Origin of the sequence: Blautia sp. AM29-29 (genome assembly GCF_003480555.1) — a bacterium.
Taxonomy (GTDB): Bacteria; Bacillota; Clostridia; order Lachnospirales; family Lachnospiraceae; genus Fusicatenibacter; species Fusicatenibacter saccharivorans.
Genome location: NZ_QUJD01000001.1, coordinates 57672 through 173014, shown reverse-complemented (window position 1 = coordinate 173014; position 115343 = coordinate 57672). Strand labels below are relative to the sequence as shown.

Sequence of the window (115343 nt, the reverse complement as noted above, 5' to 3'; positions counted from 1 at the left end):
AACAGTTTATCAAATCCGTACAGGAGCAGGCAGTCGGACAGGACGTCATGAACGGACTGAATCCGGGTCAGATGGTCATTAAAATCGTAAATGACGAGCTGGTCAAGCTGATGGGTTCCGAGACAACGGAAATCGCACTGCGCCCGGCGAGTGAAGTTACCATTATTATGATGGCAGGTCTTCAGGGAGCCGGTAAAACAACCACAACCGCAAAGATTGCAGGAAAGTTAAAAGCAAAGGGAAGAAAACCTCTCCTTGCAGCCTGCGACGTATACCGCCCGGCAGCGATCAAACAGCTGCAGGTCAACGGAGAAAAGCAGGGCGTGGAAGTGTTCGCCATGGGAGATAAAAACCGTCCGGTGGATATCGCAAAGGCAGCGCTGGTGCATGCAAAGACAAACGGCTTTAACGTATTGATTCTGGATACCGCAGGCCGTCTGCACATCGATGAAGAGATGATGCAGGAGTTACAGGATATCAAAGCGGCTGTTCCTGTGGATCAGACCCTTTTGGTAGTAGACGCTATGACCGGACAGGACGCAGTCAATGTGGCCGAGATGTTCAGCAATAAAGTCGGCATCGACGGTGTAGTGCTTACAAAATTAGATGGTGACACCAGAGGCGGTGCGGCACTTTCGATCCGTGCAGTTTCCGGCAAACCGATTCTCTATGTCGGCATGGGCGAAAAGCTTTCGGATCTGGAGCAGTTTTATCCGGACCGTATGGCATCCCGTATCCTCGGCATGGGCGATGTGATGAGCCTGATTGAAAAAGCGCAGGCAAACATCGACGAAGAAAAAGCAAAAGCCATGGAACAGAAGATGAAGAAGGCGCAGTTCGACTTCAACGATTATCTGGATTCCATGGAGCAGATGCGCAATATGGGCGGCATCTCCAGCATCCTGAATATGCTTCCGGGCGTCGGCGCGAAAATGAAGGGCCAGGATCTTGAGAGCATGGTGGATGAAAAAGACATGGCAAGAAAGGAAGCTATTGTACTTTCTATGACGCCAAAGGAAAGAGAAAACCCGGATCTCATCAATCCGTCGAGAAAGCAGAGAATTGCAAAAGGCGCCGGTGTTGACATCGCGGAGGTAAACCGTTTCATCAAACAGTTTGAACAGTCAAGAAAAATGATGAAACAGATGACCGGAATGGTCGGTAAGGGTGGTAAAAGAGGAGGATTCAAACTTCCCTTTTAGCATAAAAGAAAAAATATAAATAAATACATGAATTTACAATGGAGGTAAAGAAAAATGGCAGTAAAAATGAGATTAAGAAGAATGGGACAGAAGAAAGCTCCTTTTTATAGAATCGTTGTAGCAGATTCCAGATCCCCAAGAGACGGACGTTTCATCGAGGAGATCGGAACTTACGATCCGAACCGCGAGCCGAGCGCAATCAGCTTCAACGAGGAGGCTGCTAAAAAATGGCTGGCTAACGGCGCACAGCCGACCGAAATCGTTGCCAAACTCTTAAAACAGGCTGGTATCGAGAAATAATTCATACGGGGGTATCTTGTAATGAAAGAACTTATCGAAGTAATTGCAAAATCTCTGGTTGATCATCCATCTGAGGTAGTTGTGACAGAAACCGTCAGCGGTGATGACCTTCTGCTGGAACTCAAAGTAGATCCGTCAGATATGGGAAAAGTCATCGGACGTCAGGGACGCATTGCGAAAGCAATCCGTACGGTTGTAAAAGCAGCTTCCTCAAAGAGCGACAGAAAAGTTGTCGTAGAAATTTTACAGTAAGTAAAAGATAGGAAAAGGAACCGACAGTTGTTGCCGGTTCCTTTCTTTACGCGGGCAACGAGACAAAGTCCGTGCTTGCACGGGACCTTGGCGACTGCCGCGATAACTTGAGAAACTCGCAAAGCGTGTTTCTCAAGTCGCAATACACAGTAGAACTGGTTGGAAAGGGTTTTTGAATGGAAGAATATTTGCAGATTGGCGTAATTACCACAACCCACGGCGTACGCGGTGAGGTAAAGGTATACCCGACGACAGATCCGGAGCGTTTTCTTTCTCTGGACCGCGTTTTTCTCGATACAGGAAAAGAAAAAAAAGAACTCCATGTAACTGGCGTGCGTTTTTTCAAACAGCTTGCCATTGTAAAATTCAAAGGAATTGACAACATCAACGATATCGAACGGTATAAAGGCTGCAGCCTCTATGTGACGAGAGAGGATGCCATTCCGCTGGAAGAGGACGAATACTATATCGCAGACCTGCAGGGAATGCAGATGTACACCGAGGACGGCGAACTGTTCGGCACGCTCCGCGATGTGATGGAGACCGGTGCGAACGACGTCTATATTGTAGATTCGAAAGAGCACGGAGAGGTTCTGATTCCGGCGATCCATGACTGCATTCTGGATGTGGACCTGGATGAGCAGAAGATGACGATTCACCTTCTTCCGGGCCTGATTGACTGATAAAGAGAGTAAAGAACGATGAAATATCATATTCTGACGCTGTTCCCGGAGATGATCGAGCAGGGGCTGCACACCAGCATCCTCGGAAGAGCCATCAACAACGGCTATATTTCCCTCGAGACGACGAATATCCGGGAATTTTCAGCAAATAAATTCAACCGCGTGGACGATTACCCGTACGGCGGCGGTGCGGGCATGGTCATGGAGGCGGAGCCGGTGTTCCGCGCCTACCAGTCGGTAGCCGAAAAGATCGGGAAAAAGCCGCGCACGGTCTATCTGACACCGCAGGGAAAAGTACTGAACCAGACGATGGTGGAAGAGCTGGCGCTTGAGGACGATCTTGTGCTGCTCTGCGGCCACTATGAGGGCATCGATGACCGCGTACTGCAGGAAGTAGTAACGGACTATATCTCGATCGGGGATTATGTTTTAACAGGCGGAGAACTCGGTGCAATGGTGCTGGTGGATGCGGTATCACGGTTTGTGCCGGGTGTCTTAAGCAACGAGGAATCTTCGCAGTTTGAGTCACTGCAGGACAACTTGCTTGAGTATCCGCATTACACAAGACCGGAGACATGGCACGAGAAAAAAGTTCCGGAGGTGCTTCTTTCCGGTGACCACAAAAAGATCGAAGCATGGCGCCATGAGGCCTCTCTGGTGCGGACAGCCGAGCGGCGGCCGGACCTTCTGGAAAATGCATTCCAGATTTCCTGCGCATGCAATGAAAAAGAGGAATCGTCTGCCTGGGCGCACGATCTTTTGGCAGGCATGACACGCTATGGTGTAAGCCTTGATCTCGGACGAAAGAAGATCCGGAAACAGAAAAATCTGTTTGATGACCATGATCTGCTGATTCTGCAGCTTCCGGGAACGCTTGAGGAGGGTATGAAAGCAAAGAGCGAGTATATCCGCAGCTTTGCCGGAAAAGAAACACCGCTGGTGTTTTTGTGCCCGGACGGATTCTCGGAAGAGGAAGAAAAACTCGAAGAGCAGCTGGAAAAAAACGGTTTCCGTCTGGTCGCACGGCTTACCGGCATACCGTCCGCGGACGGCCTGCAGCGGTTTTCTTTCGCGCTTCGCAGTCTGCTGTACAGCGGCGAATGGAAAGTGAAAAAAATACTTGCATCTGCGGATGCATTATAGTATAATGTATCTTGTTGTGAGTAAAGAGATGGTCCGCTGTTGCAAAAAGGCATTAAGAACATCCAGGGTAAAAAAAGGAGATAAAGAAATGAACGACATTATTAAGAAAATCGAAGATGCACAGTTAAAAGCAGAAGCACCGGAGTTCCGCGTTGGTGATACCGTTAAAGTTTACGGTAAAATCAAAGAGGGTAACCGCGAGCGTATCCAGGTATTCGAAGGCGTTGTCCTGAAAAGACAGGGCGGCGGAAGCAAAGAGACCTTCACTGTTCGTAAGAGCTCTAACGGCGTAGGCGTTGAGAAAACATGGCCGGTACACTCTCCGAACGTTGAGAAAGTAGAAGTTATCAGACGTGGTAAAGTAAGACGTGCGAAACTGAACTACTTAAGAGACCGTGTTGGTAAAGCAGCGAAAGTGAAAGAGCTGGTAAAATAATAAGTCGTTAAAAGGATGGCCGGAGGAACATGAGCAATTGTGTTTCTCCGGTTTTGTCTTACGGAGAATTACACTATGGGTATGAATACCAGATATGTAAAAGAATATTTCTACAAGAAAAAGATCCGTTCCATGCTTGTATGGAATCTGGAAATCATCGCAGCGATTCTTCTTGCGGCGGCATTTTCCTGGTTTTTCTGCAGAAGTGTCGTGGTGCAGGAGGGCTCGATGGAGCCGACTCTCGTGCCGGGGGAGCGTGTGCTGATGGACTCCGCCTGGTACCGCTTAAGTTCTCCGAAACGCGGGGATATCATCGCGTTCCGGACGAGTGAGGACAAGAAGGCGAGCATCCACATCAAGCGTGTGATTGCGCTGCCGGGCGAGACGGTACAGATCAAAGACGGACAGATCCTCATCAACGGGGAAGTCTATAATGAAAAAGATGAATTTCCGGCCATCACAAACGCGGGACTTGCCTCCGAGCCGATCACGGTCGGGAAGGGACAGTACTTTGTGCTCGGCGACAACCGGAACAACAGCGAGGACAGCCGCCACAACGGCATGGGACTCGTGGATTCGGACCGCATTGTCGGAAAGCTCTGGTTTACGATTTCGCCGTGGAAGAAAATCGGTTTCGTGTAAACGCAGCATAGAAGGAGAAGAAACATGAATTATCAGTGGTACCCGGGTCATATGACGAAGGCCCGCAGACAGATGCAGGAAGACTTAAAGCTCATCGACCTGATGATTGAGCTGGTCGATGCGAGAGTTCCTGCAGCGAGCCGCAACCCGGATATAGATGAACTTGGAAAGAACAAAGCACGGCTGATCCTGCTGAACAAATCGGACCTTGCCGATGAGCGCGGAAACGATGCCTGGATGGAATATTTCAAGGGAAAGGGATATTCTGTTGTGAAGGTCAATTCCCGTTCCGGAGCCGGCATGAAAGCGATCAACAGCGCCGTACAGGAGGCCTGCAAAGAGAAAATCGAGCGCGACCGCAAACGCGGCATCCTGAACCGTCCGGTCCGTGCGATGGTTGTCGGTATTCCGAACGTCGGAAAATCGACATTTATCAATGCGTATGCGGGCAGAGCCTGTGCGAAAACCGGAAACAAACCGGGCGTCACGAAGGGAAAACAATGGATCCGTCTGAGCAAACAGCTGGAGCTTCTGGACACACCTGGTATCCTGTGGCCGAAGTTTGAGGACCAGCAGGTGGGACTGCATCTTGCGATGATCGGTTCCATCAACGATGAGATCCTGAACGTGGAGGAGCTGGCGCTGTCCGTCATCGATTATCTGACGGCAGAGTATCCGGGAACGCTGGAGAAACGCTTTGGCTTTGAAGGTGTGACGGATCGTGTGGAAATCCTGGGTGAGATTGCGCGTGTGCGCGGCTGCCTGAAAAAGGGAAATGAGCTCGATTACGAAAAAGCAGCACGGCTTCTGATGGATGATTTCCGGAGCGGAAAGCTCGGCAGAATCACGCTGGAAAAACCGGAATAAATGGATTTATCAAAATAAAAAATGCGGAGAACAACGATGACAGAGAAAAAACAATCGATATCCGCCATACGGGAAATTTTTGCGGCAGCTTCGGAGACGGAGCTGCCCGCCCTTTATCTGGAATATGAAGAGGATTCCCGTGCCGGCGTACAAAATCTGATTCAAAAATACCAGAAACAGGAAGAGGCCTTAAAAAAAGAGCGCGAGCGCACGGAACAGATGAAGATCTACGAACACAAATATGAGGATCTTGGCTGGATCTGCGGCATCGACGAGGTCGGAAGAGGCCCTCTGGCGGGCCCTGTGGTCGCAGGTGCGGTCATTCTGCCGCGTGACAGTAAAATCCTGTATCTGAACGATTCCAAGCAGCTGACGGCCAAAAAACGCGACGAGCTGTACGATGTGATCATGCGCGAGGCAGTGGCCGTCGGCATCGGCTATGCCTCCCCGGCGCGGATCGACGAGATCAATATTTTACAGGCAACGTACGAGGCGATGCGGGAGGCGATCAGCAAGCTTTCCGTGAAGCCGGATGTACTCTTAAACGATGCGGTGAAAATCCCGCAGGTGGACATCCGCCAGGTGCCGATCATCAAGGGAGATGCCAAGAGTGTTTCGATTGCGGCGGCAAGTATTGTTGCGAAGGTGACAAGGGACCGCCTGATGGAAGAGTACGACAAGGTGCTTCCGGGCTACGGTTTTGCATCGAACAAGGGCTACGGTTCGGCAGAGCATATCGCTGCTTTAAAAGAAATCGGCCCGTCACCGATCCACCGGCAGTCGTTTATCGGCCATTTCGTGTAAAGGCACTGCATCAAAAAAAGGAGAGGGTATCGCATTTGAACCAGCGGGAAGTAGGAACGAGACAGGAGAGCCGTGCGGCAGAATATCTGGAAAGCCTGGGATATCACATCCTAGTGCGGAATTTCCGGTGCCGCTTCGGTGAGATCGACCTGATCGCAAAACAGGACGACACATACATTTTTATCGAAGTAAAATACCGCACCGGCCGGACAGCCGGAGACCCGACAAGCGCCGTGGATGGAAAGAAACAGAAGAAAATTTCAAAAACAGCAGATTACTACCGCATGCTCCACCAGATCCCGATGGATGTGCCCTGCCGTTTCGATGTCGTGGCAGAGACACCGGAGGAGATCCGCGTCTATGCGAACGCGTTTTATTATCAGGGGAGCGGCTGGTAGGAAGGGAGTTTTTATGATACCAATTCAATGGAAACAAAACGATAAAAAAACGATGCATGTCAACGAGGCGGAAAACGGCGTGGTCTATCTGACCTGGCCGGCGATTGAGAAAATTGAGGGCATCCGCCATGCATTTTCCACACGGATCGGCGGGGTGAGTAAGGAACATCTTTCCAGCATGAATCTCAGCTTTTCGCGCGGCGACGATCCGGCGAATGTGCGGGAGAATTACAGAAGATTCTGTGAGGCGGCGGGGTTTGAAGTGGAAAACATTGTTACCTCCGATCAGGCACACACAACGAAGGTCCGTTATGTGACGAAAGCAGACTGCGGCAGCGGCGTGACAAGAGACCGCGATTTTCATGATATTGACGGTATGATCACTGACGAGCCGGGCGTCGTACTTGCGACATTCTATGCGGACTGCGTGCCGCTCTACTTTGTCGACCCGGTGCACCGTGCAATTGGACTTTCACATTCCGGCTGGCGTGGAACGGTCCACAAGATGGGACAGGCAACGCTCGATGCGATGCACGAACGGTTTGGAACAGAAGCAAAAGATGTGATCGCAGCCGTCGGCCCGTCGATCTGCCAGGACTGCTACGAGGTGAGCGGTGACGTGATCGAAGAGTTCCGGGCAGCATTCCCGGAAACACTGCATGAGAAACTGTTCTACGGAAAACCAGATGGAAAATACCAGTTAAATCTCTGGGAGGCGAATCATCAGATCCTTCTTGCAGCAGGAGTGCCGGAGAAGCAGATTCATCTGCCGAACCTCTGCACCTGCTGCAACCCGGATTTCCTGTATTCCCACCGTGCATCGAAGGGAAAAAGAGGAAACCTCGCGGCATTCCTTTCCTTGGTCTGAAAACAGGATCGAAAACAGAATAGAAAGCATCAAAAAACGGACCTGGAAAAAACAGATCCGTTTTTTTGCTGTATGCATCCGGCGGACACAAAATCGATTATCTGTGTTTTGCCAGCAGCTTATTGATTTTCTCTGTCGTAGACTGTACTTTTGCAACGGATACGTCGTGGTTAAGCGTATCGATGATGCTTGCCATATATTTGCTCATCTCAGCCGGCTCATACCAAGGACGGGAAACGAGTTCCGGTGTACGGTAGGTCAGGTCGGTGGTGATGACTTTGCTGATATAGCCTTTCTCATAGTAAGCATCGAATTTCTCCAGACCATCGGTGAAGAGGCCGAAGGTGGTGCAGACAAAGACGTGGTCAGCGCCGCGCTCTTTGACCTGTTTTGCAACGTCGAGCATACTCTCACCGGAGGAGATCATATCGTCGATGATGACAACATCTTTTCCTGCTACGGAATCGCCGAGAAACTCATGTGCCACGATCGGGTTCTTTCCGTTTACGATGGTGGAGTAATCTCTTCTCTTATAGAACATACCCATATCGACGCCGAGCACGTTGGAGAAGTATACGGCACGCGCCATCGCTCCCTCGTCCGGGCTGATGATCATCAGATGATCGTTGTCGATCGTCAGATCCGGAACGGAACGAAGAAGGGCTTTTAAAAACTGGTAGGTTGGCATGAAGTTGTCAAAGCCGCCGAGCGGAATTGCGTTCATGACACGAGGATCGTGTGCGTCGAAGGTGATAAAGTTGGAAACACCCATGTTCATCAGCTCCTGCAGAGCAAGTGCGCAGTCGAGAGACTCACGTTTGGTGCGCTTATGCTGTCTTCCTTCATAAATGAAAGGCATGATTACGTTGATCCGGTGTGCTTTTCCTGTTGCAGCAGCGATGATACGTTTCAGATCCTGATAATGGTCATCCGGTGACATGTGGTTCTCGTAGCCGCAGACCTTGTAGGTGATGCTGTAGTTGCAGACATCAACCAGGATGTAAAGATCGGCACCGCGGACGGATTCGTTGATCTTTCCTTTTGCTTCGCCGGAACCGAAACGCGGGCACTCGCAGTCAATCAGAAAAGAATCCTCGGAATATCCGGAAAAGGAAACCCCGTTGCGGCGCTCGGCGAGCTCTTTACGGAACTGAACCAGATACGCATCAACTTTTTTTGCCATTTCCATACTGCCCGGCAGAGCTGCGAGCTTTAACGGAGCAACCGGAATGGAATTTTCAAGTAAATCTAAATTAGCCATACAAACCTCCAGTAATCGACATTTTTTACAAACCATTTACTTCCTATTTATATCATCTTGGGAAAGGGCGCGTCAAGCAAAAAACGAAAGAATCCTTGCTTTTTGTGCAGGTTGTTGTTATTATAATGGATGAATGTCCGGAAGGTATGCAAAAAAAGCACGCTTTTTACTGGGCAAAGAGAAGTTATAAAGAAGTAAATGGAAAGGCCAAAACGTAAGATCTGTGAAAAACAAGACGAAACACATTATCAAGACAATAGAACCGGGCAGTATTGCCGAAGAACTGGAACTCGAACCGGGAGATGAACTGCTCCGCGTGAACGGGGAAATTATCGAGGACGTCTTCGATTACCACTTCCAGACCAACGACACGTATCTGGAACTCACGATCCGGAAAAAGGACGGCGAGGAATGGGACCTGGAAATCGAAAAAGAGTATGACGAGGAAATCGGCATCACATTCGAGAACGAGTTCATGGATCAGTACCGTTCCTGCAGCAACAACTGCATTTTCTGCTTCATCGATCAGATGCCGCCGGGAATGCGTCCCACCTTGTATTTTAAGGATGACGATTCGCGTCTGTCCTTCCTGCAGGGAAATTATATTACACTGACCAACATGAGCGACCACGATATCGACCGGATTATCCGCTACCATCTGGCACCGATCAATATTTCGTTCCAGACAACGAACCCCGAGCTCCGCTGCAAAATGCTGCACAACCGTTTTGCGGGCAATATCTTTCCGAAGGTCCAGCGCCTTTACGAGGCGGGAATCGAGATGAATGGACAGATTGTGCTCTGCAAGGGATACAACGACGGCGCAGAGCTGGAGCGCAGTATTTCGGATCTGTCAAAATATCTGCCGCATCTGAAAAGTGTTTCGGTTGTCCCGGTCGGACTTTCGAAGTACCGCGACGGACTGGCGCCTCTGGAACCGTTTACCAGGGAGGATGCAAAAGAAGTTCTTGCCACGATTCACAAATGGCAGAAAAAGCTGTATGAACAGTGGGGACTTCACTTTATCCATGCTGGTGATGAATGGTATCTGCTGGCGGGAGAGCCGATCCCGGAGGAGGAAAATTACGATGGCTATATCCAGCTGGAAAACGGAGTGGGAATGCTCCGGCTTCTGGAGGACGAGGTTGCGGAAGAACTTTCGAAACGAGAAGGGGACGACCGTCACCGCCATGTAACGATTGCGACCGGAAAAGCTGCGGCGCCGTCGTTGGAAAAACACATGCAGAAAATTCGTGAAAAATATCCGAATGTACAGGCGGAGGTTGTCACGATTATCAACTATTTCTTTGGAGAATCCATTACCGTATCCGGTCTGATTACCGGAAAGGATCTGATGGAGCAGTTAGAGGGAAGAGATCTTGGCGACTGCCTGCTGCTTCCGTGCAACATGCTCCGTTCGGGAAAAAACGTCTTTCTCGACGATGTGACGGTGGAAGAGGTGGAAGAGCGCCTGAAAACACCGGTACAGATTATCGATGAGCCGGGCAGCGACCTGGTGAAAGCCGTTGTGGAGGAAAACCAGGAGACGATACACAGAAGGAGAACAATGTATGAGCAAGCCGATTGTAGCAATTGTGGGCCGGCCGAACGTGGGTAAATCCACCCTGTTTAATGTATTAGCCGGAGACAATATTTCGATTGTAAAAGACACACCGGGTGTAACCCGTGACCGTATTTATGCCGACGTGGAGTGGCTGAACCACAAATTTACGCTGGTAGACACCGGCGGTATTGAACCGGAATCCAAAGATATCATTCTCTCCCAGATGAGAGACCAGGCGCAGATCGCCATTGATACCGCAAATGTCATCATCTTCATCACTGACGTCCGTCAGGGCCTTGTAGATGCCGATGCAAAAGTAGCTGATATGCTCAGAAGAAGCCGCAAGCCGGTTGTGCTGGTGGTCAACAAAGTCGACAACTTCGACCGTCAGATGATGGATGTTTATGAATTCTATAACCTCGGCATCGGAGAGCCGCACGCCATTTCCGCATCCGGAAAGCTCGGCATCGGCGATATGCTCGATGAGGTGACAGGATACTTTGATCCGGAGATGGAAAACGAGGAGGAGAGCGAGATTCCGCGCATCGCCATTGTCGGAAAACCGAACGTCGGAAAATCCTCCCTGGTCAACAAACTGCTGGGCTCGAACCGTGTCATCGTATCTGATATCGCCGGAACGACGCGCGATGCGATCGATACCACGATCATGCACAATGGAAATGAATATATTTTCATCGATACCGCAGGTCTTCGAAAGAAAAACAAGATCAAAGAGGAGCTGGAGCGGTACAGCATCATCCGTACAGTATCTGCCGTAGAGCGCGCAGATGTCGTCGTTCTTCTGATCGATGCAACCGAGGGTGTCACCGAGCAGGATGCCAAAATTGCCGGTATCGCCCATGAGCGTGGAAAAGGTATGATCATTGCGGTAAATAAATGGGATGCCTTGGAAAAAGATGACAAGACGATCTACCGCTTTACCGAAAAAGTAAGAAATACACTGGCTTACATGCCGTACGCAGAGCTTCTTTTCATCTCTGCGAAGACAGGACAGCGTCTTCCGAAGCTGTTCGAGACGATCGACATGGTTCTGCAGTACCAGAACCTGCGCGTACAGACCGGTGTCCTGAACGAGATTCTGACCGAGGCAATGGCAATGCAGCAGCCGCCGTCAGACCGTGGAAAACGACTGAAAATCTACTACATGACACAGGTTTCGGTCAAACCGCCGACATTTGTTATTTTCGTCAACGACAAAGAACTGATGCATTTCTCCTACGTTCGATATCTGGAGAATAAAATCAGAGAGTCGTTCGGCTTCCGCGGCACACCGCTGAAATTCATCATCAGAGAACGAAAAGAGAAGGAGCAGTAAAGAGTTATGGTACGGATCATATGCCTTTTGATCGGATACGCATTTGGCCTTTTTCAGACCTCATATATTTATGGAAGGACGAAGGGAATTGATATCCGGGAACACGGCAGCGGAAACGCAGGAACGACCAACGCGCTCCGGACTTTAGGGAAAAAAGCAGGCGCCATCACGCTTGCCGGCGACTGCATCAAATGCATTCTGGCGGTCCTGACGGTACGCCTGATCTTCGGTGCATCGCACCCGGAAATGCTGAAACTGCTGACGGTGTATGCTGCGGCCGGAACGATTCTCGGCCACAACTTCCCGTTTTACTTAGGCTTCCGCGGCGGAAAAGGAATCGCTGCGACCGCGGGTCTGATTATCTCGTTTGACTGGAGAATCACGCTGGTCTGTGCAGCGCTGTTTTTCCTGAATCTTGCAGTAACACACTATGTTTCCCTCGGTTCCATGATGGTTTACGTTGTCTTTTTTGCAATGGCCGTTATCATGGGACAGGCGGGCTGCTTTGCGCTAGAACCGCCGTATCTCTATGAGATGTACGTGGTGATCGCACTTCTTGCCGTGCTTGCCTTCTGGGAGCACCGTGCAAACATCAAGCGTCTCATCGCGGGAACAGAGCGGAAAACGTATTTATCCAAAAAGTCGGAGAAATAAAATATGGCAAAGATTAGCATCATCGGAGCAGGAAGCTGGGGAACTGCCCTCGGCCTCCTGCTCTGCAACAACGGGCATGACGTGACGATCTGCTCGGAAAATGAAAAGGAAATTGAGAGCTTAAAGGAACACAGAGAGCATCTGACGAAGCTTCCGGGCGTAAGACTGCCGGATGAAATGAAGTTCACCTGCGATGTGCGCGGCTCCCTTTCCGGACAGGACATCCTTGTGATGGCAAAAGCATCCCCGTACGTGCGAACCACATGTAAAAAGTATGCGGCGGATATTCCGGACGGCCAGCTCATCGTCAATGTGGCAAAAGGCGTGGAAGCCGATACCCTGATGACGATGTCTCAGATCATCGAGGAGGAAGTGCCGGGAGCGAATGTCGTTGTTCTCTCCGGACCGAGCCACGCAGAGGAAGTCGGCCGCGGCCTGCCGACCACGATCGTTGTCGGCGCGCATGACCGCGAGAGCGCACTGTATGTGCAGAATGTGTTCATGAGTCCGGTCTTCCGCGTTTACACAAGCCCGGACATCACGGGAATTGAACTTGGCGGAGCTCTGAAAAATGTCATCGCACTGGCAGCCGGAACGGCGGATGGTCTTGGCTACGGCGACAATACGAAAGCGGCTCTGATTACCCGCGGGATCGCGGAAATTGCACGGCTCGGCACGGCGATGGGTGCCCATGCGGAAACCTTCTACGGTCTTTCCGGTATCGGCGACCTGATTGTAACGTGTGCTTCCGTTCACAGCCGGAACCGGAAAGCCGGATACCTGATCGGCCAGGGCAGAACGATGCAGCAGGCGATGGATGAGGTTCAGATGATCGTCGAGGGCGTCTATTCCGCAAAAGCGGGTCTTACCCTGTCGAAAAAATTCGGAATCGAAACGCCGATCATTCAGGCAGTCAATCAGGTTCTGTTTGAAAACAAAAACCCGAAACAGGCTGTGGATGAACTGATGCAGCGTATGAAAAAAGACGAACTCGCCCCGGATCTCTGGGAGCGGTAAAAATAAGAAACCTGTCACTTCTGTGAAATGATACAGAGACGGCAGGTTCTTTTTTTGTGCAGACCGAAATTTTTCAGCAAAAATACGGGAAAAAGATGACAATACTTTCGAAATCAAGTATAGTAATAGAAAGCGGAATAATTTTAACTGAAAAGATGCGGAGGAAAATACAGCAGGAGGAAGAAAGAATGAGAGGAGTAGAAACAAGAATTCAGGAAATCCGCCATGCCATTTTTACGGAAGTTGCAAAAATGGCGTATGACGTGAACTCCCCGGTGGAAAAGACGATCGAAGAAATTCCTTACCGTGTAATTCCCGGTGAGGTCGGAAATTTTAGAAATGATGTGTTTCTGGAGCGGGCGATTGTAGGAGAGCGGCTTCGCCTTGCAATGGGACTTCCGTGCAGAAGCGCGGCAGAGCACGCCCCGATCTCGGACAATATCAAACTGGCGGATCAGGCGGAGACATATTATACACCGCCGCTCATTAATGTCATCAAATTTGCATGCAACGCCTGTCATGAAAAACGGGTTCTGATCACGGAGGGATGTCAGGGATGTCTTGCACATCCGTGCGTGGAAGTCTGTCCGAAAAAGGCCATTACGCTGGACCGCACCAATGGACGATCCTATATTGATCAGGATAAATGCGTCAAATGTGGTCAGTGTGCCAAGGTATGCGGATACCAGGCTATTATCATTCAGGAGCGTCCGTGTGCGAGAGCCTGCGGAATGGATGCCATCGGTTCAGATGAGAACGGAAAAGCGGATATCGATTACGAGAAATGTGTATCCTGCGGCCAGTGTCTCGTCAACTGCCCGTTCGGCGCTATTTCGGACAAATCCCAGATCTTCCAGGTAATCCGTGCGATCCAGTCGGGAGAGCGCGTCTATGCAGCGCTGGCACCGGCGTTTGTCGGCCAGTTCGGACCGAAAGTAACGCCTGGAAAACTGCGTGCGGCGATGAAAAAGCTCGGCTTTGCGGATGTCTTTGAAGTTGCGATCGGAGCGGATCTCTGTGCGGCACAGGAGGCAGAGGATTTTGTGAACGAAGTTCCGGAGAAACTGCCGTTTATGGCGACATCCTGCTGTCCGGCCTGGTCTGTAATGGCGAAGAAACTGTTCCCGGATTACGCTAACTGTATCTCGATGGCACTGACCCCGATGACGCTGACGGCGCGTCTGATCAAGAAACACAATCCGAATGCGAAGGTTGTCTTTGTCGGACCGTGTGCGGCGAAAAAACTGGAGGCCATGCGCCGGTCTGTCCGCAGTGAGGTGGACTTCGTTCTGACGTTTGAAGAGATGTCGGGCATTTTCGATGCGCGCCAGGTAGATGTGAGTGCACTTGAGGAAGATCCGGACGGCGTCAGCGATGCATCGGTGGACGGAAGAAACTTTGCTGTCTCCGGCGGCGTTGCAAAATCTGTGGAAAATGTAATCCGTGAAAAATACCCGGACCGCGAAATCAAGATGGCAAATGCAGAAGGTCTGAAGGAATGCCGGAAACTGCTGACAATGGCAAAGGCCGGAAAGTACAACGGTTATCTTCTCGAAGGCATGGCCTGTCCGGGCGGATGCGTGGCAGGAGCCGGCACGATGCAGTCAATCAAAAAGTCGCAGGCGGCAGTCAACAAATATGCGGCGCAGGCAAAACACAAGATTTCCAGCCAGACAGAATATGTAAAAGAACTGGACAAGCTGGTAGACTAAAAAGAACAGCAAGGTGGAGACAAAAGTGAAAAAGAAAAGAAAGATGGGCTTTGCGGCAGCGATTCTTGCAATGGTACTTCTGTTTGCAGGATGCGGCCAGACAGAGACAAAGACGGAGAGCAGCACAGCGGCATCGGAAACAGAAGATGAGACACTGGTCCATGTGCTTGCATTAAAAGGACCGACCAGCATGGGAATGGTAAAAATGATGAGCGATAACGACAGCAAAGAGTCACCTGCGGACACGTTTGAACTTGCCGCTGCCCCGGATGAGGTCAGCGCAAAACTGGTACAGGGAGAGGTGGATATCGCCGCAGTTCCGGCGAACCTTGCAAGCGTACTCTACAACAAGACAAACGGCGGCGTGCAGGTGCTCGCAGTCAATACGCTCGGTGTCCTTTATATCGTCGAGGACGGCGATACCGTACATTCCATTGCGGATCTGAAAGGCAGAACCATTTATGCGGGCGGCAAAGGTGCAACTCCGGAGTATGCTTTGAATTATATCCTCGAAAAGAACGGCCTCGTACCGGGTGAGGACGTAACGATCGAGTGGAAGAGCGAACACGCCGAGTGCGTGGCAGCACTTGCAGAAGATGCCGATGGAATCGCCATGCTGCCGCAGCCGTTTGTAACGACGGCACAGACGAAAAAAGAAACGCTGCGCACCGCACTTGACCTGACCGAAGAATGGAACAAAATCCAGGAGTCCGAAGGAACGGCGAGCACACTGGTGACAGGTGTTACCGTTGTGCGCACTGCCTTTGCCAAGGAGCATCCGGAAGCAGTTGCAGACTTCATGGAAGCTTACCAGGCATCCGTATCCTACGTAACCGAAAACACTGATGAGGCGGCAAAACTGATCGGGGATTATGACATTGTTCCGGAGGCAGTCGCAAAGAAAGCGCTTCCGGCATGCAACATTGTCTGCATCACCGGTGATGAGATGAAAGAGAAGCTTTCCGGTTATCTCGGTGTACTCAAAGACCAGAACCCGGAGGCAGTCGGAGGAGAACTTCCAGGAGATGACTTCTATTATTCCGAATAAAAACAAAAAAGAGAAACAGAGAAAAACGAAGCGCTGGCCGATCGTGTTCTGGCTTATGATCTGGCAGGCGGTAAGCGTTTTTGTCGGGCAGGAGATCCTTCTGGCATCTCCTGCTGCTGTTTTGAAACGCCTTTTTACGCTTGTAACAGAACCGGTCTTCTGGCAGTCCCTGCTGTTTTCCGGAGCACGCATCGGAGCCGGATTCCTTCTTGGTGCGGCGGCGGGAATTGCAGGAGCTGCACTTGCCGGTCGGTTTTCCATTGCAGAAGAACTCCTGACGCCGCTGGTTGCAGCAGTGAAAGCAGTGCCGGTCGCTTCTTTTGTGATTCTGATCCTGATCTGGGTTTCTTCGAAGAATCTTTCGGTTGTGATTTCGTTTCTGATGGTATTTCCGATCCTGTATACAAACACGCGGAACGGCCTACGGGAACTGGACACAGCGCTTTTGGAGATGACAGACGTTTTTCAGGTTCCGCGGCCGGTGCGGCTGCGCTGGGTGATCCTGCCGCAGCTGTACCCATATATCCGGACGGGATGTTCACTTTCCCTCGGCCTTTGCTGGAAGGCCGGAACGGCAGCAGAAGTAATCGGCATTCCGAACCGATCCATCGGAGAGCATCTGTATCAGGCAAAAATATATCTCGACACACCGGGACTCTTTGCCTGGACGGCAGCGATCGTGTACGCCAGCTTCTGTCTCGAAAAAGCTGTTTTAAAAGGAATGGATCTTGCAGAAAAAAGGATGCTGGTGATGAAATGAGAGAAGATACGATTGAAATCTGCCATCTGAAAAAAGCGTATGGAGAACACGTTATTTTTTCGAATCTTACGATGGAACTGAAAAAAGGAGCAGTGACCTGTCTGATGGCTCCTTCCGGGGCTGGAAAGACAACCCTGCTGCGGATTCTGGCAGGCCTGGAGCAGGCGGACGGCGGAAAAATCGGGGGACTGGAAGCCTTAAGAAAAAGTATGGTTTTTCAGGAACCGCGGCTGGCAGAAGAACTGACAGCTGCAGCCAATATCCAGCTCGCGGTAAGGCGCCGCATGTTTGGAAAAGAAAAAAGAAGCTCCCGTCATCTTGTGGAGGAGATGGAGGAACTCGGCCTTTCGGGCTGTGAAAACCAGGCTGTATCGGAACTGTCGGGCGGCATGCGCCAGCGGGTGGCGGTTCTGCGGGCCATGCGCATGGACGCAGATTTCCTCCTTTTGGATGAGCCGTTCAGGGGACTGGATGCGGGGACGAAAAAGAAAACGATGAACTATATCCGCAGAAAAGGAAAAGAAAAAACGATGCTTCTGGTCACGCATGATTTAGAAGAAGCCGAAGCAATGGGGGACTGGATCTGCACCTGCAGCAGACTGGATGGTATCCTCGAAATAAAGAGAAACAGAAAAAGCAGCACAGAAATCTGAAACGGAAAGAAACAGATTTTCTGTGCTGCTTTTGCTGTGAATCCGCAGTTACAGCAGGTCATCCGGTATGGAAGCAGAGCGGAGCTGTTCGTCCATCGTGTCGATGAGCGCCATGTCGGCTTCAGAAAGTTCGAAGTCGAAGACATCCGCGTTGGCAAAAATGCGGTCCGGCTGTGTCGATTTCGGGATGACACTGATGCCCTGCTGGACGAGGTAGCGGAGGCCGATCTGTGCTTCAGTGCGTACATACTTTTCTGCCAGCTGCTGCATAATCTCACGGTTCAGATAAAGACCTCTTGCGAGCGGCGCATACGCTTGAACGGCGATTCCATGTGAACGGCAGAAAGCGATGAGCGGTTTCCGGTTCCAGAGCGGATGGCATTCGATCTGGTTGACGGCCGGGATGACGCCGGAAAATTCAAAGAGGGCGGTAAGGTGCGGCTCCTCGAAGTTGCTGACGCCGATCGATTTTGCACGCCCGGATTCGCGGATTTTTTCGAGTGCGCGCCACGTCTCCGGGTAGCAGCCCGGCACCGGCCAGTGAATCAGGTAAAGATCAACGTAGTCGAGACGGAGACGGTCGAGGCTGCGGTTGAAGGCACCTTCGATATCACCGACCCGCTGCGCGGTATTCCATACCTTTGTGGTAATAAAAAAATTTTCCCGCGGAATTCCGCTTGCGCGGATCCCGCGGCCGATGCTGTCCTCGTTTTTATAGGAGGAGGCGGTATCGATCAGACGGTAGCCGTATTTTGCCGCGGTGACAATTGCTTTTTCTGCCTCTTTTTCTGTCGATTTGTAAGTGCCAAGCCCCAGAAGCGGCATCGCTCTGCCGTCGTTCAATGTGATGGTTGGAATAGAAAGTGCCATAAAAACCCTCCGTATCTTGAATCAAAAAAAGATTCTGCCGTATTTCTCTCATAATTATGTTTAGTATAACATGAAAATTTAAAGAAATCAGACCAAATATATTAAAAAAGTTTAACACAATCGGGAAATGAAAAAAAATAACAAGCCACGCAAGAAAAAAGAAGGATGCCAGGACGGCCTGTACGGCGAATTGTACAGAAATTTTGTGGAGGCTGTATTGATTTTGTGCATGAAATAGAGTATAATAAACTTGAATTGATATTTATTTATCATTCCCTGTACAATCTGCAGGATGTTTCAGGAAAACAAAAGCGGACGAAACGGACGGCAGAGGAAAATACCAGGGACAGAGGAGGCCATATTATGCATTTATTATATGACGAGAATGGAAATCCCATTCCGCACGGAGCTCACGACGAGCACCATCATCACCATGACCATCATCACGAGGGAGAAGACTGCGGACATGCCTGCAATGCATGCGGTTCCGAAGAAAAATGCAAGGACGAGAATCTTGCCCTTTTAACCTATATGTTGCAGCACAATGAACATCACGCAGCAGAACTCGACGAGATGGCCGACAAACTGGAAAAAGCCGGAATGGCGGACGCCGCAAAACAGATCAGGGAGGGAGTATCCGATTTCCAGAAAGGCAATATGCGCCTGTCCCTTGCACTGACACTTGTAAAAGAGCATTTGAAAGAAGTTAAGTAGAGGAGGCGTAAGCTATGTGCCTTGCAACGGTATACAAAAATCCGGAAAACACAGTTGTCTGTAAAAATGTGAGCCGCATCGATGTCGATGGAGAATACGTTCTGATCCGTGACATCATGGGTGAGGAGATCAGACTGCAGGGTAAGATCAAAATGGTAGATCTTGCGAACAGCATTGTAGAGCTGGACTGTGAATGATAATTGGTTGACGGAACCAGTTATTCTATAAAAGCGGTTTTAGGCCCCCGGGTTCTGCAAATCGGAACAAACAGAACAAGCGAACCGGGACTTAGAATAGGAATATATCATATTAAAGCGGAGGTAAATTGAATTATGAAACTTTCAGAAGAGATGAAAAACAAGACTCTTCTGTCTTTTGAGCTGTTCCCGCCAAAGACAGAGAAGGGACTGCAGAATCTGCCGGGTACCATCGACCACCTGATGAAGTACAACCCGTCTTACATTTCCTGTACATATGGAGCAGGCGGCGGAAATGTCGGAGCAAACCGTGAAGTATGTCAGATGATCAAAAATGCCGGAACTACACCGGTTACTCATTTCACCGTTATCAAAAACACAAAAGAAGGAATCAAAGAGCAGCTGGATCAGTATCTGGCTGACGGCGTAGACCATATGCTGGCACTGCGCGGAGATATTCCGCTTGGTGAGACTACAACCTGTGGTGACTTTGACTATGCTACCGATCTTGTAAAATTCGTACGTGATACCTACGGCGATAAATTTGAAATCGCTGTTGCAGGTTCACCGGAAGGCCACATCTCCTGCAGAAGTCTGGAGTCTGATATCGCAGTTCTGAAACAGAAACAGGACAACGGAGCAGACTACATCATGACACAGCTCTGCTGGGATATGGAGCAGTTCAAATACTGGCTCGATGCAATCCGTAAAGCAGGAATCACCATGCCGGTAGACGTTGGAGTTATGCCGATCCTGGATCAGGCAGCTACCATCAACATGGCACTTTCCAGAAACGGCTGTGTTATGGACAGAGAGCTTTCCAGAATGATCTCCAGACACTGGCTGTTCCCGAACCCATTTGCAGCAAAAGATGCAGAGGGCAAACCGTTCGACGTATTCTACGACAAGAAAGTTGCAGAGTTCAAAGAAGAGGGTATCGAATATACCGTAAAACAGATTGATGCATACCGTGCACTCGGTGTCAATGGAATTCATCTGTATGCACTGAATAAATGGAAAGACGTATCTGAAATCATCGACAGATCCGGCCTTTGCACACTGGTTTAATGAATTAATTACTTGAATTTGGGAGGCATCCGATTTTTATGGCACACGTAATAGCTGTCGCCGGAAAAGGCGGCGTTGGAAAAACAACATTATGCGGCTTGCTGATCCAGTATCTCTGCGAGTCAGGAAAAGGTCCTGTTCTTGCAGTTGATGCGGACGCAAACTCAAACCTGAATGAGGTACTCGGTGTAGAAGTAGAAGCTACCCTTGGAGATATCCGGGAGGAGATTGCCCGTGCAGAGATGGCATCCAAAAACCCGATTCCGGCAGGTATGAGCAAGGCAGATTATGCGGAATTTAAATTTGCAGGCGCTCTGACTGAGGAAGATGATTTTGACCTGCTTGTGATGGGAAGAACACAGGGAAAAGGCTGCTACTGCTTCGTCAATGGACTTCTGCAGAATCAGCTTGCAAAGCTGTATCCGAATTACCCCTTCATGGTTGTGGATAACGAGGCAGGCATGGAGCATATCAGCCGTGGTATACTTCCGGGAATGGATACAGCTATTTTGGTCAGTGACTGCTCAAGAAGAGGAGTACAGGCCGCTGCGAGAATCGCGGAGCTGATCAAAGAATGCGATATGAAGCCGAAGCAGGTAGGACTGATCGTAAACCGTGCGCCGAATGGCGTGTTAAATGAGGGAACCCGTGAGGAAATTGAAAAACAGGGATTAACTCTCCTTGGCGTTGTTCCGCACGATGATCAGGTTTATGAATATGACTGTGACGGAAAACCAACCGTACGTCTGCCGGAAGACTCTCCGGTACGCGCGGCATTAAAGAAAATCGTAGAAAACCTTGATTTATAAAAACAGAGAATCTGCCCTCCGCTTTGTACACGCTGCAGACGGAGGGATATTTCAAAAGTAAAATATCCCCCATGGGAGGATGTTTTTACCATAAAAATATTAAAATACAATCTTGAGGAGGACAAGATGAGCGAATTCAAATTAACAAGCGTAGAAGAATTCGAACAGGCCACGAATGAGCTCCTGGAAAATGGTGCAAAGGTTGGCGCTGACGCATGGCAGTTTCGTGTAAAAAACCAGACCCCGCACTGTAAATTCGGTGAGCAGGGAACCTGCTGCCGTATCTGTACGATGGGACCTTGCCGTATTACACCAAAGGCACCGAGAGGAATCTGCGGATGCGATGTACACGGTATTGTAGGACGTAACTTCCTGCGCTTTACAGCAGGCGGTTCCGCAACACATTCCGATCATGGCCGTGAGATCTGCCACACACTGCATGAGGCTGATCCAAACGGAAACTACAAAGTAAAAGATCCGGAGAAACTGATCCGTATCGCAAAAGAGTGGGGCGTAGAGACAGAAGGAAAAGATATTTACGATCTGGCACATGAGATGTCCGAGCTGGCTCTGATGGAGTATGGTAAACCGTTCGGAACACAGAGATTCCTGAAACGTGCTCCGCAGCACACACAGGAAATCTGGGAGAGAGAAGAAATCGCACCGCGTGCGATTGACCGTGAGGTTGCATGTTCTCTTCATATGACTCATATGGGATGTTCTTCCCTTCCGGAAGCACTCGTTCGCCAGTCCCTTCGTTCCGGACTTTCCGATGGATGGGGCGGCTCCATGATGGGTACCGAGTTCTCTGACGTACTGTTCGGAACTCCAAAGCCGATCGAAACCGAGGCAAACCTTGGTGTTATGAAAGAAGATGAAGTAAATATCATCGTTCATGGCCATGATCCGTCACTTTCCGAGATGATCTGCGAATACGCAGACGATCCGGAGATGATCGCATATGCAAAAGAAATGGGAGCAAAGGGAATCAACGTGGCAGGTGTCTGCTGTACTTCCAATGAAGTAGCAATGCGCCGCGGCGTGCCGATGGCAGGTAACTTCCTGCAGCAGGAAAACGTGGTACTGACCGGTGCCTGCGAGGCCATCGTTGTTGACGTACAGTGTATTTTCCCGGCCCTTGGACCTTTAAGCAAATGTTTCCATACTAAATTCGTTACCACCAGCCCGATTGCGCAGATGCCGGATGCAGAATACATTCGTTTCAACGCAAAAACAGCAGGTGAGAATGCAAAAGCCATCGTAAAAATGGCAATTGAAAACTTTAAAAACCGGAAACCGGAGCTGGTACATATCCCGCATATGAAGCAGAAAGCAACCGTTGGATACTCTTTTGAGTCCATCATCAAGACTCTGGATAAAGTAACCAATTCCCAGGTTGACCAGACCGGAACTCTGATGCCGCTGTGGCAGTGTGTGGCATCCGGCGTTATCCGCGGTGCAGTTGCCATGGTAGGATGCAACAACCCGAAAGTCCGTCCGGACACCGCTCACATCGAGCTGATGAAGAAGCTGATCGCGCACGACGTTATCATCGTTGCTTCCGGATGCTCTGCACAGGCAGCAGCAAGAGCAGGTCTGATGGACAAACGTGCTAAAGATCTCTGCGGTGCAGGTCTGAAACGTGTCTGCGAGCTGGCTGATATCCCGCCGGTACTCCACATGGGATCCTGTGTTGATATCTCCCGTATGATGGTTCTTGTAGCAGAACTTGCTAAAATCGGTAATGTCAATATTTCCCAGCTTCCGGTTGTCGGATGTGCTCCGGAGTGGATGTCTGAGAAAGCAGTTTCCATCGGAAACTATGTTGTAGCAACCGGTATCGATACTTACCTTGGCGTAGAGCCGTATGTATCCGGATCCACTGAGGTAACAGGACTCCTGACCAACGGTGTCCGCGACTGGGTTGAGGCAGCTTACACAGTAGAAAAAGACATCGACAAGCTGGGCGATGCAATGCTCGCACGAATCGAAGAGAAACGTGCCGCACTCGGCGTATAAAAAGGACAGGGCGGTCCCTGACGTAAAAAGAGACCGCCCTTTTTGAAGTGAAAAGGTGTAAAATGAAAATAGCAGTAACTGGAAAGGGTGGCGTAGGAAAAACAACCATCGCAGCGACCCTTGCAAGACTTTATGCAGAAGAAGGCCATCCGGTTCTGGCTGCAGATGTCGATCCGGATGCCAATCTGGGCCTTGCGCTTGGATTTCCGGAAGAAATCCTCGATTCGATCGTTCCGATTACCAAAATGAGAAAACTGATCGAAGAGCGCACCGAGGCAAGTGCAGACAACCGGTTTTACAAGATAAATCCGAGAGTAAGTGATATCCCCGATAAATACAGCAAAGAGTACAATGGAGTCAAACTCCTGACGCTTGGCACCGTGGAGACGGCCGGAAGCGGCTGTGTCTGCCCGGAGCATGTGATGCTGCGGAGAATCATCAACAGCCTGGTCCTTCACAGAGGGGATGTTGTCATCCTCGACATGGAAGCAGGCCTTGAGCATCTGGGAAGAGGAACGACTGAGGGCATGGATATGTTCATCGTAGTCATCGAGCCGGGTGCAAGAAGTATTCAGACCTATAAGAATGTCAAACGTCTGGCCGAAGAGCTTGGCGTTCATCAGGTTCATGTCGTGGCAAACAAAGTACGCGACGAAAAAGATGAGGCATTCATACAGGACCGTATCCCCCCGGAGGATCTTCTGGGCATGGTCCACTACAACCCGGAAATTATGGAAGCGGACAGGGAAGGTTCGTCTCCATATGATTACAGCGCGGCTGCAGTAGAAGAGATACGGAAAATAAAAACAAAAATCGATAAGTCAAACATGCCTGGCATGGAAAAAGTGTGATAGGAGGAAAAACACATGACATTATTCGAGAGAGTATTTGGCGGAAATGATGCAGTATACGGTCTTACCGAAGCTGCCGTTGACGCCGCAATCGCAGCAAACGGAGAGGAAAAAGCAGTCAGCTTCCCGGACACTGCTTACGCACTTCCGTGTTACTATGCTGTAACAGGAGTAAAGGTTACCAACTTAAAAGAGATGAAAGAGGCTCTTGGCGTGGTAAAATCTCTGATGACAAGAGAAAATCAGCTGAACGATGTATTTATGTCCGGTGTTGCAACTGCACTCTGCGCAGAGTTCATCGAGGCAATTAAATACATCGACGGTGCAAAACCATATGATGAGCCGTGCTACGGCCATTTAAGCGATGCCATCATCCGTGAGCTTGGTGTGCCGCTTGTAACAGGCGATATCCCGGGCGTAGCTGTTATCCTTGGAAGCGCTCCGACCGCACAGGAAGGCGTGGATCTGGTTAAGAGCTATCAGGCACAGGGTATTCTTGTAACACTGGTTGGCGGAATCATTGATCAGTGTCAGGAATTAGGATACAAGACCGGCGCAAACGTACGTGTCATCCCGCTTGGAAAAGACGTAACATCTGTAATCCACGTTGTATCCGTAGCAATCCGTGCAGCCCTGATCTTCGGTAACGTAACTGCAGGCGATGCAGGCGCACTGATGACCTACACCAAAGACCGTGTACCGGCATTCGTAAATGCTTTTGCTCCTCTGGATGATGTGATCGTTGCATGCGGCGCTGGTGCGATTGCACTTGGTTTCCCGGTTATCACAAACGATGACAAAGACGTTCCGGCTATTCCGAAGAGTCTCATTATCCAGAAGGACGTTTCCAAATTCAACGCAACTTCTCTGGAAGCCCGCGACATCAAGATTAAAATTACAAACATCGATATCCCGGTTGCATTCGCATCTGCATTTGAGGGCGAAATCATCCGCCGCGGTGATATGCAGGTTGAGTTTGACGGTTCCCGTGTAGACTGTTGCGAGCTGGTTCAGACAAAAGATGCTTCCGAAGTAGAAGATCACAAGATCGAGCTGATCGGACCGGACATCGACGAGTTCGAGGTAGGTTCCAAGCACAGCATTGCATACGTTGTTGAGGTTGCCGGAAAGAACATGCAGCCGGATTTCGAGCCTGTATTTGAGCGTAAATTCCACAGCTACCTGAACTGCATCGAAGGTGTGATGCATACCGGACAGCGTGATATGATCCGTATCCGTGTCAGCAAAGAAGCTTTCAACGCAGGCTTCCGTGCAAAACACTTCGGAGAAGTTCTGTACGCACAGGTGAAGAACGAGTTCGAGGCTGTTGTTGACAAATGTCAGGTTAAGATCTACACCAATCCGGAAGACTGTACCAAGATCCGTCACGAAATTGCAATTCCAGTATTCGACAAACGTGATGAGCGTCTGTCTACCATGACAGATGAATCCGTACCGGTATACTACAGCTGTATCATGTGCCAGGCATTCTCCCCGAGCCATGTATGTGTTGTTACACCAGAGCGTCTCGGACTTTGCGGTGCTGTTTCATGGCTGGATGCAAAAGCTACCAACGAGCTGGATCCGAACGGACCTTGCCAGGTTATCACAAAAGAAAAAGTAATCGATGAGAGAATCGGTGAGTATGAGGATGTTAACGAGGCTGTTCGTAAGCTTTCCCAGGGTGCTCTTGATGACGTATCCCTGTACTCCATCATGGAAAAACCAATGACATCCTGCGGATGCTTCGAGTGTATCTGTGGTATCGAACCATTCTCCAACGGTGTCTGCATCGCAAACCGTGAGTACGCAGGCATGACTCCTCTGGGAATGACCTTCTCCGAGCTGGCTTCCATGACAGGCGGCGGTGTTCAGACTCCTGGATTCATGGGACACGGCAAACACTTTATCGCTTCCAAGAAGTTTATGAAAGCAGAAGGCGGTGTTGCCCGTATCGTATGGATGCCGAAAGAGCTGAAAGAGCAGGTTGCAGAGAAACTGAATGAGACAGCAAAAGAGCTGTACGGTATCGACAACTTTACCGATATGATCGGTGACGAGACCATCGCAGAAGATCCGGAGACACTGGTTGCATTCCTGACCGAGAAAGGTCATCCGGCACTTGGCATGGATCCAATGATGTAATTCGTATTTTACAGGCTTATCCTGTGAAAGAATAAGCAGACCGGCATGGCTTGGGAGGGGATTCCAAAGCGGAGGAGGAAGCCCTTTCCGGCACATGCCGGCAGCTGTAAAGTGATTTTCTGGAAAAAAAAACGGCTGACGAAGAGAAAACGGATACTTTTTGTCAGAAAATCTTGGAAAATATCCTGGTAAATCTTGCATTCTCCGGGAAAAAACGTTAAAATAATAACAGGTGTGTCCATGAAGCGGAATCATGGAGATATGCCTGTATGGAATTTATTTTTAAGGAGGCTTTTTTTATGCCGTTTAATCGCAAACCACAAAAGTTTAATGCAGCAATTAAATCCGTTGTAATCGGCAGCGGAGACAAAACCGTAACTCTTGGCGGAGAAAACGTATTACCATTCTATGCTTTCGACGGTGAAATCAAAAACGGACCGAAGGTTGGCGTTGAAATCACAGACCTTGGTATGGAAGGAGAACCGGAAAGCGTAAAAGCATACTATGAAGGTGCAGCTACCATGGGCGAGATTGCAAAAAAAGCAGCAGCTATGGAAGGTGCAGATTTCCTCTGCCTTCGTCTGGCAGGCGGAGACCCGAACGGTCTGAACAAATCGGTAGAAGAACTCATTGAGACAGTCAAAGAGGTTGCTGATGCCGTTGACGTGCCGCTTGTTGTAGAAGGATGTAAAAACGTTGAGAAGGATTCCGAACTGCTCACAAAAGTAGCAGAGGTCCTTCAGGGAAGAAACGTTCTTGTTATGTCCGCAAGAGAAGAAGATTACAAGGCAGTTGGTGCAGCCGCAGGTCTGGCATACAGCCAGAAAGTCGGCGCTGAGTCCGCTGTAGATATCAACCTTGCAAAACAGCTGAATGTTGTTATGACCCAGCTTGGTGTCAGCGCGGACAGCATTGTTATGAACGTAGGTTCTGCAGCAGTCGGATACGGATATGAGTACGTAGTATCTACACTGGACCGTATCAAAGCAGCAGCATTATCCCAGGACGATAAAATGCTGCAGATGCCAATTATTACTCCAATCGCTTCTGAGACATGGAATGTAAAAGAGGCAATGGCAACAGAAGAGGAATCTCCGGAATGGGGAAATCAGGAAGTACGAGGAATCTCTATGGAGATTCAGACAGCAGCCGCATCTCTGGCTTCTGGTTCTGATGCAGTTATCCTCAAACATCCACAGTCTGTTGCAACCATTTCCAAAATGATTCAGGAACTGATGTAATCAGTACGTAAGGAAGAGATTAGGAGGATAAAGAATTATGGCATTATCAGGTATTCAGATTTTTAAAATGACCCCAAAGAAAAACTGTAAAGAGTGCGGATGTCCGACCTGTATGGCATTCTCCATGAAGGTTGCACAGGGCGCTATGGATATTTCAGCGTGCCCATATATGTCTGACGACGCTATGGCACAGCTTTCCGAAGCTACCGCACCGCCAATGAAGACGATCAAAGTCGGAACCGGCGACAGTGAGTACACTCTTGGCGGAGAGACGGTCCTCTATCGTCATGAGAAAACATTTGTAAGCAAAACCCGTTATGCGGTATCTCTCTGCAGCTGCATGTCTGACGAAGAGATCGACGCAAAACTGGAAGAAGACAAAAAAGTTGATTACGACCGTATCGGTGAGCGTATGTGCGCAGAGATGCTGTATGTAAACTATGCCGGAAATGGCGTAGACAAATACGTATCTCTTGTAACGAAAGCAGCAGCAACCGGAAAAGTTCTGGTACTTGGCTGTGAGGACGCAGAAGCTGCAAAAGCTGCTCTGGAAGTATGCAAAGCAGGCAAACCGATCCTGAATGGTGCAAATGCATCCAATTATGAAGAGATGAGCAAACTTGCCACAGAGGCAGGCGTTGTTCTCGGCGTAAGTGGCGCAAACATTGATGAGCTTCACGACACCGTAGAAGCAATCGAGAAACTCGGCAACAAGAACCTTGTTCTTGATACCACAGAAGCGACCATCAAAGAGACCTTTGCTACTACCGTACAGGTAAGACGTGCATCCTTAAAGGATACAGACCGTACCTTTGGTTATCCGTCTATTGTAAATCTGGCAAAAATTGCACAGGGCGACAGATATATGCAGCAGGCACTGCTTTCCCTGTTCACCATGAAATACGGTTCCATTATTGTTCTTGAGGAAATGGGATACGCAGAGGCACTTCCGGTATTCGGACTTCGCCAGAACGTATTTACCGATCCGCAGAAACCGATGAAAGTAGAGCCGGGCATCTACCCGCTGAACGGCGCAGATGAAAATTCGATCTGCCTGACCACAGTAGACTTTGCTCTGACCTATTTCCTGGTATCCGGAGAGCTCGAGAGATCCGGAGTTCCGGTTAACCTTGTAATCAACGATGCCGGCGGACTTTCTGTACTGACATCCTGGGCAGCAGGTAAATTCTCCGGTAACTCTATCTCCAAATTCTTCAAAGAGAATGTAGAAGATAAAGTAAAATCCAGAAAAGTTATCATTCCTGGTAAAGTAGCCGTATTAAAGGGCGACATTGAGTCCAAACTTCCTGGATGGGAAGTAATCGTTGCTCCGCTTGAGGCAGTTCAGCTTGTGAAATTCATGAAAGATCTGCAGGCAAACGGAGAACTGTAATACATAAAAATTCCGGGAGGAACTCCAGACAAGCGGAGTTCTTTCCGTGAAAAAAATAATTATGGGGGATTCCCAAAAGAAAAGGAGAAGAGATATGGCAAAATTTGTAACCATCGGCGAAAGACTTTCCGTTACAGCTCCTACTGTAAACAAAGCATTCGCAGCAAGAGATGAAGAGCCAATTTTAAAGAGAGCAAAACAGCAGCTGGATGCTGGTGCCGTTTACCTTGATGTAAACATCGGACCGGCTGAGAATGATGGAGAAGACATCATGAAATGGGCTGTTGAGCTGCTGCAGAGCAATTTTGACAATGTTCCGCTGGCTCTGGATACATCCAACAAAAAAGCAATTGAGGCTGGTATCTCTGTATACAACCGTTCCAAAGGAAAACCGATCGTAAACTCTGCAGATGCTGCAGGAAGAATCGAGTACGTTGACCTTGCAGCTGCAAACGATGCAATCGTTATTGCACTTTGCAACGGTGAAGGAATTGCAAAAGATAACGACGAGCGTATGATGTACTGCCAGACCCTTCTGGAAAGAGGTATGGAGCATGGCATGGAGCCGACAGATCTGTGGTTTGACCCGCTGTTCCTGGTTGTAAAAGGAATGCAGGACAAACAGATGGAAGTTCTTGAGTGCATCAAGATGTTCAGTGATATGGGACTGAATTCTACCGGCGGACTTTCCAACAACTCCAACGGTATGCCGAAAAACATCCGTCCGATCATGGATTCCGCACTTGTAGCTATGGCTATGATGCAGGGTCTGACCAGTGCCATCGTTAACCCGAATGACCTGAGACTGATGGAGACCATTAAATCCTGTGACGTATTCAAAGGCAACACTCTGTATGCAGATTCTTATCTGGAGCTTTAATCTTTAAATCTCGCAGGTTTTCCCCTGATGGTGCCGCAGCGTTTGCGAAAACCTGAGGCACCATCAGGGGTTTTTCTATCTAAAAGCGGAAAAAAACAGCGGAGAATATATACGACTGGGGGATTTACAGATTATGGCAAAAGTAACCTTTCGATTTGAAGAGGGAGAACCGGTAGTCACCTACGCAACCGAGGGTGAGCGCCTTCTTGAAGTAGCGCAGAAGAGCAATGTGCCGATCGATGCACCGTGTTCCGGAAACGCATCGTGCGGTAAATGCCGCGTTCGTCTTGTGAGCGGTGAGCTGGATTCCAAAATAACCCGCCATATTTCTGAGGAAGAATATCAGAATGGCTGGAGACTGGCGTGTGTCAGCACCGTCAAAGGCGATGTTGAAGTGGAAGTGCCGGACATTGCATCCGCTTACCGGAGCCGCATGAAAGTGGCAGACCTTAGTTCACCGAGTGAAATTGCAATTTTTGAAGATACGAAAAAGAAAATTACAGACGCCGGCCTGGAGCTGAAAAACAGCATGCAGGTGATCGCAATCTCAATGGAAGAGCCTACTCTGGATGATACGATGCCGGATAACGAGAGAGTAACCTGGGCTGTACAGGCAGCGACGGGGCTTGAACGGGTACGGATTCCGTACTCTGTACTGAAAAAAATGCCGGATGTCCTTCGGGAATCCCATTTTCAGGCACAGTGTGTCGTCCGGGTTACGGCAAATGACGTCTTTTTATACGATATGCTTCCAATGGAAGCAAAAGCAGTTGTCGGCGGTCTCGTTGTCGACATTGGAACAACGACAGTTTCTGCACTGATCGTGGATATGCTGAGCGGAGAAATCCTGGCAAAAGCCTCTTCCGGAAACGGACAGATCCGGTATGGTGCGGATGTTATCAACCGTATCATTGAATCCCAGAAACCGGGAGGCCATGAAAGACTGCAGAATGCAATCATCAAAGAAACCTTAAACCCGATGATTTCCAACATGTGCCGCGCAGCGAAAATCAGCAGTCAGCAGATTTACCGTGCGGCGATTGCCGGAAACACTACCATGGAGCATCTGATGATGGGCATCAATGCAGATCCGCTTCGGATGGAGCCGTATATTCCGGCCTTCTTTAAGACAAACTCACTGTTTGCAGCGGATGTCAATCTTGCAATTCATCCGGACGCCCATATCATTCTGGCACCGAATATCGGAAGCTATGTGGGCGGAGATATTACTGCCGGCGCGTTGGTCAGCATGATCTGGAACCGGCCGGAGATGAGTCTTTTTATTGACCTTGGTACCAATGGCGAGCTTGCATTTGGAAACTCTGACTTTATGGTAAGCTGTGCCTGCTCGGCCGGACCGGCCTTTGAGGGCGGCGATATCAGCTGCGGTATGCGTGCGACCGACGGTGCGATTGAAAAATGTACGATCGATCCGGAGACGATGGAACCTTCGTACCATGTTATCGGAGATGAGGGAACGAAGCCGATTGGTCTTTGCGGTTCCGGAATCATCGATGTAATTGCAGCGCTGTTCCGTGCGAAGATGGTCAATCCGAAGGGTAAATTTATCCGTGAGGGAAAACGGATCCGCCACGACAAATATGGCATGGGAAGCTATGTCATTGCGTTCGAGGAGGAGGCTGGAAGTGTCCGCGATGTTGAGATTACCGAGGTCGATATCGACAACTTTATCCGCGCCAAGGGCGCGATTTTCTCAGCGATCCGTACGATGCTGAACTATCTGGATATGGATGTTTCCATGATCGAGGAGGTTTACGTAGCGGGCGGTATCGGAAGCGGCATCAACATGAAAAATGCCGTTACCATCGGTATGTTCCCGGATATTCCGCTGGAAAAATTCCATTACATTGGTAACTCTTCCCTGACCGGTGCGTATTCAATGCTTTTATCGACAGCAGCAGAGAAGAAAACGTATGAGGTTGCCCGGAACATGACATATCTGGAACTCTCTACGGTACCAACCTATATGGATGAATTTGTAGCGGCGTGCTTCCTGCCGCACACAGACACGACGATGTTCCCGTCTGTGGAAGCATAAAACGGAAGCAGAACTTTCTGTTACGATTCAAGGTGAAACACATGTGGTTTTGCTTTGAATTGTGGCGAACCTTTTGAGAGGAATTGGATTTACATGGCAGTAGACTTAAATTACGAAAAAGACAGCAAAGAGCGTATTCCGTATGAGCATTATCTGGAAGTGTATCAGAATGCAGATCCAAGAGAGATTTCCAGCCGGTGCGACGTTCCGTATGATGCGGAAAAACAGGAGTTTACCGTTTCCCTGATGGGTGTTTCCTACCGGATTTCGTGGCCGGAGTACAACGTATTTCATATTGGAGATGATGGAAGCGTTTCGCCGATAATTGGCTGGTATCCACTCGAGAAAAAACCGAATGCAAAAATTTTGGTATTGCGTTATCTGACAGAGGGCGGAGCTGCTCCGTCTACCGGAAAATTTTTGACGTACCGGGAGATTCCGTGGGGAGAAGTTTATTTTAAACAGTTCCAGGGAAGATGCCTGTTCCGTCTTGCGTTTGGCTTTGGCGGAAAGCTGGATGCATTCCGTGAGATCATGGAACGTGTCGGCGCTCAGGCGATTTCATCCGGTGATGTCGGATATGAGCTGGAGTTTATGAAAGGGCTTTTTGTACGACTGATTTTATGGGCAGGAGATGATGAGTTTCCGCCGTCCGCGCAGATCCTCTTTTCGGACAATTTCCCGGCTGCATTTACGCAGGGAGAGGATATGGCGGTTGTGGGAGATGTCACAATTGATATGCTGAAGGCTCTGGCTGCAAAATAGTTATGGTTTGAGGCCATCAGGATGGCTTCTGGATCGAAAAAAATAAGCGGAGGAAAATAACATGGGATTTTCAACAGTACCTTGCAATGAGTTTGTAGACGTGCTCGGTTCCAAAGCACCGGTTCCGGGCGGCGGCGGAGCTTCTGCACTGGTTGGCGCTGTCGGCACAGCGCTTGGCAACATGGTTGGTGCGCTGACAGTAGGTAAAAAGAAATATGCGGATGTCGAAGAGGAAATGAAAGAGCTGATGGCGAAAGCAACCACGCTTCAGGACGAACTGCTTCACCTGATCGAGCGCGATGCAGAAGTGTTCGAACCGCTCTCCAAAGCATACGGCATGCCGCGCGAGACAGAGGAGGAGAAGGCAGAAAAAGCAAGAGTCATGGAGATTGTGCTGAAGGATGCCTGCTCTGTTCCAATGGAAATTATGGAAAAATGCTGCGAAGCAATCGACCTGATCGTAGAATTTGCAGCAAAAGGTTCTGCACTTGCGATCAGTGACGCAGGTGTTGGCGCAGCATTCTGCAAAGCAGCCTTAGAGGGTGCTTCCCTGAATGTATATATCAACACGAAATCTATGAAAAACCGGGAATATGCAGAAGAACTAAATCGAAAATGTGATGAAATGCTTGCGGTCTATACCGTAAAAGCAGACGAGATTTTCCGGAACGTACTGGGAAGACTGAAAGCCTGAAAACAAACGGCCAGAGAAACTTCCCGGCAGCAAGCGGGTTGCAAAAGGAGTTCTCTTTGACCGAAAAGAAAAGCGGAGGATAAAAAAATGGCAAAACAGTTATTAGGAAAAGAAGTAACAGCAGCATTAAATGAGAAGATCAAAGCAAATGTAGCAGAGCTGGAAGCAAAAGGAGTAAAACCGACTCTCGGAATCATCCGTGTCGGAGAGAGAGAGGATGACCTTTCCTACGAAAGAGGAGCAACCAAACGCTGTGAGACCTTAGGCGTTGCATACGAGAAATTCCTTCTCCCGGCAGACGTTACCCAGGAAGAGCTGATGGCTACCATCGATAAAGTAAACAAAGACGATTCCATCCACGGCGTTCTGATTTTCCGTCCGCTTCCGAAACATCTCGATGAGGCAGCAGTCATCAAAGCACTCTCCCCGGAGAAGGACGTAGACGGTATCACAGACGGTTCCATGGTAGGCGTATTCGCCGGAACAAAACAGGGCTTCCCGCCATGTACTCCGCAGGCCTGCATGGAGATCCTCGACCACTACGGCATCGACTGCACCGGTAAAAAAGCCGTTGTCGTAGGCCGCAGCCTCGTTGTAGGAAAACCGGCAGCCATGATGCTGTTAAAGAAAAACGCAACCGTAACCATCTGCCATACCAGAACGAAAGACATGCCGTCTGTAGTTAAAGAGGCAGATATCGTGATCGTAGCAGCAGGCCGTGCAGGTGTTGTAGATGATACTTACCTGTGTGCAGGCCAGACCGTTATTGATGTCGGAATCAACGTAAACGAAGAAGGAAAACTCTGCGGAGACGTTGCATACGCAAAAGCTGAGCCGATCGTTGAGGCAATCACACCGGTTCCAGGCGGCGTAGGATCCGTTACCACATCTGTTCTGGTCGGCCATGTGGTAGAGGCTGCCATGAGAAAAAACAGCTGATCATAGGCTGAAGATAAGAAAGTGACAGAAAAAAGGCACTGTGCGTCCGAAAAAAGGGCGGCGGTGCCTTTTTTGCGTGCGCGGCAGTGCAGTTTTGGTGATAGGAGAGGGGGCCGGCTCATAGAATATAACAGTACATAGCAACAAAGATCAAAAGGGGGACAATAGCGCATGGATGCATATTCAGTATACCGCGATATTCAGAAACGAACGAAGGGCCAGTTCCTGATCGGAGTGGTGGGGCCTGTACGGACGGGAAAGTCCACCCTGATCCGCCGTTTCCTGGAGGTGCTGGCACTGCCGTATCTTTCGGAAAAGGAACAGGCGGAGGTACGGGATGCCCTGCCTTTAAGCGGGGAGGGAAAGACGATCACAACGGTGGAGCCGAAATTTGTGCCGAAAGACGCCGTGGAGCTGCAGCTTGGGGAGGGCGATCCGATCCGGCTGCGACTGATCGACTGCGTCGGCTTTCTGGTGCCGGACGCGGCGGGAAATCTGGAAAATGAGAAGGAGCGGATGGTGAAAACACCGTGGTCCGAGCAGGCGATTCCGTTCCGGGAGGCGGCGGAGATCGGTACGAAGAAGGTGATCGCAGAACATTCCACGATCGGTCTTATGGTGACGTGCGACGGATCGTTCGGCGAGCTGCCGCGGGAGAATTTTCTGCAGGCGGAGGAACGGACCGTTGCGGAGCTCAAAAAGCAGGGAAAGCCCTTCCTGATTCTTGTGAATGCGAAAAAACCGTACCGGGAGGAGACACAGCGGCAGGTAAAGGAGCTTGAAACAAAATTCGGCGTGGCAGCGATGGCGGTGAACTGCGACCAGCTCCGCAAAGAAGATATTCTGCATATGCTCGAAAAGGTGCTGTATGAGTTCCCGCTTCAGCAGATGGAATTTTATATTCCAAAATGGGTGGAGCTTCTTGCCGATGACCATCCGCTGAAGGCAGAGCTGCTGCAGAAGATCCGTGAGATGTGCAGGGAAAAGACGCGCCTGAAGGATGCAGTGGGCGGAAAAACAGCGATTGCCAGTCAGTATGTCAGCCAGACACTGCTGCAGTCGATGGATCTTGCGAGCGGTACGGTGAAGGTGCGGATTGAGGTGAAAGAGCAGTATTATTATGAAATGCTGAGTGTACTTGCCGGCGTGGAGATCAAAGGCGAGTATGATCTGGTGCAGACGATCCGCGAGCTGTCGGCACAGCGGGAAGAGTACCGCAAGGTAGAGGACGCGATTCATGCGGTGCGCGGATGCGGCTACGGCGTCGTGATTCCGGGGAGGGAGGAGATTCAGCTGGAGGAGCCAGCCGTGATCCATCAGGGAAACAAATACGGCGTGAAAATTAAATCGGTGAGCCCGTCGATTCATATGATCAAGGCCAACATCGAGACGGAGATTGCGCCGATCGTCGGAAGTGAGCAGCAGGCGGAGGATCTGATCGCCTATATCAAAGAGAGCGCAAAGAGCCCGGAGGGAATCTGGAATACCAACATTTTCGGCAAATCCGTCGAGCAGCTCGTTGACGACGGCATCCGCAGCAAAATCGCCCAGATCACCGAGGACGGCCAGGCAAAACTCCAGGATTCCATGCAGAAAATTGTCAACGACAGCCGGGGCGGAATGGTGTGTATTATCATTTAATACAAAAGCTGTTCGAATATTTTTGAGTAATTGTGCAATAATACTTGAAAAGCGAACCAAAATAGCGTATAATCCGAATTGTGAAAAGAAAAGAAGAAAAATGTAACTTCCTGGAATGTTCGATGATCTCATTATTTTGAACCTACATTTACTTTAAACGGGAGGCTTATTATTGTCATGTGGATGTCAGGCCACCCTGGAAACAGACGTCAGTGGAAGGCAGAAATGATGACTGCGGCTACCCACCTAGCTTGCGTTGCTAGGAGTCAAAGTATGGGAAACGGCATTCCGGGGTTACAAAAGAGAAAAAAGAGAATCATGAAAATGGTTCTCTTTTATACGTTACATACAACCAAAAGGAGAAGGAACATGAAAAAACAGGGTTTTGGAACAACAAAAGACGGAAAAGAAGCATTGCTCTACACGCTCTCCAATAAAAACGGAATGGAAATCAGTGTAACCGATTACGGCGCACATCTGGTATCGGTTCTCGTTCCGGATAAGGATGGAAAGAAGAGAGACGTTGTCCTTGGATTTGACTCCGTAACCGGCTATGAGACCGACGGAAGCCATTTTGGAGCCACCATCGGAAGAAACGGAAACCGTATTGCGGGAGCAGCATTTGAACTGCACGGAAAAACATACCAGCTGGCAAAAAATGAGAACAACAACAACCTGCACAGCGGCCCGGACGGATACGATTACCGCCTCTGGAACGTAGAAGAGGCGGATGACAGCGCCGTTACCTTCGTTCTGATGAGCCCGGACGGAGACCAGGGATTCCCGGGAAACTTTGAAGTGTCCGTTACGTATACCCTGACCGATGAGAACGCCGTAGAAATCCACTATGAGGGAAGCTGCGATCAGGATACCGTTGTCAACATGACAAACCACAGCTACTTCAACCTGGCAGGCCACGATGCCGGATCTATTGAGAACCAGACACTTGTCTTAAAAGCGGAGCAGTTCAGCCCGGTGATCGATTCTGCATCCATCCCGACCGGCGAGCATGCACCGGTACAGGGAACCCCGATGGATTTCACCAGCGAGAAAGCAATCGGAGCAGAGATCGAAGCAGATTTCGAACAGCTCAAACTGACCGGCGGCTACGACCACAACTTTATCCTGGACAAGGCTGTCGAGGGAAGCATTGAGCTGATGGCAGTCGCATCCTGCAAAGAGAGCGGCATCACCATGGAAGCCTTCACGGATCTGCCATGCGTTCAGTTCTACGCCGGAAATTTCATTGCTCCGGTTACCGGAAAGAATGGGGTATTCTATGACAAACGCAACGGCTTCTGCCTGGAATCTCAGTATGTGCCGAATGCCGTCAACCAGGAGGGTGAGGAGAAACCGATCCTCGAGGCAGGCGATACTTACGACACCACAACCGTATACAAATTCATTTTCTAAGATCCTATTTTATAGCAATCCTCGAAAATAATGCAAAAAATTCAGCACCGCAGAGCGTGAATTACTGCGTCACAGATTTTCGTCGTACCCCGGTACGCCTTCAAATCTGTTCCTTGCAATTCGCGCTCTGCAGCACTGCCTTTTTTGCATTATTTTCGGGTCTTGCTATAGAAACAGCATAAAAAAGCTCCCTTCCTGCAGCGTCCTGTGAAAACAGGAGCGCAGGCGGGGAGCCTTTTTATGGGAAAATATGCAGAAAACGAATTCTGAAAAAACAGAAAAAGAAAAGACCCTGTTTTCGAATCCAACAGAATCTTACCAGTTATGTCATATTCTTTTCAGAGGTGGGTAACCGCTTCGCCATCTGAATCAACCTGCAAGCGGAATAGCAGACACCTTTAAGCGGAGGATGGCGCCTGACTAAGAACAGGCGAAACCAGAATCTGAAACGGTTTACCCGGCCGTTTAATGCAATGCATAAATCTCGCTCGAAGGTTTCTAAAAATCTAATCGAAAATTTTCAGACATTCCATATCCCATAATAGTCTTTGAATGGAAGCTTTCATCGGAAGCATCAACCCTATGCATACAGAGCAGGTTTCCTGACTTACAGATCATCGTTCCACATTCCTTCTCATATGTTGCGGACATACAATGGATTTGTTATGCTTCACTCCCTGATTACAGTGACCGGATCGCCCAGGAATCTCACCTGAATTCCCTCTCTCACCAAAAGACGGATCTTCTTTTGATGCACTCTGGATGTTGATATGAAATTTATACACAACCATACTATATACCATAGGGCGGTATTTGTCAAGGAAAAATCGCAAAAAGAAAAGGAATCAGACAAAAAGCCGTGTGCATAGAATGAGATATGAAGAGAAAAAATGATAAATTGGAACTGATACTGTTAGGAGTGGGGATTCTCCTGCTGCTGTTATTGTTTGTTGTGAAGCGCCGTCTGGATGCGCCGGAAGAGACAGCGACAGCAGAAAGCAGGACGGAGACGATGGAAGGCAAAAAGCAGGAGGAGACGATACAGAACATGGAACAGGAAAACGCGGCTTTTCTGAACAGTAAAAAGGAAGAACAAAAAGAAACAACGGCAGCCGGACCGGTGCAGATCCGTGTCCTTCTGACAGACTGCGGAAAGCTGGGATACGCACAGAAACAGGTGTCCCTGCGTGGAAACGCAAGCCTTTCCATGAACGACGGCGCATACATAGCTTCCCCGCAGGAGACGATCTGTGTGACGGAACAGGAATGCGGGGAAGTTGTGCATGTGGTGCCGGCCGATGAGACGGCGGGAACGGCGGTTTCCCTTACGGGAAAGCCGGAGGACGAGACGGTTTATCCGGGAAGTTTTGTCATCTATAAAAGCGAAGAGGGACTTCTCGTTGTAAATGAACTTGATCTGGAAATGTATCTTCGGTATGTCGTGCCGAGTGAGATGCCGTCCTCCTATGAAAAGGAGGCATTAAAAGCACAGGCGGTCTGTGCGAGAACGTATGCGTGTGCCAGGATTCGTGAAAAAACGTGGGAGAACTACCACGCGGATGTAGACGACAGCGTGGAAAGCCAGGTCTACCACAATATGGAAGCGCAGCCGGAGACAGACGCTGCGGTGGCGGAGACAGAAGGAAAAATCATCACCTGCGGCGGGGAACCAATTCAGGCGTATTTTTTCTCAACCTCCTGCGGGAAGACGAGTACGGATGAAGTGTGGAATACGGCGGAGACGGCAGAATATCTGAAGAGCGTGACGGTAGGCGGGGAGAAGCAGGAACCGGAGACGGAGGAGGCGTTTGCATCGTTTATCACCAAAAGGGACAGCACAAGTCTGGAAGTGGAGGACGGCTGGTACCGCTGGCAGGTGACGATTCCGGCGGATGTGCTGTCAGAACGGGCAGCGGATCAGAAAATCGGGGAGATCACGGGGATTGAGGTGCGGCGGCGGTCAGAGGGAGGTGCGGCAGAAACCGTCCTTATCGAGGGGGAAAAAGGATCCATGGAAATCGAGGGAGAGTATCAGATCCGAAAGTTCCTCTCGGCGAAAGGCTGGCCGATTCAGAAAAATGACGGAACTGTAAGCTGTGAGATGGAGCTGCTTCCGAGTGCCTGCTTTATCGTGGTTCCGGAAAAAGAAGGGGAAACGGTTGTCTCCTTTACATTTTACGGCGGCGGCTACGGCCACGGCGTCGGCATGTCACAGAACGGTGCGAAACATCTGGCGGAGCAGGGAAAATCGTATGAGGAGATTCTCCGCTATTTTTACCAGAACATCGAAATCGGCGACTGCCGTTCCCTTTTTTAAAAAAATCACCGAAAACAGATTTTTTGTGCTATAATGGGCGAAAGTGAAAAACAGTTAGAAAATGACGAGGAGAGAAACATGGCGACAATCAAGGACATAGCGGCACGCGCCGGCGTTACGGCGACGACGGTTTCCCGTGTGATCAACAACCGCGGATACATCAGTGAAGAGACAAGAAAAAAAGTAACGCAGGCGATGCAGGAGATGAATTACCAGCCGAATGAGCTGGCGCGTTCCCTGGCAAAAGCGCATTCCAATACGATCGGGGTTATCGTTCCGCACATCTCGCACCCGTTTTTCAGTAAAATGATCAGTGCACTCGAGAGCGCGGCGGCAAAGCGGGGCTACAAGATTCTGCTCTGCAACTCGAAAGATCAGCCGGAGAAAGAAACCGAATATCTCGATATGTTCATCTCCAACCGTGTAACCGGCGTTGTGATGGCAAGCCGCGATGTGCAGATTGAAAAGTTTCATGATCTGAAAATTCCGATCGTCAATTTCGAGCGAGAGGAAAATACGGAGGCCATTACAATCCAGTGTGACAACGAGCAGGGAGGAGCGCTTGCAGCATCGCATCTTGCGGACTGCGGCTGCTGCCATCTGCTTCATTTCGGCGGAATCGTCGGAAGAGATATGCCGGCGGACCGGCGTGCGGATGGATTCCTGCGCGTCTGCCGGGAGCGGGGGATTGAAGGGGAAGTTCTTTTGAGTGACCGCTTAAGCTACGGCTCCATGCACTATGAATCCTATATTGAAAAGGGCCTTCTGGAGCACCCGGAGACGGACGGCATTTTTGCAAGCAGTGACCTGATTGCCGCACAGGTACTCCAGCGCCTTTACGCCATGGGAAAACGGGTGCCGGAGGATATTAAAGTTGTCGGGTTTGATGACACTGTGATCGCCGGGATTACCACGCCTTCCATCACGACGATCCATCAGCCGATTGAGGAAATGTCGGAGCTTTCCATTGCGTATATCGACCGGAGAAGAAAGGGAGAGATGGTGCCGAATGTGACGACCATGCCGGTGAGCCTTGTGGTGCGCGATTCGGCGTGAAACAAAAACGAAAAGAAAACTCTGCGGAAAAAAGAAACCGCGGAGTTTTTTCTGCCCTGCGGTAAACGATAGACAGAAAAATAGCAAAAAAGACAAAGAAGAAGCCGGAAATTTGTTGAAAAATATGGTATGTAAACGGTTGACATATAATTCACACAACGGTATACTGCAAGAGAAGAAACGTAACACAGAATTACCGTTACCGGAATGATGTGACAAAATAAAGAATAAGATAAAGGAGAATAAACAACATGACAGTGGAATATCAGAGAAGACTCGAAAAACACTACGACGAGCTGAAATGGCTCTACTGTGAGCTGTATCCAAACGGCCAGGGACGCTTTGAGGAACTCTGTGCAGCCATGGAGCAGTGGTACAAAGAGCGGAATAAAAAATGGAAAGCGCTGGATCGGAAAAGAGAAAAACAGAAAGACTGGTACAAGAGCCAGAAAATGCTCGGTATGATGCTGTACATCGACGCATTCGCAGATAACATCAGCGGCCTTGAGAAAAAACTGGATTATTTAAAAGAGTGCAACGTCAACTACCTGCATCTGATGCCGTTCCTTGCAACGCCGAAGGGAAAAAGCGACGGCGGCTATGCGGTTGCCGATTACCGCACGGTACAGCCGTCCCTTGGAACGATGGAAGATCTGGCTGCCCTCTCTGAAAAATGCCATGACCAGGGCATGAGCCTTTGTATGGATTTCGTTATGAACCACACTTCCGAGGATCATGAATGGGCAAAACGTGCACTTGCCGGTGAAAAAGAGTACCAGGACCGTTACTTTTTCTTCGACAACTACGATATTCCGTCCGAATATGAAAAGACCTGTCCGCAGGTATTCCCGACAACGGCACCGGGCAACTTTACCTGGAGAGAGGACTGCCATAAATTTGTCATGACGACGTTCTATCCATACCAGTGGGATCTGAACTATGCGAACCCGGTTGTCTTTAACGAGATGGTAAACAATATGCTCTATCTCGTCAACCAGGGAATCGATATCGTCCGCATTGATGCCGTTCCATACATCTGGAAACAGCTCGGCACCACCTGCCGTAACCTGCCGCAGGTACATACCATTGTCCGCATGATGCGTATGATCACCGAGATCGTCTGCCCGGGCGTTCTGCTGCTCGGCGAGGTTGTCATGGAGCCGGAAAAGGTTGTTCCGTACTTCGGAACACTCGAGAAACCGGAATGCCATATGCTGTACAACGTAACGACGATGGCATCCACCTGGCACACGGTTGCAACGGCGGATACCCGCCTGCTGAAACATCAGATGGATATTGTGACGAGACTGCCGAAGGACTATGTCTTCCTGAACTATCTGAGATGCCACGATGATATCGGCTGGGGCCTCGATTACGAATGGCTGAAACAGTTCGGCATCGCCGAGGCACCGCATAAGAAATATCTGAATGACTATTTCCGCGGTTATGTGGAGGGAAGCGACGCAAGAGGAGAGCTCTATAACGACGATCCGGTGCTGCAGGATGCGCGTCTCTGCGGAACAACCGCTTCCCTGTGTGGACTTGAGGCGGCAGGCTTTGAGCAGAATGAGGCGAAGACCGAACAGGCGATCCAGAGAATTGAGATGCTGAACGCATACCTTTTCATCCAGTCTGGTATTCCGGTTATCTACAGCGGCGATGAGATCGGCCAGGTTAACGATTATTCCTACAAAGAGAGTGAAGATTCTGACCGCGCAGCCGACAGCCGTTATCTGCACCGCGGCCACTTCCGCTGGGATCTGGAGCCCCAGAAGGAGAAAAAAGGAACGGTTCAGAATCAGATTTTTGCTTCGATGAAAAAGATGGAGGAGCTGAAATTCAAATACCGTCCGTTTGAGGGTGAGGCGGATGTCTGGACCGAGGAAACGTATGATACGGCGCTTCTCTGTGTCTGCAGAAAATCCGGCAATGAGATGGTAACGGGTCTCTTTAACTTCAGCAATGAAGACCGCACGGCCTGGATCGATATGGGTGAGTTCACCTGGAAGGATCTGTTTACCGGCGAGAAACGTGTTCTGCGCGGCGTTCCGGTTCCGGCACGCGGTTACGCATGGTATTACCGGAAATGGAATTAAATCCCTTGCGAAGGAAAGAAAAGTATGATATGCTTTGTAGGCTATCCTGAAGTACGATATATGTGCAAGAATGGGATAGATTCACGAAAACAAAGAAAAGGCGGTTTTGCCAGATGATAAAAACAATCCGCGGTTTTATGAAGCGCCTGAATGAGGACCATGTCGGTGCTTATGCAGCGCAGAGTGCGTATTTCATTCTTCTTTCCTTTATTCCGTTTGTTCTTCTGGTTGTTACGCTTGTAAAATATACGCCGCTGACGCGCGACGATGTTTACAGCGTTCTGATCAATATGCTGCCCACGGAGTTTCAGAGCTACGTGGGCGGTATTGTAAATGAGATCTTTTATCAGTCCGTTGCTTATATGCCGATTACGATCATCACAACGCTGTGGTCGGCGGGAAAGGGCATTGCGGCGCTGACAAATGGGCTGAACAGCATTTATCACGTAACAGAGACACGTAATTACATCATCAACCGGCTGCGGGGCATGGCATATACCTTGATATTTGTCGTTGCATTCCTCACCAGTCTGGTGCTTCTGGTCTTCGGAACCCGCATTCAGAATAAGCTGACGGAACATCTGCCGATGGTGGCGCGTGTGACATCCTCTATCATGGGAATGCGTACCCTGATCACGACAGGCGTGCTGGCTCTTCTGTTTCTTGTACTGTATAAATGTATTCCAAACCGGAAGGCGAGCTTTAAGAGCCAGTGCCCGGGCGCACTGATCTCATCCCTTGCCTGGTCTATTTTTTCCCTTGCATTTTCCATGTACCTCGACATCGCGCTTGCGGCGTCCAATATGTACGGCAGTCTGACGATGATCGTGTTTATCATGATCTGGATGTATTTCTGCATGTGGATCCTTCTGATCGGCGCGGAGATCAACGCGTATTTTGAGGATAAACTGCGGAAACTGCAGAACGCGGCGATCGAGCATTTTATGGAAAATAAAGAGACGAATAAAGAAGCGGGAAAATAATGGCTTGACATCCGGGGGTCAAGACGGTACAATAAATATTGTTTATGAAAGTTTTATAAATAATCTAACAGGAAAAATGCTGTGAAGATGTTCAGAGAAATATTTTTTCCGCCAGAGAGAGGGAGTCATCGGCTGCAAGCTCCTTCAGGTTCAGGAATATTTCAAATTTCGCATTGGAGCAGATGTCCGGAACGTATAGCAGGATACTGGAAATGCAAGTAGGGACAGACGTTTGGTGTACGTTACAGCACCGGTTATGAGTGTCTGCAGGAAGTATCTGCAGAAATCAGGGTGGTACCGCGAAATTTCAGATCTCGTCCCTTTGTGGGGCGGGGTCTTTTTTTGTGAGCAACGAGCCAGACAGCCATGCTTGCATGGATATTTGGCGACTGCCACGAAAATCAGATGCTCCGCTGTTTGCAGCGGGGTATCTGACTGTTTTTCACATTTACCATCAAACAAGCAAGAAAAAGAAAGTAGGAGAGTCAAATGCAGGAAAAAAGTGTATTAACCGGCCATCTGTCTGAATTAAAACAGAAGATTGAAAATGGACTGGAAGAGCTGAAAAGCTCCAAAGAACTGTATGAATTTAAGAGCGAGTATCTGGAAGGAAAGAAAAGTAAGATCAGCGGGCTGATGAAAGAAATGAAAAACATTGCCCCGGAAGAGCGCGCAAACTACGGTAAATCCGTCAATGAGTTAAAAGAGTGGGCGCTTGGCCGCTTCCAGAAAGTGGAAGAGGAGATGAAAGAGCGCGAGCTGCAGAAGAAATATGAGTCCGAGAAAATCGACCTGACCCTTCCGGCAGAAGAGACAGCGATCGGAAACCTTCATCCGGTTACCTTGATCCGCAAACAGCTCATCGACATCTTTGCAGGCATGGGCTTTGAGGTATACGAGGGAAGAGAAATCGAGACCGATTACTACAACTTTACTGCACTGAATACACCACAGGATCACCCGGCAAGAGATATGCAGGATACCTTCTATCTCTCCCCGGAATTCCTGCTTCGTACCCAGACATCGGCAGGCCAGATTCATGTCATGGAAAACAAAAAGCCGCCGATCAAGATCCTTTCCCCGGGACGTGTTTTTCGGTCTGATGACGACGCAACCCATTCTCCGATGTTCCATCAGATGGAGGGACTCGTTGTCGACAAAAACATCACCCTCTGCGACCTGAAAGGAATGCTCGACGTACTCGTACAGAAGATCTACGGCGAGGGAACGACAACACGTCTTCGTCCATCTTACTTCCCGTTCACGGAGCCGTCCGTTGAGGTAGACTGCAGCTGCTTCGCCTGCGGCGGAAAAGGATGCAGCCTCTGCAAGGGAACCGGCTGGATCGAGGTCCTTGGAGCAGGTATCGTAAACAAACGCGTGCTGGAGAACTGCGGCATTGATTCAGAAGAGTACAGCGGCTTCGCTTTTGGCATCGGCCTGGAGCGTATCGCCATGCTGAAATACGGAATCAACAACATCAAACTGTTATTCGGTTCCGATCTGCGGGTTTTAAATCAGATTAACGAGAAATAAAGACGAAACAGTTTGAATTTGGAGGTTTAATATGTTAGTACCGTTAAGTTGGCTGAAAGAATATGTAGATATCGATGTTACCCCGGAAGAACTGGAGAAAAAACTGTTCGACGGCGGTTTTGAAGTAGAAGAGCGTTATCAGGTGGGAAAAGACATCAGCAACGTTGTTGTCGGTCTGGTGGAGGGCTGCGAGCCGATCCCGGAGACCCATCTTCATGTGTGCCAGGTAAATGCAGGAGAACACGGCACCATGCAGATCTGCTGCGGCGCAGACAACGTGCACACCGGCGGAAAATTCCCGGTTGCCCTTCCTGGCGCTTCTGTTTATGCAACAGCAAAAGATCATAAGACCATCGAGGGTGTTATGACCATCAAAAAAGGAAAATTAAGAGGATATGAGTCCTGCGGAATGCTCTGCTCCGGCGTGGAGCTCGGCCTTACCGAGGATCTGTACCCGGGCGCAGGCTACAACGGACTGCTTGTTCTGCCGGAAGATGCCGAGCTTGGCGCAGATGTCAAAGAGCTGACAGGTCTTGACGACTGGATCTTTGATATCTCCCTGACTGCAAACAGACCGGACTGCCAGAGTATCCTCGGTATCGCAAGAGAAGTATCGGCGATGCTGGAAAAACCTTTAAAAATGCCGGCAACCGATTACAACGAGACGGATGTGGAAAAAGAAGGTTTCTCTGTCCGCGTGGAAGCTCCGGAACTCTGCCCGCGTTACAGCGCTCATTACGTATATGACGTAAAAATCGGGGAGTCCCCGGCCTGGATGAAACGCCGTCTGGCACTCGTCGGCATGTCTGCCATCTCCAACGTGGTTGATATCACAAACTATGTCTTAAAAGAGATCGGCCAGCCGATGCATGCTTTTGACTGCTCTTATCTGGAAGGCAATGAGATCTGCGTCAGAAGAGCAAAAGAAAATGAAAAGATCGTGACCCTCGATGAGCAGGAATACACAATGAATGAGAACAACCTCGTAATCTGTGACGGCGTAAAACCGGTTGCGCTTGCCGGTGTCATGGGAGGCTTAAACTCCGAGATCCGCGACACGACAGAGGCCGTTATGTTTGAGTCCGCAAAATTCGCACGCGACAACGTCAGAAAGACAGCCCGTGCACTTGGAAAAGCAACGGATGCCAGCGCAAGATATGAGAAAGGCGTAGATGAGTATTCTGCCGTTCTTGGTATGAAACGTGCGCTGCACCTGATGGAAGAGCTCGGCTGCGGTAAAGTTTCCCGCACACATTTCGATGTGAACACCGGAAACTCCATCGATCCGACTCCGATGACCGTCAGTGTCAGCAAAGTAAACGGCGTACTCGGTATCGAAGTTCCGGAAGCAGAGATTCTCCGCATTATGAAAAACCTGAACTTTGCACCGGAAATCAATGGCGATGAGCTGACCATCCAGGTTCCGGCTTACCGTGAGGATATGCTGCCGGAGGGAGAGAACGATGTCGAGCGCTATCCGGACGTGGCAGAGGAAGTCATCCGTATGTACGGCTACGATCACGTAACCGATACCTTCCTTTCCGCTGCACAGGTAACGATGGGCGGCTACAATGAAGAGCAGAAAGGCGAGCTGGCACTGAAGAATACCTTATGCACCATGGGTATCTACGAGTGCATGCATTATTCCTTCTTCTCCCCTGCAGATCTGGATCTTTTGAAACTGCCGGCAGATGCAAAAGAGAGAAATGCCATCGAGATCATCAACCCGATCAACCAGGATCTGTCCCTGATGCGTACCACACTGGCAGCTTCCATGCTGAATGCCATTTCCAGAAATGAGAAACAGGGCACCCTTGAAGGAAGACTGTTCGAGGTAGCAAGCATCTACATTCCGGAGTCCCTGCCGCTGACATCCTACCCGGATGAGAGAAAAGTTCTCTGCGTCGGAACCTTCGGAAACAACGAGAGCTTCTTCACTATGAAGGGCATCGCCAACACCATCGCCGAGAGCATGGACATTGAGTTCACCTACGAGCCGGTTCAGAAATCCTTCCTGCATCCGTATCAGGCAGTGAAAGTACTCTGCGAGGGTACAGAAATCGGATACTTCGGAAAAGCAGCATACGATATCCAGAACGAGCTGAGCATGCGTACTTCCGCTTACATCATGGAGCTTGACTTAAAAGAGCTCTCCAGATGGTACGGCAAAAAACGCACCTTCCAGCCGATCTCCAAATTCCAGGAGGAGAAACGTGACCTGGCATTTGTCATGGACAAAAACATCAGCTGCGGCGATGTAGAGAACTGTATCCGCGAGGCAAACAAATACGTAAAAGAGATCCGTCTGTTCGATGTTTACGAGGGCGGCCAGATTCCGGAAGGCAAGAAGAGCATGGCGTTCACCGTCACCTTTGCACCGAAGGAAGAAGCATTTGACTTCGAAAAAGTACAGAAATTTGTCGAGAAGATCTGCAAGAAACTGCAGAATGAGTTCAACATCGAACTGAGAGGCTGATTTTTATGAAACTTTATATCATGCGCCACGGTGAAACCGCGTGGAACGTAGAAGGCAGACTGCAGGGCCAGACGGACACCGAGCTGAATGAGAACGGTGTCCGTCTGGCGAAAGTGACGGCGGAAGGACTGAAAAATATCCCGTTTGACCTTGGAATTTCCAGTCCACTGCGCCGCGCAAAGCACACGGCAGAGCTCGTCCTTGCGGGCAGAAATGTGCCGCTTACGACCGACGACCGCCTGATGGAGCTTTCCTTTGGCTCCTGGGAAGGGCTTGGATGCCGGGCAAACAATTTTGAGATTCCGTCTGAACACTTCGACGATTTTTACAGAGATCCGTTCCACTTCCGCCCGGCGGGAGACGGAGAGACGATCCAGGAGGTCTGCGACCGGGCAGAAGCGTTCTATCATGAGCTGACTGCAAAACCGGAGCTCCAGGACAAGATGATCCTGATCGCCACCCACGGCTGCTGCATGCGTGCGCTGCTGCGCAATGTCTATGAAGACAAGAACGACTTCTGGCACGGCGGCGTGCCGTACAACTGTGCGGTCAGCATCATCGAAGTACAGAACGGTGTTTCCACGCTGCTTGCGGATAATAAAATCTATTATGATCCGTCGGACTGCGTAAACTTTTATAAAGAAGTAAAATAAAAAATGATATTCAGAGGCAGACATAAAAGGAAAGTATTTCCCTTTGTGCCTGCCTCTTTAAATCGCGTTTGCCGTCTGACAGAAAGTGTGATACTATAGAAATAACGGATTTTAACACCAGTAGACAAGAAGTCCCCCGTTTCTGAAGCGGTGGGATGAATTGCTAAAAGAAACATAACGGCATTGGCGGGCGGAGAGAAATCGGTATCCTCCACTGACATGAGGCAAGTCACAGTCGAACTATTTTCGACATGTCAGACTCCGTGAAATACCGACTGTGAGTTGAAACAATGAAAGCGAAAAAGGAGGAACATAAGTATGTCCATGGTAACACTGGGAAGTACAGGAATCTGTGTAAACAAGAACGGCTTCGGCGCGCTGCCGGTACAGCGTGTCACGAAAGAAGACGCTGTTTATCTGCTGCGCAAAGCGTATGACGGAGGCATCCGCTTTTTTGATACCGCGCGTGCATACAGCGACAGCGAGGAAAAATTAGGCGCAGCGTTTGAGAAAATGCGTGAGAAGGTCTTTATCTCTACGAAGACGATGGCAAAGGATGTGGAGGGGTTCTGGAAGGATCTGGAGACAAGCCTTTCCCTTTTGAAGACGGATTACATCGATATCTATCAGTTCCACAATCCGTCCTTCTGTCCTAAGCCGGGAGATGGAACCGGCCTGTATGAGGCGATGCTGGAAGCAAAAGCACAGGGAAAAATCCGCCACATCGGTATCACGAACCACCGCATGAGCGTGGCAGAGGAGATCATCGAGTCCGGTCTTTACGAGACGCTGCAGTTCCCGTTCTGCTATCTGGCAACGGACCGTGAGAAAGCACTGGTACAGGGATGCAAAGAGAAAAATATCGGCTTTATCGCAATGAAAGCGCTCTCGGGCGGGCTGATCACAAACTCCGCGGCTGCATATGCTTTTGAAGACCAGTACGACAACGTGCTTCCGATCTGGGGCGTCCAGAGAGAAAAAGAGCTGGACGAGTTCTTAAGCTACATTGCCTGTCCGCCTGCCATGACGGATGAAATCAAGGCGATCATCGAGAAAGACCAGAAAGAGCTCTCTGGCAACTTCTGCCGCGGCTGCGGTTACTGTATGCCATGTCCGGCAGGCATTGAGATTAACACCTGCGCGCGCATGAGCCTGCTTCTGCGCCGTTCCCCGTCCGCCAACCAGCTCACCGAGCGCGGCCAGGCGATGATGAAGAAAATCGAAGGTTGTCTCCACTGCGGCGCCTGCATGAAGAAATGTCCCTACGGTCTGAATACGCCGAAGCTTCTCGAAGAGAACTACGAAGATTATAAAAATGTACTGGCAGGAAAAACACTGGTATGAGTAATCTGATCTTCAGCTTGAACGCGACGATGCCGATCTTCCTGACAATGATTTTGGGACTTTTCTTTCGAAAGGTTGGTATTCTGGACGAATCGTTCACAAGCAAAATGAACAAATTTGTGTTTAAAATCGCACTCCCGGTGCTGCTGTTCCAGGACCTGTCGGATTCTGATTTCTCCGCTGTGTGGGATATCAAATTCGTTCTGTTCTGCTTCTTTGCAACACTGCTCTCAATTCTTGCGGTATGGGGACTTTCCCATCTCTTAAAAGAGAGAAGTGCAAGAGGCGAATTTATCCAGGCGGCGTACCGGAGCAGTGCGGCGATCCTTGGTATTGCCTTTATCCAGAATATCTACGGAAATTCCGGCATGGCGCCGCTGATGATCATCAGCAGTGTGCCGCTGTATAATATCATGGCGGTTGTCGTTCTTGCAGTATTCCGTCCGGAACGGGAGGAGATCACGGCAGATTTTGTGAAAAAGACGGCGAAAAATATCGTGACAAACCCGATTATCCTCGGGATCGCTGCAGGACTTCTCTGGTCGGTGCTTCGCATTCCAAAGCCGGTGATTCTGCAGAAAACGGTGCAGAATATTGCGGTACTTGCAACGCCGCTCGGCCTGATTGCGATGGGTGCGTCGTTTGAGGCAAAGAGCGCGGCAAAGAATATTCGGCCGTCGATTGCTGCAGCTGCGATTAAGCTGGTCGGTCTTGCAGCTGTCTTTCTGCCGATCGCCGTGATACTTGGCTTCCGTCAGGAAAAATTGGTGGCAATCCTTGTGATGCTGGGTTCCGCAACGACGGTGAGCAGTTTTATCATGGCGAAAAATATGGGTCATGAGGGAAGTCTGACGGCAAACACCGTTATGCTCACAACGTGCGGCAGTGCCTTTACGCTGACGTTCTGGCTGTATCTGATGAAAACGCTGGCGTTTATCTAACCGGATTGCGAATATCCGCTTTGATTTTCAGTACACCAAAAGCGTGTCCGGGATTTTGTCCGGGCACGCTTTTATCAATCATAAAAATCAGAAAAAGAGGGAAAAGAATGGACTTCAAAAATGCGGTCAAAGCATTACAGATTGGAAAAAAGGAAGGAAAAAAATTCCGCCTTTCTACGGAATTTGGGAAAAATCCGGAAGAAGAGCTCCCGTTTCCGGAATATCCGCGTCCGCAGATGCGCCGGGAAAACTGGACAAATCTGAACGGATGGTGGGAGTATGCGTTCACGGAAACGCAGAAAATGCCAAAACAGCGGGACGGAAAAATTCTCGTTCCGTTTTCCCCGGAGTGCGATGCGTCCGGCGTGAAGCGGCAGCTGCTTCCAAAAGAATATCTGTGGTACTTCCGCACGATTCAGCTTCCCAAAATTCCTGCCGGAAAACGGCTGCTGCTGCAGTTCGGCGCCGTGGATCAGGATGCGGTAATTTACTGCAACGGAAAGCGTGCCGGAGGCCATCTCGGCGGGTATCTTTCTTTTTCAGTGGATCTTACGCCGTATCTCAAAACGGGAGAGAACGAGCTTGCCGTCAAGGTGCGCGATGAGACGGACACGGACTGGAAGGGCCGCGGAAAGCAGAGCCTTACCCCGGGCGGCATGTTTTACACCGCGCAGAGCGGCATCTGGCAGAGCGTCTGGATGGAATGGGTGCCGGAGACGTATCTGGAACGCATCGTGATCACGCCGGAATATGATACGGCGAGCGTAAAAGTACGGGTTTTCCTCAACGGACCGGATGCGGGACTGACGAAAAAAATTACGGTGCGGGAGAGCGAAGCGCCGGATGCGAAGGTGATCTGCGTCCGGGAGACGAGAGAAAACGAGGCGGAGCTGATTCTCGGTAATTTTGCAGGCTGGAGCCCGGAACATCCGCATCTCTATGGGGTTTCCATTGAAGCGGGAGAAGACCGCATTGAGAGTTATTTCGGCATGCGCAAATTCGGCATTGGAAAAGATGAGAAAGGAATCACGCGTCTTCTCTTAAACGGAAAGCCGTATTTCCAGAACGGTGTCCTCGACCAGGGTTATTGGCCGGAAAGCCTCTACACGCCGCCGTCCGATAAGGCGATGGTTTATGACATTAAGACGGCCAAACGCCTCGGTTTCAATATGATCCGGAAACACCTGAAAGTTGAGTGCGCAAGATGGTATTCCCACTGCGACCATATCGGTATGCTGGTGTGGCAGGATATGATCAACGGCGGCGGCCGGTCGATCCAGACGTTCCTTTTGTACCTTCCGACCGTACTGCCGTTTGTGACAACGGAATTCAGGGATAACTGTTATCCGCTCTTTTCGCGGACCTCAAAAACGGGAAGAGAGTGGTGGAAGCGGGAGTGCCGCGAGACGGTTCATCAGCTTTACAATGCACCGTGCGTGTCGCTCTGGGTTCTGTTCAACGAGGGATGGGGACAGTTTGATGCCAGGGAGATGACAGAAATGGTGCGCGCTCTCGATCCGACGCGGCAGATCGACCACGCGAGCGGCTGGTACGATCAGGGAGCGGGGGACATCAAGAGCCTTCACAATTACTTTCGTCCGTTAAAAGTAAAACCGGAGGAGCGCGCGTTTGCTTTTTCTGAATACGGCGGCTATACGTATCCGGTACAGGAGCATCTCTACTCCGAAAAATCGTTCGGCTACCGCACGTACCAGAACCAGACACAGTACCAGAAAGCGATGAATGCACTGGCAGAAAAGATAAGAGAACTCACAGAACAGGGACTTGCCGCAGCAGTCTACACACAGCTTACCGATGTCGAGGAGGAGTCGAACGGCATCCTTACGTATGACCGGAAGGTATGCAAATGGGAACCACAGGAGGCAAAAGATTTTTGCTCAAAAGAATAATTTGGTAAAATTTTTGTTGACAAAGTGAGGATAAGTTGCTAATATATTGGATAAGGCGTTGGAAGTTGTAAGAAATTGCTGAAAATCCGCGGCGCCTGCGGATGGAGGAAAGTTGGTGTTTATGGAACAGAAAAGAACATTATCCCTGCTGGTGGATAATACGCCGGGACTTTTAAGCAGAGTAGCTGGTCTTTTCAGCCGACGCGGATACAATATCGAGACGATCACCGCCGGTGTGACAGCAGACCCGCGATACACAAGAATGACTGTTGTTCTGTACTGCAGTGATGAAATGATTCTGGAGCAGATCAAAAAACAGCTGGCAAAACTTGTCGATGTGCGGGATATCAAAGAGCTGAAGCCGGACGAGAGTGTCAGACGAGAGCTGATGCTGGTCAAAATCCGTGTGAATGAAAATGAACGCCGCAATGTCATCGCCATCTCCGATGTCTTCCGTGGAAGAATCGTGGATGTGGGACAGGAAAGCCTGATTGTAGAGCTGACCGGAAACCAGTCAAAGCTCGAAGGGTTCCTGAATCTGGTACAGGGATACGAAATCCTGGAACTGGCCAGAACAGGAGTGACAGGACTCTCCAGAGGAGCCCACGATGTGCGTTACCTCGATTAACGCAGATCACATTACATACGTTTGCTAGAGGAATGAAATTTTTGTATAGAAAAGTTCATTTCCCTGACAAACAGCAAAAGGCAGAAATGCTTTTCGCTGTATAAATTGGCCGACCTGCCGCCGGTCAAGACATTCTATATATTATGGAGGAAAATAAAATGGCAGCAAGACTTTTTTATCAGGAAGATTGTAATCTCTCTTTACTGGAAGGCAAAAAAATCGCAATTATCGGCTACGGAAGCCAGGGACATGCTCATGCACTGAACCTGAAAGATTCCGGCTGTGATGTTATTATTGGACTTTATGAAGGCAGCAAATCCTGGGCAAAAGCAGAGGCACAGGGATTCAAAGTATACACCGCTGCTGAGGCTGCAAAACAGGCTGATATCATCATGATCCTGATCAACGATGAGAAACAGGCTGCAATGTACAAAAAAGATATCGAGCCAAACCTGGAAGAGGGCAACATGCTGATGTTCGCTCATGGTTTCGCTATCCACTTCGGACAGATCGTACCTCCGAAGAACGTAGATGTAGCTATGATCGCTCCGAAAGCACCTGGCCACACAGTAAGAAGCGAGTATCAGGCTGGCAAAGGAACTCCTTGCCTGGTTGCTGTTGAGCAGGATTACACCGGAAAAGCTCTGGACAGAGCACTGGCTTACGGCCTTGGAATCGGCGGAGCAAGAGCTGGTCTTCTGGAGACAACCTTCAGAACTGAGACCGAAACAGACCTGTTCGGTGAGCAGGCAGTTCTCTGCGGCGGTGTATGCGCCCTGATGCAGGCTGGATTTGAGACTCTGTGCGAGGCTGGATACGACCCAAGAAACGCATACTTCGAGTGCATCCATGAGATGAAACTGATCGTAGACCTGATCTATCAGTCGGGATTCTCCGGAATGAGATACTCCATCTCCAACACAGCCGAGTACGGCGATTACATCACCGGACCGAAGATCATCACAGAAGAAACCAAGAAGACCATGAAGAAGATCCTTTCCGATATCCAGGATGGTACTTTCGCAAAAGACTTCCTTCTGGATATGTCCCCAGCAGGCGGACAGGCTCACTTCCGTGCAATGAGAAGAAAAGCTGCAGAGCATCCGTCAGAGAAAGTCGGAGAAGAAGTCAGAAAACTGTACAGCTGGAGCAACGAGGACAAACTGATCAACAACTAATCGGTTTGCTGTCAAATGATCCATATCGGGAGGCTGCCTTTGCGGGCAGTCTCCTTTTTTCGTTCTATCGTTTTATCATAGAAAAAACACTTCCGCGCCATGCATATCCCCCAATATGATAGGGCGCGGAAGTGTTATCTTTTCTGTATTCGTTTTTTTTATGCCTCCTGACGACAGGCAGGAAAAGCACGGTAGTATTTGATATAAGAACTTAAAATATCAAAAAATTCGGAATTGGTCGGTTTTGTCAGAACCGGATGCACAGAAAGCGAAAAGAGCAGATCACGGTTTCCGCGGGTCCAGCAGACGGAAATAGCGGTGCGGATGTCTCGTTCGACGCAGGAGGACGATACCTGAAACGTTTGCGCGATCTTTGGGTACAGCGTTTTGCTGACCCGAAGGAGATAATCTTCGTCTTCCATGCATAAAGCGATACCATAGGCGAGATAGCGAAATCCGCGGTATTTTGCACCAATTCCTAAAGAGTGTAGTAGAAAGTAAATTTCAGTTTCCATTACGATGTCTCCTTTTATTCAGTTTTTACATAGTCTTTGCAGACGGGCATGCCAGAGGTGAAAGTTTGTATGGCATACGATTTTCCCCTTTCACTTATGATACGTGGAAAACGTCGAAAAATTACATATTCAGAAAGAAAAAGTGACAATATAGTAAAATAAAAGAGAATATGACACGAAATAAAGAAATGAATGTAATGAAACGGGAGAGGGAAAAATAACATTGATTTTTCAGAAGTTCGCTGGTATAATGAAAACATGATTACGGGGTATGGCGTAGCTTGGTAGCGCGCACGGCTGGGGGCCGTGAGGTCGCAGGTTCAAATCCTGTTGCCCCGATCGGTAAGAGTGTCGTTTTACGGCACTTTTTTTCTTACGGACAAAGACGTGTGCGGAAGAAAAATGAATTGCGCAGAAAAAACAGGGAGGAAGTTATGGGGAAAGTAACGATACAGAGTATGGCAAAGGAGCTGGGATTGTCCCGGAATACGGTTGCCATGGCATTAAAGGATGATCCGAAGGTAGCTCCGGTGACGCGGGAGAGAGTTCTTCGGATGGCGAAAAGAAATGGCTATCTGGGCGAAAATGTATATGTGGAAGAAGTTCGGGCACCGCAGGAGAAGCATTACAATATTATGGTTCTGCGTACGCGGGATGCCGCTGTTTATTGGGACCGTGTCGTGAGCGGCATCTCCGAGGAGGCGAGCCTCAATAACTGTCAGACGCGCGTTGCGGTCGTGACGGAGCGGGAGGAGGAGAACGGCATTCTGCCGCTCGGCCTGAATGAAAATATCGATGCGATCTTCTGCATTAAAATGCTGCCGCCGGAATATATGCAGAAACTGGTAAATCTGGGATACCGCATTTTTCAGCTCGACCATTACTGCGGTATCGAACAGCGGCCGATGGGCGATATCGTGCGTGTGGACGGTGTGCAGCCGGTGAGTCTTCTGACGTCCCATCTGATCGGGCAGGGCATGACGCGGATCGGTTTCCTAAGTGAGCACAGCAGCACGTATGAGTCGATGCATGACCGGTATGTCGGTTTCCTTGCAGCGATGGAACAGGCGGGCATTCCGCTCGAGGAGGAGCTTGTGCGCCCCAATATGGAGAGCGATCATTTTTATTACCCGGAAAATTTTGACAAGATTGTGGCGAGCTACGATACACTGCCGGAAGCGATTGTCTGCGGCAACGATATGATCGCCAAAAGACTGACAGAATCCTTCCGGAAAATCGGCGTGCGCGTGCCGGAGGATGTGGCACTGACCGGATTTGATGATGATGAGGACCGGATGCTGTATCCGTTCTTCTCAACCGTTCATGTCGATACGAAGTGGCTTGGCCGCCGTATGGTGCATGAATTTTTATGGCGGGAGGAGCACCCGGAAGCGCCGAAAGAGCGGATTCTCGTTTCGGGGGAGGTTGTGGTGCGCCGTTCCTCGTGCAAGCGTCAGGGATAGAAAGAAATAGAAAAAACAGGAAAAAGTGAACAAAGAAAGAAAGCCAGGGACGCCCCGGTGGACGAGAAGAAAAACCGTCTGCCGGGGCGTTTCCGGCTCCCTTTTTGCAATGATTCAAATTCGTGCATAAATGCCATGTAGAAAAACACTAATTAGTAATGCAAAATGGTGCATTTAAGGAAAACTAAACTGAACAAAAACGCAAGAATAAAAACCTTGTTAATATCACACATTAAAAAATAATGGTGCAAAATAATGCATTATATCGCCGGAAGGAAAGGAGAGAGCGAAATGCAGAAATGGATGGAGGACCGCTGCAACCTGGATATCGATATCATTGCACTGCCGGGCTGGTCGGATGCAACATCCAAAATTTCCCTTCTGATGGGCGATGAGACACAGCGACCGGACATCATCTGGTGGTGGAACATGGAAGCTGACTATACGAAATGGGTAGACGCAGGCCTTCTGGTGGATGTTTCTCCGTATATGAAGAAATACACCAACATGGTTGACTACTACAACAGCGTAGATCCTGGCGTTATGTTCTATGCATCCGGAGACAACGGAATTTACCGTATCCCGGGCGACGTTGCAGAGCCGGCATGTGAGACTCTGTGGATCTGGAAAGACTGGCTGGACAACTTAGGACTGGCTGTTCCGACTACACTGGATGAACTCAAGGAAATCCACGGAAAACAGGTAGAGGATTACCAGAAATACCTGGAAGAGTACAACAAATAAAACAACGAAATCATGTATTAGAGCACCCGCCGGAGCCTCCTTTCCGGCGGGTGTATTTTTACGGAATCCTGCGTTTTGCGCTTGACAGAGATGGAGAAAAATGGTAACATAAGAGCCAAGTTAGGAAAAAGGCAAAGAAGAGGAATACTACATGGAGCTTCCGAATCCAGAAAGCTGTTGGGTGATGCGAAACAGCAGACGAATTCCGTGGAACTGACCTCAGAGCCGCTGCTCCCAAATTTAGAATAAAAAGAGTAGGTGCAGACGGAAACCCACCGTTAGAGGGGCAGGATATGCAGATGTTTCATCCGTATCCGCAGAGTGTACAGAGAAAATCTCTGTAAAACAGGAGTGGTACCGCGTAAGATAGCAAGTCTTTCGTCTCTTGTGTCAGAAGCCGACACAGAAGATGAGAGATTTTTTTATGCTTTCATCCCGAATTTATGTCGGCAGAATAAATTATATTTCACTTTCTGAGAGGAGAAAATCATGATGAATGTAAAGAAGTATCAGAAACAGTACTATATGCCGCCGGTTCCGTGCATGGACTGGGCAAAAAAAGACAGCATCGAGAAAGCACCGGTATGGTGCAGCGTTGACTTGCGTGACGGAAACCAGGCGCTTGTCATTCCGATGAGCCTGGAACAGAAGGTAGAGTTCTTCAAACTTCTTGTGGAAGTTGGTTTCAAAGAGATCGAGGTTGGCTTCCCGGCAGCATCCGAGACCGAATATGAGTTTCTCCGCACCCTGATCGAGCAGGATCTGATCCCGGAAGACGTAACCGTTCAGGTTTTGACCCAGGCGAGAGAGCATATCATCCGCAAGACCTTCAAGGCATTAAAGGGCTGCAAGAATGCTATCGTTCACGTTTACAATTCCACTTCCTATGCACAGCGTCAGCAGGTCTTCAAAAAGTCGAAAGAAGACATCCTGAAAATCGCCGTTGAGGGAGCGAAGCTCTTAAAAGAGCTGACAGAAGAGGCCGGCGAGAAATACCGCTTCGAGTACAGCCCGGAGAGCTTTACCGGAACCGAGCCGGAATATGCGCTTGAGGTGTGCAACGCCGTTCTCGACGTATGGCAGCCGACTGCAGACCGCAAAGCCATCATCAACCTGCCGAGCACCGTGGAGCTTTCCATGCCGCACGTTTATGCAAGCCAGGTGGAATACATGAGCAAAAACCTGAAATACCGCGATAATGTCGTTCTTTCCCTTCATCCGCACAATGACCGCGGCTGCGGCGTTTCCGATGCAGAGATGGGTATCCTTGCCGGAGCAGACCGTATCGAGGGAACGCTGTTCGGAAACGGCGAGAGAACCGGAAACGTGGATATTATCACGGTCGGCATGAACATGTACATGCAGGGCGTCGATCCGGAGCTTGACTTCTCCGATATGCCGAAACTCTGCCATGCATTTGAATCCTTCACCGGTATGAGCATCAACCCGAGAAGCCCGTACTGCGGATCTCTCGTATTTGCAGCCTTCTCCGGTTCCCATCAGGATGCGATCGCAAAAGGCATGCACTGGATCGAGGAGAAAGCACCGGATACCTGGACCGTTCCGTATCTGCCGATCGATCCGACCGATATCGGAAGAAACTACGATGCAGACGTCATCCGCATCAACAGCCAGTCTGGAAAGGGCGGTGTCGGCTATATTCTGGAGACGAAATACGGCCTGAATCTGCCGGCGAAGATGCGCGAGGCTATGAGCTATACCGCAAAATCCGTTTCCGATCATCTGCATAAAGAGCTGCGTCCGGATGAGATCTTTGAACTCTTTAAAGATACCTTCGAGAACGTAACGACACCGTACAACATCAACGGCGTTCACTTTAAACAGCTCGATGAGGGCAGAATTGAAGCACAGGTTACCTCCAATTACGAGGGCGGTGAGTATGCAACTGTATATGCAGAAGGAAACGGCCGTCTGAATGCTGTCAGCAACGCGCTGAAACAGCAGTACAATCTGCAGTATGATCTGGTCAGCTACACGGAGCACGCGCTGGAGCAGAGCTCAAGTGCACAGGCAATTGCCTACGTCGGCATCAAAAAGCCGGACGGAATCCTTTCCTGGGGCGCAGGCGTAGATCCGGATATCATCCGTGCTTCCATCGACGCGCTGGTAACTGCAATCAACAACCGATAAGAAAAGAGAGAGCATATGCTGTTTAAAAACAAAATTGAATACACCAAAGGAATGTTTGTGGAGATTTACGGCACCGAGATAAAAAAAGTACGTCTGGTACTGCGGATCATTACAGGGATTGCTGTTGTGGCTGCGATCGCTTTTATGATCTACGGTGCAGCAGCGCGGGGATTTATCATGCCGGGAGACTTCTTCAATCTTGGAATCTCCATTCTGATGGCACTTCTGTGTACGTTTCTGCCGAATCTGATGGCACGTTCACAGATGAAAAAATGCAAAAAGAGAGGACTCCTTGGAGAACGTACCCTTCGTTTTACTGAGCAGGTGCTCACAATGACATACGAAAAAGAGGGCAGAAGCACTGATATTCCGCTCGAAGAGCTGACAAAGGTGACGGAGTTTGACAACTTTATCCGCATCACCATCGGAGGCAGAAGCACCTTTCTCGATAAGAAACGCTTTGAAATCGGAGACGCGGCAGCGTTTGTGACCTGGGCGGAAGATAAAATCGCAGAGAATGCGGAAAAAGAGGAAGAGGCACTCGCACTCGAGGAGACAGAAAGGGAAGCTCCGGCGTTAGAAGACGGCGAAGCAAAAACGGAGGAGTCCGACGAAAATTAAATCATACATTCTGACAAAAAATATTTTGGCAGAATGGTGGAAAATGGCTGTGCATTTTTGTGCACAGTCATTTTTTGTATATTTTTGTTGTTTTTTCATACTTCATCCATTATAATAAGAGGAAGCGTACAGGTAAAACTAATCTGAAACGTATCCGGCCGGGAGTTAGAGAGGCTCTGCCGGGAGTCAAAGTGAAGGAGAGAAAGAGCATGGAAGTATTATACAAAAGTACCAGAGGCAATGGAGAAACCGTAACTGCATCCCAGGCAATCTTAAAGGGTCTGTCCGACGACGGCGGATTATTTGTACCGACCTCCATTCCAGCACTGGATGTTCCCATGGAAAAACTTGCGGCTATGAGCTATCAGGAAGTAGCATACGAGGTAATGAGCCGTTTTCTTACCGACTTTACAGAAGATGAACTGAAAAACTGTATTGCAAACGCATACGATGCGAAATTTGACACAGAGGAAATTGCACCGCTGACAAAAGCAGACGGTGTTTACTATCTGGAGCTGTTCCACGGCGCAACGATCGCGTTCAAGGACATGGCACTTTCCATTCTGCCGCATCTGATGACGACCGCCGCAAAGAAAAACGGCGTGAAAAATGAGATCGTCATCTTAACTGCTACATCGGGAGATACCGGAAAAGCAGCAATGGCAGGCTTTGCAGATGTGCCGGGCACCAGAATTATTGTATTTTACCCGAAGAACGGCGTAAGCCCGATTCAGGAAAAACAGATGGTAACACAGAAGGGCAAGAACACCTACGTTGTAGCCATCCACGGAAACTTCGACGACGCACAGACCGGCGTGAAGAAAATGTTTAACGATAAAGAGCTTGGAAAAGAGCTGGCAGATAAAGGTTTCCAGTTCAGCTCTGCAAACTCGATCAACATCGGAAGACTCGTTCCGCAGGTCGTCTACTACGTATATGCTTACGCAAACCTGGTGAAAAACGGAGAGATTGCAGACGGAGAAAAGATCAATGTAACCGTTCCGACCGGAAACTTCGGAAATATTCTCGCAGCATTCTATGCAAAACAGATGGGACTGCCGATCGCAAAACTGATCTGCGCTTCCAATGAGAACAAAGTTCTGTTTGACTTCTTCCGCACCGGCGTTTACGACAGAAACAGAGACTTTATTCTGACAACATCACCGTCCATGGATATCCTGATCTCGAGCAATCTGGAGCGTCTGATCTACCGCATCGCCGGAAACAGCGAAGCAGCAGACCGCGAGCTGATGCAGGATCTTGCAAAGGACGGAAAATATGAGATCACCGATGCGATGAAAAAAGAGCTGGCAGACTTCTACGGCAATTATGCATCCGAACAGGAGACAGCAGACGCGATTGCAAAACTGTACAGCGATACCGGATATGTGATTGATACCCATACCGCGGTTGCAGCGGCTGTATACGGAAAATACCGCGAGGAAACCTATGACGAAACCAAGACCGTCATCGCATCTACCGCAAGCCCGTATAAATTTACAAGCAGCGTTCTTGCAGCGATTGCACCGGAGTATGACACCCTTCCGGTACTGGAGCAGGTAGACAAGCTGTCTGCACTTGCCAATACCGAGATTCCGCGTGCGATCGAAGAAATCCGTACTGCACCGGTGCTTCATACGACAGAGTGTGATGTAGATCAGATGCCGGAGACTGTTCGGGCGTTTTTGAAATAAGATAAAGCAGGAGCAGAATTTTAAAACAGGCAGAGCACACAGCAGGCTTTGCCTGTTTTTGCAGGGAGAGAAGAATAAATAATGAAAAATAAAGTAATCAGGGGAGTACTGGCGGCAGCCTGCGTGACAACCGCTGTCAGTGCTGCGAACGTATTTGGAGCAGGCACAGAGCAGAGTCTGGTAAATGAGGCTTCTGCTGTTACACAGGAAGAAACAGAAGAAACATCGGAGGCGGAAACCACAGACGAAAATACGCCGGAGATGACAGAAACGGAGATGCCGGATTCGACAGCGGAAAATGCCGCCTCGGATCTTCCGGCGGCAGAAGTACAGAGCGGAAAGTCCGAAGAGACGGCGGTATCCGTGCAGGATGGAAGCTATTACCCATGGGTGAATGAGAACGGGATCTGGTATTTTAAGGATCCGGATGGTACCATTGTCAAAGGAGCCTGGAGAGAGTACGACAAGAACCGTTACTACCTGAATAATGACGGAAAAATGGCGGTCGGCTGGAAAAAACTTGATGGAGCCTGGTATTATTTCCAAAGCTGGGGCGGTGTTTACCGGGATGCCTTTTACACCGTGAAAAATGTACCGTATTATTCTGATGCGGACGGAAAAATGGCGACCGGCTGGAAACTGATCGATGATGTGTATTATTATTTTGATGATCAGGGCGCGATGTACCGGAATCGTTTTTTTGAGTATGACAAGAATACGTATTATGTTGATGCGGATGGAAAAATGGCATCCGGGTTCGAACAGATTGACGGGATCTGGTATTACTTCCGAAGCTGGGGCGGCATGGCACAAAACACCTTTCTGACGCATAAAAATAATATTTATCATGTTGATACGGATGGAAAGATGACGACCGGCTGGCTGCTGCAGGATGGAACCTGGTATTATTTCCGAAGCTGGGGCGGCATGTACCGCAGCACCTTTTTCAAAGCACCGACAGGAAGTGCACTTTACTATGCCGATGAGAACGGAAAGATGGCTGTCGGAAAAAAACAGATCGACGGTGACTGGTACTATTTCAAGGACTGGGGCGGCATGTATCAGAATGCATTCATCAAAAACGGAACGAGTGTCTGCCATGCGGCTGCAGATGGAAAACTGACCATCGGCTGGCTGCAGCAGGGCAGTACATATTACTATTTTGATGAAACCGGAGAGCAGTATTTTGACCGCTTTTTTGAATATGACAACAATACATATCGTGTGAATGCAGATGGAAAGATGGTAACCGGCTGGCAGAAAATCAATGGTACGTATTATTATTTCCGGGGCTGGGGCGGCATGTACCGTAGTACCTTTTTCCAGCTTGGCGGTGAAACGTATTATGCCGATGCGGATGGAAAGATGGTGACGGGCTGGCTTTCGAAAGAGAACCAGTGGTATTACTTCCGGGAAAATGGTGCGATGTACCGCAATACTTTCTTTACGCATTTAAACAACAGTTACTATGCCGATGCCAACGGCGTGATGGTGACGGGAGAGCGGACTATCAACGGCGCTTCCTATTACTTTAAAGACTGGGGAGGCATGGCAAAGAACCAGTGGCTCAATGCACAGAAACGGATGGTAAGCGGTGATCCGCAGACGGGCTGGTATTACTTTGGAAGCGACGGAAAGATGGTAAAATCGTATTACGCTCTGCTGAAAAAGAACAGCAGCAACTGGTACTACAGCTTTGACGAAAACGGAGTGTGCATTCTCGGCTCGAGCCAGTATGTGCGTGCAAAGGACAGCGTAAGCGGAAAATATTATACGATGGAGCATCAGTATTACACGGATCCGTCTGTGAGTGACCGTGATTTCTTTGCGGCTATCTGCAGTGCGGAGGCGGGTGTCCAGAGAAAAACCGGTATGACGGCAGTTGCGATGGTCATCCGGAACCGGATGGCGGCACAGAATATTTCGCTCCGCACCGCGATTTATAAACAGCAGCAGTTTGAACCGGCGCGGAACGGAAGTCTGACAAACTATCTGACGGGAATTGCGGAGCAGAGCAGTTCGATTATCAATCAGCTGAAAAATAATGGAGCCTACGGTGCAGTGGATGAATCCCAGTCGATCATGGATGCATATCTGAAGAACGGCACAAAGCGTGTGATCCCGGGCTTTGGCGATACGAGAGATGATTTTGATTATCTATATTTCATGACTCCGAAAGCATTTAAAAATCTGAATATGGATAAAGAAAAATGTGTGACATATACATACACCTATAAATGGACAACTTCCAGCGGAACAGCGCGGGAAGATTCCCATATTTTCTTTGTGAACTGGGTGAAAAAACAGAGCTGATCGGACGTCATATCGAAAGAAGGGGCGAACAAAAGATGACATTACAGGAAACAATCGAACAGATCCATCCGCTTTCGAAAGAGGCGATGGATCGTGCCAAGGCTCACTGGGACGGCATTGCAAAGCCGCTCCACAGCCTCGGAAAGCTGGAGGACGTGCTCATCCAGATTGCCGGAATCACCGGAAAAGAGGAGATTTCGATTGAAAAAAGAGCACTTCTGACGTTCTGTGCGGACAATGGCGTTGTGGAAGAAAACGTGACGCAGAGCGGTCAGGAAGTGACAGCGACAGTTGCGGAAAATTTTCTGCAGGAGAAGGCGACAGCAGCCATTCTCTGCCGCAGTGCGCATGCGGATCTGTTTCCGATTGATATCGGAATGGCGCGCGATACGAAGGTTCCGCGGTATAAAGTTGCGTATGGAACAAAAAATATGGCAAAAGGTCCGGCGATGACAAGGGAAGAGGCCGTTCGTGCGCTTGAAACAGGAATCGCCGTGGCGGAAGAAAAAATTGCGGCGGGCTATCAGCTGATGGCAACCGGTGAGATGGGCATTGGAAATACGACGACGAGCAGTGCAATGGCAGCCGTTTTCCTGAATCAGCCGGTTCCGGAACTGACGGGACGGGGCGCCGGGCTTTCGAGTGAAGGTCTTGCGCGGAAAATTGCAGCGATTGAAAAAGCAATTGCCATCAATCAGCCGGATCCGTCCGATCCCATCGATGTGCTGGCAAAGGTCGGCGGTTTTGACATTGCCGGCATGGCGGGTGTCTTTCTTGCAGGGGCTGCACATGGCGTTCCGGTTGTGATGGACGGCTTTATTTCCTGTGTGGCAGCGCTTCTTGCTGCACGGATTGCACCGTTTGCAAAGGACTATATGATCGCTTCGCACGTATCGAAGGAGCCGGCGGCGCATCTGCTGCTTGCAGAGCTTGGAAAAGAAGCCTTCCTGCACTGCGATATGTGTCTGGGCGAGGGAACGGGCGCCATCATGCTTTTCCCGATTCTGGATCAGGCAAATGCCGTATACCGCGGCATGGCGACATTTGACGAGGCACAGATCGAAACGTATGTGCCGCTGACTTAAAAAAGGCAGGTGAAACGATGATACATCTGGTTACAGGCGGCAGCGGCAGCGGAAAATCGGCGTATGCGGAGCAGTGTATTCTGGATTTTGGCGGAACACGGAGGGTTTATATCGCAACGATGCAGCCGTTCGGTGCGGAAGGGCAGGCGCGTATTGCACGCCACCGGAAGATGCGCGCGGCAAAGAAGTTTTCGACGATTGAGTGTTATACGAATTTAAAAGAAGTGGAGCTGGAACCGGGAAGCGATGTGCTGCTCGAATGTATGTCGAATCTCACGGCAAATGAAATATTTGATCCATCCGGGGCGGGAAAAGCGCGGACGGAGGAGGAAATTCTTGCGGGCGTTTCCCGTCTGGCCAATCAGGCGCGGAATCTGGTTCTGGTGACGAATGAAATTTTTTCGGACGGATACCGATATGAGGAGGAGACGATGGAATACCAGCGGATCCTGGGAAACATTAATGTACGTCTGGCAGAGATGGCGGACTGTGTGACCGAGGTTGTGTATGGGATTCCCGTCAGAATAAAAAAAGAATAAGATGAAAACGATATGGAATAATTTTAAAGTGGCGTTTGCCATGTACTCGAAAATCCCGATGCCGCCGGCAGACTGGGAAAAAGAGAACATGAAATATGCGTTGTGTTTCTTTCCGTGGGTCGGACTGGCTGTCGGTGCAGTTTCGGCGGTGCTTTTCTGGCTGCTGCAGCAGATTGGCGCGGGAAGCATGCTGCGGGCTGCAGTGCTGACGGCAGTTCCGGTTCTGGTGACGGGCGGCATTCACCTCGACGGCTATCTGGATACGATGGATGCGTTAAGTTCCTGGAGAGAAAAACAGCGCCGACTGGAAATCTTAAAAGACCCGCACGCCGGAGCATTTGCGATTATTATGGGATGTCTGTATTTTGTACTGTACGCGGGCGCAGCCGGAGAACTTGTCTGGAAGATTTTTCCGGCGTATGCATTTGGCTTCGCAGTTTCGAGATCGTTCAGCGGTCTTTCGATCGCGTTTTTTCCAAATGCCAATCCGAAAGGAACAGCGGCAGCGTTTGGCATGAGCGCAGAGAAAAAAAGAACGGCGGCGGTGCTTGTTGTGACGATTTTTGCCGTGACGGCGCTCTCAGCTTCGTTCTGCGTCTGGGCGGCACTGGATGTACTGGTTGTATCGGCACTGGTATTCTGTTATTATAAATGGAAAAGCAGTAAGTATTTTGGAGGAATTACAGGAGATCTCGCAGGCTATTTCCTTTCGCTCTGTGAGCTGGCACAGCTCCTGTCTCTTGTGGTACTTTCTCTTGGAATGGAGAACTGGAAATGAAATTAGTAATTGGAGGGGCTTTTCAGGGAAAGCTTGACTTTGCAAAGAAGATGACCGGAAAAGAAACAGGATGGGCCGATGGGGCAGCAGTTTCGAAAGAGGAGCTGTCGGCATGTTCCGGCGTATATGATTTTCAGGAACTGGTCCGCAGATGGCTCCTTCTGGAAGAGGAGACCGGGACTGCACCGGAAGCAGAACTGGAAGAACTGCTGCAGAAAAATCCGGAAATCTGCATTGTTACGAATGAACTCGGTTACGGAGTGGTTCCGATCGAACCCTTCGACCGGAAATGGCGGGAAAAGACGGGGCGCATCTGTACGGAGCTGGCAGCAAAGGCTGATTCGGTAACCCGTGTGGTGTGCGGAATCGGAATCCTGCTGAAAGGTGAGGAAAAACATGATTAAAATTGCAATGATCCGCCATGGAAAAACCTATGGCAATACATTAGGACGGTATATCGGCGTGACGGATGAACCACTGTGTGAGGAAGGGAAAAAAGAGCTGGAACAGCGGACGATGGATACCGTTGAGCTTCTGTTCGTCAGCCCGCTGAAACGGTGTCTGGAAACGGCAGACATTCTGTATCCGTATGCCAAACAGGTCAAAATCCCGGAATTTGCAGAGTGCAATTTTGGTGAGTTTGAGAACAAAAATTATCAGGAATTAAAAGATAATCCGAAATACCAGGAGTGGATTGATTCCATGGCGACGCTTGCCTTTCCGGGCGGTGAGAGCCCGCAGCAGTTCAAGGACCGCTGCATCGCCGGCTTTGACAAGATGGTGGATACGTGTATCCGCCGCCATTACCGTAACGTGGCGATGGTGGTGCACGGAGGCACGATCATGAGTATCCTTGAGCAGTACGGCGTGCCACAGAAGAGTTACTATGACTGGCGAGTAGAAAACGGCTGTGGATATCATCTGTATCTCTCGGAGCAGAACTGGAAAATGGGCCGCAGAGAAGCTGTGGTGGAATCGGAGATAAGGCGGTAAACAAAAATGGTGACAGCAGAATGCCATGCCCATATTTTTATGGACGGTGTGGATTACAAAAAGGCGGCGGCAGCGCATGAAAACGGCCCGCGGGAGGATCTGATCCGGGAACATCTGGCGGCGTATCAGAAGGCAGGGATTTCCTATGTGCGTGACGGCGGAGATCCGTACGGGGCGGGTGTTCTTGCACGGAGCCTTGCGCCGGAGTACGGGATCACATACCGCGCACCGGTTTTTGCGATTCACAGGGCGGGCCGTTATGGAAAAATTGTCGGACGCGCATTTTCAGACGGGAAAGAGTATTGCGCGCTTGTGCGTGAAGTACGCCGTGCGGGCGGAGATTTTATCAAGATCATGACGACGGGAATCCTGGATTTCGCGACAAAGGGGCATGTGACCAGTGAGCCGCTTTCCAGGGAAGAGGTTTTTGCAATGACAGCTGCGGCGCATGATGCGGGGCTTTCTGTGATGGCGCATGTGAACGGCGCACAGGCTGTGATGGATGCGGCAGAGGCAGGCGTGGACTCGGTTGAGCACGGGAACTTTCAGAATGAAGAGAGCATCTGCTGTATGGCAGAGCATGCAACAATCTGGGTGCCGACAATTGTGACGGTTTCGAATCTTCTGGAGAACGGCAGATATCCGGCTGAAACGCTGGCGTGGATTTTTGAGACGCAGAAAAAAGGTCTGCAGCTCGCATTTGAAAAGGACGTTGTGCTTGCGGCGGGAAGTGATGCCGGCGCATACGGCGTACTTCACGGAAAAGGAATCCGGGAAGAAGAGAGTGTAATGCGAAAAATCCTTGGGGCAGAAAATGGGCAGGAGCTGGAAAAGCGGCTTGCGTTTGGAGAAAAAAAGATCCGGGAAAAGTTCTGAAAATTTTCTGCGTTTCAGGCTTTAGAAAAAATTTAGAATTAAACGGGCAGACAATGCTTGCGCTTTCGCCCGGACTATGGTAAGTTTAAATCACTTTTACAAGAACTTTAGAGAAAATGAAACAGGGATATTCTGAGACAGAGGGTAAATGCTATCCTCTGTTTTTTGCGTGCAAAAATGACAGTCTGGATGTCCGCATCGACGGAAGGGAGCAAATGAAAGCAAAAGGAAAACTGGGGCTGCAGGGCTTTCTTTCCTTCCTTTTTCTGGCGGCGGGATGGTATCTGATGCAGTATTTCTGCGCCTATGTCGTACTGTCCGGGTCCATGGAACCGGAGATCCCGACGGGATCTGTTGTGGTTGTGGATGGACGGAAGAAGGAATGGAATCCGGGGGATGTGATTACCTACCGGAGAGGAAATATGGTGGTGACACACCGGATCGTGGAAAAGAGCGAGGAAGGATACTGTACTAAGGGGGATGCCAACGCGGAGGAAGATGCAGGCATCGTTTTGGAAAAACAGGTGATCGGGAATGTGATCGTAGCTCTTCCCTGGCTTGGCTTTGGTATCGTCTGGCTCCGGCAGAGAGGAACACTCTTTTTTCTGGCCGTGGGAGCGGTGATGCTTTTTACAATCCGGCAGCTTTGGCACGGTAGAAAAATCATGCAGGAAAACAAGTTATAAAAAGAATTAGCAAAATTATTTAGGAAAACAGGAGGAATTGATCTATGAAAAAACAGCGGAAAATCGTATTCTGGGCAGCATCACTGCTTCTGACAGGAGCCCTGGCAGCGGGCGGAACACTGGCGTATCTGACGGATAAGGATTCTGTGACGAACCAGTTTGTTGTGGGAAAAGTAGATATCGAAGGAAATGAACCATCGTACGCACCGGATCCGGACGGAAAGACCAATCATATTGTGCCGACCCAGGTGATTCCGAAGGACCCGCGTATCAAAAATAAAGGTAAAAATGATTCTTACGTCTATATGGATGTTTCCATACCAATCGCAAAAGTGATCGTTGCAGATACATCCGGAAACCGTTTAAACGGCGGGGCAGCCGTCGATACGGAACTGTTTTCGATGAATCAGCTTTCGAAAAAATGGGTGCTGATGTACAAGAAAAAACAGAACAATTCGATGGTATATACATATCTCTACAATGAAGTGCTTGCAGCTGGCAAAACGACGGATCCTTTATTTACGAGCGTGACAGCAGCTAATATCGTGGAAGGGCAGCTGGATGAAAAAGAGGTCGATATTCCGATCAATTATTATGCAATCCAGGCGCTGAATACCGGTGAGGGAAGTACGGCTGCCGAGCGGGCAGCAAAGGCCTGGGAGAAGTATGTAAATCAGAATAATGGGCAGAAGGGGCAGGTAACGGCACCGCAGTCGGAGCCGGAACAGACAGAAGCACCTGGAATTTAAGCAGTTTTCTGGGGGACAAAAGATGAAGAAAAAGACGAAACGGCTGTTTTTCCTTGCGGGTGCGGCCGGGTGTACGATGGCGGCAGCCATTTGGCTGCTGCCGGGAACTTCGGCGTATTTTACAGATCACGAGAGTGTCTGGAATCGTATGGTGTTCGGACATAATACAAGTACTATCGATGAAGAATTTCCGACACCGACGCCCGTACCGCCAGGGAAAAGTGTGGTAAAGAGAGTAAAAATCAGAAATGAAGGTTCCGTTGCCTGCTATATTCGTGCGGCACTTATATTCAGTGAACCAATTGAAGCGATTGAGGGACTTGATACGGAAAACTGGGTAAAAGGAGAAGATGACTACTATTATTACAAAAAACCGGTTTCAGAAGGCGAAAGCACGACGGAATTGTTTACCGGAATCCGCGTTGCAAAAGAAATGGAACAGAAAGAACTTGAGGTTTCGGTCTATGAGGAATCGGTGCAGATCCAGAAGGGGAATATGGTATTTCACGGCTATCGGGAGGCATGGGATGCTTATGAGAGAGGTGGTCAGACATGAAAGGAAAACGCGTCAGGATCGGATGTGCGGCGGCGAGTCTTCTGATGGGAATCAGCGGAACGTATGCATATTACCGGAGCAGTGTTGAGACCATTAACAAAATAGCTGTCGGAGATGTAAATATTGGAATCTGGGAATATGAGGAAGACGGGGATGGAGAAAAGAAGTATGAGGGACCGGAAAACGGCATTGTACTGCCTTCCCAGGTGATTTCAAAAATTCCGCGGATCACCAATTATGCCGAACCATGCTATGTCCGCGTAAAGCCTGTGTTTGATGAGGAAGAAACGCAGGATTACCGTCTGGGGGAAGAGGATCTTGGGGGAATCGAGGACGTCTGGCTGAAAGCAGGAGAGTATTATTATTATCCCAAAGTGCTGGGAAAGCAGGAATCTGTCGATTTTTTCCGTACAATCACCATTCCATCTGCGTGGACCAGTGAGGCGGAGGGACAGGTGCTGTCCGTTGAAATCCAGGCGGAGGCCGTACAGGCAGCGAATGTGACGCCGGATTTTACGGCAGAAGCTCCGTGGGGAGAAGAACTGGAAATTGAACAGTGTGTCCACGAGGCGGATAATACCGTTTCGGAGGTTTCGCAGCAGAGCTTCCTCACCGTTTCGTACGAAGGAGCAGCGCGGAATCTGATCTTGGCACCCGACAATTTCTTTCGGAACTTTCCAGTGCTGATGCCGGGAGATGAATGGGAAGATACGTTCACACTGGTGAACACGACAGCAAGCCGTGCAGAATTTTTTCTGCGGACGGAACTTCCGGAAGAACTCAGTGAAACAGAAAAAGAACTGCTTTCCAAGGTGAAACTGGAAATACGAGAGGGAGACAGCGTGATTTATGAAGGTGATTTAGAGAGTGAGGGACTATGGGCAGCAAAAAGTCTTGGAATATGCAGTCCAGATGAACGGAAAGAAATCTGTTTTTCAATCCGTGTGCCGTCAGAACTTGGAAATGAATGGGCACTTCGGAAAAGCGGGGTAAAATGGATTTTTTCTGTCGAAGGAGAAGATCTGCCGCAGGAAGAAGGCCCCTCTATCTGGCACAGCGCGCCAAAAACAGGTCTGCGCGATCCGTCAGCAGCGGTCCCCATTGGAATTGCCGTGACAGGAGCCTTCCTGTTTCTTACCGCGGGCCGGTCTGAAAGGAGGAAAGAATGAAAAGAGCAAAGAAAAGCTTCTGGTTTCTCGCAGGAATTCTGCTGTTGTTGGGATTTTGTTTTCGGGAAGATGTTCTGGCTTCGAGTCTTACGAGTCTTCCTTCTCTTTCGAAAGCCGGAATCGGAGAAGTTGTATCATCGGACTCTGTTATTGACGGCCGATATGATTTTACCCCGCTGATCGGAAGTGAGACAAAAATCCGTTTTGGAAGTACAGATGGAAGTACCTGGGACAATCTGTTCTGCAAAAACGGAGAGAGCCATTCGAAATGCTGTTCTACATGGTGGCCGGCGGCCGATGTAAAGGGATGGAGTAATCTCCGTTCCTTCACGCCGCTGGAGTCGAAAAAAGGAAAAATGTATGCGGAATATACGAATGTTGGAGAGTGCCACGGGGAAAATGTAACGATGCGGATCTGGCTGGAAGACTGGCAGAACACGGTTGTACCATCAGGGTATGAGGACGTGGATGCGGTAGTCGTGGCGATTGACCACAATAAGCCGGTCATTGATATTAAAGGTCTGCTCTGGATCAAGGTACGGTTTGCTTATTACGACAGTAAAGGAAATCCGCTGAATGTGAAAGGGTATTTTACACTTTCAGATCTGGACTTTAAGCAGGGCTTTTATCTGGCTGATGAGACAGAACATATCTATCTGACGAAGGAGGCAGATGCCAGAATCGTCTACGATGCCAGAACAAAAGCGATCTGGTCGGCAAGACGCGGCTCTGAGCCGGACGGTGGAACAACTCCGGAAAATTCGGAAGGCTGGGTTACATTTACCTTTGAAGGAAATTCCCAGACGATGATTTTCTATGATGGAGGCACTAACGACGCGGTAACTGGTCCCGGCGGCGGAGTGAAAGCACCGAAAAAATGGCCGGATAATTTTGTAAACGATACTTCCAGTACGTACAACAACTGGCATGGAGCATCCCGGGAAACGGGAATAACTGTTGTGCCGTGGAATACTTCGGAATTTGGTTACACAGCGAACGTTCCCTGTCATCTGTCGAAAGTAGGAGATCTTGTAGTGAAAAAAATGGATGCAGAGACAAAAGAAGCTCTTTCGGGTGCAGAATTTACCGTGTACCGCTGGAAAAACAACACCTGGAGTGAATTCAAAAAGATGAACTGGGTGAAAAAAACGGGTTCTTATCTGCTGGAGGGAATTCGGGATACAGACAGTGAAAATGGAAAATTCCGTGTTGTGGAGACAAAGAATCCAGCTGGTTATGCAGGAAGCTGGGAGCAGGAATTTTCCATTGACAAGGAAGGCATGCAGACGATCCATCTGGAGGCAGAAAACACAAGAAAAACAGGCTCACTGAAGATAAAAAAGACGGAAGAAAACTCAGGGAAAGCACTTTCTGGTGCAACATATCAGGTGATTGCGAGCGGAGCAATTACAACGGTAAACGGAACAGTGCTGTTTCCGGATCAGGCGGTAGCAGCTGTGCTGAAAACGGATGAAAATGGAGAGGCGTTCAAAAACGGGCTGGAGTACGGAACGTATCTTGTGCGGGAAACGGCGGCTCCAAATGGATATGTGCTGGATCCGACGGAAAAGAAAATAACGATCGGGGAACAAAACGCACAGATCACACTGACGTTTACAAACTGGAAGAACCGTTTTGTTCTGCAGAAAGTAAGTCAGGGAGACGGAAAAGTGCTTCAGGGAGCAGCCTTTCATATCTGGACGAAAGATGGAAGTTTTGATGAGACAAAAAAGACGGATGCAAATGGAAAAATTGAGCTGACGGGACTTTTGGACGGTGTCTGGTACTATCAGGAGACAGCATCTCCGGAGGGCTTTCTGCTGGACAGCACATGCCGGGAATTTGTGGTAGAAAACGGAAAAATTGACGGTAAATCGGAACTGTCGGTGACGGTCGAAAATGATGGAACACATCTGACAATTGAAAAAATAGATGCAGAGAGCGGAAAACGAATTTCCGGCGCAAAGCTGGTATTAAAAGATATGGATGGAAACCGTGTGGACAGCTGGATTTCAGGAGGAAGCGGCCCGCATGAACTGGAAAAATTAAAGCCGGGTTCTTATGTCCTTGTGGAGGAGGCCGCGCCGGATGGATACCTTGCGGCAGAACCGGTTTCGTTTGTGCTGGAGGCAAAACAGGAAGTGCAGACCGTGACGATGAAGGATCTTGCATGTGAAACCTTGACGATTACAAAGAAGATCAAGGCGGATGAGATTACATGGGCGCATGGAAATCCAACGTTTCTGTTTTCCGTGAAGGGAAAGGATCTGTATGGAAAAGAACATACATACCAATGCTATCTTACGTTTACAAAAACACAGGTGGAGAAAACGACAGATCAGGACGGCTACACGGAACAGTCGGTACAGATCCGGGGAATTCCGGCAGGAAACGATTACCGGGTACAGGAGAAGAAGGTGCTGCGGTATTCGCTTATGCAGGTGACAGGTACGAAGAATGTTACCGTGAAAAAACTAGAAGAGCCGGCATATGGAAAAGATCCTGCGCGCGTCTTTTCGGTATCGGTAAATCTTTGCGGACATCCCAAAGAAAGTGAGGTTGTATTTGAAAATCAGAAATACCGCTGGGATGATTATGGACACAACAGTATTGTAAAAAACCGGATTCCGGTTGAATAACAAAACGGAAAAACATTCCACCATCGGTTCGGGTGGTGGAATGAAAACAAAATGGAGAGAGAAAAAATCAGCAGAAAAAGAAGAGGGATTGCAGTTCTAACATTGGCGGCACTTTTTTTCTGGTATCTGCCGCAGATTCAGGTAAGCCGGCAGATTCGAAAAGAACAGGAAGAAGCGGTGGAGAGGTATGTCAGAGAAGAAAAAGAAGAGAACAAAGAGGAAAACGAAAAAAGCGAAGAAGTGCAGGAGCAGGAACCGGGCAGTACAGATCAAAATCTGTTTCGGACAATTGATTTTGCAGGACTTCGATCAAAAAATAGAGAAATCTGCGCGTGGCTCTGGATTCCGGGCTGCGCCTTAGATGTTCCGGTTGCGCACGGGCAGGATAACGCATATTATCTGACACACGATGCGTTTTGCAGGGAGCGGATTTACGGCAGTATTTTTGCACCGTGTGATACACCGGAGGATTTTTCTGAACGTCACACGATTTTATATGGGCATAATATGCGGGATGGAACGATGTTCGGAGGATTGAAAAAGTATCGTGAAGCGTCGTGGAAACAGGAATTTCCGTATCTGTACCTGTATTTGCCGGGTGAAGCATGGCAGTGCCGTATTTGGAGTGTGGAGGAGACGGATGCCAAAAGTGATGTTTACCGGCTGGGAGCATGGAGCGATGCGGACTGGAATGCATGGGTACAGGAAAGAAAAGAAAACAGCATGATCTTTGGCAGCGGTGAGGAAAAGGAAGTTCAAAAGATACTTACCCTTTCCACCTGCATTGGTGACGGCAGCAGTTCACAGAGACTGGCTGTACATGCGGCGGTGGAGATGATTTTTGCAACAAAATCTGGAAGGGAAGAGGGTTCTGTGCTAGAATAAGACAGAATCAAAAGACTTATGATACAGAGCAGGAAAAAGGATGGCGATAAGACATGAAAGAACTGTACACGGCAGCAGGAATTTTTGTGGTTCTGATACTGCTGGGAGTTTGGATGGTACAGAATAACAGAAATGAACAGGAAAAGAAGCTGGTACAACTGCGGAAGAAATGGGGAAAAAAGCAGGAGAAACGGACGGCACGGGAAAAGAAAGAAAAACTGGAAGCGTGTCTGAGACGAAAAGCAGGGGAAAACTTCTGCGTGGACGCGATTACCTGGAATGACCTGGATCTCGATGCGGTTTTTGACACAGTCGACCACACAGTGTCGGTGTGCGGGGAAGAATATCTGTACACGGCGCTTCGGATGCCGGTCACAACAACAGAAATCAGGGAAGAGCGGGAACGGCTGATGAAGCTTTTTGCAGAGAACCAAAAAGCCAGAGAAGCAGTGCAGAAAGCACTTCTTTTGATGGGAAAAGAAAAGATGAATCCGCCGACAGAAGAAATAGCCGTACTGATAGAGGCGGAGCCGGGAGAGAAGGGGAAATATCTTCTGATGGCCGGTATTGCTGTGCTTGGAATTGGACTGTTGTTTGTACTGCCTCCGCTGGGTGTGGCTGTTCTGTTTGCTTCTATGGTCGGCAACGGACTGATGCATGGAAGGGAGAGCAAAAAGCTGGAGAGTGCATTAAAAGCGTTTGGCTGTATCCTGCGGCTGCAGCGGACAGCCAGGGAACTTGGAAAAGAAAAAATTTCCGGACTGGAAATGTATCAGAAGCGTCTGGAAGAACAGGAAAAACAACTCCGTCCGATTACAAGAAAATGCAGAACACTTGTGAATACGAAAGAATCGCAGGGCGGTGCAGCAAACATGATTTTTGCATACTTTCACACGTTCTTTCTGCTGGATCTGATCGAGTATTCTTCGGTTGTTTCCAGAGTGAAATCGTATGAAAAAGCGATTCTGCAGATGGCAGAGGATCTTGGACTCCTGGACTTTGCACTGTCTGCAGCATCGTACCGGGAGAGCCTTTCGTATTACTGCCGGCCGGAATTCCTGGATGAGAAAAAGGCGGGCTGTCGGATCGATGTGGAGGAGCTTTATCATCCGCTTCTGACACATCCGGTGGCAAACAGTCTGTATGCGGAGGGCGGAATTCTGCTGACCGGCTCGAATGCGTCGGGAAAATCCACATTTATGAAAAACATGGCAGTGAATGCGATTCTGGCACAGGCACTGAACACGAGTCTTTCGAAGCGGTACCGCGGTGTTGTGTGCCGGATCATGACATCCATGGCACTCCGCGATAATCTGGCACAGGGAGAGAGTTACTTTGTTGTGGAAGTAAAATCTTTAAAACGGATTCTGGAGGCAAGCCGTGAAAAAACACCGCTTCTGTGCGTCATTGATGAGGTGCTGCGGGGAACAAACACGACGGAGCGGATTGCAGCGTCAGAGAGTGTGCTTGCTGCCCTGCGCCGTGCAAATGTGCTCTGTCTTGCAGCAACACATGATACTGAACTGACGTATCTGCTGGAAGATCTCTACACCAATTATCATTTTGAAGAGCAGATTACCGCGCAGAGTATTTCCTTCCCGTATCGCCTGGAACAGGGGCCGGCAAGAGGAAAGAATGCGATTGCACTGCTTGGAAATATGGGAATTGATGAAAAAATTGTAAAACAGGCAGAAAGAAGAGCTGCGGAGTTTGAAACAACAGGAAGCTGGGAAAAGAATAAGTTTCTGAGATAGAAAAACAGCCGGGAAAAATTGATCTTTTTTGAAAAAATATGCGAAAATGGTTCAGCATTTTTTCATTGTGTGTTATGATAAAATAGATCGCGTGATCCGGCAGAAAAACCGCCGGATCTGTTAAGGAGAAAAACATGAGCAGGACAGGCTTGGAAGATGCATATATTATGCGCGGCAGCAAGAAACTCCGCATGGGATATACGACGGGTTCCTGCGCTGCAGCGGCAGCGCGGGGAGCGGCGTTTATGCTGCTTTCCGGGAAAGAAATACAGGAAGTGAAAATCCATACGCCAAAGGGCATTGTTCTGAATCTGGAATTGCTGGATATCCGGAGAAGTGCCGAAAAAGTAAGCTGTGCCGTCCGAAAAGACGGCGGGGATGATCCGGATGTGACAGATAAAGCATTGATTTACGCGGAAGTGACGTTTGGAACAGAAGAGGGAATTGTAATCGATGGAGGATTCGGCGTCGGGCGTGTGACAAAGCCGGGGCTGGATCAGCCGGTCGGAAACGCGGCGATCAACCATGTACCGCGCCAGATGATCCGCGAGAATGTGGAGGAGATTCAGAAAAAACTCGATGATTTCCGCGCACTGCAGGTTATCATCTCCGTACCGGAAGGGGAAGAACTGGCAAAGCATACATTCAATCCGAGACTTGGCATCACCGGCGGCATTTCAATCCTTGGAACGAGCGGGATTGTAGTGCCGATGAGCGAGGAGGCGCTGATTTCCACGATCCGCGTCGAGATGGAAATGCGGAAAGCACAGGGTGACCGCGTCCTTCTGGTGACACCGGGAAATTACGGACAGGACTTCTTAAAAACGTATCCGTGGGTCCGTGCAGACCATTCCGTTAAGTGCAGTAATTACGTCGGAAAAACACTGGAATTTGCAGCTGAGCTCGGCTTTGACGCCATCCTTTTTGTGGCACATCTTGGAAAATTTGTCAAGGTGTCCGGCGGAATTATGAATACCCATTCCCACGAGGCAGACTGCCGTGCGGAGCTTCTTACGGCGCAGGCGGTGCGTGCAGGGGCGGATCTTGCACTGGCAAAAAAACTGCTGGAGACTGGAACGACGGAAGAAGCGGTGCAGATTTTAAAGGAAGCAGGATGCCTGAAAGAGACCATGGAAAAAGTGACAGAAAAAATTGCTTTTTACATGAATTACCATATTGAGGGCAGAGTGCAGACGGAGGCGATTGTTTTTTCAAGCAATGAGGGCCTGCTCGGGGAAACCCCGGGAGCGGGAGAACTTCTGGAGCGCCTGCGGGAGCAGGAAGAAAAAGAAAACAGAAAAGAGTAAAAACAAAATGACAGGAATTTTATTTGGAACAGGAATCGGACCGGGAGACCCGGAGCTTATGACGTTAAAGGCCGTCCGTCTGATCCGGGAAAATGATACGATTGCAGTACCAGGAGAGAAACCGGAGGAGAGCATTGCCTACCAGATTGCTGTTCAGGCAGTGCCGGAACTGGCAGAAAAAGAGCTCGTTGCTATTCCAATGCCGATGACAAAGAATGCCAAAGAACTGGAGGAAAATCACCGGCGCGGTGCAGAAAAAATAGAGGAGCTGCTGGATGCAGGAAAAAACGTAGTATTTCTGACACTCGGAGATCCAACCGTGTATTCTACCTACCTTTATGTACACAGACGGGTACTGGAAGACGGTTACGATGCGAGAATTGTAAGCGGTGTTACATCGTTCTGCGCGGCAGCAGCATCTCTTTCCGAGGGACTGGTGGAAAATTCCGAAGAACTGCATGTGATTCCGGCGTCTTATCAGATTGAAGATGCACTGGAACTTTCAGGAACAAAGGTTCTGATGAAAGCGGGTAAAAAGATGCCGGCTGTGAAACAGTTCCTGAAGGAAAAGAACTGCCGGGCGGTGATGGTAGAAAACTGCGGCATGGATACGGAACAGAAGTATTTCAGCGCGGAAGAAATCCCGGACCAGGCAAGTTACTATTCACTGATTATTGTAAAAGAAAAGAGGAAAAAATAGATGGTACATTTTATTGGAGCGGGCCCTGGAGCCCCGGATCTGATTACGGTAAGAGGACAGAAGCTGCTTGGTGAGGCGGACATTATCATTTATGCAGGTTCTCTTGTCAATCCGGCACTGCTGGATCTGAAAAAAGAGGGCTGTGTGGTATATAACAGTGCAACCATGACGCTGGAGCAGGTGATTGATGTTATGAAAGAGGCCGAAAGCAAAGGCCAGACTGTGGCAAGACTCCACACGGGAGATCCGTGCCTGTACGGTGCAATCCGCGAACAGATTGATGCGCTCGATGCCCTTGGAATCGCTCACGATGACTGTCCGGGTGTCAGCTCTTTCTGCGGAGCGGCTGCTGCCCTTGAAATGGAATATACGCTGCCGGATATCTCCCAGAGTGTTGTCATTACCAGAATGGCCGGAAGAACACCGGTTCCGGAGCGGGAGAGCATTGCGTCTTTTGCGGCACATCAGGCAACGATGGTTGTATTCTTAAGCACGGGACTCTTAGAGGAACTTTCCCGTGAGCTGATTGCAGGCGGCTATACGGCAGATACTCCAGCAGCGATTGTTTACAAAGCAACCTGGCCGGAGGAGAAGACGTTCGTCTGCACCGTTGGAACACTTGCCGAGACGGCGAAAAAGAACCAGATCACCAAGACAGCGCTGATGATCATCGGAAATGCCGTTTCCCAGGGAAATTACCGCAGAAGTGATCTGTACAATCCGGCGTTTACCACCGAATTCCGAGAGGCAGAAAAATAAGATGAAAATAGCCATAGCAAGTTTTACAAGAAACGGATGCGTCTGGAATCAAAAACTCTGTGCGGCACTGAAAAAACACAGCTGTGAAGGATATGCACTGGAAAAGTACGGGAAAGAAGCGGGAATTCCTGCGATTGCACCGTCGCTTCCTGCATGGACAGAGCGCATGTTTCAGAAAATGGATGCGATTTTGTTTATCGGGGCGTGCGGGATTGCGGTGCGCAGTATTGCACCGTACGTGAAAAGTAAAAAGACAGATCCGGCGGTTCTGTGTATGGATGAACAGGGAAAGTTCGTGATTTCATTACTTTCCGGCCATATCGGCGGAGCAAACGAGCTGACGGAAGAAGTTGCAGCTGTAACGGGTGCGGTTCCGGTCATTACAACGGCAACGGATGTCAATCACAAGTTTGCGGTCGATGTCTTTGCTGTAAAAAATCATTGTGAAATTTGTGAGATGGAGCTGGCAAAAGAGGCAGCGGCGCTTCTGGTGGACGGAAAAACGGTTGGATTCTGCAGCCGTTTTCCGGTGGATGGAACAAAACCGGAGGAACTGATCCCGGAAGAGGCGGCAAAACCGTCGATGGGAATCTGCATTACCACATCGGAAGAGGATTCGCCATATGAGAGAACACTTCACCTGATCCCGAAGGTGATCACCGTCGGCATCGGCTGTAAGAAAAATACACCGGCCGGCCGGATTGAAGAAAAGGTTCTTGCGGCACTTGCGGCGGCCGGGATTTCTCCAAAAGCAGTTCGACAGGCGGCAAGTATTGATCTGAAAGCGCAGGAGCCGGGAATTCTGCAGCTGGTGGAAAAGTATGGCTGGCAGTACCGGACCTTTTCTGCAGAAGAACTGGAAACGGCGGAGGGGGAATTTACGCCGTCTCCGTTTGTGAAGAAGATTACAGGAATTGACAATGTCTGTGAGCGCAGCGCAGTTCTCGCCGGCGGCAGACTGATAAAGAAAAAAAAGGCAGCGGACGGTGTAACAGTTGCACTGGCTGCGGCGGACTGGAGGGCAGTATTTTGAGTACAATTTTTGTCGTGGGCATCGGCCCCGGAGCATATGAAAAAATGACGATCGAGGCGGCGGATGCGCTGCGGAACTGCGATGTGATCATCGGCTATACCGTCTATGTGGATCTGGTAAAAGAACATTTTGCAGGAAAAGAATTTCTGACGACGCCGATGCGGAAAGAGGTGGAGCGCTGCCGTCTAGCATTTGAAACTGCGGCAGAGGGAAAACAGGTTGCTATGATCTGCAGCGGAGATGCCGGCGTTTACGGTATGGCAGGTCTGATGTATGAGCTTTCGGAAGAATGGCCTGATATTGAAATTAAGGTAATTCCAGGCGTGACCGCCGCAACGGGAGGCGCTGCCGTTCTTGGTGCACCGTTGATCCACGATTTCGCCCTGATCAGCCTGAGCGATCTTCTGACACCGTGGGAGAAAATTGAAAAACGTCTTCTGCTGGCATCGGAAGCGGATTTTGTCATCTGTCTTTATAACCCGGGAAGCCATAAGAGAGCGGATTATCTGGAAAAAGCGTGTGATCTGATGCTTCGTTACAAAGCGCCGGAAACCGTCTGCGGAATCGTAAGCCAGATCGGAAGAGACGGGGAGACGAGCCGGACCATGACGCTTGCAGAACTTCGCAATACAAAAGTGGATATGTTTACGACGGTATTTATCGGAAACAGTCAGACAAAGGAAATCCGGGATCACATGGTAACGCCGAGGGGATATCGCTATGAATAAAGTAATCGTCTTTGCCGGAACGACGGAAGGCCGGGAAATCTGCAGTTTTCTGAAGAAATATGAGATTGCATCCCTTGCCTGTACGGCGACAGAATACGGCAAGTGCCGGATCGAGGAGGGCGGTGCCCTGACGGTTCGAAGCGGAAGACTGACAGAAGAAGAGATGGAACAGCTTTTTGGCGAAGAACAGCCGGAAATGGTTATCGATGCAACCCATCCGTATGCCGATCTTGTGTCGGAAAATATCCGGTCTGCATGTGAAAAAGCAGGAAAAACGTATCTTCGGCTGCTGCGGCCGTCGCTTGCGGCAGATCCATCCTGCGTCATGGTCGATACGACAGAAGAAGCGGTATCGTATCTGGCGGGCACAGAGGGAAAGATTCTGGTGACAACAGGAAGCAAGGAACTCGCAAAATTTGCAGAGCTTCCGGATTATAAAAACCGTGTGTATGCCAGGGTGCTGCCGTTGCCAGGCGTAATTGCATCCTGCGCGGAACTTGGATTTGATGCCGCACATACCATAGGCATGCAGGGACCGTTTTCTATGGACATGAACGTTGCAATGCTGCAGTCGTTCCATGCCGAATGGATGGTAACGAAGGAATCCGGAAGAAACGGCGGCTTTGAAGAAAAAATTGAGGCAGCAAAAAAGGCCGGTGTCCGTGTCGTTCTGATCGGCCGTCCGAAAGAGGAAGAAGGACTCTCGGAGGACGAGGTCAAGCGGTATTTCGTTGAAAAATTTGATCTGTCCGTGAAACGGGACGTCGTGATCGCCGGAATCGGACCTGGTGCAGAAGCACAGATGACGCTGGCGCTCGTAGACGCGTGTGAGCAGGCGGATGTGCTGATCGGTGCGGGACGCATGACAAAAGCAGTAGAAAAATATCAGAAGCCAATGCTTGCAGAATACAGCCCGGAAAAGATTTACGAGTATCTGAAGGCGCACCCGGAATATGAAAAGATTGTTCTTCTGCAGTCGGGTGATGTCGGCTTTTACAGCGGAGCAAAGAAACTTCAGGCCGTCCTTGCGGAAGATGCGGATTTTTCTGTCCGTGTAGAGCCGGGAATTTCTTCGCTGGTTTATTTCTGTGCCAAAATCGGAGTGTCCTGGGAGGATGCAGCATTTGTGAGCCTGCACGGACAGCACTGCAACTTTCTGGAGACGGTCCGCCGAAACCGGAAAACTCTGGCGATCGCCGGCGGAAAGGGCAGTGTCAGGGAAATCTGCCAGACGTTAAGTTCGTACGGCTGGGAGCAGATTGTGCTGCATGTGGGAACGGATCTGTCGTATCCGGAAGAACAGATTGTGACAGGAACCCCATTCGAACTTGCTAAAATGGAGTTTGCCCCGCTTGCGGTTCTTCTGTTTGAAAACCCGAATCCGGAACCGGAGTTTACAGCCGGCATGGCAGATGAAGTATTTCTGCGTGACAAAGTACCGATGACCAAGCGGGAAGTGCGCAATGCGTCTCTTTCTCATCTGCAGCTTTCTTTGAATTCTGTTGTCTATGATATTGGATCGGGCACAGGTTCTGTTTCGATTGAGATGGCGCTTCGTGCAGCACAGGGAAAGGTATATGCGATAGAAAAAAATCCGGCAGCCGTTGCACTTCTGCAGGAAAATAAAAAGAAATTTGCAGTGGATCATCTGGAAATTATTGAGGGAACTGCACCGGAAGCACTCGAAGCACTTCCGGTTCCGACGCATGCATTTATCGGCGGGTCTGCCGGAAACTTAAAAGAGATTCTGGAACTGCTCCTGCGGAAGAATCCGAACATCCGCGTGGTATTAAATACAGTAACCGTGGAAACATTAGCGGAGGCAGCATCGTGTTTCAAAAAACTTGCGTTTGAAGAGCCGGAAATCGTCTGCCTGCAGGCTTCCAATGCGAAAAAGGCCGGAAGAAGCCATCTGATGATTGCCCAGAATCCGGTTTATATCTTTACAGCCCAGGGAGGTGCCAAAGAATGAAAGCACCAAGAATCATGCTGGCAGCAGGAAGGAGCGGAAGCGGGAAAACGATGATCACCTGCGGACTGCTCCGTGCACTGCAGCAGATGGGAAAGCAGCCCGCAGCGTTTAAATGCGGCCCGGATTATATCGATCCGATGTTTCACGAACAGGTAATCGGCGCCCCGTCGTGTAATCTGGATCCGTTTTTCACAGAGGAAGAAACAACACAGTATCTGTTCTGCAAACATGCAGCGGGTCATGACATTTCCGTATTGGAAGGCGTTATGGGGTATTACGACGGTCTTGGCGGAATTTCTACCAAAGGCAGCGCCTACGATCTCGCCGGTATGACAAAAACGCCGGTTCTTCTGGTTGTCGATGCCAAAGGCATGAGCGTTTCAGCGCTTGCCTTTATCAAGGGATACCTGCAGTACAAAGAGGACAGCCGGATCGCCGGTGTAATCTTTAACCGGATGTCAGAGATGCTGTACCGGGAGATCGCGCCGATGGCGGAAAAAGAACTTGGCATTTTCTGTGTCGGCTTTGTGCCGGAACTGAAGGAATGCCACTTAGAAAGCCGCCACCTCGGCCTTGTGATGCCGGATGAGGTGGAAAATCTGCAGGAGCAGGTCAATCTGCTTGCAGAAACACTGCAGAAGACACTGGATTTTGAAAAAATTCTTGCGATTGCAGAAGGGGCAGAAGAGCTCTCGGGAAAAATGCCGGAAGTCCTGCGTAAGGTGACAGAAAGCGAAGCAGCCGCCAAGGTGCGTGCTGCGAAGCCGATTCTTGCCGTTGCAAAGGATGAAGCATTTTGTTTCTTTTATCGGGATAATCTGGAGCTTCTCGCGTCACTTGGAGCCAAAATCGAATATTTTTCGCCGCTTTCCGATGCGGAGCCGCCAAAGAATACAGACGGATTTCTGTTCTGCGGCGGCTACCCGGAGCTGCACGCAGAAGAGCTTTCGGAAAACCAGACCATGAGAACGAAGATCCGCGATAACATCCGTCAGGGAATGCCGGTTCTTGCAGAATGCGGCGGTTATATGTACCTGTCAGAATCCATGGAGGATATGGATGGAAATGTGTATCCTATGGTACAGGCTGTTCCGGGAAATGTTTACCGGACAAAAAAGCTGGGAAGATTCGGCTATATCACCCTCACGCCAAACACGAAAGATACCTTTCGGAACGGCGGAAATCCGGTGCGCGGCCATGAGTTCCATTACTTTGACAGCACAGACTGCGGAAGTGCATGGCATGCGGCAAAACCGCTGCGGAAGCGGAACTGGGAATGCATTCATGCGACAAAACGGATGATGGCGGGATTCCCGCATCTTTACTATATGGCAAGTCCGCACCTCGCACTGGAATTTCTGGAGCAGTGTGTCTCTTACCGGAAAGAACAGGAGAAAACAAGATGAAAACAGCATTAGCAGCCCTGATTGTGGGCTATGGATTGGACCTGCTGCTTGGAGATCCCTCCTTTTTGTACCATCCGATCCGTGTGATCGGAAATCTCATTGCCCTGCTGGAAAAATGGCTGCGGAAGGTATTTCCGAAAACGCCAAAGGGAGAGCTTGCCGGAGGAGTTTTTCTCGTGATCCTCGTCTGTCTGGCGGGATACGGTGTTCCGGCACTGCTGCTCTTTGCGGCATTTAAAATTCATCCGGTCATCGGCTTCCTTCTGGAGGTTCTCTGGTGCTGGCAGATTCCGGCAACGAAATGCCTGAAGGATGAGAGCATGAAGGTCTATCAGAAATTAAAAGAAAACGATCTTCCGGGGGCGCGCTATGCGGTTTCCATGATCGTAGGACGTGATACGGAAAATCTTTCGGAAACAGGAGTGACGAAAGCTGCCGTGGAAACGATCGCGGAGAATACGTCGGACGGTGTCATTGCACCGCTCCTCTTTCTTGCCCTCGGCGGACCGGCATTGGGCTTTCTGTATAAGTCCATCAATACCATGGATTCCATGGTGGGATACAAAAATGACAAATATCTGTATTTTGGACGGTGTGCGGCAAAGCTGGACGATGTCGTCAATTACATACCGGCGAGAATCAGCGCATGGCTGATGATTCTTGCGTCTGCATGCGAGCGCATGAACTGGAAAAATGCAGAAAAAATTTACAAACGCGACCGTTACTGCCACGCCAGCCCAAATTCTGCGCAGACAGAAGCAGTTATGGCAGGGGCGCTGGAAGTACAGCTTGCCGGAGATGCCGTGTATTTCGGCAAAGTCGTAAAGAAACCAACGATCGGCGATGATATCCGCCCGGTCGAGGCGGAAGATATCAAAAGAGCAAATCATCTGATGTATCTGACCTCGTTCCTCGGACTGGTGTTCTTTGCGGGAATCCGCGCGCTCTTTTTATTTCTGTAAAAAGAGAAGATAGAAACACAACGGAAAAGAGAAAGGAAGGCATATGGTATGAGACAAAATCCACATGGAGGAGACATTTACACGAAAAAATGCAGAGTCGATTTTTCTGTGAATGTCAATCCTCTTGGAGCTCCGGAAAGTGTGAAAGAGGCGGTGAGAAAGAGCGCGGAATCGGTGGAACAGTATCCTGACGCACTGTGCCGGGACCTGACCCGGGCACTGTCGGAAAAGGAGCAGCTTCCAGAAGAAAATATCCTGTTTGCAAACGGCGCCGCGGAGCTTATTTTTGCCCTGACACAGGCTCTCCGCCCGAAAAAAGCGCTGATTGCAGCGCCGGGATTTGCAGAGTATGAAGCAGCGCTTTCAGCGGCAGGGTGTTTTATCCGTATGTATCTGCTGCAAAAGGAAAAAGGCTTTCTTTTACAGGACGATTTCTGCGATGATCTGACCGACGATCTGGATCTTGTTTTTTTATGTAATCCAAATAATCCAACCGGCCTTACGATTCCGCAGGAACTTCTTTTAAAGATCCTGGATAACTGCCGGGAGCGTAACATCTATCTGGTGCTGGATGAGTGTTTCATAGAATTTCTGCCGGAGCCGGAAAAAGTGACGATGCAGGGAAAACTGGACGAATATCCGAATCTGCTGATTCTGCGTGCGTTCACAAAGATTTACGCAATGCCGGGCCTGCGTCTTGGCTATCTGCTCTGCAGCGACGAGGATCTGCTGGATCGGATCAGCCGCAGCATGCAGTCGTGGAATGTTTCGATTCCGGCGCAGATGGCAGGCCTTGCCGCCCTGAACGAGGATGCTTACGTCAAAGAAGCACGGGAACTGATCGGAAAAGAACGCGCCTGGATGAAAGCAGAACTGGAAAAAGCAGGTCTTACCGTATGGGATTCCTGTGCAAATTATTTGTTCTTTGAGGGACCGAAAGGACTTGCCGCACGGCTGGAAAAAGGCGGCATTCTGATCCGCGACTGTTCCAACTACTCGGGCCTTGCCGACGGATATTACCGTGCAGCCGTACGCACACATGAAGAAAACCAGATTCTGACAGAAGCCGTTTCACAGATTCTGCAGTGGTTTTAGGAGGAAAAACGATGGCGAAAGTAATTATGATACAGGGAACGATGTCAAATGCGGGAAAGAGTCTGCTTGCGGCGGGCTTATGCCGGATTTTCCATCAGGACGGATACCGTGTGGCGCCGTTCAAATCACAGAATATGGCGCTGAATTCGTTTATTACGAGAGAAGGCCTTGAGATGGGACGTGCACAGGTCATGCAGGCGGAAGCGGCCGGGATCGAACCGTCCGTTTTGATGAACCCGATTCTGTTAAAGCCGACGAATGACACCGGTTCGCAGGTGATTGTAAACGGTGAGGTACTGGGAAACATGAGTGCGCGGGAATATTTTTCCCACAAAAAAGAGCTGATCCCGGACATCATGAAAGCGTACCATGCACTGGAAGAACAGTATGATATCATTGTGATCGAGGGAGCCGGAAGTCCGGCGGAGATCAACCTGAAAGCCGATGATATCGTCAATATGGGAATGGCAAAGCTTGTGGATGCACCGGTGCTCCTCGTCGGAGATATTGACCGCGGCGGCGTTTTTGCTCAGCTTTACGGTACCGTAGAGCTTTTAGAGCCGGATGAGCGCGACCGCATCAAGGGTCTGATTATCAACAAATTCCGCGGGGACAAAACCATCCTGGACCCGGGCGTTGTGATGCTGGAAGAAAAAACACACATCCCGGTGGTCGGCGTGGCGCCGTATCTCCACATCGAAGTGGAAGACGAGGACAGTCTGACCGAGCGATTCACCAGAAAAGAGGAGATCGGTCTCATTGACCTTGCGGTCATCCGTCTCCCGCGTATTTCAAACTTCACCGATTTCAACCCGTTCGAGCGGATCGAAGGCGTATCACTCCGCTACGTAAGCTCTGTCTCCGAACTGAAAAATCCGGATATGATTCTGCTTCCGGGAACGAAAAACACGATGGAGGATCTGCTCTGGATGCGTCAGAATGGTCTGGAAGCGGCCGTACTGAAGGCGGCTGCGGCCGGAAAAGTAATTTTCGGTGTCTGCGGCGGCTTCCAGATGCTCGGAGATACGCTGAGCGATCCGCTGCATGTCGAAGCCGGCGGAACGATCAAAGGAATGGGACTCCTGCCGATGGATACCGTATTTGCCGGTGAGAAGACGAGAACCCGCGCGGAGGGCGCTTTTGGAAAAACAGAAGGCGTTCTTGCCGGGATCGAGGGAACCCGGATTGAGGGCTATGAAATCCATATGGGAGAAACGGTGCGGAAAGAAGAAACAGAAGCATTCACGTTCATCGATGATCAGAACCGTGCTGATTCGGATAAGCTGGACGGTGCACAGAAAGGAAATGTGTACGGTACGTATGTGCACGGCATTTTCGACAAAGAAGAAGTTGCCGAACGGATCGTGGAAGCACTTGCAAAGAATAAGGGAATTGCCATGGAGCAGATTCACGGTGTCGATTACCAGACATTCAAAGAGACACAGTACGATATTCTCGCAGATGCGCTGCGCGAGCATCTCGACATGAAGAAGATTTATCAAATTCTGGAAGAAGGGGCATAAAGATGAAGATAGAACTGGAGCAGGTAAGCCCGCACGAGATTGAAAAGAGAAGCTTTGAAATTATCACGGAAGAATTAAACGGAAGAACGTTTCCAGAGGATCAGGAACTGGTTGTAAAGCGGTGTATCCACACAAGTGCGGATTTTGATTATGCGGATAATCTCTGCTTTTCGGAGCATGCGGTGGCAAAAGGCATCGAGGCGATCCGGGAGGGAGCCTGCATTGTGACGGATACGCAGATGGCAAGATCCGGCATCAACAAAAAGGTGCTTGCGCGCCACGGCGGTGAAGCGCTCTGCTTTATGTCAGACGAAGATGTTGCGGCAAGAGCAAAAGAAACCGGAAGCACCCGCGCGGCAGCCTGCATGGAAAAAGCAGCGGAGCTGGATAAAAAGCTGATTATTGCGGTTGGAAATGCGCCGACGGCACTGGTCCGCCTCTATGAACTGATCGGGGAAGGAAAAATAAAACCGGCGCTGATCATCGGAGTTCCGGTCGGCTTTGTCAATGTGGTACAGTCCAAAGAACTGATTATGCAGACCAATATCCCGTATATCGTGGCACGCGGACGAAAAGGCGGCAGCAATATCGCGGCGTGCATCTGCAACGCACTCCTGTATATGATGGATCAGGACCGCGGATATTAAAAATAGATGAAAAAACGGAAAGCAGAAGTCTTGACAGATTTCGAATCACCGTTTATACTATGGAACATGGAAAAAGGCTTGGAAGGGAACAAGTAGACGTACAAAAACGCGGACAGAAAGCAGCCGGCAGATGAGAGGCGCATGCAGGTTCTGTACGATTCGAATACATCCCGGAGTTGCGCACCGAATAAAACGGGCGGCAGAAGAACTATGATGCACGTTTTTAGTAGGCTGCGACGTAAGAGACGAACGTTACAGCGTCAGGGTATTCAGAGGTTTTGGATACCGACAAAGGCAGCTGCCGTGAGACAGCTGTGAAGTAAGGTGGTAACACGGGAGATACGGGCTCTCGTCCTTTGAATCGGAAAGGACGGGAGTCTTTTTGTATAAAAAACTTTGGTCCCAGACGGTAACACATACCCGAAAGTCAACCGAAAAAAGGAGAAAAACAAAATGCAGATTTATGACGAACTGATCGCCAGAGGCCTTCTGGCACAGGTAACCGACGAAGATGAAATCAGAGACCTGGTAAACAATGGAAAAGCAACGTTCTATATCGGATTCGACTGCACCGCAGACAGTCTGACCGCAGGTCACTTCATGGCACTGACCCTGATGAAACGGATGCAGATGGCAGGAAACAAACCGATCGCCCTGATCGGCGGCGGCACCACCATGATCGGTGACCCGTCCGGAAGAACCGATATGAGAAAAATGCTGACCCGCGAGGAGATCGACCACAACGCAGAGTGCTTCAAACGTCAGATGGAGCGTTTCATCGAGTTCGGCGAGGGAAAAGCTATGATGCTCAACAACGCAGACTGGCTGCTGAACCTGAACTATGTAGAACTGCTCCGTGAGGTAGGTGCATGCTTCAGCGTCAACAACATGCTCCGTGCAGAGTGCTACAAACAGCGTATGGAAAAAGGTCTTTCCTTCCTGGAGTTCAACTATATGATTATGCAGAGCTACGACTTCTATCACATGTTCCAGAAATACGGCTGCAATATGCAGTTCGGCGGCGATGACCAGTGGTCCAACATGCTGGGAGGAACCGAACTGATCCGCCGTAAACTTGGAAAAGATGCCTATGCAATGACCATCACCCTTCTGACCGACTCTCAGGGCAAGAAGATGGGTAAAACCGCAGGAAACGCTGTATGGCTTGACCCGAACAAGACCAGCCCGTTCGATTTCTACCAGTACTGGAGAAACGTGGACGATGCCGATGTCTTAAAATGTATCCGTATGCTGACCTTCCTGCCGCTGGAGCAGATCGACGAGATGGATTCCTGGGAAGGAAGCAAGCTGAACGAGGCAAAAGAGATCCTGGCCTATGAGCTGACCTCCATGGTACACGGCGAGGAAGAAGCAAAGAAAGCGCAGGAAGGCGCACGTGCCGTATTCTCTACCGGAAGCTCCGAGCATATGCCGACCAGTGAAATTTCTGCAGAGGATTTCACGGACGATAAAATCGATATCGTAACCCTTCTTGTCAAAGCAGAGCTTGCAAAGACCAGAAACGAAGGACGCCGTGCCGTAGAGCAGGGCGGTGTATCCGTAGACGGTGAGAAAATCACAGATCCGAAATATGCCGTAGAAAAAGCAGCCTTCGGCGAGGACGGTATCGTTCTGAAAAAAGGAAAGAAGAATTTCAAAAAAATTTGCGTTAAATAATTAAGTGTGCTATTATAAAAGAATGGATTCCCGGAAGAAATTCCGGGACACACTGAATTATTTGGAGGACAAACAGTCATGGAAAAATATGGCGTAAACGAATTACGAAAGATGTTTCTTGAGTTCTTCGAGAGCAAAGGACATCTTGCTATGAAGAGTTTTTCGTTGATTCCACACAACGATAAAAGTCTTTTACTGATCAACTCCGGTATGGCTCCGCTGAAACCTTACTTCACAGGCGCAGAGATTCCGCCGAGAAGAAGAGTAACAACATGCCAGAAATGTATCCGTACCGGCGATATTGAAAATGTAGGAAAAACAGCCCGTCACGGCACCTTCTTTGAGATGCTCGGAAACTTTTCCTTCGGTGATTATTTCAAACACGAAGCAATCGCATGGTCCTGGGAGTTTTTAACACAGGTAGTAGGGCTCGATCCGAATCGTCTGTACCCATCCATCTATCAGGACGATGATGAAGCATTTGATATCTGGAACAAAGAGATCGGCATCCCGGCAGACCGTATTTTCCGTTTTGGAAAAGAGGACAACTTCTGGGAGCATGGCGCAGGTCCGTGCGGTCCGTGTTCTGAGATTTATTATGACCGCGGAGAAAAATACGGCTGCGGCAAACCGGGATGTACCGTTGGCTGCGAGTGTGACCGTTACATGGAAGTATGGAACAACGTATTCAGCCAGTTCAACAACGACGGCGAGGGCCACTACACCGACCTGATCCAGAAGAACATTGATACCGGTATGGGACTTGAGCGTCTGGCCGTTGTCGTACAGGATGTAGATTCCATCTTCGATGTCGACACCATTCAGGCACTCCGCAACAAAGTATGCGAAATCTCCGGAAAAGAGTATGATAAAGATCATGAGACCGATGTTTCCATCCGCCTTATCACAGACCATATCCGTTCCGCAACATTCATGATTTCCGATGGAATCATGCCGACCAACGAAGGAAGAGGCTACGTACTGCGCCGTCTGATCCGCCGTGCAGCACGTCATGGCCGTCTGCTTGGCATTGACGGACTGTTCCTTGCCCGCCTTTCCGCAAGCGTAATCGAAGGCTCTAAAGACGGATATCCGGAACTTGAAGAGAAAAAAGATTTCATCTTCAACGTTCTGAACAACGAGGAGACCCAGTTCAACAAAACCATCGACCAGGGACTTCGTATCCTCTCCGAGCTCGAAGAAAAAATGCAGAGCGAAGGCAAAAAAGTTCTGGACGGACAGGATGCATTCAAACTGTACGATACCTACGGATTCCCGCTGGATCTGACCAAAGAGATCCTCGAGGAGAAGGGCTACGGCATCGACGAGGACGGTTTCCATGCAGCAATGGAAGAGCAGAGAGAGCGTGCAAGATCGAGCCGTGAAGTAACAAACTACATGGGTGCTGATGCAACCGTTTACGATGAGATCGACCCGTCCGTAACAACTGAGTTTACCGGATACGATCATCTGGAGGATACCTCCAAAGTAACCGTTCTGACGACAGAGACTGAGATTGCAGAATCTCTGATGGAAGGCCAGAAGGGAACCATTTTCGTAGAGAAAACTCCGTTCTACGCTACCATGGGCGGTCAGGAAGGCGACTGCGGTATCATCAAAGGAGCAAATGGTGTATTCGAAGTAGAAGATACCATCAAACTCCGCGGCGGAAAATACGGCCACGTCGGTGTCATGAAATCCGGTATGATTTCAAACGGCGAGGAAGTTACACTTCAGGTCAACGAAGAGGCAAGAAAAAATATCGAGAAGAACCACAGCGCAACACACCTTCTGCAGAAGGCATTAAAGACTGTTCTCGGTGCACACGTAGAGCAGAAAGGTTCTCTCGTAACCCCGACCAGACTCCGTTTCGACTTTGCCCACTTCCAGGCTATGACACCGGAAGAACTGGAAAAAGTTGAGAATCTGGTAAATGAAAAGATTCAGGAGCAGATCCCGGTTGTAACCGACATCATGGATACTGAGGAAGCAAAGAAATCCGGCGCGATGGCTCTGTTCGGTGAGAAATACGGCGACAAAGTACGTGTCGTTTCCATGGGAGACTTCTCCAAAGAGCTCTGCGGTGGTACCCATGTAAAGAATACCGCTGAAATCGGACTGTTCAAACTTGTTTCTGAGGCAGGCGTTGCAGCAGGTGTCCGCAGAATCGAAGCTCTGACCGGACCGTCTGTTACTGCATATTATAAAGCACAGGAAGAGAAAATACATGAGGCAGCAGCTCTCTTAAAGACAACACCGGCGGATCTCCTCGAGAAGATCGCTCATCTGCAGGCAGAGGCAAAAGCACTCCAGGCAGAGAATGAGTCCTTAAAGAGCAAACTGGCAAAAGAAGCGCTCGGCGATGTTATGGATAAAGTAACCGAAGTCAAAGGTGTAAAACTTCTCGCTGCATCCGTACCGGATGTCGATATGAACGGACTGCGTGACCTTGGCGACCAGCTGAAAGAAAAACTGGGAAGCGGCGTTGTTGTTCTGGCATCTGCAAAGGACGGTAAAGTAAGCCTTCTTGCCATGGTAACCGATGATGCGATGAAGAAAGGTGCACATGCCGGAAAACTGATCAAAGAAGTGGCAGCCGTTGTCGGCGGCGGCGGCGGTGGACGTCCGAACATGGCACAGGCCGGCGGAAAGAATCCGGAGAAGATCGACGAAGCAGTTGCAAAAGCTGCTGAGGTACTGGAAGGCCAGATCGCATAACAATAAGCAGGAAAAACAGCACAAAATCCTGCCGCCTGCAGGGCAGAAAAAGGAGCCAGGCAGGCGGCAGGGAAAAATTTTGCAAAAAAATGAAAAAACTTGTTGACGTACGAGATTTTTCTGGTATAATAAGAACAGTGCAAAAAATACCCATACAGTTGTATTATGCACAATCTACAACTGGAGGGAGGTTAGGTGTGAGACTATGTCAAATGTAATCGTTAAAGAAAACGAAACGTTGGACAGCGCTTTACGCAGATTTAAGCGTAGCTGTGCAAAAGCTGGCATTCAGCAGGAGATTCGTAAAAGAGAGCATTACGAGAAACCAAGTGTTCGTCGTAAAAAGAAATCTGAAGCTGCCAGAAAACGTAAGTATAATTAATGTGCAAAAAATCCCCGGCGATCTGTTTTGCCGGGGATTTTTATACTTGTAACTTAAAGTCGCAGGTTTTGACAAAACAGCAAGGCGGTGACAAATGAGAATTTTGTACAAAATAGCAAACAAGCTGTTTCGTATCGTGAAAAAGATTCTGAAGCTGCTTACCAGCCGTATGGTCATTATCGGTGTTGCACTTCTTCTGGAATTTTGCTGGCTGGCCGGAATTGTGATGCAGCTCAATGAAAAATCTGTCTACATCAACTATGCGGTCACGATCCTTTCCCTGATTGCAGTGCTTTCGATTATCAATAATCCGAAAATGAATCCCGGCTACAAACTGATGTGGGCAGTCTGTATCCTGGCGCTTCCGGTAACCGGAATCTGCCTGTACGGCATTCTCGGCCATTCCAGTGTGGCAAGAAAATTCCGTACACATTACGATACAGTTCTGCTTTCGCAGGGAGGCGTTCTTGGAGAGGAAGAAGAGACGCGTAAAAAGCTCGAGGAAGAAAATATCCTGGCAGCGGGGCAGTCTTCCTATCTGACCAATTATGCGCATTATCCTGTTTATGAAAATACAGAAACAGAGTATTACCCGCTGGGAGATGTATGGTTTGAGCACTTTATTGAGGAACTCAAAAAGGCAGAACACTACATTTTTATGGAATATTTCATCATCAGCGAGGGGTATCTGTGGGATACGGTGCTGGAGATTCTGAAGGAAAAAGCGGCCGCCGGTGTGGATGTGCGGCTGATTTACGATGATTTCGGCTGCGTGACGACACTGCCGTATCAGTATTATAAATCGCTGCAGCAGATGGGCATCAAGTGTGCGGCGTTCAATCAGTTCCGACCGGTGCTGAATGTCATTTTAAATAACCGTGACCACCGGAAAATTGCCGTGATCGACGGTCATACGGCTTTCACGGGCGGCATTAATCTTGCGGACGAATACATTAACCGCAAGGAGCGGTTCGGCCACTGGAAGGATTCCGGAATCTGTCTGCATGGTGAGGCGGTATGGAGTTTTACGGTGATGTTTCTGCAGATGTGGAGCACAATCACCGGTATGGAATGCGATTTCGAATCATACCGGCCGGAAATCTATCACGAGGAAGCGTTTAAAAAAGACGGTTTTGTGCAGCCGTACGGCGATTCCCCGCTGGATGGAGAGACAGTAGGCGAGCATGTTTATCTGAACATTATTTCACAGGCGAAAAAATATCTTTATATTTTTACCCCGTATCTGATTCCGGACAACGAGACGCTGACCGCTCTCTGCATGGCGGCAAAGCGCGGAGTCGATGTGCGGATTGTAACGCCGGGCATCCCGGATAAGAAGATTGTCTATATTCTGACGCAGGCCAATTACGAGATCCTGCTGGAATCCGGCGTTCAGATTTACCAGTATACGCCAGGCTTTATCCATTCCAAGAGCTTTGTCTGTGATGATGAAGTTGCGACGGTCGGAACGATCAACATGGATTACCGGAGCATGTACCTGCATTTTGAGTGCGGTGTCTGGATGTACGGCAGCAGTGCGGTTGCCCAGGTAAAAGAGGATGCGCTGATCACGTTTGAACAGTGTGAGCAGATCAATATGGACTACTGCCGAAAGAAAAATTTTGCAGTCCGTGCACTCCGCGGTGCGCTGAAGTTTCTGGCACCGCTGCTGTAAACGGAACAGACAGCATAGTTCTGCGGTCGTCTGCATAGCCTGTAGGGAAGAAAGAGCAGATGTTTCGAGGGAATATGAAGAGAAGAACACGAAATATCGTCTGGAGCCTGCTGATGATCCTGGCGCTTCTTGCAGCGCCCTTGAAAGTGACTGCGGCAGAGCAGAATGGAGAATCTTCCGACAAGCAGCAGAACGAAACAACGGAACAGAAAACAGAAGAGACGGAGGAGACAGCACCGGAGATGACAACGGACCTTGGGCTGGCTTCGCCGTCTGTTCTTTTGATGGAGGCACAGACCGGAACTGTTCTGTATGAGAAAAATGCGTCGGAACAGCGAAGCCCGGCGAGCATCACAAAAATCATGACGCTGCTGCTGATTTTTGAAGAGCTCGAAAAAGGGACGCTCCAGCTGACCGACGAAGTGACGACGAGTGCGCACGCCAGAAGTATGGGCGGGTCCCAGGTTTTTCTGGAAGAGGGCGAAAAGCAGACCGTTGAGACGATGATCAAGTGTATTGTCGTTGCTTCGGGAAACGATGCATCTGTAGCGATGGCAGAGCATATTGCGGGGACAGAAAGCGAGTTTGTCAGCCGGATGAACCAGAAAGCAAAAGAACTCGGCATGAACGACACGAAGTTTGAGGACTGCTGCGGCCTCACGGATTCCGACGGCCATTACACGACAGCGGCAGATGTGGCGAAAATGTCTCGGGAGCTGATCGAGCGCTTTCCGCAGATCCTGAACTATTCCTCTATCTGGATGGAAGAGATTACGCATGTCACACAGAAGGGAAGCAAACCATTCACCCTCACCAATACAAATAAGCTGATCCGCGGCTATGAGGGCTGTGTGGGACTGAAAACAGGAAGCACCTCGAAGGCGAAGTACTGCGTCTCGGCAGTGGCGAAGAAAAATGATCTGACGATGCTGGCAGTCGTGATGGGAGCACCGGACTACAAGGTGCGGTTTGCAGATGCAGCGTCACTGTTCCAGTATGGGTTTTCGTCCTGCAGCATCTACATAGACCGGGAACGCGATCCCCTGCCGGAACTTTCGGTTGTTTACGGAAAGCAGGATACGGCAGAACTGGAATATGCGGAAGAATTCCGCTATCTTGCGACGGGCGGGACGGTGATCGGTGAAGTGGAAAAAACGATGGAACTGCCGGAAGAGGTGCAGGCCCCTATCCAGAAAGGCGAGTGTGCCGGAAGAGTTGTTTACAAAGCAGACGGTGAGGAACTTGGTTCCGTTGCGATTTTATATGGAGCAGACGTGGCAAGAGCCGGCATGTGGGATCTGTTCGGATGTACGATGAAACAATATTTTCTTGGGACGGCATAAAGCCGGAGTATCATGCGCGAAAAGGAGAAAAACATGGCAAAGAAAAATTACTATGCGGTAAAACAGGGAAAGGTTCCGGGCATCTACCGGACATGGGATGCGTGCAAAGCGCAGGTACACGGTTATCCTGGCGCAATTTACAAGGGATTTGAGCGTCTGGAGGAGGCAGAGGCCTTTCTGGGCGGCGGTAAAATGCCGGAACCATTGCTGCGGGAAACAAAAGGAACGTATTTCGCTGCCCCGGAACGAAAGGCAGTACAGAGCACGGCAGCACCCGATCCTTCTTCTTGGGACTGGGAACACCTGATTCTGGCGGAAAAACCATGCGAAGACCCGGAATACGCCGGTGTCGGCAGGAGCGCCGTCGCATACGTGGATGGAAGCTATCAGCATGCGCTCGGAAAGTTCTCCTGCGGTGTGGTCCTCTTCCTGGACGGAAAAGAGTTGAATCTTGCAGAAGAATACAGCGACCCGGATCTCGTCTCCATGCGGAATGTAGCAGGCGAGATCAAGGGCGCAGAGCTGGCCATGGCTTACTGCCTGACACATGATATTCCGGAGCTGGCCATCTATCATGATTACCAGGGAATCGCAAGCTGGTGTACGAGAGAATGGCAGGCGAAAAAACAGGGAACCATCGATTACCGGAATTTTTACGATCTGGCATCGGCCAAAGTTGCGATCCGCTTCTGCAAAGTAAAGGGCCACACCGGCGTCACCTACAACGAAAAAGCCGATCAGCTGGCAAAACAGGCACTGGGCTTATAAACCGCAGGGAAAACGGGTTGTCATACACCGAAAAATCAAGTATAATGAACGGTATGAGAAAATTTACAACGACCTATTACAAACTTTCGTCAAATGGAAAATTTCTGGAAGGAAACGGTTTTCGTCTGGCGTTTATCAGTGATCTTCACAATATGGAGTTTGGCCCGGACAACACGGTGTTAAAGGCAGTCATCGATGAGGCGGCTCCGGATCTTGTCATCATCGGCGGGGACCAGATTGTGGCAAAGCCGGGGGAGAACCTCGACCCGGGTCTGAGTTTCGCGGAACGTCTTGCGGAGGAATACCAGGTAATCTATGGCTGCGGAAACCACGAATACCGTCTGAAGCTGTACCCGGAACAGTACGGCGATCTGTATGAAAAGCTCCGGGAGCGCCTGAAAAAGGCAGGAATCTGCTATCTGGAAAATGAGACGGCGGATCTTACCATCAGCGGCTGTCCGGTCCGGATCTACGGCTATGCCATGGACCGCACCTATTACAACCGCTTTTACCGCGGACCGCTGCCGGTTTCGGAACTGACGGACCATCTTGGAAAACCGGATCCGGCGCGCTACGGCATTCTGCTGGCGCATCACCCTGCCTACCGCAGCTCCTATGCATCATATGGAGCCGATCTGACGCTTTCCGGCCATTATCACGGCGGCGTGGTGGGCCTTGGCGCGCACCGGGGGCTTGTGACGCCGGATTTCCGCCTTTTTTCGAAAAACTGCCGCGGGCTGTTCCTGACGGGCGGCACCTGCCAGATCATCAGTGCAGGAACGGGCGAACACACCATTCCGGTCCGCATCTGGAACAGAAGAGAATTGATTATTACAGATATCGGGAAAACGTAAGGGAGAACAGAGCACATGGCGATACCAGTAAAGCTTCCGGTGTTTGAAGGACCGCTGGACCTTCTTCTTCACCTGATCGATAAAAACAAAATAGATATTTACGATATCCCCATTGTAGAGATTACGGACCAGTATCTGGAATACATTCATCAGATGGAGCGGGAAGACCTCGACATCATGAGCGAGTTCATGGTCATGGCGGCGACGCTTCTGGATATCAAATGCCGCATGCTGCTTCCGAAAGAAGTGAATGAGGAAGGCGAGGAAGAGGACCCGAGAGCCGAGCTGGTGCAGCAGCTTTTAGAGTACAAAATGTACAAGTACATGTCGTACGAGCTGCGTGACCGCATGAACGAGGCGAGCCGTTCCGTGTACAAGGAGCCGACGCTTCCAAGAGAAGTGCTGGAGTACAGGACGCCGGTCGACACCTCCGAGCTTCTCTCGCAGATTTCTCTCGCGAAGCTCCATACGATCTATAAAATGATTTTAAAGCGCCAGGAGGACAAGATCGACCCGATCCGAAGCAAGTTCGGAAAGATCGAAAAAGAAGAGGTCAGCCTGCCGGACAAGATGACGTATGTCGAGCAGTTTGCTGTTAAAAAACGCCGCTTCAGCTTCCGCGACCTTTTGGAATCCCAGCCGGGCAAGGTGCATGTGATTGTCACCTTCCTTGCAATCCTGGAGCTGATGAAAACCGGCAAAATCCGGATCAGCCAGGAGGAGCTTTTCGGGGATATCCTGATTGAATCCCTGGAGGATGAAGACACCGTAGTTGTGCCGTATACAGACGAGACAGACAGTGAGGACAAGACAGATGGAAGAACAGAACAGGAATAAAGAAACTGCCCTGGGTGAGGCAAGACGCCCCTCTTCGGTCGAGGAGGCGGAAGCAGCCATCGAGGCAGTCCTTTTTGCGATGGGAGATTCCGTGGAGCTGGGAAGGATTGCAAAAGCGATCGGCCATGACACGGAGACGACCCGCAGGATTCTGAACCATATGATGGAAAAATATAATACGAAAGACCGCGGCATCCACATCGTGGAGCTTGAAAATGCGTATCAGATGTGCACGAAACAGGAATATTATGATTATCTTGTCAACATCGCCATGCAGCCGAAGAAGGCGGTTCTGACCGACGTCATGATGGAGACTCTCTCGATCATTGCCTACAAGCAGCCGGTCACGAAGCAGGAGATCGACAAGATCCGCGGCGTCAAGAGCGATCACGCGGTCAACAAACTGGTGGAGTACAATCTGGTGCAGGAGCTTGGCCGCCTCGACGCGCCGGGCCGCCCGATTGTGTTCGGCACGACCGAAGAATTCCTGCGGAACTTCGGCGTCGATTCCACCGACAATCTGCCGGAGATCAGTCCGGTCAAGATGGAGGACTTCCGCGCAGAAGTGGAAGAGGAAATGCAGATCAAGCTGGATGTCTGATCCGGCAGGAGAAAAAAGAAGGGAGATACCGATATGCCTACTACGTACGCACACGACAGGTTCGGAAGAGAAGTCTATGAACAGCTTCCGGCAAATTTGAAAAAGATCATTCGAGAAAACAAAAAATTGTATCTGATCGGACTGCACGGGCCGGATATCTTCTTTTATTACCATCCGTTCTCGAAAAACCGTGTGTCTGATTACGGAACGCTTCTGCATGAGCAGACGGCTTCCGTTCTGTTCGAGGATGAGGTGAAAAAGTATCAGCAGAGCCCGTCAGAGGCGATGGAAGCGTATCTGTTAGGCTTTGCCTGCCATTACCTTCTCGATTCGACGTGTCATCCGTATATCGGGAAATTTGTGGATCACACTGGAATTTCCCATGCAAAGATTGAGACGAGCCTTGACCAGTACTTCATGCTGGAGGACGGCCTCGATCCGCTCGTATACCGTCCGGCATCGCCGATCTGCCCGCACACCGACGGCAACAAGGTCATCCACCGCTGTTTTCCGGAAATCGGGGAAACAGAAATTGTCGAATGCCTGAAGGGCATGAAGCTCTGGACGAGAATCACGATCTGCCGCAGCAGTGCGGTAAGAAGCCTTCTTCTTGGAGCGATGAAACTGGTCGGCTGCTATGATTCGATGGGCGGCCGTGTGATGCCTGGAAGGCCTCAGAAGGAATGCGAAGCGGGCACACGGAATCTTGTCCACCTGTACGAAAGAGCGCTTGCAGAGGCGCCGCAGGAGCTTGTAAAGCTGGATGAAGTGCTCCATGGAAACGGAACGCTTTCTCCGCGCTTTGACCACAATTTTGATTAAAACAGACTTTTGAGAGCAACAGTAAGAATAGAAAAATCCCGGCAGGAATCTTTCCTAAGAATTCCTGACCGGGATCTTTTTTTGTCCGAAAGCAGATCTTTAATTTGATTTTACTTCACGCCACAGCTGGTTGTAAACCTCATCGGCATCATCGCCAAGATACGTAAAGGTTTCGCACCGTGCAAGCGTTTCCTCATCCGGGAAGGCGATTTCACTGTTTCGGATATCGTCATCCTCAATCAGTTCACGCGCCGCATCATTCGGCGTAGAGTAGGTAATATACTCAAAGTTTTTCAGTGCGATGTCCGGCCGGCAGAGGAAATTCAGGAATTTCTCTGCGTTTTCGACATGCTGCGCATCTTTTGGAATGCACCAGGAATCGATCCAGACGTTGGAGCCTTCTTTTGGAACAACGTATTCCAGATCCGGGTTTTCACGCTTCGTGTAGATAGCTTCACCGGAGTAAATAACGCCGATAGCCGCCTCATTTCCGATCATCTTGTCACGCACCTGATCCACAACGTACGCCTGCACGAGAGGTTTTTGTGTCACAAGCAGATCCTTCGCCTCCGTCAGCTCCTTGATATTGGTGGAGTTTAAGGAGTATCCCAGATCCTTTAAAGCAACAGCAAACGCATCGCGCACGCTGTCCTGCATCAGAATGCTGTCGCGGTAATTGGTATCCCACAGAACAGACCAGGAGTCGATCGGCTCGCTTACCATTTTTTTGTTGTACAGAATACCAACTGTTCCCCAGCAGTACGGGATCGAGTAGAGATTGCCCGGGTCGAACTGCTCGGAAGTCTCGTAGTACATATCTCCAATGTTGGAAGCGTTTGGAATATGGTCAAAGTTGATCGGCTGCAGCAGATCGTTCTGGATCATCTTCTGAATCATATAGTCGGACGGGCAGACAAGATCGTAGGAAATCGCACCGGATTTGATCTTCGGATACATGATTTCGTTCGTCTCATACTCCTCGTAAACAACGTGGATACCGGTTTCTTCCTCAAAGATATCGATGACATCAGAATCCATATATTCGCCCCAGTTGTACACAATCAGCTGCTGGGAGCCGCCGGCTGAAGCATTCTGGCTTCCGTAGTAAATACCGCCGCCGCCGATGACAAGCACCATGGCGATCGGAAGAATCCGGCGGAAGACCACACGTTTCGTGATGCGGAAACGGATGCCCTTCTTCGCCATAGCCTCGCGCTCTTTTGCCTCCTCTTTTTCTTCCTTCGGAGAAGGATTCACATTCACAAGGAGCAGCAGAAGCAGTACGGTGACAAAAAGAATTGTGGAGAGCGAGTACATCTCCGGCTTGATTCCCTTGCGGACCTCGGCATAAATCTTTGTGGAGAGCGTATCAACGCCCGGTCCCTTGGTGAAGTAGGTGATAACGAAATCATCGAGGGACATGGTAAAGGAGAGCAGAAAGCCTGAAACAACACCCGGCATGATGTCCGGGAAGATGACTTTCCAAAACGCGTACAGAGGGGAAGCGCCAAGGTCGAGGGCTGCCTCGTACGTTGATTTGTTCGTCTGCTTTAATTTCGGCATAACGCTCAAAATAACATAAGGAACATTGAACGTGATATGCGCCATCAGAATCGTGCCGAATCCAAGCTGAATGCGGCAGATGATAAAGAGCAGCATCAGCGAGATTCCCATAACGATCTCACCGTTCAGCATCGGGATGTTCGTAATACCCATGAAAAGCGTCCGGCTTTTTTTTGACATGCTGTTGATGCCGATGCACGCAAGCGTTCCAAGGATGGTTGCAATCGCAGAGGCAAGAAGCGCAATGATTAACGTTGTATACAGCGCGTTCATGATCTCTGTATTGGCAAACAGTGAACGGTACCAGTGCAACGTAAAGCCGCCCCATTTGGCACGCGTTTTTGATGCATTAAAGGAGAGCACCACAAGGGTGACAATCGGCGCATACAGAAGAATAAAGATGAGCGCCATGTAAATTTTTTCCAGTTTCTTTCTCAAAATGCCGTTCCCTCCCCGTCTTTATCGTATTTGTTCATCAGAACCATCGACAGGATGATGAAAATCATCAGGACTGTGGAAAGTGCACTTCCGGCATTCCAGTTGTTGGTCTGTTTGAACTCCTGCTCGATGACGTTTCCGATCAGAAGGATCTTGCTTCCGCCGAGCAGGTCGGAAATAACAAAGGTTGTAAGCGCCGGGATAAATACCATGGTAATACCGCTTACGATACCCGGCGTGGTGAGCGGCAGCGTTACTTTCAGAAAAGTCTGTACACTGTTCGCTCCAAGGTCTCTTGCTGCGTTGATGACATCGCGGTCGATCTTAATCAGGACATTGTAGATCGGCAGAACCATAAACGGCAGGAAGTTGTAGACCATACCGAGAATGATTGCTCCCGGCGTATTGATGATGGAAATGCCGGGCAGATGAAAAAACGAGAGAATGCTGTTGATGACGCCGTTTTTCTCAAGCAGTGTCTGCCATGCAAGCGTGCGGAGCAGAAAGTTCATCCACATCGGGAGAATGAAGATCAGCACAATAAAGCTGGTCTGATTGACGTTCCGGTTTGCCAGAATCATGGCAAGCGGATAAGCAAGGACAAGACAGAGGACTGTGCTGAGCAGCGAGAGCCACAGAGCCAGGCCGAGTGCCTTGATGTTTTCCTTCGTTGCAACGTAGGCAAAATTCGAAAGGGTAAAGCCGCCTTCTTCCCCGGTGAACGCATAGTAGAGAATCAGGATCAGCGGGATGATGATGAAACCAACAGCCCAGACGGCATAAGGTGCTGCCAGCCATTTCTTTAATTTATTACTCTTCAACAGTTGCCGCCTCCTCATCTTCGGATTCCGGTTTGTTCATGATCTGGATATCAAATGGATCGACATGGATGCCGACTTCCTGTCCGACCGGGAACAGATCGGTAGAGTGAACGAGAAGCTCAAAACCGTTCACCGTAACCTCCATCTCATAGTGAACACCTTTGAAAATCAGATGGGTGACACGTCCGCGGATGGTACCTTCCTCCGGTTTCACAAGATCAATATCCTCCGGGCGGATCACAACGTCGACCGGTTTGTTTTTGCCGAATCCGACATCAACGCACTCGAACTTCGCACCGAGAATCTCGACGAGACGGTCCTCAATCATGATGCCGTCGAGAATGTTGCTGTCACCGATGAAGTCTGCAACGAATGCGTTCTGCGGTTCATTGTAGATGTCTTCCGGTGTGCCGATCTGCTGGATATAACCCTGGTTCATGACAACGATCGTGTCCGACATGGTAAGCGCCTCTTCCTGATCGTGGGTGACATAGACAAAGGTGATGCCAAGTTCGTTTTTCAGACGGATCAACTCGTACTGCATGTCCTGGCGGAGCTTTAAGTCAAGTGCGCCGAGCGGCTCATCCAGAAGGAGAACTTTCGGTTCGTTGACAATCGCGCGCGCAATGGCGATTCGCTGCTGCTGGCCGCCGGAGAGAAGCGCCGGGGAGCGGTTTTCGTAACCCTCAAGGTTAACAAGTTTTAATGCGTATTTGATTTTGTCATTGATATATGCTTTGGATTTTCCTTTGATTTTCAGCCCGAAAGCAATGTTTTCCGCAATTGTCATATGCGTGAAAAGAGCATATTTCTGGAACACCGTGTTTAGCTGGCGTTTGTTTGGCGGAAGCTGGGTGATATCCTGTCCGTTAAATAAAACCTTTCCGGCATCCGGTGTCTCAAAACCGCCGAGGATACGTAATGTGGTTGTTTTTCCGCAGCCGCTCGGGCCAAGGAGGGTAAGAAATTCGTTTTCACGGATATAAAGATTCAGATCATCCAGAATGGTAACTCCGTCGTACGATTTTGTGATGTTGACCAGATCAAGTAATTTGGTACTCATGTGTAATATGCTCCTTTCGGGTTGTGAAATTTGGAACACCGTTTCTCGTGAAAATCACGCGGTGTAAAAAATCTAAAAATAAGGCGGTGAACTGACCCAGAGAATGATGGCCGGTGTTTTACCCGGATTTTCCAGATAATGATTACAGGAAGCGGGATAGTAGAAGCTTTCCCCTTTCTTCACTTTGTGGCATTCATCTCCAAGATGAAGGAGAATACGGCCGGAAAGTACATAGCCGAATTCCTCGCCTTCATGCGGTGAATCAATCTCGGTGCACGCGCCGCTTTGCAGCGTCAGCCGGATTGGCTCCATCCTGTTTTTCTGTGCATTCGGAACGATCCATGCGATCTCGTTGCCCTGCGCTTCAGCGGTCTTTACAAAGTAATCTTCTTCGCAAAAGACAACCTGATTGTCCTGCTCTTCGCCGAAAAACGTTTTTAGATCCGTTCCAAGGCAGGTAAGAACATCAACCAGCGTGGCGATCGAGGGAGAGGTCACATCGTTTTCAAGCTGGGAAATAAATCCCTTTGACAGCTCGCTCCGATCTGCCAGTTCCTCCTGCGTCAGCCCTTTCCACATCCGCAGTTCCCTGATTTTTTTTCCGATTTCCATAAAAAATCCTTTCTGCATCCAAAGTCTTTCCCGGGATCCTTTTGCTGAATACGGATTCTCAGGAAATCTCAGTAAAAATAAACAAAAAGTTTAGTAATTCTATACAAACACGGGGAATTATACATGATATGGATCGCAGTGTCAATAACTTTGTGAAATTTTACCATGATTTTGCAGGAAACCTCATATAATGAAGAAGAAGCAGACAAAAAGCCGGTCCCAAAAGAGCGTCCGGCTTTTCCGTTTTTAAAGAGAAAAAACACAAGGGGGATCTGATTTTGAACAGAAAAAGAAGAAACAAGACAGGTTTTTTCCTGGGAATCCTGCTTCTGTTTTTGGGAAGTGTGTCCGTGACTGCGACAGAGCAGGAGAGCGAGCCGAATCAGCTGTTTGCAACGGCGGCATGCCTGATGGATGGCGATACCGGCCGTGTGCTGTTCGGAAAACGCGAGACAGATCCTATGGCAATGGCGAGCACAACGAAAATCATGACATGCATTCTGGCACTGGAAAACGGACAAGAGCAGACGGTCGCAACTGCATCGGCTAAAGCAGCCGCAGCGCCGAAAGTACATCTCGGTGTGAGGGAGGGAGAACAGTTTCTGCTTGGCGATCTTCTGTATTCCCTGATGCTGGAATCGCATAACGACGCGGCGGTAATGATTGCAGAGACCATCGGCGGAAGTGTAGAGGAATTTGCATCGCTTATGAATGAAAAAGCCGCAGCAATCGGCTGTACAGATACGCATTTTGTGACGCCGAACGGTCTCGATGCTTCTGACGCAGGCGGAGATCACCACACGACAGCAGCTGATCTGGCACGGATCATGCGATACTGTGTCTGGATTTCACCGAAAGCCGCCCAGTTTCTCGCAGTGACGCAGACGCGGTCCTATACCTTCTGGGATCTGGAAAAGAAAAACATGTTCAACTGCTATAATCACAACGCACTGCTGGATCAGATGGATGGAGCTGTTTCGGGAAAAACCGGCTTCACGGCAAAAGCCGGTTACTGTTATACCGGTGCGCTGGAGCGGGATGGAAAGCGTCTGATTGTGTCGTTGCTTGCGTGCGGATGGCCCAGCCATAAAAACTATAAATGGGCGGATGCCGCAAAGCTTTTAAACTACGGGCTGGAATCGTATATGTATCGTGACGTGCTGGACCATAGCTGGAACCCAGGGCAGATTGAAGTAGCAGACGGTGTTTACGACGGGATGCTGCAGGTAAAAAGCAGCGCCCGCCTTACCCTTACAAGCCCAGCGCTTGATCCGGCGCGCTCGCTTCCCGCTCTTCTGAAAGAGACAGAAATACCGGAAAAAGACATTTTTTTACCGGAGCTTTTGAAAGCCCCGGTAAAGAAAGGAGAAAAGGTCGGTTCGGTTACGTATTCGATCGACGGGATTCTTCTCGCGGAATATCCCGTCTATGCAGCCGAAACGATCGAGAAAATTGATTATGGGTGGTGCATGGAAAAGGTCGCAGAGCGCCTCTTTTGTCATTCTTCGGTATGAGTCACTTTTGCAAGTGTTTCTGTTGAAAGAATTTTCCGGATATTGCAGAGAAACAGCGTAACGGCAGTGATAACAGAACATACATCAGCGATCGGTTCTGCATAGTAAACGCCCATGACACCGAAGAAATGCGGCAGAATGAGTGCAAGCGGAATCAGAAGGATGACTTTCCGGAGCAGTGCAATAAAAAGAGAAATCTTCGCCTGGCCAAGACCGAGGAAGGAACTCTGTACGCCGCTCTGCAGTCCGAAAATTGCCATGCCGGCAATGTAAACCGGAAGTACCTTCTCTACGATGACAATCAGTTCCGGGTCAGTCGTGAAAAGACCGGCAAAAAGAGCCGGACGAAGCATTGCGAATACAACGTAGACGAAAGCGGCAGTAAAAGTAATGGCGATCATGCGCCGGATTGTCTGGCGGACACGGTCAAACTGGCCTGCACCAAAGTTGTAGCTGATGATCGGCTGTACACCGTTCGTAAAGCCGTTGACCGGTACGAAAATCAGCTGCAGCACCGACTGGAGAATTGTCATCGAGCCGACATAGAGGTCGCCGCCGTACGTCTGTAGCCCGTGGTTCATGACGATTGTGATGGCACTTTCCGTTGCAGACATGATAAATGGTGAGATGCCGAGTGCCATGACAGAGCCTAAAATGGAAAAATCCGGTTTCATGGTGCGAAGAGAAAGGCGGACACCTGATTTTTTTGAGGTAAGAAACCGAAGAACCCATGCAGCACTTAAAGCCTGGGAGAGAATGGTAGCAAGTGCGGCCCCGGAAACACCCATATGAAGAACGAAGATGAAAACCGGGTCAAGACCAATGTTGATAACAGCGCCAATGAGAACGGAGCACATGGCCGTGCGTGCGTGTCCCTGACAGCTGATAAAAGTATTCAATCCGACAGCCAGCTCGACAAATACGGTTCCGACAAGATAAATGGAAATATACGTGGAAGCGTATCGGATTGTGTTGCTGCTTGCACCAAAGAGGTACAGAAGCGGTGTCTGAAAGAAAAAGAAAAACGCCATCAGACACACGGAGAAAAAGAGCAGCAGGGAAGTGGAGCTTCCAAGAATTTTTTCTGCGCGGTCCCGGTTTTTCTGTCCGAGTGCGATGGCGGCAAGAGGAGCACCGCCTCCACTTGCGAATCCGGCAAAGGCGGAGATGATTGTGATAATCGGAAACGTGACGCCGACACCGGTCAGTGCCAGGGAACCAACATCAGGAATCCGGCCGATATAAATGCGGTCTACAATGTTATATAGTACATTTACAATCTGTGCGAGGACAGAGGGAAGGGCCAGTTCGAGCATCAGTTTCCCGATTTTTTCGGTGCCGAGACGGCCATCTTGCTTGGTCTGCATGAAAAAAACCTCCAGTTTTTTTGTTGATGAAACGTATATTTTTCTGCGTCCTTTTCGTGGACATTGCTTCTATTATAGCTTTTTAAGGGCAATCCTGCAAGAAAAAAACGAAAAACTTTGCAATCCGTTGTGAAAGTCTACAGGCTTTTCCCGGAAACGCAAAACAGGGTGTACGGAAGAAAAAAAATATGGTACGCTATAGGACGAAGCGAAAGTGATTTCGTGAAAAACTTTTAGAAAGTAGTGGGAATAGATGGAGGAAAATCATATGCGAAATCTGTTAGTAGCGCAGTCTGGCGGACCGACCGCGGCGATCAATGCAACGGTGGCAGGAGTTGTTTCCTGTGCTGTACTGTCCGGAAAAGTAGATCATATTTATGGTGCGGTAAATGGAATTGAAGGCGTGCTTGCAGAAAAATTTCTTGATCTTGGAAAAAAACTGGATTCAGCAGAAAAAATCTCTCTTCTGATGCAGACCCCGGCAGCAGCGCTTGGCTCCTGTCGTTATAAACTGGGCGATCCGGAAGAAAACAAGGAGGATTTTGAAGAAATACTTCAAATTTTTCGCAGACATGAGATCCGTTATTTTATTTATATCGGCGGAAATGATTCGATGGATACCGTAGACAAGATGTCAAAGTACTGCAAAGAAAACGGTGTGGACGATGTGTTTGTTGTCGGGGCGCCAAAGACGATTGACAATGATCTTGTCGAAACGGATCACTGCCCGGGCTTTGGATCTGCGGCAAAATATCTGGCAGCAACCTTTGCAGAGCTGGAGAGAGACTGCCATGTATATGAAAAGAAGGCTGTGACCATCGTGGAGGTCATGGGAAGAAACGCAGGATGGCTGACGGCAGCGTCTGCACTGTCCCGTGTCAACGGCGGAGAAGGGCCGAGCCTGATCTATCTTTGCGAGCCGGTCTTTGACACCGAACAGTTTTTAAAGGATGTGCAGGAAAAACTGGAACAGAAGGACAGTGTTCTGGTTGCAATCAGCGAGGGCATCCATGACAGCGAGGGCCGCTATGTTTCTGAGCAGGTGCAGAGCGATGCACAGGATCAGTTTGGGCACAGCTACATTGCAGGTTCTGCAAAAGTACTCGAAGAGCTGGTGCGTGACCGTATCGGCTGTAAGGTAAGATCGATTGAACTGAACCTGATGCAGCGGTGCGCGGCTCATCTTGCGAGTGCGACTGATCTTGAGGAGTCCCGTATGCTCGGCATGAAAGCCTGCCAGTGTGCACTGGAAAAACAGGGAGGACAGATGGCATCGATCCGAAGAATCTCCGCGGATCCTTACCGCGTGGAGTATACCTCCGTTCCGGTATCGGAAGTGGCAAATAAAGAAAAGAAAGTGCCGCTTTCCTGGATTACAGAAGATGGTCATGATGTGACCGAGGAGATGATGGCGTATCTTCGTCCGCTGATTCTTGGCGAACCGGCGATGCAGTATGAGAATGGAATTCCGGTTCACATTGAACTATATTAAACCGAAGGAAAAACGTGTAAGAAAAGCCGCCGCCGGGCGGCTTTTTTGTACGATGCGGAAAGAAAACAGGACTTTTTGAAAAAGGAAAGGCCGGGAAAAATCAAGTTTGACCTTCCATTTATAATAGGAAAAATCTGAAATTTTTCTGTCTATTTTCTGTCAAAAAGGTGAGAAAAAGTATTGAAAAAAAACGAAAAAACAGATATGATAGACTTGTATAAAATTTGTTTAAAATTTTATAATGAAAATAGAAAGATGGAGGTTTGAAGAATGAGTAACACAGCACAAAGTTTAGCGAGCACAAGAATCGCCTCTTTGCTGGATGAAAACAGCTTTGTGGAAATCGGCGGACAGGTTACTGCCAGAAGCACAGATTTCAACATGGCCGGCATGGAGACACCATCCGATGGTGTAATTACTGGTTACGGTGTGATCAACGGCAGCCTGGTATACGTATACAGCCAGGATGCGTCTGTGATGGGCGGTACCATCGGCGAAATGCATGCAAAAAAAATCGCGAGACTGTATGAGTTTGCACAGAAAACAGGTGCTCCGGTCATCGGACTGGTAGACTGTGCCGGTATGCGTCTGCAGGAGGCAACTGATGCTCTGAACGGTTTCGGCGAAATCTATATGGCGCAGGCAATGGCATCCGGCGTGATTCCACAGATCACAGCAGTATTTGGTACCTGCGGCGGCGGTATGGCACTCATCCCGGCTATGACAGACTTCACGTTCATGGAGTCTAAAAACGGAAAACTTTTCGTAAACTCCCCGAACGCACTGGACGGAAACCACGTATCCAAATGTGATACCGCATCCGCAGATTTCCAGGGCGAAGAAGCAGGTCTTGTTGACTTTGCTGGAACCGAGGAAGAAATCCTCGGACAGATCAGAAACCTGGTATCTATGCTTCCGGCAAACAACGAGGACGAAGCATACACCGAGTGCGAGGATGATCTGAACCGTGCATGTGCAGACCTTGCAAACTGCGCAGGCGATACCGGAATCCTTCTTTCCCAGCTCAGCGACAACGGCATCTATTTTGAGACCAAAGCCGCTTACGGAAAAGATGTTGTAACCGCATTCATCCAGTTAAACGGAGCAACCGTAGGAGCAGTTGCAAACCGCTCTGAAATCTACGGCGAGGACGGAACTGTAAAAGAGAAAATGGATGGAACCTTAAGCGCAAGAGGAGCCAAAAAAGCAGCAGATTTCGTAAACTTCTGCGATGCTTTCTGCATCCCGGTACTTACCATCACAAACGTAACCGGATTCAAGGCAACCAAATGCTCTGAGAGAACCATGGCTAAGAACGCAGCAGCCCTGACCGCAGCTTTCGCAAACGCAACCGTTCCGAAAGTAAACGTTGTTGTCGGCAAAGCATACGGAAGCGCATACGTTGTCATGAACAGCAAATCCATCGGAGCAGACATGGTATTTGCATGGCCGAACGCAGAAATCGGAATGATGGATGCAAAATCTGCAGCAAAGATCATGTACGAAGGATCTGACGCTGCTACCATCAACGAGAAAGCAGCTGAATATGCAACCCTTCAGAACAATGTAACTTCCGCAGCCAGAAGAGGCTATGTGGACACCATCATCGAGCCGGAAGACACCAGAAAATATGTTATCGGCGCATTCGAGATGCTGTATACCAAGAGAGAAGACAGACCGGACAGAAAACACGGAACAGTCTAAGGAAGGTGGCATACGATGAGAAAGAACTGGAAAAAATTAGTAAGTCTCGTCCTTACCGCAGCCTGCACCATGGTTGTGACCGTAGCTCCTGTTTTTGCGGATGCGGCATCTACACCGGCTTATTCACCGGTTGAGGCATCTACGGTAGATTCTCTGCTCTCCTCCAGTGTTCAGTGGGTAGGACAGAGCCTGATGACCTACAGCGATGACGATCTTGCCAATATGGAAGCTTCCGACCAGCAGTTCTATGCAAGAGCAGCTGAGGCATGGGAAGAGGCAAAGGCTGACCTCGGAGAGGTAAAAAGCCTGGAAGACGGTACTCTCGAAGTAGACGGAGATTTTGTAACCTGCACAATTCCGGGTGAATTTGAAAAAAATCCTGGTATTGTCCGCGTATTCTGGAACATCAGCACCGGAACACCAGTTCCGACCGACCTCACCATCACCGTTGAGGAGTCAAAGGGCGTTCTGATCGGCCAGGCCGGCATGAACACCATCATCGGAATCGGTACCGTATTTGTTATGCTGATTTTCCTGATTTTCGTTATTTCTTCGTTTGATTACATTTTGGGAGACAAGAAGAAGAAAAAAGCACCGGCAGCACCTGTACAGGAAGCACCGAAGGCTGTCGCAGCACCGGTTGTTGAAGAGACAGCACCGCAAGCAGACGATATGGAGCTGCAGGCTGTTATTACAGCTGCAATCGCCATGTATGAAGAAGATATGGCTTCTGCATCCGGAGATGCTTATGTTGCACGTCCGATCCGCAGAAAAGGCAAAAGAGCTTAAGGAGGAAATTTTCAATGAAAAACTACACCATTACCGTAAACGGAAATGTATATAACGTAACTGTAGAAGAAGGAACCACAGCAGGCGCAGCTCCAGTTGTCAGCGCAACAAAAGCAGCTCCGGCACCAAAAGCAGCACCGGCAGCACCGAAAGCAGCAGCTCCGGCAGGCGCAGCAGGCAGCGTAGAGGTTACTGCTTCTGTACCTGGTAAAATCTGCAAAATCGAAGCAGCAGCAGGCACCGCTGTAAAAGCAGGAGATGCTGTTCTTGTACTGGAAGCCATGAAGATGGAAATCCCGGTTGTAGCACCGCAGGATGGCACAGTAGCAACCATCAATGTAGCAGTAGGCGATGCAGTAGAATCCGGTGACGTTCTTGCAACCATGAACTAATGCCCGTTGTAAGAAAAAACCGGAGGTGAAAAAATGATTACTGAAACTTTAAACAACCTGCTTCACCAGACGGCGTTTTTTAATCTGGACTGGGGCAATTACGTTATGATCGCAGTGGCTTGCTTCTTCTTGTATCTTGCGATTAAGCATGAATTTGAGCCGTTGCTTCTTGTACCGATCGCATTCGGTATGCTGCTTGTAAACATTTACCCGGACATCATGGCTGAGCCTTATACCGACGTACAGGGTCTTGAGCATGCGGGCGGTCTGTTCTACTATTTCTTTACTCTGGACGAGTGGAGTATCCTCCCATCCCTGATCTTCATGGGTGTAGGTGCGATGACAGACTTCGGTCCGCTGATTGCAAACCCGATCAGCTTCATCATGGGAGCTGCAGCACAGCTTGGTATCTATCTGGCGTACTTTTTCGCTATTTTCATGGGATTCAATGGAAGAGAGGCAGCAGCTATCTCCATCATCGGCGGTGCCGACGGCCCGACTTCTATCTTCCTTCTGAACAAGCTCGGACAGCAGCACCTGATGGGACCGATCGCAGTAGCAGCATATTCCTATATGTCACTTGTGCCGATCATCCAGCCGCCGGTCATGAAGCTTCTGACTACAGAAAAAGAGCGTAAAATCAAAATGGAGCAGCTTCGCTCCGTATCCAAACTTGAGAAGATTCTGTTCCCGATTGTCATTACAATCGTTGTCTGCATGATTCTTCCGTCTACCGCTCCGCTGGTAGGTATGCTGATGCTTGGTAACCTGTTCCGCGAGTGCGGCGTTGTAAAACAGCTTCAGGAGACAGCTTCCAACGCCATGATGTACATCGTTGTTATCCTTCTTGGTACTTCCGTTGGTGCATCCACAAGTGCGGAGGCATTCTTAAATGTCAGCACTTTAAAGATCGTTGCACTGGGTCTGATCGCATTCGTATTTGGTACTGCAGGCGGTGTCCTGTTAGGAAAAATACTGTGCAAGGCAACACATGGAAGAATCAACCCGTTGATTGGTTCTGCAGGTGTATCTGCGGTTCCGATGGCAGCCCGTGTATCCCAGAAGGTTGGCGCTGAGGCAGATCCGACGAACTTCCTGCTGATGCATGCGATGGGACCGAACGTAGCCGGTGTTATCGGTACAGCAGTAGCGGCCGGTACCTTCATGGCGATCTTTGGTGTATAACTTCTTAAGACAAACAAAAGTGAAAAACACTTCATTTAGGAGGATAGAAATGGCAGTAGAAAAGAAACCTGTCAAGATTATGGAAACTGTTCTGCGTGATGCACATCAGTCCCTGATCGCGACAAGAATGACAACAGAACAGATGCTTCCGATCATTGATAAAATGGATAAAATCGGATATCACGCAGTAGAGTGCTGGGGTGGCGCAACCTTTGATGCTTCCTTACGTTTCCTGCATGAAGATCCATGGATGAGACTGAGAAAACTTCGTGACGGATTTAAAAACACGAAACTGCAGATGCTGTTCCGCGGACAGAATATCCTGGGATATCGTCCGTACGCAGACGACGTAGTAGAGTATTTCGTACAGAAATCCATCGCAAACGGAATCGACATCATCCGTATTTTTGACTGTATGAACGATCTGCGCAACCTGCAGACCGCTGTCAGCGCAGCAAACAAAGAAAAAGGCCACGCACAGGTAGCACTTTCCTATACTTTAGGAGATGCTTACACCCTGGATTACTGGACCACCATGGCAAAGAGAATCGAAGAGATGGGTGCAGATTCCATCTGTATTAAAGATATGGCAGGCCTGCTCGTTCCGTACAAGGCAACTGAGCTGGTAACCGCGCTGAAAGAAGCAACCGATCTTCCGATTCAGCTGCACACCCACTATACTTCCGGTGTTGCATCCATGACGTACCTGAAAGCAGTAGAGGCTGGTGTTGATATCATCGATACCGCAATGTCTCCATTCGCTATGGGTACTTCACAGCCGGCAACTGAGGTTATGGTTGAAACCTTCAAAGGCACTCCATACGATACTGGTCTGGATCAGAACAAACTGGCTGAGATCGCAGATTACTTCCGTCCGATGAGAGACGAAGCGCTCGATACAGGCCTCTTAAATCCGAAAAACCTTGGCGTAAATATCAAGACTCTTCTGTATCAGGTACCGGGCGGTATGCTCTCCAACCTGACAAGCCAGTTAAAAGAGCAGCACGCAGAGGACAAATACTACGATGTACTCGAAGAAGTACCGCGCGTAAGAAAAGACCTCGGCGAGTGCCCGCTGGTTACTCCGTCTTCCCAGATCGTTGGTACCCAGGCTGTATTCAATGTCCTGATGGGCGAGCGTTACAAGATGGTAACGAAAGAGACAAAAGACGTTCTTGCCGGAAAATACGGTGCAACTGTAAAACCGTTCAATCCGGAAGTACAGAAGAAATGCATCGGCGATACCGAGCCGATCACCTGCCGCTACGCAGACCTGCTTGAGCCGGAGCTTCCGAAACTGGAGAAAGAGATCGAGCAGTGGAAACAGCAGGATGAGGATGTATTAACCTACGCTCTGTTCCCGCAGGTAGCTGTAGACTTCTTCAAATATCGTGAAGCGCAGCAGACAAAAGTAGATCCGGCAGCCGCTGACAAAAAAGACGGCGCATATCCGGTCTAAATAAAATCTGAGTAAAAAAATCAGCCGGTGTTCTGTGTTCCCTGTAAAAAGGGAATGCAGAACACCGGCTTTCCTTTTCAGCTTTTCAGCCATTGCGTCAGTAATTTATTCGTGTTATAATTCAAAAGATCGAGGTGTGTCCGAAAAAGAATCAGGATGCCCCCAAAAGAAAAAATGTGGATGCCGAACGGCATTTGCAGATCGGAAAAACAAATCAGGAAGAAAATAACATGAAAAAAGAAAAAGAACAGTCTTCTTCAGAAGAGCAGAAGGCAGCGAACGAGAATCTCCTCATTCGTCTGAATCAAAATTACGGAAAGTTGAGCAAAGGACAGAAGAGGCTGGCAGATTTTATTACGGCACATTATGACCAGGCCGTATCGATGACGGCAGCGCGCCTGGGACAGCAGGTCGGCGTCAGCGAATCGACAACGGTTCGCTTTGCGATGCAGCTTGGCTACGCGGGATATCCGGAGTTCCAGCGCGCACTGGAGGAGATGGTGATGAAT

Annotated in this window: 103 protein-coding genes, 1 tRNA gene, 1 other RNA gene, 1 riboswitch and 2 other annotated features (2 of these 108 cut by a window edge); of the genes, 97 read left to right on the top strand and 8 right to left on the bottom strand. The window is 49.5% G+C overall.

Translation table 11 applies throughout. The features are described from left to right. The 11 genes from ffh to pgeF all read left to right on the top strand — a co-directional run. Positions 1–1202: the 3' portion of a signal recognition particle protein gene (ffh, locus tag DW769_RS00805; protein WP_117509057.1), read on the top strand. Its footprint begins 148 nt before the window's first position; the window shows 1202 of its 1350 coding nt (coding positions 149–1350); its start codon lies off the left edge, out of view; its stop codon occupies positions 1200–1202. Between the two features lie 54 nt (positions 1203–1256). After that, the gene (gene rpsP / locus DW769_RS00800; RefSeq protein ID WP_022461506.1) at positions 1257–1502 is read left to right on the top strand and encodes a 30S ribosomal protein S16; all 246 of its coding nucleotides are present in this window, start codon (positions 1257–1259) and stop codon (positions 1500–1502) included. 21 nt (positions 1503–1523) lie between these two features. Beyond that, positions 1524–1754: a KH domain-containing protein gene (locus DW769_RS00795; RefSeq protein WP_022461507.1), complete on the top strand. Its 231-nt coding sequence runs from the start codon at positions 1524–1526 to the stop codon at positions 1752–1754. 176 nt (positions 1755–1930) lie between these two features. Then, on the top strand, positions 1931–2437 hold the full coding sequence (gene rimM, locus DW769_RS00790) for a ribosome maturation factor RimM (protein ID WP_022461508.1): 507 nt from the start codon (positions 1931–1933) through the stop codon (positions 2435–2437). A gap of 18 nt (positions 2438–2455) precedes the next feature. After that, complete coding sequence (gene trmD, locus DW769_RS00785; RefSeq protein ID WP_117800917.1) at positions 2456–3580, top strand: tRNA (guanosine(37)-N1)-methyltransferase TrmD; 1125 nt, start codon at positions 2456–2458, stop codon at positions 3578–3580. 88 nt (positions 3581–3668) lie between these two features. After that, complete coding sequence (gene rplS / locus DW769_RS00780; RefSeq protein ID WP_022461510.1) at positions 3669–4016, top strand: 50S ribosomal protein L19; 348 nt, start codon at positions 3669–3671, stop codon at positions 4014–4016. Positions 4017–4091: 75 nt separating this feature from the next. After that, positions 4092–4658, top strand: coding sequence for a signal peptidase I (gene lepB, locus DW769_RS00775; RefSeq protein WP_118639898.1), 567 nt, complete (start codon positions 4092–4094; stop codon positions 4656–4658). A 24-nt stretch (positions 4659–4682) separates the two neighbouring features. Then, positions 4683–5525 (top strand): ribosome biogenesis GTPase YlqF, encoded by an 843-nt coding sequence (ylqF, locus tag DW769_RS00770; protein ID WP_022461512.1) that lies wholly within the window; start codon positions 4683–4685, stop codon positions 5523–5525. Positions 5526–5561: 36 nt separating this feature from the next. Continuing rightward, the gene (locus DW769_RS00765) at positions 5562–6329 is read left to right on the top strand and encodes a ribonuclease HII (protein ID WP_055266587.1); all 768 of its coding nucleotides are present in this window, start codon (positions 5562–5564) and stop codon (positions 6327–6329) included. Positions 6330–6364: 35 nt separating this feature from the next. Beyond that, positions 6365–6727 (top strand): YraN family protein, encoded by a 363-nt coding sequence (locus DW769_RS00760; RefSeq protein ID WP_022461514.1) that lies wholly within the window; start codon positions 6365–6367, stop codon positions 6725–6727. Positions 6728–6740: 13 nt separating this feature from the next. After that, positions 6741–7595 (top strand): peptidoglycan editing factor PgeF, encoded by an 855-nt coding sequence (gene pgeF, locus DW769_RS00755; RefSeq protein WP_055226466.1) that lies wholly within the window; start codon positions 6741–6743, stop codon positions 7593–7595. Positions 7596–7692: 97 nt separating this feature from the next. Here the strand turns inward: pgeF and DW769_RS00750 are convergent, their stop codons facing one another. After that, entirely contained in the window at positions 7693–8856 is a 1164-nt protein-coding gene (locus DW769_RS00750; RefSeq protein WP_117509055.1) for a ribose-phosphate pyrophosphokinase, read from the bottom strand. Positions 8857–9079: 223 nt separating this feature from the next. On the opposite strand from DW769_RS00750, the gene DW769_RS00745 reads away from it, so the two are divergent. The 8 genes from DW769_RS00745 (at position 9080) to DW769_RS00710 (ending at position 17600) form a co-directional block, all read left to right on the top strand. Beyond that, the gene (locus DW769_RS00745) at positions 9080–10474 is read left to right on the top strand and encodes a DUF512 domain-containing protein (RefSeq protein WP_117800929.1); all 1395 of its coding nucleotides are present in this window, start codon (positions 9080–9082) and stop codon (positions 10472–10474) included. Next, entirely contained in the window at positions 10428–11756 is a 1329-nt protein-coding gene (der, locus tag DW769_RS00740) for a ribosome biogenesis GTPase Der (RefSeq protein WP_022461518.1), read from the top strand. Before DW769_RS00745 ends, der begins: the two co-directional genes overlap by 47 nt. Positions 11757–11762: 6 nt before the next feature. Further along, positions 11763–12410: a glycerol-3-phosphate 1-O-acyltransferase PlsY gene (plsY, locus tag DW769_RS00735; protein ID WP_117509053.1), complete on the top strand. Its 648-nt coding sequence runs from the start codon at positions 11763–11765 to the stop codon at positions 12408–12410. Between the two features lie 3 nt (positions 12411–12413). Further along, entirely contained in the window at positions 12414–13427 is a 1014-nt protein-coding gene (locus DW769_RS00730) for an NAD(P)H-dependent glycerol-3-phosphate dehydrogenase (RefSeq protein ID WP_118639897.1), read from the top strand. 188 nt (positions 13428–13615) lie between these two features. Continuing rightward, a complete protein-coding gene (locus DW769_RS00725) occupies positions 13616–15139 on the top strand; it encodes a 4Fe-4S dicluster domain-containing protein (RefSeq protein WP_117800935.1) in 1524 nt (507 codons plus the stop codon). A 25-nt stretch (positions 15140–15164) separates the two neighbouring features. Further along, positions 15165–16187: an ABC transporter substrate-binding protein gene (locus tag DW769_RS00720; protein ID WP_022461522.1), complete on the top strand. Its 1023-nt coding sequence runs from the start codon at positions 15165–15167 to the stop codon at positions 16185–16187. Beyond that, on the top strand, positions 16165–16947 hold the full coding sequence (locus DW769_RS00715) for an ABC transporter permease (protein ID WP_118749846.1): 783 nt from the start codon (positions 16165–16167) through the stop codon (positions 16945–16947). The genes DW769_RS00720 and DW769_RS00715 overlap by 23 nt, the downstream gene beginning before the upstream one ends. After that, entirely contained in the window at positions 16944–17600 is a 657-nt protein-coding gene (locus DW769_RS00710) for an ATP-binding cassette domain-containing protein (protein ID WP_070100780.1), read from the top strand. The genes DW769_RS00715 and DW769_RS00710 overlap by 4 nt, the downstream gene beginning before the upstream one ends. A 48-nt stretch (positions 17601–17648) precedes the next feature. Here the strand turns inward: DW769_RS00710 and DW769_RS00705 are convergent, their stop codons facing one another. Beyond that, complete coding sequence (locus tag DW769_RS00705; protein WP_117509050.1) at positions 17649–18470, bottom strand: aldo/keto reductase; 822 nt, start codon at positions 18468–18470, stop codon at positions 17649–17651. Positions 18471–18833: 363 nt separating this feature from the next. On the opposite strand from DW769_RS00705, the gene DW769_RS00700 reads away from it, so the two are divergent. The 29 genes from DW769_RS00700 (at position 18834) to ilvC (ending at position 54416) form a co-directional block, all read left to right on the top strand. Continuing rightward, positions 18834–19184, top strand: a complete 351-nt coding sequence (locus DW769_RS00700; protein WP_055218122.1) for a hypothetical protein — start codon at positions 18834–18836, stop codon at positions 19182–19184. 14 nt (positions 19185–19198) lie between these two features. Then, positions 19199–19381, top strand: coding sequence for a CooT family nickel-binding protein (locus DW769_RS00695; RefSeq protein WP_022462432.1), 183 nt, complete (start codon positions 19199–19201; stop codon positions 19379–19381). Between the two features lie 135 nt (positions 19382–19516). Next, a complete protein-coding gene (locus DW769_RS00690) occupies positions 19517–20449 on the top strand; it encodes a methylenetetrahydrofolate reductase (protein WP_022462431.1) in 933 nt (310 codons plus the stop codon). Positions 20450–20487: 38 nt separating this feature from the next. Further along, positions 20488–21258, top strand: coding sequence for an ATP-binding protein (locus DW769_RS00685; protein ID WP_022462430.1), 771 nt, complete (start codon positions 20488–20490; stop codon positions 21256–21258). Between the two features lie 126 nt (positions 21259–21384). Further along, positions 21385–23277, top strand: a complete 1893-nt coding sequence (gene cooS, locus DW769_RS00680) for an anaerobic carbon-monoxide dehydrogenase catalytic subunit (protein ID WP_117509048.1) — start codon at positions 21385–21387, stop codon at positions 23275–23277. Between the two features lie 62 nt (positions 23278–23339). After that, positions 23340–24128 carry an ATP-binding protein gene (locus DW769_RS00675; RefSeq protein ID WP_022462428.1) on the top strand — a complete coding sequence of 263 codons (789 nt, stop codon included), beginning with the start codon at positions 23340–23342 and terminating at the stop codon, positions 24126–24128. 15 nt (positions 24129–24143) lie between these two features. Beyond that, a complete protein-coding gene (acsB, locus tag DW769_RS00670) occupies positions 24144–26273 on the top strand; it encodes an acetyl-CoA decarbonylase/synthase complex subunit alpha/beta (RefSeq protein ID WP_118749845.1) in 2130 nt (709 codons plus the stop codon). Between the two features lie 299 nt (positions 26274–26572). Further along, positions 26573–27514, top strand: coding sequence for an acetyl-CoA decarbonylase/synthase complex subunit delta (acsD, locus tag DW769_RS00660; RefSeq protein WP_117509163.1), 942 nt, complete (start codon positions 26573–26575; stop codon positions 27512–27514). A gap of 37 nt (positions 27515–27551) precedes the next feature. Next, entirely contained in the window at positions 27552–28907 is a 1356-nt protein-coding gene (gene acsC, locus DW769_RS00655) for an acetyl-CoA decarbonylase/synthase complex subunit gamma (protein ID WP_117509045.1), read from the top strand. A 94-nt stretch (positions 28908–29001) separates the two neighbouring features. Beyond that, positions 29002–29787 (top strand): carbon monoxide dehydrogenase/acetyl-CoA synthase methytransferase subunit, encoded by a 786-nt coding sequence (acsE, locus tag DW769_RS00650; protein ID WP_022462424.1) that lies wholly within the window; start codon positions 29002–29004, stop codon positions 29785–29787. 133 nt (positions 29788–29920) lie between these two features. Further along, entirely contained in the window at positions 29921–31846 is a 1926-nt protein-coding gene (gene acsV, locus DW769_RS00645) for a corrinoid activation/regeneration protein AcsV (RefSeq protein WP_118749844.1), read from the top strand. Positions 31847–31939: 93 nt separating this feature from the next. Beyond that, positions 31940–32611, top strand: a complete 672-nt coding sequence (locus tag DW769_RS00640; protein WP_117509043.1) for a DUF3786 domain-containing protein — start codon at positions 31940–31942, stop codon at positions 32609–32611. A gap of 61 nt (positions 32612–32672) precedes the next feature. Further along, positions 32673–33305, top strand: coding sequence for a cyclodeaminase/cyclohydrolase family protein (locus DW769_RS00635; protein WP_117509042.1), 633 nt, complete (start codon positions 32673–32675; stop codon positions 33303–33305). An 87-nt stretch (positions 33306–33392) separates the two neighbouring features. After that, complete coding sequence (locus tag DW769_RS00630) at positions 33393–34244, top strand: bifunctional 5,10-methylenetetrahydrofolate dehydrogenase/5,10-methenyltetrahydrofolate cyclohydrolase (RefSeq protein ID WP_117509041.1); 852 nt, start codon at positions 33393–33395, stop codon at positions 34242–34244. Positions 34245–34415: 171 nt separating this feature from the next. After that, entirely contained in the window at positions 34416–35885 is a 1470-nt protein-coding gene (gene spoIVA, locus DW769_RS00625; RefSeq protein ID WP_022461834.1) for a stage IV sporulation protein A, read from the top strand. 104 nt (positions 35886–35989) lie between these two features. Then, positions 35990–36184: non-coding RNA, 6S RNA (gene ssrS, locus DW769_RS00620), on the top strand. Between the two features lie 70 nt (positions 36185–36254). Further along, positions 36255–37298 (top strand): aldose epimerase family protein, encoded by a 1044-nt coding sequence (locus DW769_RS00615; protein ID WP_117760357.1) that lies wholly within the window; start codon positions 36255–36257, stop codon positions 37296–37298. Positions 37299–37873: 575 nt separating this feature from the next. Further along, a riboswitch (cobalamin riboswitch) is annotated at positions 37874–38074 on the bottom strand. 101 nt (positions 38075–38175) lie between these two features. Further along, the gene (locus DW769_RS00610) at positions 38176–39615 is read left to right on the top strand and encodes a SpoIID/LytB domain-containing protein (protein ID WP_117760356.1); all 1440 of its coding nucleotides are present in this window, start codon (positions 38176–38178) and stop codon (positions 39613–39615) included. 78 nt (positions 39616–39693) lie between these two features. Further along, positions 39694–40671, top strand: a complete 978-nt coding sequence (locus DW769_RS00605) for a LacI family DNA-binding transcriptional regulator (RefSeq protein WP_022461831.1) — start codon at positions 39694–39696, stop codon at positions 40669–40671. 251 nt (positions 40672–40922) lie between these two features. Next, a complete protein-coding gene (locus DW769_RS00600; RefSeq protein ID WP_118600604.1) occupies positions 40923–42767 on the top strand; it encodes an alpha-amylase family protein in 1845 nt (614 codons plus the stop codon). Between the two features lie 113 nt (positions 42768–42880). Next, positions 42881–43750 carry a YihY/virulence factor BrkB family protein gene (locus DW769_RS00595; RefSeq protein WP_055226442.1) on the top strand — a complete coding sequence of 290 codons (870 nt, stop codon included), beginning with the start codon at positions 42881–42883 and terminating at the stop codon, positions 43748–43750. Between the two features lie 72 nt (positions 43751–43822). After that, positions 43823–44075 (top strand) — a binding site (T-box leader). A gap of 164 nt (positions 44076–44239) precedes the next feature. Continuing rightward, positions 44240–45286: a phenylalanine--tRNA ligase subunit alpha gene (gene pheS / locus DW769_RS00590; protein ID WP_022461828.1), complete on the top strand. Its 1047-nt coding sequence runs from the start codon at positions 44240–44242 to the stop codon at positions 45284–45286. Between the two features lie 31 nt (positions 45287–45317). After that, on the top strand, positions 45318–47762 hold the full coding sequence (pheT, locus tag DW769_RS00585; RefSeq protein ID WP_118749843.1) for a phenylalanine--tRNA ligase subunit beta: 2445 nt from the start codon (positions 45318–45320) through the stop codon (positions 47760–47762). 5 nt (positions 47763–47767) lie between these two features. Next, the gene (locus DW769_RS00580; protein WP_118749842.1) at positions 47768–48415 is read left to right on the top strand and encodes a histidine phosphatase family protein; all 648 of its coding nucleotides are present in this window, start codon (positions 47768–47770) and stop codon (positions 48413–48415) included. A gap of 318 nt (positions 48416–48733) precedes the next feature. Beyond that, positions 48734–49759, top strand: coding sequence for an aldo/keto reductase (locus tag DW769_RS00575; RefSeq protein WP_117760352.1), 1026 nt, complete (start codon positions 48734–48736; stop codon positions 49757–49759). Next, positions 49756–50700, top strand: coding sequence for an AEC family transporter (locus DW769_RS00570; protein ID WP_022462279.1), 945 nt, complete (start codon positions 49756–49758; stop codon positions 50698–50700). The genes DW769_RS00575 and DW769_RS00570 overlap by 4 nt, the downstream gene beginning before the upstream one ends. Before the next feature lie 107 nt (positions 50701–50807). Then, positions 50808–52610, top strand: coding sequence for a glycoside hydrolase family 2 protein (locus DW769_RS00565; RefSeq protein WP_117800950.1), 1803 nt, complete (start codon positions 50808–50810; stop codon positions 52608–52610). A gap of 121 nt (positions 52611–52731) precedes the next feature. Beyond that, positions 52732–53238 carry an acetolactate synthase small subunit gene (ilvN, locus tag DW769_RS00560; RefSeq protein WP_022462281.1) on the top strand — a complete coding sequence of 169 codons (507 nt, stop codon included), beginning with the start codon at positions 52732–52734 and terminating at the stop codon, positions 53236–53238. 158 nt (positions 53239–53396) lie between these two features. Next, entirely contained in the window at positions 53397–54416 is a 1020-nt protein-coding gene (ilvC, locus tag DW769_RS00555; RefSeq protein ID WP_022462282.1) for a ketol-acid reductoisomerase, read from the top strand. Between the two features lie 158 nt (positions 54417–54574). Here the strand turns inward: ilvC and DW769_RS00550 are convergent, their stop codons facing one another. Continuing rightward, complete coding sequence (locus DW769_RS00550) at positions 54575–54931, bottom strand: sporulation initiation factor Spo0A C-terminal domain-containing protein (protein ID WP_022462283.1); 357 nt, start codon at positions 54929–54931, stop codon at positions 54575–54577. A gap of 265 nt (positions 54932–55196) precedes the next feature. Between DW769_RS00550 and DW769_RS00545 the strand changes: the two genes are divergently transcribed. The 41 genes from DW769_RS00545 to DW769_RS00345 all read left to right on the top strand — a co-directional run bounded on the left by DW769_RS00545 (position 55197) and on the right by DW769_RS00345 (position 100435). After that, a tRNA-Pro gene (locus tag DW769_RS00545) sits at positions 55197–55270 on the top strand. 95 nt (positions 55271–55365) lie between these two features. Beyond that, positions 55366–56394, top strand: a complete 1029-nt coding sequence (locus DW769_RS00540; RefSeq protein WP_117800954.1) for a LacI family DNA-binding transcriptional regulator — start codon at positions 55366–55368, stop codon at positions 56392–56394. Between the two features lie 291 nt (positions 56395–56685). Beyond that, the gene (locus DW769_RS00535) at positions 56686–57138 is read left to right on the top strand and encodes an extracellular solute-binding protein (protein WP_158568304.1); all 453 of its coding nucleotides are present in this window, start codon (positions 56686–56688) and stop codon (positions 57136–57138) included. Between the two features lie 125 nt (positions 57139–57263). Continuing rightward, positions 57264–57527, top strand: a binding site (T-box leader). Positions 57528–57627: 100 nt separating this feature from the next. Next, positions 57628–59289, top strand: a complete 1662-nt coding sequence (locus DW769_RS00530) for a 2-isopropylmalate synthase (RefSeq protein WP_173815153.1) — start codon at positions 57628–57630, stop codon at positions 59287–59289. 15 nt (positions 59290–59304) lie between these two features. Further along, a complete protein-coding gene (locus tag DW769_RS00525) occupies positions 59305–59910 on the top strand; it encodes a hypothetical protein (RefSeq protein WP_055218094.1) in 606 nt (201 codons plus the stop codon). A gap of 209 nt (positions 59911–60119) precedes the next feature. Then, on the top strand, positions 60120–61604 hold the full coding sequence (thrC, locus tag DW769_RS00520; protein WP_118749841.1) for a threonine synthase: 1485 nt from the start codon (positions 60120–60122) through the stop codon (positions 61602–61604). An 81-nt stretch (positions 61605–61685) separates the two neighbouring features. Then, positions 61686–63917, top strand: a complete 2232-nt coding sequence (locus DW769_RS00515; RefSeq protein WP_118749840.1) for a cell wall hydrolase — start codon at positions 61686–61688, stop codon at positions 63915–63917. Positions 63918–63952: 35 nt separating this feature from the next. Further along, the gene (gene cobT / locus DW769_RS00510) at positions 63953–65002 is read left to right on the top strand and encodes a nicotinate-nucleotide--dimethylbenzimidazole phosphoribosyltransferase (RefSeq protein ID WP_117760346.1); all 1050 of its coding nucleotides are present in this window, start codon (positions 63953–63955) and stop codon (positions 65000–65002) included. 17 nt (positions 65003–65019) lie between these two features. Beyond that, positions 65020–65541 carry a bifunctional adenosylcobinamide kinase/adenosylcobinamide-phosphate guanylyltransferase gene (locus DW769_RS00505; RefSeq protein ID WP_117509027.1) on the top strand — a complete coding sequence of 174 codons (522 nt, stop codon included), beginning with the start codon at positions 65020–65022 and terminating at the stop codon, positions 65539–65541. Position 65542: 1 nt separating this feature from the next. Next, positions 65543–66319 carry an adenosylcobinamide-GDP ribazoletransferase gene (locus DW769_RS00500; protein WP_055226435.1) on the top strand — a complete coding sequence of 259 codons (777 nt, stop codon included), beginning with the start codon at positions 65543–65545 and terminating at the stop codon, positions 66317–66319. Continuing rightward, positions 66316–66723, top strand: coding sequence for a bifunctional adenosylcobinamide kinase/adenosylcobinamide-phosphate guanylyltransferase (locus DW769_RS00495; protein ID WP_022462293.1), 408 nt, complete (start codon positions 66316–66318; stop codon positions 66721–66723). The genes DW769_RS00500 and DW769_RS00495 overlap by 4 nt, the downstream gene beginning before the upstream one ends. Beyond that, positions 66716–67312 carry a histidine phosphatase family protein gene (locus tag DW769_RS00490; protein ID WP_022462294.1) on the top strand — a complete coding sequence of 199 codons (597 nt, stop codon included), beginning with the start codon at positions 66716–66718 and terminating at the stop codon, positions 67310–67312. The genes DW769_RS00495 and DW769_RS00490 overlap by 8 nt, the downstream gene beginning before the upstream one ends. Positions 67313–67318: 6 nt before the next feature. After that, complete coding sequence (locus DW769_RS00485; protein WP_243105398.1) at positions 67319–68188, top strand: amidohydrolase family protein; 870 nt, start codon at positions 67319–67321, stop codon at positions 68186–68188. 116 nt (positions 68189–68304) lie between these two features. Continuing rightward, a complete protein-coding gene (locus tag DW769_RS00480; RefSeq protein WP_117760345.1) occupies positions 68305–68874 on the top strand; it encodes a signal peptidase I in 570 nt (189 codons plus the stop codon). A 44-nt stretch (positions 68875–68918) separates the two neighbouring features. Next, positions 68919–69623 carry a SipW-dependent-type signal peptide-containing protein gene (locus tag DW769_RS00475; RefSeq protein ID WP_055266634.1) on the top strand — a complete coding sequence of 235 codons (705 nt, stop codon included), beginning with the start codon at positions 68919–68921 and terminating at the stop codon, positions 69621–69623. Between the two features lie 22 nt (positions 69624–69645). Continuing rightward, a complete protein-coding gene (locus DW769_RS00470; protein ID WP_022462298.1) occupies positions 69646–70179 on the top strand; it encodes a hypothetical protein in 534 nt (177 codons plus the stop codon). Beyond that, positions 70176–71348 carry a hypothetical protein gene (locus DW769_RS00465; protein WP_117760343.1) on the top strand — a complete coding sequence of 391 codons (1173 nt, stop codon included), beginning with the start codon at positions 70176–70178 and terminating at the stop codon, positions 71346–71348. The genes DW769_RS00470 and DW769_RS00465 overlap by 4 nt, the downstream gene beginning before the upstream one ends. Then, on the top strand, positions 71345–73987 hold the full coding sequence (locus tag DW769_RS00460; protein ID WP_117760342.1) for a SpaA isopeptide-forming pilin-related protein: 2643 nt from the start codon (positions 71345–71347) through the stop codon (positions 73985–73987). Before DW769_RS00465 ends, DW769_RS00460 begins: the two co-directional genes overlap by 4 nt. 51 nt (positions 73988–74038) lie before the next feature. Continuing rightward, positions 74039–74872, top strand: a complete 834-nt coding sequence (locus DW769_RS00455; RefSeq protein ID WP_117760341.1) for a class B sortase — start codon at positions 74039–74041, stop codon at positions 74870–74872. A 53-nt stretch (positions 74873–74925) separates the two neighbouring features. Continuing rightward, positions 74926–76626: a MutS-related protein gene (locus tag DW769_RS00450; protein ID WP_118749839.1), complete on the top strand. Its 1701-nt coding sequence runs from the start codon at positions 74926–74928 to the stop codon at positions 76624–76626. A 134-nt stretch (positions 76627–76760) separates the two neighbouring features. Continuing rightward, the gene (cbiD, locus tag DW769_RS00445) at positions 76761–77933 is read left to right on the top strand and encodes a cobalt-precorrin-5B (C(1))-methyltransferase CbiD (RefSeq protein WP_055226415.1); all 1173 of its coding nucleotides are present in this window, start codon (positions 76761–76763) and stop codon (positions 77931–77933) included. 7 nt (positions 77934–77940) lie between these two features. Next, positions 77941–78633: a precorrin-2 C(20)-methyltransferase gene (gene cobI / locus DW769_RS00440; RefSeq protein ID WP_022462304.1), complete on the top strand. Its 693-nt coding sequence runs from the start codon at positions 77941–77943 to the stop codon at positions 78631–78633. Then, positions 78634–79392 (top strand): precorrin-4 C(11)-methyltransferase, encoded by a 759-nt coding sequence (gene cobM / locus DW769_RS00435; protein WP_022462305.1) that lies wholly within the window; start codon positions 78634–78636, stop codon positions 79390–79392. A gap of 1 nt (position 79393) precedes the next feature. Continuing rightward, entirely contained in the window at positions 79394–80425 is a 1032-nt protein-coding gene (locus DW769_RS00430) for a cobalt-precorrin 5A hydrolase (RefSeq protein ID WP_118749838.1), read from the top strand. Continuing rightward, positions 80422–81153 carry a precorrin-3B C(17)-methyltransferase gene (gene cobJ, locus DW769_RS00425; protein WP_022462307.1) on the top strand — a complete coding sequence of 244 codons (732 nt, stop codon included), beginning with the start codon at positions 80422–80424 and terminating at the stop codon, positions 81151–81153. The genes DW769_RS00430 and cobJ overlap by 4 nt, the downstream gene beginning before the upstream one ends. Further along, entirely contained in the window at positions 81146–83125 is a 1980-nt protein-coding gene (gene cobK / locus DW769_RS00420) for a precorrin-6A reductase (protein ID WP_118749837.1), read from the top strand. The genes cobJ and cobK overlap by 8 nt, the downstream gene beginning before the upstream one ends. Beyond that, positions 83122–84531 carry a cobyrinate a,c-diamide synthase gene (locus tag DW769_RS00415; protein ID WP_117760335.1) on the top strand — a complete coding sequence of 470 codons (1410 nt, stop codon included), beginning with the start codon at positions 83122–83124 and terminating at the stop codon, positions 84529–84531. Before cobK ends, DW769_RS00415 begins: the two co-directional genes overlap by 4 nt. Continuing rightward, positions 84528–85493, top strand: a complete 966-nt coding sequence (gene cbiB, locus DW769_RS00410; RefSeq protein WP_118719010.1) for an adenosylcobinamide-phosphate synthase CbiB — start codon at positions 84528–84530, stop codon at positions 85491–85493. Before DW769_RS00415 ends, cbiB begins: the two co-directional genes overlap by 4 nt. A 48-nt stretch (positions 85494–85541) precedes the next feature. Beyond that, a complete protein-coding gene (gene cobD / locus DW769_RS00405; protein ID WP_117760333.1) occupies positions 85542–86588 on the top strand; it encodes a threonine-phosphate decarboxylase CobD in 1047 nt (348 codons plus the stop codon). Between the two features lie 11 nt (positions 86589–86599). Continuing rightward, positions 86600–88111 carry a cobyric acid synthase gene (locus tag DW769_RS00400; protein ID WP_117760332.1) on the top strand — a complete coding sequence of 504 codons (1512 nt, stop codon included), beginning with the start codon at positions 86600–86602 and terminating at the stop codon, positions 88109–88111. Between the two features lie 2 nt (positions 88112–88113). Next, on the top strand, positions 88114–88758 hold the full coding sequence (locus DW769_RS00395) for a precorrin-8X methylmutase (RefSeq protein ID WP_055218068.1): 645 nt from the start codon (positions 88114–88116) through the stop codon (positions 88756–88758). Positions 88759–89211: 453 nt separating this feature from the next. Next, on the top strand, positions 89212–90435 hold the full coding sequence (gene tyrS, locus DW769_RS00390) for a tyrosine--tRNA ligase (RefSeq protein WP_055218066.1): 1224 nt from the start codon (positions 89212–89214) through the stop codon (positions 90433–90435). 78 nt (positions 90436–90513) lie between these two features. Further along, positions 90514–93153, top strand: a complete 2640-nt coding sequence (alaS, locus tag DW769_RS00385) for an alanine--tRNA ligase (protein WP_118719012.1) — start codon at positions 90514–90516, stop codon at positions 93151–93153. 205 nt (positions 93154–93358) lie between these two features. Continuing rightward, a complete protein-coding gene (gene rpsU / locus DW769_RS00380) occupies positions 93359–93535 on the top strand; it encodes a 30S ribosomal protein S21 (RefSeq protein ID WP_004222305.1) in 177 nt (58 codons plus the stop codon). A gap of 94 nt (positions 93536–93629) precedes the next feature. Then, positions 93630–95210, top strand: a complete 1581-nt coding sequence (gene cls, locus DW769_RS00375; RefSeq protein ID WP_117760330.1) for a cardiolipin synthase — start codon at positions 93630–93632, stop codon at positions 95208–95210. A gap of 59 nt (positions 95211–95269) precedes the next feature. After that, the gene (locus tag DW769_RS00370; protein ID WP_226906861.1) at positions 95270–96553 is read left to right on the top strand and encodes a D-alanyl-D-alanine carboxypeptidase family protein; all 1284 of its coding nucleotides are present in this window, start codon (positions 95270–95272) and stop codon (positions 96551–96553) included. A 33-nt stretch (positions 96554–96586) separates the two neighbouring features. After that, positions 96587–97321, top strand: a complete 735-nt coding sequence (locus tag DW769_RS00365; protein ID WP_022462318.1) for a ribonuclease H1 domain-containing protein — start codon at positions 96587–96589, stop codon at positions 97319–97321. A gap of 53 nt (positions 97322–97374) precedes the next feature. Beyond that, positions 97375–98175: a metallophosphoesterase gene (locus DW769_RS00360; RefSeq protein ID WP_070103705.1), complete on the top strand. Its 801-nt coding sequence runs from the start codon at positions 97375–97377 to the stop codon at positions 98173–98175. Between the two features lie 15 nt (positions 98176–98190). Further along, positions 98191–99012: a segregation and condensation protein A gene (locus DW769_RS00355; RefSeq protein WP_022462320.1), complete on the top strand. Its 822-nt coding sequence runs from the start codon at positions 98191–98193 to the stop codon at positions 99010–99012. Beyond that, on the top strand, positions 98990–99613 hold the full coding sequence (scpB, locus tag DW769_RS00350) for an SMC-Scp complex subunit ScpB (RefSeq protein ID WP_055226398.1): 624 nt from the start codon (positions 98990–98992) through the stop codon (positions 99611–99613). Before DW769_RS00355 ends, scpB begins: the two co-directional genes overlap by 23 nt. A 33-nt stretch (positions 99614–99646) precedes the next feature. Next, entirely contained in the window at positions 99647–100435 is a 789-nt protein-coding gene (locus DW769_RS00345; protein ID WP_055226396.1) for a zinc dependent phospholipase C family protein, read from the top strand. A gap of 99 nt (positions 100436–100534) precedes the next feature. Here DW769_RS00345 and DW769_RS00340 read toward each other — a convergent pair whose 3' ends face one another. From DW769_RS00340 to DW769_RS00325, 4 genes are all read right to left on the bottom strand, one after another. After that, entirely contained in the window at positions 100535–102409 is a 1875-nt protein-coding gene (locus DW769_RS00340; RefSeq protein ID WP_179964625.1) for an extracellular solute-binding protein, read from the bottom strand. Between the two features lie 23 nt (positions 102410–102432). Further along, positions 102433–103275, bottom strand: coding sequence for an ABC transporter permease (locus DW769_RS00335; protein ID WP_118666265.1), 843 nt, complete (start codon positions 103273–103275; stop codon positions 102433–102435). Continuing rightward, entirely contained in the window at positions 103247–104320 is a 1074-nt protein-coding gene (locus DW769_RS00330; RefSeq protein WP_118719014.1) for an ABC transporter ATP-binding protein, read from the bottom strand. The genes DW769_RS00335 and DW769_RS00330 overlap by 29 nt, the downstream gene beginning before the upstream one ends. Before the next feature lie 72 nt (positions 104321–104392). Continuing rightward, a complete protein-coding gene (locus DW769_RS00325; RefSeq protein WP_055226534.1) occupies positions 104393–104932 on the bottom strand; it encodes a cupin domain-containing protein in 540 nt (179 codons plus the stop codon). Positions 104933–105210: 278 nt separating this feature from the next. Here DW769_RS00325 and DW769_RS00320 point away from each other — a divergent pair, with 278 nt between their 5' ends. Further along, the gene (locus DW769_RS00320) at positions 105211–106446 is read left to right on the top strand and encodes a D-alanyl-D-alanine carboxypeptidase family protein (RefSeq protein WP_226906314.1); all 1236 of its coding nucleotides are present in this window, start codon (positions 105211–105213) and stop codon (positions 106444–106446) included. On the opposite strand, the gene DW769_RS00315 is transcribed toward DW769_RS00320, so the two are convergent. Beyond that, positions 106431–107813, bottom strand: coding sequence for an MATE family efflux transporter (locus tag DW769_RS00315; RefSeq protein WP_055226390.1), 1383 nt, complete (start codon positions 107811–107813; stop codon positions 106431–106433). The genes DW769_RS00320 and DW769_RS00315 overlap by 16 nt on opposite strands. Positions 107814–108081: 268 nt before the next feature. Between DW769_RS00315 and DW769_RS00310 the strand changes: the two genes are divergently transcribed. From DW769_RS00310 to DW769_RS00280, 7 genes are all read left to right on the top strand, one after another. Continuing rightward, a complete protein-coding gene (locus tag DW769_RS00310) occupies positions 108082–109305 on the top strand; it encodes a 6-phosphofructokinase (protein ID WP_055226388.1) in 1224 nt (407 codons plus the stop codon). Between the two features lie 270 nt (positions 109306–109575). After that, positions 109576–111009, top strand: coding sequence for an acyl-CoA carboxylase subunit beta (locus DW769_RS00305; protein ID WP_022462330.1), 1434 nt, complete (start codon positions 109576–109578; stop codon positions 111007–111009). 15 nt (positions 111010–111024) lie between these two features. Continuing rightward, on the top strand, positions 111025–111798 hold the full coding sequence (locus DW769_RS00300; protein ID WP_117509005.1) for an OadG family protein: 774 nt from the start codon (positions 111025–111027) through the stop codon (positions 111796–111798). Positions 111799–111812: 14 nt separating this feature from the next. Continuing rightward, positions 111813–112190 carry a biotin/lipoyl-containing protein gene (locus DW769_RS00295; protein ID WP_118749836.1) on the top strand — a complete coding sequence of 126 codons (378 nt, stop codon included), beginning with the start codon at positions 111813–111815 and terminating at the stop codon, positions 112188–112190. 33 nt (positions 112191–112223) lie between these two features. Continuing rightward, positions 112224–113375: a sodium ion-translocating decarboxylase subunit beta gene (locus DW769_RS00290; RefSeq protein ID WP_055226382.1), complete on the top strand. Its 1152-nt coding sequence runs from the start codon at positions 112224–112226 to the stop codon at positions 113373–113375. Between the two features lie 49 nt (positions 113376–113424). Further along, positions 113425–114834 (top strand): oxaloacetate decarboxylase subunit alpha, encoded by a 1410-nt coding sequence (locus DW769_RS00285; RefSeq protein ID WP_117804070.1) that lies wholly within the window; start codon positions 113425–113427, stop codon positions 114832–114834. Positions 114835–115064: 230 nt separating this feature from the next. Beyond that, positions 115065–115343, top strand: partial view of a MurR/RpiR family transcriptional regulator gene (locus DW769_RS00280; RefSeq protein WP_117509159.1) — the beginning only. 696 nt of this gene lie beyond the right edge of the window; 279 of the gene's 975 nt are visible here — the first part of the coding sequence; its start codon is at positions 115065–115067; its stop codon lies off the right edge, out of view.

Coding starts and splice junctions, on each gene's coding strand:
- cls (WP_117760330.1), top strand. CDS start 93,630: ATGAGAATTTTGTACAAAATAGCAAACAAGCTGTTTCGTATCGTGAAA.
- DW769_RS00575 (WP_117760352.1), top strand. CDS start 48,734: ATGTCCATGGTAACACTGGGAAGTACAGGAATCTGTGTAAACAAGAAC.
- DW769_RS00475 (WP_055266634.1), top strand. CDS start 68,919: ATGAAAAAACAGCGGAAAATCGTATTCTGGGCAGCATCACTGCTTCTG.
- DW769_RS00285 (WP_117804070.1), top strand. CDS start 113,425: ATGGCAGTAGAAAAGAAACCTGTCAAGATTATGGAAACTGTTCTGCGT.
- DW769_RS00795 (WP_022461507.1), top strand. CDS start 1,524: ATGAAAGAACTTATCGAAGTAATTGCAAAATCTCTGGTTGATCATCCA.
- DW769_RS00750 (WP_117509055.1), bottom strand. CDS start 8,856: ATGGCTAATTTAGATTTACTTGAAAATTCCATTCCGGTTGCTCCGTTA.
- rimM (WP_022461508.1), top strand. CDS start 1,931: ATGGAAGAATATTTGCAGATTGGCGTAATTACCACAACCCACGGCGTA.
- DW769_RS00640 (WP_117509043.1), top strand. CDS start 31,940: ATGGCAGTAGACTTAAATTACGAAAAAGACAGCAAAGAGCGTATTCCG.
- DW769_RS00365 (WP_022462318.1), top strand. CDS start 96,587: ATGGCAAAGAAAAATTACTATGCGGTAAAACAGGGAAAGGTTCCGGGC.
- alaS (WP_118719012.1), top strand. CDS start 90,514: ATGGAAAAATATGGCGTAAACGAATTACGAAAGATGTTTCTTGAGTTC.
- cbiD (WP_055226415.1), top strand. CDS start 76,761: ATGAGCAGGACAGGCTTGGAAGATGCATATATTATGCGCGGCAGCAAG.
- DW769_RS00565 (WP_117800950.1), top strand. CDS start 50,808: ATGGACTTCAAAAATGCGGTCAAAGCATTACAGATTGGAAAAAAGGAA.
- cobM (WP_022462305.1), top strand. CDS start 78,634: ATGGTACATTTTATTGGAGCGGGCCCTGGAGCCCCGGATCTGATTACG.
- DW769_RS00700 (WP_055218122.1), top strand. CDS start 18,834: ATGCATTTATTATATGACGAGAATGGAAATCCCATTCCGCACGGAGCT.
- DW769_RS00300 (WP_117509005.1), top strand. CDS start 111,025: ATGAGAAAGAACTGGAAAAAATTAGTAAGTCTCGTCCTTACCGCAGCC.
- DW769_RS00430 (WP_118749838.1), top strand. CDS start 79,394: ATGAAAATAGCCATAGCAAGTTTTACAAGAAACGGATGCGTCTGGAAT.
- DW769_RS00595 (WP_055226442.1), top strand. CDS start 42,881: ATGATAAAAACAATCCGCGGTTTTATGAAGCGCCTGAATGAGGACCAT.
- DW769_RS00630 (WP_117509041.1), top strand. CDS start 33,393: ATGGCAAAACAGTTATTAGGAAAAGAAGTAACAGCAGCATTAAATGAG.
- DW769_RS00495 (WP_022462293.1), top strand. CDS start 66,316: ATGAAATTAGTAATTGGAGGGGCTTTTCAGGGAAAGCTTGACTTTGCA.
- DW769_RS00330 (WP_118719014.1), bottom strand. CDS start 104,320: ATGAGTACCAAATTACTTGATCTGGTCAACATCACAAAATCGTACGAC.
- DW769_RS00690 (WP_022462431.1), top strand. CDS start 19,517: ATGAAACTTTCAGAAGAGATGAAAAACAAGACTCTTCTGTCTTTTGAG.
- DW769_RS00615 (WP_117760357.1), top strand. CDS start 36,255: ATGAAAAAACAGGGTTTTGGAACAACAAAAGACGGAAAAGAAGCATTG.
- DW769_RS00535 (WP_158568304.1), top strand. CDS start 56,686: ATGCAGAAATGGATGGAGGACCGCTGCAACCTGGATATCGATATCATT.
- rpsP (WP_022461506.1), top strand. CDS start 1,257: ATGGCAGTAAAAATGAGATTAAGAAGAATGGGACAGAAGAAAGCTCCT.
- DW769_RS00340 (WP_179964625.1), bottom strand. CDS start 102,409: ATGGCGCTCATCTTTATTCTTCTGTATGCGCCGATTGTCACCCTTGTG.
- DW769_RS00310 (WP_055226388.1), top strand. CDS start 108,082: ATGCGAAATCTGTTAGTAGCGCAGTCTGGCGGACCGACCGCGGCGATC.
- DW769_RS00480 (WP_117760345.1), top strand. CDS start 68,305: ATGAAACAGGGATATTCTGAGACAGAGGGTAAATGCTATCCTCTGTTT.
- DW769_RS00695 (WP_022462432.1), top strand. CDS start 19,199: ATGTGCCTTGCAACGGTATACAAAAATCCGGAAAACACAGTTGTCTGT.
- DW769_RS00325 (WP_055226534.1), bottom strand. CDS start 104,932: ATGGAAATCGGAAAAAAAATCAGGGAACTGCGGATGTGGAAAGGGCTG.
- acsC (WP_117509045.1), top strand. CDS start 27,552: ATGGCATTATCAGGTATTCAGATTTTTAAAATGACCCCAAAGAAAAAC.
- DW769_RS00705 (WP_117509050.1), bottom strand. CDS start 18,470: ATGGCACTTTCTATTCCAACCATCACATTGAACGACGGCAGAGCGATG.
- ylqF (WP_022461512.1), top strand. CDS start 4,683: ATGAATTATCAGTGGTACCCGGGTCATATGACGAAGGCCCGCAGACAG.
- acsV (WP_118749844.1), top strand. CDS start 29,921: ATGGCAAAAGTAACCTTTCGATTTGAAGAGGGAGAACCGGTAGTCACC.
- DW769_RS00305 (WP_022462330.1), top strand. CDS start 109,576: ATGAGTAACACAGCACAAAGTTTAGCGAGCACAAGAATCGCCTCTTTG.
- DW769_RS00635 (WP_117509042.1), top strand. CDS start 32,673: ATGGGATTTTCAACAGTACCTTGCAATGAGTTTGTAGACGTGCTCGGT.
- DW769_RS00490 (WP_022462294.1), top strand. CDS start 66,716: ATGATTAAAATTGCAATGATCCGCCATGGAAAAACCTATGGCAATACA.
- pheT (WP_118749843.1), top strand. CDS start 45,318: ATGTTAGTACCGTTAAGTTGGCTGAAAGAATATGTAGATATCGATGTT.
- DW769_RS00570 (WP_022462279.1), top strand. CDS start 49,756: ATGAGTAATCTGATCTTCAGCTTGAACGCGACGATGCCGATCTTCCTG.
- cobI (WP_022462304.1), top strand. CDS start 77,941: ATGACAGGAATTTTATTTGGAACAGGAATCGGACCGGGAGACCCGGAG.
- DW769_RS00725 (WP_117800935.1), top strand. CDS start 13,616: ATGAGAGGAGTAGAAACAAGAATTCAGGAAATCCGCCATGCCATTTTT.
- DW769_RS00515 (WP_118749840.1), top strand. CDS start 61,686: ATGAAAAATAAAGTAATCAGGGGAGTACTGGCGGCAGCCTGCGTGACA.
- DW769_RS00715 (WP_118749846.1), top strand. CDS start 16,165: ATGACTTCTATTATTCCGAATAAAAACAAAAAAGAGAAACAGAGAAAA.
- acsD (WP_117509163.1), top strand. CDS start 26,573: ATGCCGTTTAATCGCAAACCACAAAAGTTTAATGCAGCAATTAAATCC.
- DW769_RS00685 (WP_022462430.1), top strand. CDS start 20,488: ATGGCACACGTAATAGCTGTCGCCGGAAAAGGCGGCGTTGGAAAAACA.
- DW769_RS00730 (WP_118639897.1), top strand. CDS start 12,414: ATGGCAAAGATTAGCATCATCGGAGCAGGAAGCTGGGGAACTGCCCTC.
- DW769_RS00580 (WP_118749842.1), top strand. CDS start 47,768: ATGAAACTTTATATCATGCGCCACGGTGAAACCGCGTGGAACGTAGAA.
- DW769_RS00370 (WP_226906861.1), top strand. CDS start 95,270: ATGTTTCGAGGGAATATGAAGAGAAGAACACGAAATATCGTCTGGAGC.
- DW769_RS00360 (WP_070103705.1), top strand. CDS start 97,375: ATGAGAAAATTTACAACGACCTATTACAAACTTTCGTCAAATGGAAAA.
- DW769_RS00335 (WP_118666265.1), bottom strand. CDS start 103,275: ATGAGGAGGCGGCAACTGTTGAAGAGTAATAAATTAAAGAAATGGCTG.
- DW769_RS00540 (WP_117800954.1), top strand. CDS start 55,366: ATGGGGAAAGTAACGATACAGAGTATGGCAAAGGAGCTGGGATTGTCC.
- tyrS (WP_055218066.1), top strand. CDS start 89,212: ATGCAGATTTATGACGAACTGATCGCCAGAGGCCTTCTGGCACAGGTA.
- acsE (WP_022462424.1), top strand. CDS start 29,002: ATGGCAAAATTTGTAACCATCGGCGAAAGACTTTCCGTTACAGCTCCT.
- DW769_RS00455 (WP_117760341.1), top strand. CDS start 74,039: ATGGAGAGAGAAAAAATCAGCAGAAAAAGAAGAGGGATTGCAGTTCTA.
- trmD (WP_117800917.1), top strand. CDS start 2,456: ATGAAATATCATATTCTGACGCTGTTCCCGGAGATGATCGAGCAGGGG.
- DW769_RS00525 (WP_055218094.1), top strand. CDS start 59,305: ATGCTGTTTAAAAACAAAATTGAATACACCAAAGGAATGTTTGTGGAG.
- DW769_RS00550 (WP_022462283.1), bottom strand. CDS start 54,931: ATGGAAACTGAAATTTACTTTCTACTACACTCTTTAGGAATTGGTGCA.
- DW769_RS00710 (WP_070100780.1), top strand. CDS start 16,944: ATGAGAGAAGATACGATTGAAATCTGCCATCTGAAAAAAGCGTATGGA.
- cobD (WP_117760333.1), top strand. CDS start 85,542: ATGAGACAAAATCCACATGGAGGAGACATTTACACGAAAAAATGCAGA.
- scpB (WP_055226398.1), top strand. CDS start 98,990: ATGGAAGAACAGAACAGGAATAAAGAAACTGCCCTGGGTGAGGCAAGA.
- DW769_RS00605 (WP_022461831.1), top strand. CDS start 39,694: ATGGCGACAATCAAGGACATAGCGGCACGCGCCGGCGTTACGGCGACG.
- DW769_RS00610 (WP_117760356.1), top strand. CDS start 38,176: ATGAAGAGAAAAAATGATAAATTGGAACTGATACTGTTAGGAGTGGGG.
- DW769_RS00450 (WP_118749839.1), top strand. CDS start 74,926: ATGAAAGAACTGTACACGGCAGCAGGAATTTTTGTGGTTCTGATACTG.
- rpsU (WP_004222305.1), top strand. CDS start 93,359: ATGTCAAATGTAATCGTTAAAGAAAACGAAACGTTGGACAGCGCTTTA.
- pheS (WP_022461828.1), top strand. CDS start 44,240: ATGCAGGAAAAAAGTGTATTAACCGGCCATCTGTCTGAATTAAAACAG.
- DW769_RS00395 (WP_055218068.1), top strand. CDS start 88,114: ATGAAGATAGAACTGGAGCAGGTAAGCCCGCACGAGATTGAAAAGAGA.
- cobK (WP_118749837.1), top strand. CDS start 81,146: ATGAATAAAGTAATCGTCTTTGCCGGAACGACGGAAGGCCGGGAAATC.
- ilvC (WP_022462282.1), top strand. CDS start 53,397: ATGGCAGCAAGACTTTTTTATCAGGAAGATTGTAATCTCTCTTTACTG.
- DW769_RS00675 (WP_022462428.1), top strand. CDS start 23,340: ATGAAAATAGCAGTAACTGGAAAGGGTGGCGTAGGAAAAACAACCATC.
- spoIVA (WP_022461834.1), top strand. CDS start 34,416: ATGGATGCATATTCAGTATACCGCGATATTCAGAAACGAACGAAGGGC.
- lepB (WP_118639898.1), top strand. CDS start 4,092: ATGGGTATGAATACCAGATATGTAAAAGAATATTTCTACAAGAAAAAG.
- DW769_RS00500 (WP_055226435.1), top strand. CDS start 65,543: ATGAAAACGATATGGAATAATTTTAAAGTGGCGTTTGCCATGTACTCG.
- DW769_RS00485 (WP_243105398.1), top strand. CDS start 67,319: ATGGTGACAGCAGAATGCCATGCCCATATTTTTATGGACGGTGTGGAT.
- pgeF (WP_055226466.1), top strand. CDS start 6,741: ATGATACCAATTCAATGGAAACAAAACGATAAAAAAACGATGCATGTC.
- DW769_RS00400 (WP_117760332.1), top strand. CDS start 86,600: ATGGCGAAAGTAATTATGATACAGGGAACGATGTCAAATGCGGGAAAG.
- DW769_RS00470 (WP_022462298.1), top strand. CDS start 69,646: ATGAAGAAAAAGACGAAACGGCTGTTTTTCCTTGCGGGTGCGGCCGGG.
- DW769_RS00600 (WP_118600604.1), top strand. CDS start 40,923: ATGACAGTGGAATATCAGAGAAGACTCGAAAAACACTACGACGAGCTG.
- cobT (WP_117760346.1), top strand. CDS start 63,953: ATGACATTACAGGAAACAATCGAACAGATCCATCCGCTTTCGAAAGAG.
- DW769_RS00505 (WP_117509027.1), top strand. CDS start 65,020: ATGATACATCTGGTTACAGGCGGCAGCGGCAGCGGAAAATCGGCGTAT.
- DW769_RS00530 (WP_173815153.1), top strand. CDS start 57,628: ATGATGAATGTAAAGAAGTATCAGAAACAGTACTATATGCCGCCGGTT.
- DW769_RS00290 (WP_055226382.1), top strand. CDS start 112,224: ATGATTACTGAAACTTTAAACAACCTGCTTCACCAGACGGCGTTTTTT.
- acsB (WP_118749845.1), top strand. CDS start 24,144: ATGACATTATTCGAGAGAGTATTTGGCGGAAATGATGCAGTATACGGT.
- ilvN (WP_022462281.1), top strand. CDS start 52,732: ATGGAACAGAAAAGAACATTATCCCTGCTGGTGGATAATACGCCGGGA.
- DW769_RS00295 (WP_118749836.1), top strand. CDS start 111,813: ATGAAAAACTACACCATTACCGTAAACGGAAATGTATATAACGTAACT.
- DW769_RS00465 (WP_117760343.1), top strand. CDS start 70,176: ATGAAAGGAAAACGCGTCAGGATCGGATGTGCGGCGGCGAGTCTTCTG.
- DW769_RS00765 (WP_055266587.1), top strand. CDS start 5,562: ATGACAGAGAAAAAACAATCGATATCCGCCATACGGGAAATTTTTGCG.
- thrC (WP_118749841.1), top strand. CDS start 60,120: ATGGAAGTATTATACAAAAGTACCAGAGGCAATGGAGAAACCGTAACT.
- cooS (WP_117509048.1), top strand. CDS start 21,385: ATGAGCGAATTCAAATTAACAAGCGTAGAAGAATTCGAACAGGCCACG.
- DW769_RS00315 (WP_055226390.1), bottom strand. CDS start 107,813: ATGCAGACCAAGCAAGATGGCCGTCTCGGCACCGAAAAAATCGGGAAA.
- plsY (WP_117509053.1), top strand. CDS start 11,763: ATGGTACGGATCATATGCCTTTTGATCGGATACGCATTTGGCCTTTTT.
- cbiB (WP_118719010.1), top strand. CDS start 84,528: ATGAAAACAGCATTAGCAGCCCTGATTGTGGGCTATGGATTGGACCTG.
- rplS (WP_022461510.1), top strand. CDS start 3,669: ATGAACGACATTATTAAGAAAATCGAAGATGCACAGTTAAAAGCAGAA.
- DW769_RS00415 (WP_117760335.1), top strand. CDS start 83,122: ATGAAAGCACCAAGAATCATGCTGGCAGCAGGAAGGAGCGGAAGCGGG.
- DW769_RS00460 (WP_117760342.1), top strand. CDS start 71,345: ATGAAAAGAGCAAAGAAAAGCTTCTGGTTTCTCGCAGGAATTCTGCTG.
- der (WP_022461518.1), top strand. CDS start 10,428: ATGAGCAAGCCGATTGTAGCAATTGTGGGCCGGCCGAACGTGGGTAAA.
- DW769_RS00355 (WP_022462320.1), top strand. CDS start 98,191: ATGGCGATACCAGTAAAGCTTCCGGTGTTTGAAGGACCGCTGGACCTT.
- DW769_RS00345 (WP_055226396.1), top strand. CDS start 99,647: ATGCCTACTACGTACGCACACGACAGGTTCGGAAGAGAAGTCTATGAA.